The following is an 89,706-nucleotide window of genomic DNA, read 5'->3' on the forward strand; positions in this document are numbered from 1 at the left end:
CTCTACCCGCGCCTTCGCAGCCCCCGGACGCAACCGCGTCATAGACGTCAACACCGCCGCCGGCGAGGAACATCCCACCTTCGAATACGCCCGCCGCACAGCAACTTCCCGCAACACAGGCAAACTAGCCGACTGCAACCGCCGAGACGCGACCTCCAACCGCTCCACCACACGCACACAATCCACGTCAGACAGAGCAGTCAGATCCAACGTCAACAAGCGAGCGATCGCAGCATCCAGCTCCGACACCACACCCACCACCGGCGAATCGATGACGACACCATCAGACATGCAGGCCCCCCAGCCCCAGAAACACACGCGGACAACAACAACCAGAAAGGATTCGTCGTCAAAAGAGTTTCTCTACGTCTGACAATACCAGGGCTTCGCACATCTGGCAAACATATGTTCGAACACTGTTGGCGGCTTCGCGCGTCCTAGCGCGCAGCGTTCTTGATGAACTCTTCAACTCCCGCAGCAGGTTTGGTCCCGCCGAAATATCCGCCGCGGACATGTCGGCGCAGGGTGTTGTCGTCGGTAGCCCGTGCTGCGGAGTGCCAGAGGTAGGCGTCATGAAAGAGGATGTCGCCGCGCTCTGCGTACACGGCGACCTCGCCGCGGATCTTCTCGAATCCCAGCGGCATCTCGAAGGGCGGCTTCCGCGTGGTGCGTCCGCCGGAAGGTTGTGCGGTATCAGGAACTCTGACGCCGTTGGCATTTCGATACGGTGCCGGCGTCGACCACAGATGACTCCCGGGCACCACTCGCAGAAAACCGTTGGCCGGACTCGTGCCGTCGACGTGCACGGTGAACGCAGTGCTCGGCCAGACATCCAAGCTAGGACTGGCCTGCCAATCGGAATGCCAGCCGATGCGGGTGTAGCCAGACTCTTTGCCTGGTCGGGCATCCTGGTAGACCACCCCGTTCTGTTCATGAGCCCGCAGCCAACACTCTGGACCGAGGAGCCTCGTCATCAATTGCTCGACCACCGGGTGGGTGATCGCGGCATCGACTGCAGGCGACAGTTCGCTGATGAACTCGACGTAATTTGCGAACTTGTCAGCCTTGGCCGCCTCGTCCAGGAAGACAGTCGATCCGTAGCGCGCATCCAACTCCCCAGCGATCACACCACGCTGCGCAGCAACGCATTCCGACTCGATCGCATCGACGTCTGAAACGCTCAACACCCCACGCAGAGTCGCGTAGCCGTGCATGTCGTAGAACCAGATCAGCCCCTCGAGGTCGTCGGGACCGAAGACGCCGGGTTCATGAAGCGGAAGAGTCATGTTTCGACGATAGATTCCCCCGGGAGATGCGGCAGCGCGAGTTCACCTGGTGGTAACGAATCACCGCGCCGGACGACGCCCGCCTAGGCGCCGGAGTCGATGAGCACGTCTACCGCCTTGATCGGGCCGCGACCGCTGTCGAACTCGAAGAGACCGACGCCCCTCCAGTCGTCGTGCTTCAACCCGACCGCGACCGTGTGTCCCGCTGCCAGATACTTGTGCGCTCGCAGCCCGTGAAGTGCTGTCGCCCAGACGTGCGCGCCCGCGTCGTCACCCGAGATCGTCACTGCGGCCGCCCGATCGAGATACCGACCCGCGCCCGGCGCATCACCCGTCGCCACGGCATCCAAGAAATTGCCGACAGTCGCCTTGGCCTCGCCCCCTACGCGGCGAAATCCCTCGACGAAACCCAGTGCGCCGCGTGGGCCTTGATTCTTCATCAGAGCCACCGACAATCTGGTCGCCACCGGCGCCGCCGCGATTCCGCTGCGCAGGAACTGCGCAATCATCCCGGGCAACTCCCAGTACGCAGCGAGCCGTTCGATCCGGAGCTGGTTGCCGACCTCCCGCAGGTCGTAGCGGATGTGCACAGGTACCCGCATCGTCACCTTCGCCGACATCTCGACTTCGAGTTCGACGTCGCGCATCACAGAGCGGCCGCACACGACGTCGACGTCCCGATGGAACGTGATGCGGCGAGGACCGATAAAAGTGTCGTAGAAGCGCTCGATCTCGCCGCGACCTACGTGCGGCCGCGAACCCACCGGGTCGTTGACGATGCCGTCGTCGGTGAACAGGCCGACCCATGCCGCCCGATCGTGGGCACCAGCAGCCGCCGGCGATCGTTCAACCACTGCAAGCATCTGTTCTCGATCGAATGACGGCATGCGCACGCTCCCTTTCGCAAAAGTAGAACGTGTTCTACGTCTAGGCGCAAAGTAGAACGTGTTCTACCCCGTGCCCGGTCTGCCGAGCGGGGCCCCGACTGAAAGTGATTCCAGATGAAAGTAGCCGTAACCGGAGCCGCCGGGTTCGTGGGCCGCAATCTCGTCGACCAACTCGTCGCCCGCGGTGACACCGTGGTGGCGATCGATCGGCAACGCCCCTCGACCGCGAGCGCACCTGCGGTGACCTGGGTGGCGGCCGACATCCTCGACCCGGCAGCGCTGACGTCCGCCTTCGACGGAGTCGATGTGGTGTATCACCTGGTCGCGGTCATCACCCTGCGGCACACCGACGAGAACGCCTGGCGCATCAACACCGAGGGCGTCCGCAACGTCGCCGAGGCCGCACTGGCTGCCGGAGCCCGGCGAATGGTGCATTGCAGTTCCATCCACTCGTTCGACCAGTACGAATGCGGCGGCACGATCGACGAGCTGTCCGCACGATCGGACAGCACCGACCTTCCCGTCTACGACCGCTCGAAGTGGTCGGGCGAGCAGGAGCTGCAGAAGGTCATCGCGAAGGGCCTCGACGCGGTCATCTGCAACCCGACCGCCGTCTACGGCCCCGTTGACCACGCCCCTTACTCGCGGATCAACGGCATGCTCCGCGACTCCGCGCGGGGTCGAGTGCCCGCGCTGATCACCGGCGGCTTCGACCTCGTCGACGTCCGCGACGTCGCGGCGGGACTCATCCTCGCGGCTGAGCACGGCAAGACCGGCGAGAACTACCTGTTGACCGGTGAGATGACCGAGATGTTCGAAGCATTCAAGATGGTTGCCCGCGAGGCAGGGCGACGCGGCCCGGCGGTGGCCTTCCCGATGCGGTGGGTACAGGCGATACTGCCTGTAGCCGAACCACTCTGCAAACTCTTCAAGTCGGATCTGGTCTCCGAGGCCGCGCTCGGCGCACTCGAGGCCCAGCCAGTCGTCGACGGGACCAAAGCCCGCCGCGACCTCGGGTTCGCGCCCCGGCCGACGACCGAAACGATGCGGGACTACGTCGACTTCCTCGTCGGTGCCGGTCAGTTGCAGCGGCGAGGGGTTGTCGCGACTGAGCGTAAGCCGGCGGGCGCCCTGGCCTGACCCGCTTCTTCCTCCCGAATTTGCGCCGCCCACCGGTCACTACCGGTGGGCGGCGCAAATTCGGTGGGCGGTCAGTCTTTCGTCACCAACCCGCGACCGGTGATCTGCGGCAGGTCGAGCACGGTCAGCAATCCCGGCTGGGCCTCCACGACGGCCTGCACCGCGTTCACCAAACGCATTGCGGTGACCAGCATTCCGGAGTCGTTGTGGTCGCCGTTCTCACCGTGGTGGACGAAATCGACGGTCATCACGGGGTCGCCGGTGATCTCGATGCGGTAGCAGCCGTCCCCGTGACTCGGGATCGGCCAATCGGGCTGAGCGTCTGCCTGGGTGCGGGTGACGTGCTCGAGAACGATTCGCGGCGTGCCGTTCACGGTTCCGATGACCTCGAATCGAACCGCGGCCATGGTCCCCTTCGCAATGTGGCAGGACGCGATGTCGTAGTCCTCGTCCGCTGGGCGGCGGTCGATCTTCTCCACCAGCGGTTCGTCGAGGGTGAGGTCCAGCCCGGCGGCGAGCTGCCGCACAACCGGACCCCAGGCGAGCGAGAGCACCCCGGGCATCCACAGCATGGACTCGGTGTCCATCGGCTTGCCGAATCCGAACAGTTCGGTCATGGTCATCGGCTGGTAGTACGTCGAGTAGTCCGCAATCTCTGCGACGCGCAGTTCGTCGATGCGCTTGGACAGCGACGTCATGGCGAGCGGCAGAACGTCGTTCGCGAATCCGGGATCGATACCGTTGACGTGCAGACTGGCATTGCCGGCACGCGCGGCGCTGCGGATGCGCTCGTTGAGCTCGTCCGGGAACACGCCGTCGGGATACACAAGAGCCACCGGGCCGGATGCGACGACATTGACCCCGGCTTCGAGGAAGCTGATCAGATCCTCGATGGCCTCCATGATCCGGTCATCGGTCATCGCGCCGTGGACGATGCAGTCCGGCCGGAGAGCAAGCAGCTCTTCCTTGCTGCCACTGGCCTTCAGACCCAGTTCGCGACCAAGGCCGGCCAGTTCGCCGACATCCTTGCCCACCTTGTCGGGGTTCGACACCCAGACGCCGACCAACTCGAGCTCCGGCCGGGCGAGCACGCCCGCGATCGACAGCTTTCCGATGGTGCCGGTCGACCAGACCACTACGCGCAACGCCACTTCAGACCTCCAGGCTAGAAACTAGAACACGTTCCACACTAGATCCCCGAGCGCCGGAAATGGGTCGTTTTGGCGGAGCCCACCTGGGCTTTCGTTCGCCAGAACGACCCACTTTCGGAGAGTGGCGGTTAGAGTTCCTCGGCGCCGACCAGCGCGGCTTCTCCGAAACGGCGTTCCGTCTCGAGACTCGGCTCTGGCTTCGGGGCACCTCCGACCATCGAGATGGCCAGCACCGCGACGGCGCAGTATCCGACAGCGAACCAGTACGGTGCGGCGTTCGAGTCGAACCATTCCGCCAGGTGCGCGACGAGCAGCGCAGACACCGCCGCGCCCATCCAGCGCAGGAAGTTGTATCCCGCACTCGACACCGACCGCGGTCCGGTGCCGGCGGCCATCGCCATACCGGTCAGAGCGGTGTTCAGCACGCCCGACGGAATACCCGAGACGATGATGGCGGCCATCACCACCGCTTTGTTGTCGCCTGCAGTACCGATCGCCGCGGCGGCCATCACTACCGCGAAGACGCCGACGGCCGAGATGACTCCCAGCTTCTCACCGAGGGCCTCGACGACCCGGGGCGCCAGCGTCACACCGCTGAGGGCGACACACAGTCCCCAGCCGACGAACACGAGCCCGAGATAGATGGGACGCATGTCCAAAACGATGGGGGCCCAAGCGATGACGGTGAAGAAGCCCGCGGTGTAGAACGCCGATCCGATACCGGTGACGAGCAGCTTGCGGTTCTTCAGGGCGCGCAGCGGGTCGGTGATCCCGACCTTGGGTCGCTCCGAGGACGGGCCGTCCTTGGTCAATTTCGTCGCGCAGAGGATCGCGCCGATGGCCATCAGGATGGCAGTTCCGCCGAAGGGTGCCCGCCACGTCCACTCGCCGAGAATGGCGCCGATCAGCGGACCGACAGCGAGACCGAGACCGAGTGCCGCCTCGTACAGCAGGATCGCACCGTGCTGACCGCCCCGGGCGGATCCGATGATGAAGGCCAGCGCGGTCGCCATGAACAGCGCATTACCCAGGCCCCACGCGACGCGAAGGGCGATCAGTTCACCGATGCCGTTGGCTGTGGCCGAAACTCCGGCCGCGACCACGATGAACACGAGGCCTGCGATCAGTGTTCGTTTGGGCCCGAACCTGTACGAGCAGTACCCGGTGATCAGCATCGCGAGTACTTGAACGCCCATGTAGACGGCGAACAGCAAGGTGACCTTGTCGGCGCCGGCGTCGAGTTGCTTGGCGATCTCAGGCAGGATCGGATCGACGAGACCGATGCCCATGAACGCGATCACCGCAGCAAACGCCGTGGCCCACACCGCGACCGGTTGACCACGGACCGCATCCAAGAATCCCTGATGCTCGGGAGCATGCTGCAGATCAGCCTGCGTTGACGTCATTTTCACTCCTCAGGAGATATTGAGAGGGCGCTCGTCTCGTCGACGTCCTCGAGTTGTGTACGGAGCGCGCGCAGGGCGGGCAATGCCGCGTCCAATGCCTGCAGATGGTCATCCGTCAGCCCCGACATCGCGCGGGCAAGGACCTCGTTGCGAGCCGATTGCAGCTGCTCGAGTTCGTGTCGCCCGGAGTCGGTGATGCTCACCTGCACGGCCCGACGATCATCGGGATCGGGGTCGCGTCGCACGAGTCCATGACCGACCAGTACGTCGACCGCCGCGGTGACGGTCGGCATCCGCACGGCTTCCCGGCGGGCCAGTTCGCCCATCCGCATCGGACCGTGGTCGGCCAGTGTGGCCAACGTCGACCCCTGCGCGGCGGTGTACTCCCCGAACGGTGACCGTCTACGGATCGTCAGGTACACCCGCGCCAGCGTGGGACGGATGGCGTCGGCGAGCTCTGACATGTCAATCTCGGACATAGTTAGCAATGGTAATACTTAGGACCTCGAACTATCAACCCGAGCTCCGCCCCCGCACACCGATTTTGGTGGGTTCTGGCGACTAAAACCGCAGGTCGCGGTCGCCAAAACCCACCAAAATCGGGCTAGCCGAAGAGTTTGGGAAGCGTTCCTTCAAAGGCCTCACGCAGTTCGGTGAGGGGCACGGTGAAGTCATCCTGCACCTCGACGGAGTCGCTGCCCTGATCGACGACGCCGATCCGGGTCCACGGCATCTGCCGGGCATCGAGCATGCCGGTGAAGCGCACTTCTTCCGAGCGCGGAACCGCAACCAGCACACGGCCGGACGACTCGGAGAACAGCCAGACGAACGGATCGGCGCCCTCGGGCAGGACGATCCGGCAGCCGGTCTCCCCCGCCAGCGCGGCTTCGACGACCGTCTGCGCCAGTCCACCTTCGGAGAGATCATGCGCGGCCGAGACCAGGCCGTCGCGCGAGGCCGCGGTGAGGATCTCGCCGAGCAGGCGCTCACGCTCGAGGTCAACCGCGGGCGGCGTACCACCGAGGTGATCGTGGGCGACCTGCGACCAGATCGATCCGTCGAACTCGTCGTGGGTGTCGCCCAGCAGGATCAGCGTCTCGCCGATCTCCGTTCCGAAGCCGGTCGGAATGCGCCGACGGACGTCGTCGATGACTCCGAGCACACCGACCACCGGGGTCGGCAGGATCGCGGTCGCACCGGTCTGGTTGTAGAAACTCACGTTGCCGCCGGTGACCGGGATGCCCAGCTGCGCACAGCCATCGGCCAATCCGCGGACCGCCTGCTGGAACTGCCACATCACGGCGGGATCCTCGGGCGACCCGAAGTTCAGGCAGTTGGTGACGGCTTTGGGGCTGGCACCGCTGACGATCACGTTGCGGTACGCCTCGGCCAGTGCCAGCTGGGCACCGCGGTATGGATCCAGGTAGGTGTAACGACCGGACGCGTCGGTGGCCAGGGCGATACCACGTCCCGAGCCCTCATCGATCCGGATCATCCCGGAGTCGGCGTGCTCGGCGAGCACGGTGTTGCCCCGGACGTACCGGTCGTACTGCTCGGTGATGAACCGGCGGCTGCAGAGCGCAGGCGACGAGATCATCTGCAGCAGCGTCTCCCGCAACTCGTCACCGGAGACCGGACGCTTCAGATCCTTGGTGGTCGAAGCGATCAGGTCGTCCTGCCAGTCGGGACGGGCGACGGGACGCTCGTAGACGGGGCCTTCGTGGGCGACGGTGCGCGGCGGCACGTCGACCACGGTCTCGCCGTGCCAGGTGATCTCGAGATGCTCGCCGTCGGTGACCTCACCGATATCGGTGGCCAGCACGTCCCACTTGCGGCACACCTCCATGAACGCCTCGACGTTCTCCGGCGCCACCACCGCGCACATGCGTTCCTGCGACTCGCTCGAGAGCACCTCTGCCGGGGTCATCCCGGTGGCACGCATCGGGACCTTCTCCAGCTCGATGCGCATGCCGCCGTCTCCGGCTGCAGCCAGTTCTGAGGTGGCACAGGACAATCCGGCGCCACCGAGATCCTGGATCCCGATGACGATGCCGGCCTTGTAGAGGTCGAGGCAGCACTCGATGAGGACCTTCTCGGTGAACGGATCGCCAACCTGCACCGCAGGCAGCTTCTTCGGACGGCCGCCGGCACTGTCGTCGAAGGTCTCCGACGCGAGCACCGACACCCCACCGATGCCGTCGAGCCCGGTGCGGGCGCCGAACAGGATGATCCGGTTGCCTGAACCCGACGCGAACGCCAGGTGCAGATCCTCGACCCGCATCACGCCGGCGCACAGGGCGTTGACCAACGGGTTGCCGGCGTACGACTCGTCGAACACGGTTTCGCCGCCGATGTTCGGCAGACCCAGCGAGTTGCCGTAGCCACCGACACCGCGAACCACACCGTCGACCACGCGACGGGTGTCCGGCGCGTCAGCAGCGCCGAACCGCAGCTGATCCATGACCGCGATCGGACGAGCGCCCATGGCCATGATGTCGCGGACGATGCCACCCACTCCCGTGGCCGCACCCTGATAGGGCTCGACGTACGACGGGTGGTTGTGCGACTCGACCTTGAACGTGACCGCCCAGCCGTCACCGATGTCGACGACGCCGGCGTTCTCGCCGATCCCGGCGAGCATCGACGACCGCATCTCGTCGGTGGTGGTCTCGCCGAAGTAGCGCAGATGCACCTTCGACGACTTGTACGAGCAGTGCTCGGACCACATCACCGAATACATCGCCAACTCGGCTGCGGTCGGGCGGCGGCCCAAGATCTCTTTGATCCGCTGATACTCGTCGTCCTTCAGACCCAGCTCACGGAAGGGCTGCGTCTGATCGGGGGTATCGGCGGCGACGGAAACGGTATCTACGTCTGCACTCACGAGAACAGTCTAGGCGCTGCGCGCGGGTGCCGTCGTCGCGGTCGCCAGGCACTCCTGCGGTTCGACCGGGGTACCATTTGCTTCGCGCGTCGGGGGGCGGCGTGGCGGGGCGAACGATCGGTGGGGGCGCATCCATGAACGACGGGCGATCAGCGCTGGCTTCACGCACGGGCAAGGCGCGTCAACTCTTCGACTTCGCCGTGTTGTCGTCGGGCATTCCGGTCGACGGTCAGCAGTACCCACCCGATCGCGACAAGGCGACACTCGCCTTCACGCGCGCGACCGAATGGGATCCCGCGCTCGCCGACGCATGGCTGGGCCGGTTGGTGTGCGGAGACAATTCCGCGGCTGTGTTCCTTCAGCTCTACCGCAGTCGGGCGGCTCTCGGGGCAGAGCAACGCCGGCTGGGATTGCCGCCTCGCACGCTGTCGGGGCGCTTCTCCACCGGGCTCTACATCGACTACCCACTGGCAGACCGAACCGAGGCCATTGCCGCGTACGCCGCGACCCTCATCGCAGGCGCCGACCACCAGGGCGCCGAAGACGCGCTCGACGAGGCCGCCGCGTCAGTCTCCGGTCGGGCACCGATCGTCGACTACCTCAGGGCCAGTCTGCATTTCAAGACGCAACGGTGGCCTGACGTGCTGACCGCCCTCGGCGACTCCGAGCGCTGGACGGACGACTACATGAGTGCCGGGGCCGACCTGATGGCAGGCTCGGCCTGCGTACAGATGGGGCTGTTCGGCGAAGGTATCCGCAGGCTCGAGGCGGCGCGGTCCGGACCCATCCCCGCTGCGGCGACGGCAGCGATGTTCACCCACGGTCTGGCGCTACGCGAGATGGGGTCGGAGGAGGCGGCGCGCGAGCAGTTCGAGGCGGTCTACTCCCGCGACCCGTCTTTCGCACCGAACGCCCAGGCTCTGGCCGACCAGCGGTTCCGGCTGGTGGTCAGCACGGTCCCGACCATCGAATCACGCACCGACAAGTGGGATCCCGCCACCGCGGTCACAGGGGTGGCCGCAACCGAGGAGGCAGGCGACAGCCTGCTGCTCGGCGCCGCACAAGCCGAACTGGACGAGCAGATCGGGTTGGAGTCGGTGAAATCGCAAGTCGCCAAACTCAAGTCGGCCGCCACGTTGGCGAAACTCCGCGCCGAGAAAGGCCTGGCGACAGGCCCCCGCAGTCTGCATCTCGCGTTCACCGGCCCGCCGGGCACCGGCAAGACCACGATCGCGAGGATCGTCGCCAAGATCTATTGCGGACTCGGCCTCATCAAGACCGACAACCTCGTACAGGTCTCCCGCCGGGATCTGGTGGGCGAACATCTCGGTAGCACCGCCATCAAGACGTCCGCGGTCATCGACCGCGCGATGGACGGGGTGTTGTTCATCGACGAGGCCTACACAATGATCCAGAGTGGTTTGTCGGGCGGCGACGCCTTCGGTCGAGAAGCAGTCGACACCTTGCTGGCACGCATGGAGGACAACCGGGATCGACTGGTGGTCATCGTTGCCGGTTACGACGCCGAGATCGACCGACTCCTCGCGGCCAACGAGGGCATGTCATCGCGGTTCTCCAAGCGCATCCGGTTCGATTCGTACACGCCACCAGAGCTGGCGAGTATCGCCGAACTTCTTGCCCGCAAGCGTGATTCGCTACTCTCTCCCGAGGCGCTGAGCGAACTCGAGTTCGCGTGCGGTCCGCTGTACCACCAGATCCACGTCGACGCCGGCGGGCATCAACGCCGCGCCATCGACGCTGCAGGCAACGGCCGATTCGTCCGCAACGTCGTAGAGAGCGCCGAAGAGGAGCGCGAACACCGACTGACCAGCGGCGAGATCGACCTCACCGCACTCGACGACGACGCGTTGATGCGGATCGAGGTCGCCGACATCCAGGCCGCGCTCACCTCGGTGCTCTCTGGCCTGCAGCCGCAACCGCAGCACCTCAGCCCCGGCGGGTGATCTCCAGGATGGCTTCGGCCAGCTCAGGCCTGCAGATCACGAGATCTGGCAGATAGACATCGCGCTGGTTATATTGGAGCGCCAGCCCGTCGGTCCGACTGCACCACAAGCCCTGCGACTTCGCGACGGCGACCGGCGCGGCCGAATCCCACTCATACTGCCCACCGGCGTGCACGTAGGCGTCGGCCTCGCCGCGAACAACCGCCATCGCCTTTGCTCCGGCCGACCCCATCGCCAGCACGTCGCCGCCGATGGCCTCGGCCACCGCTCCGGAGAACGCCGGAGGCCTCGACCCGCTGACCACCACTCGCGGCCGGTCCCCTCGCGGCTGCGAGGCCAGGCCGTCCGCCGGCGCGATCGGGGCGCCGTCGTCGATGTACGTGACCCCCAGCGCCGGCAGCGCCACCGCACCGGCGGTCAGCCCGCCGGACGTCCCGCCGGCTTCGCGTTCCCACAACGCGACGTGGACGGCCCAGTCGGTGTGCCCTTCGATGCCATATTCCTTGGTGCCGTCGACGGGGTCGATGATCCAGACGCGGTCGGCGTCCAGGCGAACCAGGTCGTCCGCGGACTCCTCCGAGAGCACCGCATCGTCGGGACGCAGCCGCGCGAGTTCGGCCAGCAGGAACTCGTTGGATTGCAGATCACCGGCATTTCCGAGCTCTTTGCCGGTCAGTGAAGAATCGGCCCGCAGCGTCAGCAGGAGTTCGCCAGCGGCGGTGGCCAATCGTCCGGCCAGCTCCGCATCCTCAGATGTCACAGTCACACACCCAGGTTACGGCGGATCGACTCGGCGACATCCACCGGCGCGCCGTCACCGGGCGTGATGACGACATCCGCGCCCGTGGGTCGCTCGTAAGGCGAACTGATCCCGGTGAAATGGGCGACCTCACCGCGCCTGGCCTTGGCGTACAGCCCCTTCGGATCACGTTCTTCGCACACCTCGAGAGGGGTGTCGACGAAGATCTCGAAGAACGGGATCCCCCGCTCGGCGTGAATCTCTTTGGCACGCTGCCGTTCTGCCGCGAACGGACTGATCAGTGAAACGATCGCCACCGACCCTGAATCGGCGAACAGCGCTGCCACCTCTGCGGTCCGGCGGATGTTCTCCCGACGATCGTCGTCGTTGAATCCGAGATCCGAATTGAGCCCGTGACGCAGGTTGTCGCCGTCCATCAGATACGCGGGCCTGCCCTCGGCGACCATCGACCGTTCCAATTCGACTGCGATGGAGGATTTACCCGAGCCGGACAGCCCGGTCAGCCAGATCGTGGCGCCCTGATGCGCCCGCTGTTCCCTGGTCACCGACGAGCTGTGCCAGACCACGTGCGAGTCCTTGCTCACCGGCCCGTTGATCATCCCGGCGCCAACCGTCTTGTTGGTGGCCTCGTCCATGAGGATGAAACTACCGGTGTCGCGGTGCTGACGATAGGAGTCGAACATCATCGGCTGCTGCGTACGCAGGGTCACTCGGCCGATCTCGTTGAGCCGCAGCTCCTGTGGCCCTTCCTCTCGATGAAGGGAGTTCACATCGAGGCGATAGGTGAGGTCGCCGATGACAGCCTTGGACTCGCGGGTGGAACTCTGGATGGTGTACCGACTCCCGGGCGTCAGCTCGGTGTCCTCGGAGAACCAGCAGACCATCGCGTCGATGTCGCGGCCGACGTACGGCCGGTTGTTGGGACGGGCCAGCATCTCGCCGCGGGTGATGTCGATCTCGTCGGTGAGCGACAAGGACACCGCCATCGAGGCGAAGGCCTCAGTCACCTTTGCACCCCCAGGACCCCAGATCTCCGCGACGGTGGTGGTGAAGCCGCTCGGGAGTACCACCACCTCGTCGCCGGGTTTGAATGTCCCGCTGGCGATGGTGCCGGCGTAGCTACGGTGGTCGGAGCCGTCGCTGACCTGTGGACGGATGACGTACTGCACCGGCATGCGGGCGTCGATGAAGTTGCGGTCCGACGAGATGTGCACGTCCTCGAGGTGGCCCAGCAACGAAGTACCTTGATACCAGGGCATTTTCGTAGACGGATCGACGACGTTGTCACCGAGTAGCGCCGAGACGGGGATGAAACTGAGATCGGAGACGTTGAGCTTGCTGGCGAAGGCGCTGAACTCGTCGCGGATCTCGATGAACCGCTCCTCCGACCAGTCGACGAGATCCATCTTGTTCACACACAGGACCAGATGCGCGATCCCGAGCAGCGACGAGAGAAAAGCGTGTCGACGGGTCTGTTCGAGTACGCCCTTACGGGCGTCGATCAGGATCAGCGCCACATCCGCCGTGGACGCTCCGGTCACCATGTTGCGGATGTACTGCACATGACCCGGGGTGTCGGCGATGATGAATTTCCGCCTGGGAGTGGCGAAATAGCGATAGGCGACGTCGATGGTGATGCCCTGTTCGCGCTCGGCCCGCAAGCCGTCGGTCAGCAGCGCGAGGTTGGCGTATTCGTCGCCGCGTTCGGCGCTGGTGCGTTCGATCGATTCCATCTGGTCGGTGAATATGCTCTTGGAGTCGTACAGCAACCGGCCGATCAGGGTCGACTTCCCGTCGTCGACGCTGCCTGCCGTGGCCAGTCGCAGCAAAGCTTTTCGATCGCGCCCGAGCTTGTCGCCGGCAAGGACCTCTTGTTCAACAGTCATCAGAAGTAACCCTCTTTCTTGCGATCTTCCATGCCGGATTCGGAGATGCGGTCGTCCGCCCGCGTGGCACCGCGTTCGGTGAGGCGGGTGGCGGCGACCTCGTCGATCACCTCGTGCACGGTGACCGCATCGCTGAGCACACAGCCGGTGCAGGTTGCGTCGCCGACGGTCCGGAACCGGACCTGCTCGGTGTGGACCGCCTCCCCGGGTGCGAGCTCGACGAATTGTGTTTTCGCGAGCAACATCCCATCTCGCGGAACCACCTCTCGCCGATGTGAGTAGTAGATGCTGGGGAGTTCGATCTCTTCGGCGGCGATGTACTGCCAGATGTCGAGTTCGGTCCAGTTGCTGAGCGGGAAGACGCGGATGTGCTCGCCCTTGTTGTGCCGGCCGTTGTACAGGTTCCACAGCTCGGGTCGTTGCGCGCGGGGATCCCAGGCACCGAACTCATCGCGGAAGCTGAAGACCCGTTCCTTGGCCCTTGCTTTTTCTTCGTCACGCCGGGCGCCGCCGAAGACCGCGTCGAAGCCATTGTCCCGGATCCCCCGCAGCAAAGCGGTGGTCTGCAATCGGTTGCGGCTCGCGCCCGGCCCGGTCTGTTCCACCACCCTCCCGGCGTCGATGTCGTCCTGGACACTCGAAACAAGAAGGCGCACTCCGGTTTGCTCCACGACGCGGTCGCGGTACTCGATGACCTCGTCGAAATTGTGGCCCGTATCGACGTGCATCAGCGGAAACGGCACGGGCGCAGGCCAGAAGGCTTTCCGCGCCACGTGGAACATCACCACGGAGTCCTTGCCGCCGGAGAAGAGCAATACCGGCCGCCGAGCTGTCGCCGCCACCTCCCGGAAGATGTACACCGACTCCGCTTCGAGCGCGGCCAGGTGCGAGAGTTCGTACCCCGTTTTCAACACCGTCAACAATCCTTCCCCGGTCGAGTCGACACTTGACCTGTCGAATACTCGACACTATGGTTTGAAAATATGACACTCACGGTAAATGACGCAGAGTCGGGAGGTCAACCTTCGCCTCCCACGCAGCGCGTGGTGCGGGTGATCGAGTTGCTGGCCGACGACCCCGGCGCGGCGATCACGCTGGCCGAGATCGTCCGGCGGACCGGCTTCTCGCGAGCGACCGCCCACGCAGTCCTGACCCAGCTGACCAGGAGCGGATGGGTCACGCGCGAAGACGGCCACTTCACGATCGGTGCCGGTTTCGTTGCCCTGGCCAGGCACGCCGAACGTGGCTATCCCCTGCGCCGACTGGCCGCACCGCTGGTGCACGAACTCGCCGCAGACCTCGACATGCCCGTCTTCCTCGCCGAACGACAGGGCGCCCGGATCACGGTGACCGAACTGGTCGGGATCCCGGCAATGGACTGGATCCGACCCGGACGCCACATCCCCCTCCGTCCGCCGGTGTGCCGCGAGTTCGTCGCCTGGTCGCCCGAAGAAGACATCGAGCAATGGATCAACGCGGCCCCGCAGGGCGCTCGCGATCGCCTGCGCGAGGTCCTCGAGGTCATCTGCGATCGCGGTTACGCGATCGAAAGGTTGACCGCCGACCACGCAGAGATGATCGGTGCGCTTGCCTCCCTGCGGGATTCACCGGTGTCGGATACACTTCGATCTCGGGTGGCGGGTTTGCTCACCGAGCTCACCACAATCGACTACCTGCCCGAAGAATCCGAGGGTCACGTGGCCGTTGTCACCGTCGGAGCGCCCATCATCGATCCCGGCGGGATGGTTGTCGCATCGATCGTGGCGTGCCCGAATCGCGAGATGCTCGCCGACGAGATGGAGCAGATCGGCAAGGCTGTCGTCGCGGCAGCCGACCAGGTCGCCGGCGCGCTCGCCCGCTGACGTTCAGCGTCGACGCAGGAATCCCAGGATCCCCCGCCGGTGCGCGGGGCGATATCGACTGCACCGTCCGGCCTGGCACAAGGAGCACTCGGTGCCGGCCCGGTGATGTTCGTGCGCGGCGTGGGGATGCCCGCAGACACAGGGCAACCCGCCCGGCTCCGCAGACCCCGTCATCGGTCGCGTCCCGGGAGGCTGCAGTCGCGCCCACGTGGGTCGATTCCCGCCGTTCTGGACATCGTCGTCCCCCACTTCCCCGACCGGCCCGACTGCTTCGAGCATCGGCCGAATCATACGTGGGCGCCAGTGTGTGGAGACGAAAACATACCGTGACCATGCACTGGGTTTACCAACCAAGCACTTGCTAGGTATGGTGGTCGCTGTGACGATCCCGAGCCCCCTCAGTGCCGCAGAGCTAGGTCCCGACACCTCGCCCGTGGCGTACGAAACGGCCGATGCCATCGCGTACATCACCCTCAACCGACCCGAGTTCCGCAACGCGCAGAACTCGGTGATGACGTACTCGCTCGACGCCGCGTTCGTGCGTGCGGTCGACGACTCCGCCGTCAAGGTGATCGTCTTGCGTGCCGCCGGCAAGCACTTCTCGGCAGGCCACGACATCGGGACGCCGGAGCGCGACTTCCACGTCAAGTACCCGAACACCGCGTCGCTCTACTGGGATCACACCGACCGCGCCGGCGGCGACCAGCGACTCGCCCGTGAGACCGAGGTGTACATGGGGATGTGCCGTCGATGGCGGGAGATGCCCAAGCCGGTGATCGCCCAGGTCCACGGCGCATGCATCGCGGGCGGTCTGATGCTCGCGTGGATCTGCGACTTCATCGTCGCCTCCGACGACGCCTTCTTCTCCGACCCGGTGGTGAAGATGGGCATTCCCGGCGTCGAGTACTTCGCCCACGCGTTTGTTCTCGGTCCGCGCCGCGCCAAGGAGATCCTGTACACCGGCGAGCGGTTCGGCGCCGACAAGGCACTCGAATGGGGCATGGTGAATCACGTTGTGCCGCGCGACGAACTGGCCACCAAGGTCGACGAGATCGCCGCACGGATCGCCCAGATGCCGCAACTCGGACTGGCGCTGACGAAGAAGGCGGTCAACATCTCCGAAGACCAGATGGGTCTGCGGAACGCGATGGATTCGGTGTTCGGCTGGCACCACTTCTCACACAGTGCGAATGCCGAAGCGCCAGAGGGTGACCCACTCGGCGGCATGGACGCGAAGTCCATGAAGGCCGGCGCAGACAAGCAGGGTTCGTAGATGGACCTACTGTTCGATGACGCGGCCGACGAGTTCCGCGCGGAGATCCGCGGGTGGCTCCACGACAACGTGCCCACCACGCCCTTGCGCTCGATGGACAGCGCCGAGGGCTTCGAGGAACACCGGCAATGGGAACGCACCATGGCCGACGCCCGGATGTCGGTGGTCAGCTGGCCGGAGGAGTTCGGCGGTCGCGACGTCCCACTACTGCACTGGCTGATCTTCGAAGAGGAGTACTACCGCAGCGGAGCGCCCGGCCGGGTCAGCCAGAACGGGATATTCCTGCTCGCTCCAACCCTTTTCGAGCACGCCAATCCAGACCAGCTCGCCCGGATCATGCCGCGGATGGCCCGTTCCGACGACATCTGGGGCCAGGCGTGGAGTGAACCCGAAGCCGGCAGCGACCTCGCGTCGCTGCGTTCCACGGCCACCCGGACCGACGGCGGATGGCTGCTCAACGGACAGAAGACCTGGAGTTCACGGTCCAGCTTCGCCGACTGGGGCTTCGGTCTCTTCCGATCCGACCCCGATTCCACCCGGCACCGGGGCATCACCTACTTCATGTTCGATCTGCGCGCCGACGGTGTCACAGTGAGGCCGATCAACCAGCTCGACGGCGAACCGGGGTTCGCAGAGTTGTTCCTGGAGAACGTCTTCGTGCCCGACGATCCCGATGCGCCCGGCGAGTCCGGCGTCATCGGAGCGGTGGACAACGGCTGGAAGGTGGCGATGAGCACCGCGGCGAACGAGCGCGGACTCTCGCTACGCTCACCCGGTCGTTTCCTGGCGACCACCGACCGGTTGCTGGCTCTCTGGAACGATGCCGACCCGGCAACCCGGACCGGGGTGGGCGCTCAGGTCGCAGATGCGTGGATCGGGGCAAGGGCCTACGAACTGTCCACGTACGCAACGGTCAGCCGACTCGCCGAAGGCGGTCAACTCGGGATGGAGTCTTCGATCAACAAGGTGTTCTGGTCACAGTGGGACATCGCCACCCACGAGACCGCACTGGATCTGCTCGACGCCGATGCCGAACTCGCGACACCGCACCCGTCGGGTCCCTGGATGGACGGTTACCTGTTCTCCCTGTCGGGACCCATTTATGCCGGTACCAACGAGATCCAGCGCAACGTGATCGCCGAACGACTACTCGGGATGCCGCGAGGGGACCGCTGACATGAGATTCCTTCTGGAAGAAGAGCATCACGACCTCGCAGCCTCGATCGATGCGATGCTGGCGAAGTCAGACCTGCCCGCGGTGATCCGGTCCTGGAACGATGGCGACGTCGAACCGGGACGCGCAGTGTGGGCCAAGCTGGCAGAAACCGGTGTCAACGCGCTGCTTGTCACCGAGGACGACGGTGGCATCGGCGCGGGAGCCGTCGAGATGGTGGTCGCGGTCGAGCAACTCGGTCGCCACTGCGTGCCCGGCCCCGTCGCCGAAACAATTGCTGCCGCACCCATTCTGCTGCGCGATGCCGGCCTCACCGATCAGCTCGGCGCCATGGCCGAAGGTGAGGTGGTCACGCTCGCGCTGCCGCCGCACGTCCACTACGCGGTGGACACCGCTTTTGCCGCACACTCCTATCTGGCCGAAGGCGCGGTGCTGAGCGCTGCGGTCGCCACAGATTCTCGGGCCTCGGTCGACCTGGCCAGGACGCTGTCCGTCGTTCAGGCGGGTGATCGTCTCGCAGAGGTCGACACCGGCCGCGCCTTCGATCACGGCGCACTCGCCACGGCCGCGCAGCTCATCGGACTCGCCCAGACGATGCTGACGCTGAGCGGTGAATACGCGAAGACCCGCAAACAGTTCGGCCGCGAGATCGGATCGTTCCAGGCCGTCAAACATCATCTCGCCGACGTCGCCGTCGCCGTGGAGATGGCACGTCCTCTGGTTCACGGCGCCGCACTCGCCCTCGATGGCCGGGTGCCCGAGCCGCAGTGGGCTTCGCGCGACGTATCGGCCGCGAAAGTCGCTGCCGGTCAAGCCGCTTACCTGGCATCGCGCGTGGGACTGCAGGTGCTCGGGGCGTTCGGGTACACCCAGGAGCACGACCTCTCGCTCTACCTCACGAAGACCCGGGCCCTGCTCACCGCGTGGGGCACACCCGCAGCGCACCGCGCCCGCGTACTGGAGTTGATCACCGCATGAGTCTGTATTCACCTGGCATCGACACCGAAGAGCAGGCCGCTCTGCGCGATTCCGTTGCATCACTGCTGAATCGGAAAGCTGATTCAACTGCAGTACGAGCAGCGACGAGGGCTCCGGAGCGCTACGACCACGCCCTCTGGTCCACCCTCTGCGAGCAGATCGGCGTCGCTGCGCTGATCATTCCGGAACAGTTCGACGGGGTCGGTGCGAGCCTGACGGAGGCGCACGTCGTCCTCGAAGAGCTCGGCAGGCACCTCGCCCCGGTCCCGATGCTCGGTTCCGCGGTGCTCGCCACCTCCGCACTGCTGCTCACCGGAGACGACGAGGCCTGTGCAGCAACGCTCCCCACCCTCGCGTCCGGGGAGAAGATCGCAGCCTTGTGCTGGGCGAATGCAGCAGGGTGGCGGGAGACCGGCGTCCTCGCGGGTGGCGGAATCCTCTCCGGCACGGCCCATTACGTACTCGATGGTGAATCCGCCGACATCTTGCTCGTACTGGCCAAATCCGGCGGACTGGTCACGTTGCACCAGGTGGACGCGAACGCCGACGGCGTGACCCGGGTCGCCAATCCGACGATGGACCCCACCCGCCCCCTCGCGACCATCACTTTTGACGATGTCGATGCCGTCACCATCCCGACGCCGTCCGGCATCGAGGACAGTCTCCGCGCCATCGCCTTTGTCGCGCTGAGTGCCGAACAGGTCGGCGCTGCGCGGGCCGCACTCGATCTGACCGTCGAATACACCAAGTCGCGCAAGCAATTCGGTCGGGTGATCGGGTCGTTCCAAGCACTCAAACACCGGATGGCCGACATGTACGCACTCACCGAGACCGCACATTCGATCTCGTACGCGGCCGTCGATGCACTCGTCACCAAAGCACCCGATGCGCTGGAACTCGCAGACAGCGCGCGCGTCTACTGCTCAGAGGCGTTCTCCCACATCGCCGGTGAGACGATTCAACTACACGGCGGAATCGGCATCACCTGGGAACACGACGCCCAGCTGTTCTTCAAACACGCACATGGGAGCGCACAGCTCTTCGGCCAGCCGCGGTATTCACTCGAACGTCTCGCCCGCGCCGCCGGTCTGTAAATTACCCGTCGGATCGGCACGCTCGACGGCGTTATCGGCACGGTCGGCGGCGTTATCAGCAGGGTCGGCGGGAGGTCCGGCAGGGTCGACGCGAAGAATCATCTCGGGTTCAGGCGGGCAACCACCTGAGCGAACTCGTCTTCCGTCACGGGGGTCGCATCGAGGTGCTCGCCGCCTGGGCGCAGGCCGGCGAACATGATGGCAAGGGCCCTGCGCCAACCGGAATCGGTGATCCCCCGCGTGGTTTCGACGACGCCGCGCATCGCCCAGAAGATCACATCGATATCGGTCAGTCCCACGTCTCCCCTGACCCGGCCGTGTGACTTTGCGGTGTCCAGCAGCTCCGCGAGAATCGTCCGGAACTCGCGTTTGTGGGCGGCGGTCTCGTCGTCGTTCCACACCCGGGACAGACAACCCCGGTTGGTCGCCTGGATGGTGCCGACGCCGTACATCAGCTGCTCGAGCCCCTCACCGCGCGGAGCAGTCTGCGCCGCATGTGCCGCGTCGACGAAGTCGATGAACACCTGCCGCACCAGTTCGCTGATGAGCGCTTCCTTCGTGGGAAAACGTCGATAGAGCGTTCCCGTCCCGACGCCGGCGCGTCGAGCGATCTCGTCCACGCCGACCTCCAGGCCGCGCTCGCTGAACACCGCGGCAGCAGCGTCGAGCAGCCGCTGCCTATTCTCTGCGGCATCGCGGCGGAGCACCTTCTCCGTGGTCACAGACTTCATTCCGACTTGGCACCCGACAACGTGCCACCTGCGACCATGGCTAGCTCGGGGTGCGGCATGTCAGCGGGGTCCTCGAGATGGGTCTGCTTGTTCCGCTTCACCGTGGGAATGAACAAGGCGGCGACCGAGGCCAGTACACCGGCCGCGCCGAGCATCGCGAAGCCGTTGGTGTAGCCCGACTCGACCGGGACGCCCGACGACGAGGCTCCGATGGCGATGACGCTGGCCATGAACGCCGCGCCCAACGAGCCACCGATGGTGCGGATGTTGGCATTCATACCGCTGGCCACACCGGTCTGCTCCTGCGGTACCGAAGCGACCACCACGTTCGACATCGCGGAGAAGACCAAGCCGAATCCGATTCCCGAGATGGCGTTCGCGAGATGGATGTCGATCTCGGATGAATGCAGGAAAGCCAGCATGAAGTAGCTGCCCGCCGTGATCAGTGATCCGACGACCAAGAGATTCTTGGAGCCGAAACGTGCCGCGAGACGCCCGGAGAAGAGTCCGACCGCGAACATCGCGACCGCGTTGGGCAGGAGCATCAACCCCGATTCGGTGACCGTGGCACCGAATCCGTACCCGGCCGATGACGGTACCTGCAAGAACTGCGGCAGGAATCCCAGACCGGCGTACATGCCGACACCCATCAGCAGGGCGATGAGATTGGCGGCCCACACACCGCGGATACGCATCATCTTCATGTCGATCAATGGGTTCGACGACCGCGACTCAGCGACGATCCACGCCACCACCACCACCAGCGCAACCCCGAGCAGGCCGATCACCTTTGGAGAACTCCAGCCCCACTTGGGAGCCTGGCTGACAGCGAGCAGGAGCGCGACGAGCCACGCCGACAGCAGAAGAGCCGTCAGCCAGTTGATCTTTCCGTGGGTCCGGATCGGGGACTCCGGGATCAGGACCAACGCAGCCACTCCGGCCAGACCGGTGATGATCAGCGGGATCCAGAAGAGCCAGTGATACCCGAGTAGCTCGACGATCGGACCGGCCAGCACGATGCCGGCACCGGCACCGACGGAGATCAACGCGGCGATGAGGCCGATCGCGCCGGGCACCTTGGCTCTGGGGAACTCGTCTCGGATGATCCGAAGGCCAGGGGCAGCACGCCGCCGCCGATTCCCTGGACGACGCGCGCGATGATCATCACCGTCAGGGTCGACGCCAGTGCGGCGAGCAGTGAACCCGCGGCAAGGGCGGCGAGCGCGATGACGAACACCCGCTTCTTGCCGTACATGTCGCCGAGGCGTCCCATGATCGGCGTGGAGATCGACGCCGACAGCAGGTACGCCGTCAAGACCCACGTCACGTTGGTCTGATTGGTACCCAATTCGATCTCGACGGTGGGCAGGACCGGCATGACCAGCGACTGCAGCAATGCGAAAGCCGCGACACCGACGGTGAGGACGGCGAACGTGACCTGGTGGGTGCGTCCGGCTGGGCGCGGATGTCATGCGAGCTCCTGAGTGCTAGCCGGAGCCGACGCTCCGCATTCCAGGAACATATCAGGTCAACCGGAGGAAGCGCTCCGGATAGCGAAGAACATCGCAGCTACCGTTCACCCGGTGCCCACTGTCATTCGAACGCAGCGTTGACCTCGGCCTCGGTGAGCCCGTAGTCCTCCAGCGAGTACTTGTGCACCGGCTTGCGATCGCCCGACTTGCTCTCTTCGTCCAGCGCCCGCATCTCGGCGGCCGCAGCGTCGGTGAGATCCAACCCGAAGGTCCGGTAGATGTTCTCCACAGTGCCCATCGGATCGGTGCGGAAATCCTTGAAGTCGACGTCGATGAACTGAGCCGGGTCGTACTTTGCCCGAGCCGTGTTGAAAGCGTGCAATCCCCGCGACCACAGCTCCAGCTGCGTCTTCCCGATCAGCTCGCCGTTGAAGACGGTTGACCACCCTTCGCCCGCGGCCTCGGCCAGGCTGCACATCGAGGGGATGATCGTGGCAGGCGGCCGGTGGGTCTGGACGATCAGCGCATCGGGGTAGATGGCCATCAACTCGTCGAGAGCGAACAGATGGCTCGGATTCTTCAGGATCCACCGACGCTCGGGTTGATTGAGGCCGATCAGCTGGAGATTCTTCTTGTGGCGTGTGTACGCGTTGGTCCAATTCTGCTGCTGCAGCCACTCCGAATACGTCGGAAGGTACGACAGCGACTCGTACGAGATCGATTTGAAGGTCTGCCGCAGCAGCTGCCAGCATTCCTCCACATCGGACGCACTCATGTAGTGCAGCCCCATGAACTCGGGATTTTCGACGTGGTGCTGCTCCAGGCCGCCCTGGATCTGCTGGAACACCGGATTCGACTCCCAGGTGTCCCGCGGTGGCCGGGGTTGCGGGAACTCGGCGAGCCACATCTCGAGCCCTTGATGGCCGGGGTCGGCCGTCAGCAAACGGTGCAGGGCGGTGGTGCCGGTGCGCGGCAGGCCTGTGACGAAGATGGGCCTCCGCACTGGTGCGCTCGCGTACTCCGGGTTGGCTTTCCACGATGCTTCGCTGAGCAGCCGGGCCACCAGCGCACCACGCAGGAAGTACCGGTTCATCTTGCTGCCGAGCTCGGTCATCCCCGCGTCCCGCACATAGGACTCCAACAGCACGCCGAGCGCCTCGGTGTAGTCATCGACACCGAAGTCGTCGAGGCCACAGGCCTTGGTGGCGGAGGCATGCAGGTCTTCGACCGTACCGACATCGGTTCTGGTGGTCATGAGACGCTCCTTTCAGACGTGGTACTCGCCGCAGTTGACATCGAGGGTCTGGCCGGTGATCGCACTGGCCCAATCGGAGGCCAAGAACACTGCCGCCCGGGCGATCTCATCAGGTTCGGGCAGCCGTTTCAGATCCGATTTCGATGCCGTCTGCTCGTACACCTGCTCAGGTGTGATGCCGTACTTCTTGGCGACCTCGCCAAAATACCACTTCAACTGGTCGTCCCAGATGTAACCGGGGGCGACGGTGTTGATACGAATCCCCTTCTCCCCCAGCTCTGTCGCCAGTGTCTGCGACATCGCGAGCAGCGCCGCCTTGGACAACTTGTAGCTGCCGTACCGCGGTTCGGAGTGCCGCACGACCATCGAGTTGATCATGACGATGGCACCGGACGACTTCTCGAGCTCATCGGTGAAGGCCTTGGTCATGCGGAGGCCACCCAGCACGGTCAGGTCGAGGCTGGATCGGATGTGATCGAAATCAGTGCGCGCCAACGGCTTCATCGAGAGCAACGAGAAGGCGTTGTTGACCAGCACGTCGACTTTGCCGAACTCGGAGACCGTTGCGGCGACGAGCGCCTCGACCGCCGCGTCGTCGGTGATGTCTGTGCGTACCTGGAGTGAAACACCACCCGCGGCCTCGATCTCTCCGGCGATCGCTGCGAGTCGCGATTCCGTCCGGGCTGCGAGAACAACTCTGGCTCCGGCTGCCGCGGCCTGCAGCGCGATCGAGCGGCCGAGACCGGGACCGACTCCACCGACCACCACGACCTTGTCTGCCAACAGCCCTGGGTTCCCCGCGCCGTTCATCCGAGCATCCTCTGCGCGAACCCACGTTGCCGCGAAGCAATACGTTCACGCCAGCCGGTTTCGTCGATCGTGTTGGTGTCGTGATACGGCAAGTGCGCCGCGACATCGCCGACGTCGATGATCGCCACGGACGGCCCGTCGGACTCGGTGAGCTCGCGAGAGACCCGCTGCCACCGGAACTGTGCGATACCCCGCTGCTTGCCGGTCGTCTCGATCCAGTTGGCGATACCGGGATTCTGCTTGCTGACGACCAGCCGGATCATGCCGTCCGGATCGACCTGTGCCTGCGCCGTGTTCAGACTCGTTTGATGGTTGACGTAATCGAGCGAGATGTACCACATGCTCCCGAGCTGGAATCCCTGGTACGGCGCATCGGATTTCGGGACCGTGATCACCATGGCCTCGTTGTCGGCGAGGTCGTAGTGGCCCACCGAGGAGAACTGGGTGCTGAGTCCACCCGGGGTCAACCGAGGTGCGGTCAGGGTGTTGACCGGAAGATCCAGATAGAACCATTTGGGAAACTTGAACCAGGTGTTGATGCGGGACAACAGCATCTTGCCCGCGACCTGATAGCGGCGGGTGATCTGGGCCAGTCCGGCTTCCTGAGGAGCGGTACCGACGGTGTCGACGCGCTCGATGCGCAGCTGTCCCTTCTGTGCCGACCAGTCGCTGTAGACCTCGCGCACCGCCAGCATCGACGACCCCTCGCCCAGCACGAAGTAGTTGGGGCCCGGATCGTCCTTCGGTGGACCGAACCGCAGGGTGAACGAGCCGTCTGGTTCGATGTCGAGCCGGCGGTCGTCGAACGCGTCGTCACCGCCCGGCACATCGGTCGCGGTGTAATCACCTTTGAGCACCTGGAAGCTCAGATCTGCGGTATCACTGCGGGTTCCGGTGATCACATACTCGGCATCGGCCTCGACGTTGGCGTGGTAGTAGAGCGTATCGGGGTTGTCGAGGCCCATCTTCGTGTAGGGGCCGGTCGACGTCACAAAGAACGGATGACTCTTGCCGTACGCCCATGCCATCTGCAGACTCGCCCGGATGCTGCCTGCGAGATAGTCGTAGCCCTCTGCAAGATCATCATCGTTGCGGATGAAATCTGCTGAGGCGATCAGCTTCTCGGCTTCGGCAACTGCCGCTGCGAAGGGCGCCGTGACGTCAGGGGTGACGGTCGCATCGGTGGTAACAGGGGTGGTCATCTCGCTCCTCTTTGAACGGCCGCAGCACTGGACGTGCCCGCATGCTTCGGTTACCGCCTCGGGCTACAACCAGGTGTCGTCACCGGTCCAGGTCAGGAAGTTCTCGAGCTCCGCCTGAGCCGGGGTGACATGCGGATGCTCTGTGGACAGGTAGCCACCACGGTAGAACAGCAAAGGCTTGTCCTGCAGCACTTCCCCCAAAGTCTGCACCCTTCCGATCACGATGAAGTGATCTCCGCCGTCGTCGACCCGCTCGAGGGTGCAGTCGACCCACGACAGCGAGTGTTTGATCACCGGAAGGCCCAGCGGTGAAGGATCCCATTCGATTCCGGCGAACTTGTCGTCTCCGGGTGCACCGAAAGCTGCACTGACGTTCTGCTGGTTGTTGGAGAGCACGTTCACGCAGAACTTCTTGCTCTGCTCGATCACCTTCCAGCTGCGGGACGTCTTCATCGGGCAGAACAGGACCAGCGGTGGATCGAGCGACAGGGCGGCGAACGATTGGCAGGCGAAGCCCACGGGGGTCTCGTCCGGCGCCACCGTCGTGATCACCGTGACCCCGGTACAGAACTGTCCCATTGCGGTGCGGAACTGCCGACCATCGAAATCATTGGTTCCGAGCGGATGCGAGACCATGACTCAGGCGTTCTTGAACCCGATGGAGAAGTCGTGTCCCCACAGACTCACCGCGGTGCTCTCTCTCGCGACCCATTCATGGTCATCGACCTGCCGTCCCTCGCAACCGAATTCGACGTCGAATCCGCCGGGGGTCTTCATGTAGAAGGAGTACATGAGGTCGTTGACGTGGCGGCCGAGGGTCGCCGACATGGGGACCTTCTTCCGCAGGGCACGGTCGTGGGCGAGGCCCACATCGTCGGTGTTCTCCACCTCGATCATCAGGTGGACGATGCCCGTGTCGTTCGGAAACGGCAGGAATGCGAGGCTGTGATGGCGTGGGTTACAGCCGAAGAACCGCAACCATGGTGGCTCGTCGCCTTTTTCGCGACCGACCAGCTCAGGTGGCAGACGCATCGAATCCCGAAGCCGGAAGCCCAGCACATCCCGGTAGAACCGCAGTGACGCCGCGTCGTCATCGGTCGTGAGCACCACGTGGCCGAGCCCCTGTTCCCCGGTCACGAATTTGTGCCCGTACGGACTGACCACCCGGCGATGCTGCAAGGCCACCCCGTGAAAGGCCTCGAGCACGTTGCCGGACGGGTCTTCGAACACGACCATCTCGACGACCTGACGATCCTCGAGCTCCTCGTCCTTACCTTCGCGGAAGATGACCCCCGCGGCGGACAAGCGGTCGCGGACTTCTTGCAGCGCCGCGGCATTCGCGCATTCCCAGCCCGAACTCGCGAGGTGGTCGCGGTCGCTCGGCACGATCACCAGGCGAGCCGGGAAGTCGTCCATCCGCAGATAGAGCGCATTCTTGGTGGGACCCGAGCCCTCCGACATGCCGAGAACCTTGAGACCGAACTCTCGCCATGCGGCCATGTCGGTGGCATCGATACGCATATAGCCGAGAGAGCGAATTGGGCCCAGCGTTTCAGTCATCGTCGAACTACTCCTTCGAAAGTGGTGGCTTCTGGTGAGTCCGACCTGGGCGTTGGCTCGCCCGAACCCACCATTTCCGGGTTGCGGGTGTCAGACCATGGTGTCGCCGATTGGGATTCCGAACTCGCCGTTGCCGAATGCCACATAGGCACGCTCCGCGTCGTTGGCAGCGTGGACCCGCCCGGCATGGGCATCACGCCAGAACCGCTGGATCGGGGTGTCACTGTCGAGCGCGTGTGCCCCCGAGTTCTCGAAGAGGCGGTCGATCGACGCCACAGCGCGGCCGGTGGCACGAACCTGGTCACGTCGAGTCTTCAGCCGCAACTCCATCGGAACCTCTTCGCCCGCGACCAGCAGGTCGTACTCGGACTGGAGGTTGCCCGACAGCTGCGTCCAGGCCGCGTCGATGTCGCTCGCCGCCTCGGCGATACGCACCTTGGCGAACGGGTCGTCCTTCGCCTTCTCGCCGGCGTAGGCGGCGCGCACGCGCTTGCCCTGATGCTCGACGTGGGCCGCGTAGGCGCCGTAGGCCATTCCGACGATCGGCGCGGAGATGACACTGGGATGCACCGAACCCCAGGGCATCTTGTACACGGGCGCAGTGTTCTTCTCGAGCCCGGGAGCCGTACCGGTGCTCATCGCCCGGAAACTGAGCATCCGGTGGCTCGGAACGAAGACGTCCTTGACGTCGATGGTGTTCGATCCGGTGCCCTTGAGGCCCACGACGTGCCACACGTCGCGAATCGTGTAGTCCGAGCGCGGGATCAGGAAGCTCACGAAGTCGACGGGCTTGCCATTCTTGATGACCGGACCACCGAGGACAACCCACTCCGCGTGACCGCATCCCGACGACCAGGCCCAGGAACCGTTGACCTTGTATCCACCCTCCACGACCTCGCCCACGCCCATCGGGGCGTACGAGGACGAGATGCGCACCGAGGTGTCCTCGCCCCAGACGTCTTCCTGTGCCTGCTGCGGAAAGAGTGCGAGGTGCCAGTTGTGCACACCGATGATGCTGGAAACCCAGCCGGTCGAACCGCAGGCAGACCCGATGCGGCGCACAGCTTCATAGAACGTCACGGGGTCGACCTGGTACCCACCCCATTGCTCGGGCTGCAAGAGCCGGAAGAATCCGACGTCGGCCAGGGACGCGATCGTCTCGTCCGGGATCTGCCGCAGGTCCTCGCACTCCTGGGCCCGTTGTTCGATCTCAGGTAGCAATGCGCTGATCTTCTCCAACACCTCTGCGCCCGCTCGGCTGCGATCACTCATCGAGCAACTCCTCGCTCTCGTTCCACTTCTTCGTTTCAAGACTAGAACACGTTCTCATTTATGTCGAGTACTGGCCTTTTACGTCTCAATCGCGGGCAAAAGAGCCGTTTGACTGGCATGACAGAACAGAGTTTTGTAACATGTTCTAGTAAGCGGAAGCGCTTAAAGCCGGTGGAGACACAGCCGCAGGCCGAGCTCGACCCGGGCAGACATGCAAACCGGCAGATGCGCAGCCATTCCGGCATCGCCGAACGTAGGGAGCAGAACATGGTGGAGACGACGGCGAAGGCCGGGATCGACAACAGTGCCGATGGCGGCGCTGTTCGCGAGATCGACACCGGCACGCCACCGACGCGATTCGCCCGCGGTTGGCACTGCCTCGGCCTGCTGTCCGACTACGACGACGGCAAGCCCCACTCGGTGACGGTGTTCGGCACCAAGCTCGTGGTGTGGGTCGCCGACGGTGAACTGAAGATCCTCGACGCGTACTGCCGGCACATGGGCGGGGATCTCTCGCAGGGCTCGATCAAGGATGGCAACATCGCCTGCCCGTTCCACGACTGGCGCTGGAAGGCCAACGGCCGGTGTGCCGGTGTCCCGTACGCGAAGCGCGCTCCCAAGCTGGCCAAGACCCGGTCCTGGCCCGGGATGATCCGCAACGGCCAGGTGTTCGTCTACAACGATCCCGAGGGCAACCCCCCGCCGGACAACGTGGTGATCCCCGAACTCGACGAATTGAACAGCGATCAGTGGACCGGCTGGACCTGGAACACGATCGTGATCGAAGGCTCCAACTGCCGCGAGATCATCGACAACGTCGTCGACATGGCGCACTTCTTCTATGTCCACTACTCACTGCCGGACTACTTCAAGAACGTCTTCGAAGGCGAAACTGCCGCGCAGTACATGAACTCGCACGGCAGACCGGACGTCGACATCATGACGGCTTACGGCGACACCAAGCTCGAATCGATTGCGGCGTACTACGGCCCGGCCTACATGCTCAACCCGATGGTCCAGTACTACGGCGGCTATGCGATCGAGACGATCCTGACGAACTGCCACTACCCGATCGACAACAACTCGTTCGTGCTGATGTACGGCGTGATCGCCAAGATCCCAGAGGGTCTCACCGCGGAGCAGGCAGACAAGATGGCCACGAAGATCACCGCAGGCATCGAGGTCGGCTTTCTCCAGGACGTGGAGATCTGGAAGCACAAGAGCCGCATCGACAATCCGTTGCTGGTCGAGGAAGACGGCCCGGTGTATCAGCTGCGTCGATGGTACGAGCAGTTCTACGTCGACGTCGCCGATGTCACCGAAGAGATGACCCAGCGCTACGAATACGAGATCGACACCACCAAGGCCGTCGAGAACTGGAATCTCGAAGTCCAGGAGAACATTCGACTCAAGGCCGAGCGCGAAGCCGAGACCGGCGAACCGGCCGAGAAGGTGGACGCGGCGACATGACGGTGGGGCACTCATGACGATCAGCTGGTCCAAGGCCCCGGACTTCACCACCGATCCGGAGCGGAAAGCCGCTGTCGAGAAGGCGACCACCCGGGACAAAGAGCACTATCTGCGGGGTGGCCTGACCGAGATCGAATGCCGGACCTGCCACGCCTGCGTAATGGTGAAGAAGTACAGCCCTCACCACACGAGCGTGCAATGGACCTCGCAGGCCCGGGACAACTGCCCCGAGTTCAAGGCGATTCGCGCCGAAGGCGGTAACCCCGCGATGTTGCCTACGTGCCCGCGGATGTCGGCGAGCATCGATCACGGAGTGAGTGAGGGGATCATTCCGAAGGAGTCTCCCGACGTCGACCCCGACGGTTACTACTGACCCCTCTGTACTGACCCTTCTGCGAATCTGCTCCACCTACAGCAATCCGCTCCGCTTCCAGGGCTCTGGAAGCGGAGCGGATTCTTCTAAGTGGAGCAGATTCTGCCCGGGTGGTGACTACTGCTGCGGACCGTACGAACCGGGCTGCTGGGGCGGGTAGCCACCGGGCTGTCCGTAACCCTGTCCCGGCTGCTGTCCGAAGCCCTGGCCCGGCTGCTGCCCGAAACCCTGACCTGGTTGTCCCTGCGGTGGGCCATATTGCTGGCCCGGCCCGTATCCCTGAGAAGGTTGCTGACCGTAACCCTGTCCCGGGGTCGGTCCGTACCCGGGAGGTGCCTGATTCCGCGGAGGGCGGCCCGCCGGCGACGTGAGCGCGAAGAACACCGATAGCCCGCCGGCGATCAGCGCGACCAGCGCGCCGATGGTCACCAGCCAGAGTCCGAAACCGGCATCGGAGATGTCGGAGTCACTCGCATCGTCGAGTACCGCCCCGGCCGGGCTGAAGAGATAGACCAACGCCAGTATCGTCGCGATCAGGCCGAGCACCGTTGCGGTGATGGCGCCGATGCCTGGGAACTTGTTGATGATCAGCGGTACGGCCGCTGCGATGATCAGCACACCCAGGATCAGGGTGAAGATGCCGGGCGATTTGCTGCTGTCCTCCAGCAATTGCGAGATCTCGTCGCTCCCCGAACCATCGAACGACACCGAACCCATGCCTGATATCGAGACGCTCCCGAGCTCATTGTCATCGGCCGCCCAGCTGAAGAAACTGAAGAGCACCATCAGCAGTCCGCCGACCGCCAACGCGATGCCGGTGAACTTCAGGAGGGGATTCGACGACGCCGGCGCGAGCAGTCCGGTCGTGGTCGCTCGTCCGCCACCGGGCGCGCCGAACGCCGCTTGATAGCCGGGTTGTGGCGGTTGATAGCCACCAGGTTGATAACCAGCAGGCTGAAAGCCACCGGGTTGGTAGCCACCAGGTTGGTTTCCGCCGTGCGGCTGACCGGGCCCACCGGGCGGAGGAAATCCACCCGGCTGACCGCCGGACGGAGGGTAGTTGCCGGGTGGTGGGCCGTAAGTCATCTGTCCCCCTGCTGTGAGTGGTTCACCCGTCCCGCGGGCGCTACTGATCGAAATCGATCGTAACGCGCGTACTCACCGGCTGGTCGGCGCAGGCGCTGCCGGCGACCGGACGGCAAGCACGACCGCCCAGCCGGATACGACAAGAGCAACCACAGAACCCAGTGCCACCAGCCAGAGTCCCCAGCCCACGTCGCCGATGGACGAGTCTCCGGCGTTCTCGATCAGGGCGTCGACAGGATCGAAGAGGAAGAAGAGCACCCTGATCGTCGCAAGGAGAGACAGCACAGCGGCGGTCACGGCAACGATTCCCGGGAAACGGTTGAGGATCAACAACACCGCCGCGAGGATGAGCAGCACGCCGAAGACGGCCGTGGAGATCCCCGGTGATTTGCTGTTGTCTTCGAGCAGCTGCTCGAGTTCTCCCGAGCCGGAGCCGAATCCACCCTCGATCGACACCGACCCCATACCGGTCACCGCCGCACTGAAGAGCTCGTCTTCGGCGGAGGCCCAGCTGAAGAAACTGAAGATCACCATCGCGGCACCTGCCAGGGCAAGAACGACGCCGGCCGGCTTGAGCTTCGGATTCGCCGACCGCCGAGCACGTAGCCCGGAACCGGACACAGAGCCATCGGTCATCGTCTGTCTTCTCCCTGTACGTCGGTTCGCGGCGCCGGAGCACGTCGCGGTGGCGGGCGCTGACCGGGCGGCACGCCCCTGCCCGGCGGGATCTGGCCAGGCGGCACAGGTCCCGGCGGTACCGCTCGGGGAATTCGATCTCTGCCTGGCACGGACTGATTCACGGTCGGATACGAGTTCGGGAGCGGCCGGGGTGAGGGAGGCGGCCGGTATCCGGGCTGAGCCGGGGGTGGGCGTCGTCCCATCGGCCCATCGCCGCCACCTTGGCGGGCGCGATAGCCCGGTTCTGGCCGGAAACCGGGGCGGGGTGCAGGTGGCGGTACGGCCGGGGCCCGCCGGGCTCCGCTTCGACTCGTCGGCGGTCTGCCCGGAGCCGCGGACTCGGTCCTGCGCCCGGACGCCGCGGTCTCCGTCGCCGGTGATCGCCCTCCGCGCAGCGCGATGATGGTGCCGAATCCGGACGCCGCCAGCGCACCGAACGCACCAAGGGTCACCAGCCACAGCCCGAGACCGGCGTAACCGATGCCGGTACTGCCGGTGCCCTCGAGCACGGCGTCTCCCGGAGCGAACAGATACTCCAAGGACATGAACACCGCGATGAGCGCAAGGACGGCACCTGCCGCGGCTCCGAGTCCCGGATAGCGGCCCCGCACCATGAGGATCGCTGCGCCGACCAGCAGTGCACCGAGCAGCGCCGTGAAGATTCCTGGTGACTTGCTGCGCTCGTCGAGTTCGGCCGCCACGTCGGCGGACCCGCCCAACGCCTGAGCGCGCGCTTCCGACGCCTCGAACGACACCGAACCCATTCCGGTCACCGACAAGCGCAGATCGTCGTCTGACGCGCTCGCCCAGGTCAGAAAACTGCAGACGACGACGAGCACACCCGCTGCGACGAGCATCAGACCGGCGAAGCGCAACCGTGAATCGCCGGACGCCGACATGAACAACCCACGGCCCGTGGTCGACCGACGGCCGTCATCTCTCGCGGCGGGCACCGTGCGTGACCGGCGCCTCGAGGTTGATCCCGCAGACTGCCAACCGCCGGGATCGACACGCGACCGGTCGTACGTCATGGGCCCTCACCGATCACCTCGCGTGGAGTCCGACTCGCATCCGAGTCGTCAATTCGGACAAATGGTAACCCGAGCCACCCGCTCAGGCGTCATACTCCCGCGTTGGCGTCCTGCTTTTTCTTGAGCTCGAGGGCGATGTCGATGAGCTGGTCTTCTTGGCCACCGACGAGTTTGCGGCTGCCGGCCTCGAGCAGGATCTCCGCCGCCGACACTCCGTATTTCTCGGCGTGACCCTCGGCGTGCTTGAGGAAGGAGCTGTAGCAGCCCGCATAGCCCATCATCATCGCCGGACGGTCGACGAGGCACTCGGTGGGCATCACCGGCCGCACGACGTCTTGGGCGGCGTCCGCGATCTTCATGAAATCGATACCGGTGGTGATGCCGAGCTTGTCGCAGACCCCCACAAACGCCTCGACCGGTGTATTGCCCGCGCCTGCACCGAATCGACGCACCGATCCGTCGATCTGCTGCGCTCCGGCCCGCACCGCCGCAACGGAATTGGCGACGGCGATGTCGAGGTTCTCGTGGCCGTGAAAGCCGATCTGCGCATCGTCGCCGAGCTCGGCTTTGAGCGCAGCCACCCGATCGGAGACCTGTTCGAGGACAAGGGCTCCGGCCGAATCGACGACATAGACGCACTGACATCCGGCATCGGCCATGATCCGGGCCTGCTTGGCCAGCACCTCCGGCGGCTGACTGTGCGACATCATCAAGAACCCCACGGTCTCCAGACCGAGTTCGCGGGCCAGCCCGAAGTGCTGGATCGACACGTCGGCCTCGGTGCAATGCGTCGCGATCCGGCAGATCTGGGCACCGTTGTCCTGGGCAGCCCGGATGTCGTCCTTGATCCCCAGTCCGGGCAGCATCAGAAACGCGATCTTCGCCGACGTCGCGGTCTCCACCGCCGCTTTGATCAGCTGCTGCTCAGGAGTTTTGGAGAAGCCGTAGTTGAACGACGAGCCGCCCAGACCATCACCGTGCGTCACCTCGATCACCGGGACGCCGGCACCGTCGAGAGCGCCGACGATGTCGCGGACCTCCTGCTCGGTGAACTGATGCCGTTTGTGGTGACTGCCATCGCGCAGCGAGGAGTCGGTGATGCGAATGTCCAAGCTCTCGCTGTATTTTCGAGCTCCGGCCATCAAGTCTGTGGAATTGGCGAACATGTCAGACACCTACCTTTGCTGCGAGCTTCTGCTTGGCGATCTCTTCGCCGACCTTGGTGGCGGCGGCGGTCATGATGTCGAGGTTGCCGGCATAGGGCGGCAGGAAGTCCCCGGCGCCCTCGACCTCGACGAAGATCGACACCCGGGCCATACCGCCGTTGCCGACACTCGGCGGATCGAACTGCGGATCCTGAAGCAGCCGGTATCCGGGTACGTATTCCTGGATCTCTTTCTCCCGCTTGTGGATCGCCTCCGCGATCGCATTGATGTCCGCGTCCTCCGGGATGGCGCAGAAGATGGTGTCGCGCATGATCATCGGTGGATCAGCCGGATTCAAGATGATGATCGCCTTCCCGCGATCGGCACCACCGATCGTCTCGATCCCGCGTGAGGTGGTCTTGGTGAACTCATCGATGTTCGCGCGCGTGCCGGGCCCCGCCGACTCCGACGACACCGACGCCACGATCTCCGCGTACACCACCGGGACAACCGACGACACCGCGTGCACCATCGGAATCGTCGCCTGACCACCACAGGTGATCATGTTCGTATTCGGCGCATCGAGGTGCTCACGCAGGTTCGCGGGCGGCACCACCGCCGGACCCACCGCCGCCGGGGTGAGATCGATGGCGGTGATGCCCGCGGCCTCGTACTTCGGTGCGTACTCGCGGTGCACGTAGGCCGAGGTGGCCTCGAAGATGAGGTCGGGCTTCTCCGTGGACGCGAGCAGCTCGTCGGCGCCGCCGGACATGGTGATCAGTCCGCGATCTGCGGCCCGCTTCATGCCTTCGGAATCGGCGTCGATGCCGACCATCCACCGCGGCTCGATCACCTCGGACCGCGCCAATTTGTACATCAAATCCGTACCGATGTTGCCCGACCCGATGATCGCGGCGGTGACCTTGTCTGCCACTGGAACTCCTAACGTAAAAGTTGCGGAAGTATGGTTCTGTTGGACTGCGGCTCAGGTGAAGTCGAGGGTGACGCTGCCCAGGCCGGCGAAGTCGGCCACGAAGTGATCGCCCGACCGGATGTCGATGGCACGGGTCGCGGTCCCCGGCAGGATCACGTCGCCTTTGCGCAAGCGCACCCCGAAGCTCTCGACCTTGCGCGCCAGCCACGACACCGCCGTGAGCGGGTGCCCCAGCACCGCGCTCGAATTGCCTTCGGCGATCAACTCCCCGTTGCGATGCAGCGTGGCGTCGATGTTCCCGGTGTCGATGTCAGCGATCTTCACCCGCTGCTCCCCCAGCACCCAGCCACACGACGACGCGTTGTCGGCGATCGTGTCGGGCAGCGAGATCTTCCAATCCCGGATCCGGGAATCGATCAACTCGATCGACGGCACCACCCACTCGACCGCTGCGATCACGTCCTCGTTGGTGCACCCCGCACCGGGCAGGTCCGCCCCCAGGATGAAACCGACCTCGACCTCCACCCGCGGAAAACAGAACTTCGTGGCATCGATGGGGGTGTGCTCGTGGTACTCCATCACATCGAGCAGATGCCCGTAGTCGGGCTCATCGACGCCCATCATCTTCTGCATCGCCTCCGAGGCGAGCCCCACCTTGTGGCCCGCAACCCTTGCCCCGGCATCGAGACGCTTGCGAATATTGATCAGCTGGATCTCATAGGCGTCGGTGACGTCGATGTCCGGAAACGCAACAACCGGCGGGTCGATGGCCACTGCCGTCGCCTCCGCCCTGGCCAGTTCATCGGCGATCTGGTGACGCTGCTGGTCGGTGATCGTCATGGTCTGCCTCGCTCTCCTGCCGGGCCCAGCGAACTGGAACGTGTTTCTGTTTTGCCATACATCGGGCACTCGCCAATGCCTTCCAGGCTGGTATAGCCTGCCTAGTGAGTCACTTTATAACGTGTTCTACCTTGCCGGTGGAAGTCGGCCGGCTTGAGAGACGTTTTCGGCGTGCAAAGGGGTAATTGATGACCAGTTCGGACCAAACTGGACCTGGACAGACCGGATCGGGGCAGACCTCGGTGGACGAGACCTTCGATGTGATCGTGGTCGGTGCCGGTGGCGCGGGGATGAGCACGGCGATCACCGCCGCGGCACATGGCCTCGACACCGTGATCATCGAGAAATCCGCGTACTGGGGCGGGTCGACCTCCCGCTCCGGCGGCGGCGTGTGGATCCCGAACAACCAGGTGCTGCAGCGCGACGGCGTGAAAGACGACCCTGAAGCCGCGCGGACCTACGTGCGCTCGATCGTCGGCGACGGGGTGGCCCCAGAACGGATCGACGCCTACATCGACCGCGGACCCGAGGCGCTGGCATTTCTGACGGAGCACTCGAAGCTCGAACTCGAGTGGGTCAAGAACTACTCGGACTACTACCCGGAGGCCCCGGGTGGTCGCGTGGGCGGACGTTCCTGCGAGCCGAAGCCGTTCGATTCCCGCAAACTCGGCGACGACTTCAAGACGCTGCACCCGCCGTACACCAAGTCCCCGCTGAACGTGGTCGTGATGCAGTCGGACTACCGCTGGCTGAGCACCGGCCTACGGCACTGGAAGGGCCCGCTGCGGGCGGTGAAGGTCGGATCACGCTTCATCTGGGCCAAGCTCACCGGCAAGAAGCTCATCGCCATGGGAGCCGCCTTGATGGGCGAGCTGCTCCTGGGAGTGCGTCAGGCCGGAATCCCGTTGCGCCTGAACACCCCGCTCGTCGATCTCGTCACCGAAGGTGGCCGGGTGGTCGGCGTCGTCGTCGAATCGGACGGACAGACGAAGACGTTGCGCGCCCGCCAAGGTGTGGTGCTGGCTTGCGGTGGCTTCGAGCACAACGACGAGATGCGCCACAAGTACCAGCGGGAGCCCATCGGTTCGCAGTGGACCACGGGCGCCGAGTCCAACACCGGTGACGGCATCAACGCGGGCCTGAAGATCGGTGCGGGCGTGAGCTACATGGAGGACGCGTGGTGGGGGCCGACGATTCCGCTGCCGCGCGGCCCGTGGTTCGCGCTGTCCGAGCGGGCGCTGCCAGGCAGTTTCATGATCAACGATCGCGGCCGGCGATTCATGAACGAGTCACTCCCGTACGTCGAGGCCGTCCATCAGATGTACGGCGGCGAGTTCGGGCAGGGTGAGGGCCCGGGCGAGAACCTGCCCTGTTGGCTCGTCTTCGACCAGACCTATCGCAATCGGTACATGTTCGCGTCGGTCTCCGGCCGACAACCGCTGCCGGGCAAGTGGTTCAAGTCGGGAGTGATCACAAAGTCCGAGAGCCTGGCCGGTCTCGCGGAAAAGATCGGCGTTCCGGCAGACGGTCTGACGCAGACGGCGGAACGGTTCAACGCCTTCGCCGCTGCAGGCAAGGACGAGGATTTCGGGCGCGGTGTGAGCCAGTACGACCACTACTACGGCGACATCACCAACAAGCCCAATCCGAGCCTCGGCCCCCTGAAGAAGGGACCGTTCTATGCGGTGAAGATGGTGCCGGGCGATCTGGGCACCAAGGGCGGCATCAACACCGACGCCGCAGGGCGGGCGCTGCGGGCGGACGGCTCCGTGATCGACGGACTCTATGCGGCGGGCAACACCAGTTCGCCGGTGATGGGCCACACGTATGCGGGGCCGGGAGCCACCATCGGACCTGCCATGGTGTTCGGATACCTTGCCGCCCTGGACATCGCGACCAACGCGCAGAGCACCCGGGCCACCGAAGAGAAGGCGGGCTGATGCCGATCGATCCGGGCGTCGCCCTCCGCGCCGTGGTGGCCAAGGAGACGTTCAGCTGGAATGCCTCCGACGTCGCGCTCTACAACCTCGCGGTGGGTGCCGGGTCCGACCCGCTGAACGCCGCCGGGCTGGGGTATGTCGACGATCAGCGGCCGAAGGTCCTACCGGCCTTCGCCACCGTTGCTGCCCACTTCCACGAGACCGATCCACCGAAGGTCTCCAAGCCGGGCATCGAGATCGACCTGGGCTCGGTTGTCCACGGGGCGCAGGAAGTGCAGGTGCACAAGCCGATTCCGGCGGCGGGTACGGCAACCACCACCACGACGATCGTCGAGTTGCAGGACAAGGACTCGGCCGCGGTCATCATCGAGGAATCGAGCACCGTCGACGAAGCCGGCGAGCCGCTGTGGACCTCCCGGTCCTCCATCTTCTGCAAGGGCGAAGGCGGTTTCGGAGGTGAACGCGGCACCTCTGACAAGGTCACCTATCCCGACCGCGAACCCGATCACGTCGTCGAAGAGAAAACTCTTCCGCAGCAGGCATTGCTGTACCGGCTGTGTGGAGACCGCAATCCGTTGCACTCCGACCCCGCGTTCGCAGAGAAGGCCGGGTTTCCGCGGCCGATTCTGCACGGACTGGGCACCTACGGGATCGTGCTCCGCACGGTGGTCGATCAACTCCTCGACGGCGACGTCGAGCGCGTCGCGAGCTACGGTGCCAAGTTCGCCGGGATCGTCTTTCCCGGCGAAACGCTCCGGATCAAGGTGTGGGACGACGACAATCGATACCTGATCTCGGTGTCGGTCGCAGACCGCGAGGACGCCCCCGCCCTCGGGAACGTAGTGCTCACCAAGAAGTAGAGCCGAGGAGAGTTGGGACTTCGCTCAGGAATCTGCCCCTTGCTCGTGAACTTTCGCGAGCGGGGCGCAGTTCTGCGAGCGAGACCTCAGGCGGCGCTCATGAATATGGCGACGAGCCCGACGATGACGGCCACGAGCGAAGCCAGCATCGTAAGTACCCGCCACAGGCGGAGTTTGACTGCGGAGACATCGTTGACCTGAGATGCGGCCATCGGATTCCCTCTCGTCCGAGTGCGGCCGATCCGGATGGCTCGGCCATACCAGCAACGCGGTGATTTCAGTTACCAGTGTGATCAATGTGACACATGAGACAGAAGTAATGTGGAAGCCACACCGTACGTAGTGATAACGATTACACAACGCGAAGTCCCGATGTCAGCCGGGTGTTCTGGCTAGGTTGGATCAATGGAAACAACGGTGGGGGCATCGCCGACTGAAAAGATCGGTCTCAAAGGTATCTGGCTGATCATCGTGGCCTGCGCCGGACTGAGCATGGTCATTGCGGCGATGGCGTCTCTCAACACTGCGGTTGCCGATATCGCCCCTGCCGTCGGCGCAAACTCCAATCAGGTGACCTGGCTGATCGACGGCTACACCCTAGTGGTCGCCGCACTTCTGCTACCGGCCGGTGCAATAGGCGACAGGTACGGACGCCGGGAGGTACTGATCGGCGGCCTCGTCGTGTTCGCCATCGGTTCGCTTCTGCCGATCTGGATCTCGGATCCGAATCAGTTCATCGCCGCCCGCGCCCTGACCGGCGTCGGTGCGGCATTTGTGATGCCTGCGACGCTGTCGCTCATCACATCCGGCGTTCCCGATTCCAAACGTCCGCTGGCTGTGAGCATCTGGGCGGGGGTCGGTGGCTCGGGTGGCATCGCCGGGTTCTTCGTCACCGGAGTGCTCCTCGAATTCTTCAGCTGGCACTCGATCTTTCTCACGTTCGCGATCTCGGCGGCAGTCACGGCGGTGCTCGCCTGCACCATCCCGACGTCGCGGGACTCGACCCGACCCCGGTTCGATGTGCTGGGTTCGATCACCTCTGCGTCCGGCATCGGGCTGATCGTCTTCGGCCTCATCGAGGCACCGCATCGCGGCTGGACCGACCCGTTGGCACTGTCGGCCATGTTCGGCGGCGGCGTGCTGATCGCCGTCTTCTGGTATTCACAGACCAAATTGAAAGACCCTCTGCTCGATGTGAATCTCTTCCGCAATCGAGCCTTTTCCGCCGGGTCGTTCAGCATCACAATTCAATTCCTCGTGATCTTCGGTGTATTTCTCGTGTTGCTGCAACGTCTGCAGTTGGTCTTCGGCTTCTCCGCGCTGAAGGCCGCCCTGGCCTTGATGCCCATGGTCTTCGTCGTGATGGTCTTTTCCCTCATCGGGAACTGGCTCGCCGTGCGGATCAACCTTCGGGTGATCCTGGTGTTCGGAATGGTCGGGATGGCCGCGGGGTCTTTCCTCCTCGGCTTCCTCGAGCACAAGGAATACTGGACCCTTGTTGTCGCCATGATGGTGCTGGCGGTGGGTCTCGGCGTCGGCACCGCACCCTCGACCACTGCAATCATGGTCAACACCCCAGCGGACAACCAGGGCGTCGGCTCAGCGGTGAACGACACAGCCCGCGAACTCGGTTCCGCAATCGGCATCGCGATCGGCGGCAGCTTGCTCGCGGCCGGCTACACGCGAAACATCCAATCGACCGCAACGACCGCGGAATCGCAACTGCAGCAGACCGCCTCGGCTCTCGAGGCGTCCGGACAGACGCAACAGGCCCAGGAGACCGCTGCCGCGGCGAGCTCGATCGGCCAGCACATCACCAACACGTTGGCCGAGGCGCTGCAGGTCGCCGAACGACTCGCACCCACGCAGCCGGAATTGGCGGCCCAGATCGCCGACGGCGCCAAAGACGCCTTCATCGAGCCCATGAACCTCGCGTGCATCACACTCGGGGTCGTCTGTGTGGTAAGCGGGATCGTGTTGGCCATCCTCACCCCCACACAGATCGGGGGCACAGTCCAGGACGGAATCGACGCCGAGGCGGCAAAAGTCGAGGCCGCCGAGGAAGCCCCCGCCCGGGACTGAAGGCCTAGACCGTGGTCGCCGTGAGGTCGAGCGCTGCCTGCTTGGCCCACTTGTAGTCGGCCTTACCGGCAGGTGTCCGCTTGATCTCGTCGACGATCACCAGCAGTCGAGGAATCTTGTACCCGGCCAGCATCGTTCGGCAGTGGGCTTGAATGTCGTCCAGGGAGGGCTCGGCGACGTCCGCGCGAATCGCGACGACTGCCGACACCTTCTGACCCATCCGCTCATCCGGTGAAGGCACCACGAGCGCGTCCGCCACCGCGGGATGCGCGTGCAGGCACGCCTCGACCTCTTCGGCGTAGACCTTCTCACCGCCGGTGTTGATGCACTGCGAGCCGCGGCCCAGGAACACGATCGTCCCATCGGCCTCGACCAAGCCCATGTCCCCGAGCACCGCGACCCTGGTGCCATCCGGGAGCTGCGGGAAGGTGCGCGCAGACTTCTCCTCGTCGCGGTAGTAGCCCAACGGCACCCGGCCGATCCGCGCGATCATCCCCACGTCCTCGGATCCCGCCGGGATGACATTGAGTTTCTCGTCGAGCACCGTCATCTTCGACGAGGGCGGCATCGCCAGAGTGCCGTCTTCGCGCACCTCGAAAGCACCGTCGTTGCCGGTCTCGGACGCCCCGAAGTTGTCGCGCAAGACCAGATCCGGCTTGACCGACAACATCCGCTCGCGTACGCCCACCGACCAGATCGCACCGCCCGAGGTGATCGAGAACAGGGTGGAGAGATCGACGTCGTCCTTCAACTTCTCCATCGCGTCGGCGAGCGGCGACCCCATGCCGTCACCCACGATGAGCACGACGTTGACCTTGTCGGATTCGATGGAGCGCACCACCTTCTCCGGATCGAACGCGCGCATCAGCACGAGACGGGCGCCGAGGGTGAGAAAGGTGAACAGCGAGTAGAGGGCCGCCCCGTGCATCAGCGGCGCGGCGATGAGGAACGACAGGCCCGGGAATTCCTTTGCTGCGGCCCCGACTTCGGCGAGATCTTTACGCGGGTTCTCATCGTACGGATTTCCACCGGAGAGCGGCTTGTGGAAGAAGTCGTCGTGCCGCCACATCACACCCTTGGGATAACCGGTGGTGCCGCCGGTGTAGAGCACCCAGAGTTCGTCTCCGGTCCGCGGCTCGAACTCGCGCGCCGTCGACTGCCCGGACGGATCGAAGGGCAGTACTCGCACACCCGCGTCCGCCGCGGCCAGAGACAGGCCTTCGGTGACGTCCCCGATGACGAAAATGGTTCGCAAGGTGGGGATCGAGGCGACGATCTGCGCGAGATTGTCCTGGTGCTCGGCCTCCTCGACGACGATGGCGACCGAGTCCGAGTTCTCGAAGATGTACAACAGCTCTGCCGGGGTGTACCGGTAGTTGATGTTGATCGGCACGGCCCGGATCTTGATGACGCCCAGAATGGTGGTCACGTGCTCGACGGAATTCTTGAGGAACAAGGCCACGTGTTCACCCGCAGCCACCTCGGCGGCGGTCAACATGTGGGCGACCTGATTCGACTCGACCTCGAGCTGACGGTAGCTGTGATCGACGCCCTCATAGGTCAGCGCGATGGTGTCGGGGACCGCATCCGCGACAGTTTCGAATACGTCGGCAAGATTGAACGCCATTGCATGAGCTCCTAAGCCGTGAGAACCAAACCGCTTGTGGGGACACCGGTTCCGGCGGTGACCACGACCTTACGTGCCCCCGGGACCTGGTTGACCGATTTTCCGCGAAGTTGCCGGACGGCTTCGGCGATGCCGTTCATGCCGTGGATGTACGCCTCACCGAGTTGACCACCGTGGGTGTTGAGCGGAAGTCGACCGCCCACCTCGAGAGCTCCGGGTTCGTGGACGAAGTCTTTCGCTTCACCGCGTCCGCAGAATCCGAGTTCCTCGAGTTGCATCAGTGTGTACGGCGTGAAGTGGTCGTACAGGATCGCGAGGTCGACGTCATCGGGACCGAGACCCGACTGCTCCCACAGCTGCCGGCCGACGAGTCCCATCTCGGGCAAGCCGGCCAGATCGTCGCGGTAATAGCTGGTCATGATGTATTGATCTTCACCGCTGCCAGACGCGGCCCCGGCGATGATCGCTGGGGTGTGCGGAAGATCTTTGGCCCGTTCTGCCGACACGATCACGAATGCGACGCCACCGTCGGACTCCTGGCAGCAATCGAGGAGATGGAGCGGCTCGGCGATGTACCGGGAATTCTGATGATCTTCGAGCGTGATCGGTTTGCCGTAGAAGAAGGCCTCCGGGTTCACGGCCGCATGCTTGCGGTCGACGACCGAGATGCGCCCGAAATCTTCGCTGGTGGCGCCATATTCGTGCATATAACGCTGGGCCACCATGGCCACGAAGGCGGCGGGGGTACTCAGCCCGTGCGGATAGCTGAAGGCGTTGTCGGTTCCCGACGAGTTGTCCTGTGCCACCAGAGAGGTGTTGACCTGACCGAACCGCATCCCGGATCGCTCATTGAACGCGCGATAGGCGACCACGACGTCGGCCACACCCGTGGCCACTGCCATGGCAGCCTGTTGCACAGTGGAACATGCTGCACCGCCGCCGTAGTGGATGCGGGAGAAGTACGTCAATTCACCGATACCAGAGGCCCTGGCGACTGCGATCTCGGTGTTGGTGTCCATGGTGAACGACACCAGCCCGTCGACGTCGGCAGGTGTCAGGCCGGCATCGGCGATGGCCGCCGTGACCGCCTCGGCGGCGAGCCGGAGCTCGCTGCGCCCGGAGTTCTTCGAGAAGTCGGTGGCGCCGATCCCGGCGATGGCCGCCTTGCCGGACAATCCGCTCACTGCGCCACTCCCGCTTCGCTTCTTAACCCCGATACCCCGGCGACGGTGTGATCCATCACCAACGTCACCACCGACGTGACGTGGTTTCCGAGACTGTCCTTACCGATCACCTCGACGGTCACGAGATCACCGTCCACCGCCGACACCGTGCCCGAGAGGGTCAACGTGTCGTAGGCGTACCAGGGGACTCCGAGCCGGAGTTTGATCGAACGGATCTGGGCCCGCTGACCCGCCCAGTCGGTGATGTACCGCTGGACCAGGCCGGTGTCGGTCAGGATGTTGACGAAGATGTCCTTGGACCCCTTGCTGTGCGCAAGGTCGCGATCGTGGTGCACATCCTGGAAGTCCCTGGTGGCCAACGCGGTCGACACCACAAACGTCGGTGTCGCGGTGACGATGAGTTGCGGGAGTTCGGTCCCGACCACGGCGTCCGGTGGTGTCGCGGGGACGGTCATGAAAGCTCTCCTGCCGGTTGCCATGCATACAACGTCCACGCCTCGGTGTGTGCGGAACTGTCGGCCGGAAAATCGAGGAACTCGACCTGGACGGGCAGGCCGACGGCGACCTGCGCCGGGTCGATCCCGCGGAGTTCACCGAGCAGCCGCACGCCTTCGTCGAGTTCCACCAGGGCGATGACGAACGGGAGCTTGCGGCCCGGTACCTGCGGAGCATGGTGCACCACATAGCTGTAGACGGTGCCCCGGCCCGAGGACACCACATAATCGGTGCTCTCCCCCTTCGGTTTCCACAGCGCCGGGATCGGGGGGTGCCGCAGGGTCCCGTCCTCGACCTGCTGGATCCGGAGCTCGTGATCGCGGACCCCATCCCAGAAAAACAGGGTGTCCAGCGACGGCGTCGGACGCATCATCTTCGCCGGGTCGACATCAGCGGTCGTGGCACCGAGCGACGAGATGACCTCGCCGCCGGAGGCTTCGGCGGCCGCAGTCTTCTCCGCCGGCCGGAACTTGAGGATGCGAAAATCCATCTCGGCGACGACTTCGTCGCCGACCTTCCAGATGTTCTTGGTGGTGAAGAACCACCCCTCGCCCAGCGCGGTCTGTTTGGGCCCGACGACATCGGTGAGCGCGGCCTCGATGGTCACCTCCTCGCCGGGCGCGGTGTACCGGTGATAGGTGGAGTCGCAGTTGGTCGCGACCACCGACGAGTAACCTGCCGCGTCGAGGATCTCTGTCACCTGACCCAGGGGATCATCCGCGGCGCGAACGCCGTTCAGGCCGCGCATGGTCCAGACCTGTGCCATCGCCGGCGGTGCGACCACGTCGTCGTATCCGGCGGCGCGGGCGGCGTCGGGGTCGACGTAGATGGGGTTGGTGTCGCCGATCGCCTCGACCCAGTTGTTGATCATCGGGGTGTTGATCGGGTCGCGCCCGGCCTGCGGAGCACTCGTGCCCGCCGCGCGCACCTCGTCGGTGGCCGCAAGGATCGCGGCCCGGCTGTCGCTCATCGTTTACCCCTCGGCAGACCGAGGCCCGCGGTCGCGATCATCTCTCGCATGACCTCGTTCACGCCGCCGCCGAAGGTGATGACGACGTTGCGCTTGGCCTGGACGTCGAACCAGTCGGCGAGCTCCGCCGTCGCCGGGTCCGAAAAGTCGCCGTGGCGGCCGAGGATCTCGTCGATCAACCGGTGTACGTGCTGCAGACGTTCGGTGGCAAAGACTTTCGTCGCCGCCGCGTCGGCCATCGAGATGGAGTCGCCACCGGAGGCGACCTGCCAGTTCAGCAATTCGTTGATCCGGTAGTAGGCATGTAACTCGGCCAACGCCCGGCGTACGTCCGTGTGTTTGCCAGGCACCGTGCCGTCAGGCCCCGGCTTATTCGCCCAGTCGGTGATGCGGGCCAGCAGGCCGTCGAGCCGTCCGGCGGGCCCGAGCATCACGCGTTCGTGGTTGAGCTGTGTGGTGATCAGGCGCCATCCGCCGTTCACCTCGCCGACGACCATGCCCGCCGGGACGCGGACGTCCGAGTAATACGTGGCGTTCACGTGGTGTGCTCGGTCGGCGGTGATGATCGGGGTCCAGCTGTAGCCGGGATCCTTGGTGTCGACGATGAGCATCGAGATGCCCTTGTGCTTCGGGACATCCTTGTCGGTGCGGACCGCCAGCCAGACATAGTCCGCGTCGTGACCGCCGGTGGTGAAGATCTTCTGGCCGTTGACGATGTATTCGTCACCGTGGCGCACCGCACTGGTCTTGAGCGAGGCGAGGTCGGTGCCTGCGTCGGGTTCGGTGTAGCCGATGGCGAAGTGGACCTCGCCGGCGAGGATGTCTGGAAGGAAGCGCTGCTTCTGTTCGTCGGTGCCGTAGGCCTGCAACGTCGGCCCGACCGTTTGCAGAGTCACCGCAGGCAGCGGGATGTCGGCGCGCGCTGCCTCGTTGACGAAGATCTGCTGCTCTATCTGGCCGAACCCTCTGCCGCCGTATTCTTTTGGCCAGCCGACTCCGAGCCAGCCGTCGCTGCCCATCTGCCGGATGACCTTGCGATAGGTCGGGCCATGCCGCTCCGTGAGCATCGTGACCGCGTCTTCCGGCGACACCAGGTTCGAAAAATACTCGCGCAGCTCCATTTTCAGGGCCCGCTGTTCGGGGGTCAGATCGATGAACATCTTCTACGCTCCTGCCTCAACCTGTTGCGCCAGGGCGTCGAGCCGGCCGGTGGGTCCACCGACGAGCCGGGCCAGGTCCTTGGCGATGGAAAAGTAGCGGTGCAGTGGGTACGTGAGGTCGACTCCGACGCCCCCATGCAGGTGGATCATCGTCCGCATGGTCGCCGGGATCTCCTGCGCCAGCCAATAGCCGGAGAGCGCCAGATCTGTTCCGGCGTCGAGTCCCTCTGTGAGCCGCCAGCCTGCGGAGGTGGTCGCCAACGTCATCGACCGGGCGACGACGTAGATGTCGGCGAGTTGCTGCTGTACGGCTTGGAAGGTGCCGATCGGCTTGTCGAACTGGATGCGTTCGGAGACATGAGTGGCCGTGAGCTTCATGGCGCCCGCGATCAGTCCGTCGGCGTAGGCTGCCAACCCCAGACTGTGATGCTGGTGGAGCCAGGTCGGGTCGCCGTCGATGATGGTGTCCGCAGCAACGTCGGTGAACGCGACGGCGTACTCCCCCCAGCCCGATGACGACGTGGTGCGGGTGATCCGGACGCCGGGGGCGTCGGCGGGAACCACCACGACTCCGACATCAGCGGAGACGAGAATCGCGGATGCGCCCTCGGCGTGTAGGACGCCGGTCTTGATGCCGGAGAGTGTGCCGCCCGAGACCGAGGTGTGCGGAGTATCGGTCAGGGCCGCCCCCGGTTCGCTGATCGCCGTCGCCAGCCAGCCACCCGCCTGGACCTTCGCTCCCAGTTCCGCCGCCAGCTCGGGCGCACGCTGCGCCAACGGCGCCAGACCCGCGATCAACGTTCCGATCGCAGGCGTCACGGCGGCGGCATGACCCAGGGCCGTGGGGATCGGGATCAGCCCGCCCACCGCGACGTCGTCGCCCCCGGACGCCTCGGGCAGAGGCAGTGCCAACAGCCCCGACTCGGCCAGCGATGCCCACAGCGGGGTCTCGAAGCCACCGACGTCGGCAAGCGCCGCATCCCAGATCGACTCGTGGCGTTGCAGGACGGAGTCGATGACATCACTCACAGTTTCAGCTGTGGAGTCGCGCGTGAAGTCCACTATTTACACCTCTTCAGCGAATTAGAACCTGTTCTAGTTGTATCAGAAATCGGGAGGACTCAGCGAGGCAATCCCAGGAGCCGTTCGGCGGCAGCCGTGGCGAGGATCTGAGTGGTGCCACCGGCGATCGACAGGCACCGGTTCAGGAGGAAATCCTGAGAGGCCGTCGACTGCGCCAACCCGTCGACACCGTGGAGTTGCTGCGCGAACTCTGGCACCGCCTGGCGGTGCCGGACGCCGATCAGCTTCCGCACACTCGAGGCCGCCCCCGGGTCGGTCCCGTTGATCGAACCGAGTACCGACCGCAGATCGAGCACCTGCCCCAATTGCGCCTGCGCGATCAGTTCACCGAGCTTTTCTCGCTGCGTTCCGGTGAGCTCCTCGCGCTGCGTCCCCTTCTCACCGCCGTCGATCTGCGCGAGCAGCGCCTCCATCTCCTTACCCAGCGCCGAGCCGCCCATCGCGACCCGCTCGTTGGCCAGGGTGGTCCGGGCCAGGCGCCAGCCGTTGTTGATCTCGCCGACCACGCAGTCGTCCGGGACGAACACGTCGTCGAGGAAGACCTCGTTGAACATGGCCCGGCCGGTGATCTCCCGCAGTGGTCGGGTCTCGATCCCCGACGAGGTCATGTCGACGAGGAAGTAGGTGATGCCCTTGTGTTTCGGTACTTCCGAGTCGGTCCGCGCCAGGCAGATCGCCCAGTCGGCGTCGTGCGCGTGGGAGGTCCACACCTTCTGGCCCTGGAGGGTCCAGCCGCCGTCGACCTTGGTTGCCTTAGTTCGCAACGCCGCGAGGTCCGAACCCGCCCCGGGCTCCGAGAACAGCTGGCACCACATGATCTCGCCGTGCAGCGTCTGCCGTACGAACCGTTCGCGCTGAGCCTCGGTGCCGTGTTCGATGATCGTCGGGATCGCCCAGCCCGCGATCACCAGATCGGGCCTGCGCACCCCCGCCCGGTCGAGTTCCTCGTCGATCAGCACCTGCTCGGTAGTGTCCGCACCGAGGCCGAAGGGGGCCGGCCAGTGCGGGGTGAGGTACAACGCGTCGGCGAGTGCGCGGCGCTGATCGTCGGCCGCAGCGATGGCCTCCACCTGTGCGCGGACCTGCAGGCGTCGACTCTCGACCCCCGAGAGATCGATTCGCAGCGACCTGCGTACACCTCGCCTGTTGAGCTCCGCGACCGCCGCGTGCCATCGCTCCGAGGAGCCAAGTTGGGCCTGCCAGGCGAGCGCACGGCGTAGATACAGGTGGGCATCGTGCTCGAAGGTGAACCCGATGCCGCCGAGGATCTGGATGCAGTCCTTGGCGTTCGCGACCACCATGTCCGAGACGGCCGCTGCCGCGACTGCGGCGCTGATCTCGACCTGGTCGGCGGCGCCGGTGCGGGCGGGCCCGTCGGCCTCGGTGAGTTCGTCGACTGCGGACGCGAGGTCCCAGGCCGCGGCACCGACCTGCTCGCTGCGGCACAGCATCTCTGCGCAGATGTGCTTGACCGCCTGGAAGCTGCCGATCGGCGCACCGAACTGCTCGCGCACCTTCGCGTACTCCACAGCGGTGTCCAAAGTCCAGCGTGCGACACCCGCCGCCTGGGCGGCGATGACCGCAATGATCGCGGCGCGGACGAACGCGTCGGAGACGTGCAATACGTCGTGCGCCGGGATCACCACGTTGTCCAGCCGGACCCGGGACAGCTCCATCGAGAAATCAAGCGCTTCGACCGGCTCGGACTCGATCCCGGCGGTTCCCGGCTCGAGCAGAACCCAGCGATGACCACCGGCGATGTCGATCGGCGCCAGCAGCGCGACGTCGGGTGAGTATCCGGCCACCAGACCGAGCTCACCGGATGCCGACAACACCCCGCGCTCGGCCTCCACCGCGCCCGGTGCCGCGGCCCCGGCCAGGACAGACGTCGCCACCGCGGCACCGACCTCGCCCGCGATCAGTTGTGCGAGTAACGCGTTCTCGTTCGGTGCGCCCGAGACAGACGTGAGCAGGGCACTCAAAGCGGTGCCGGCCACCGGCCCCGGAACCAGGTCGTGGCCGGTCTGCTCGAGCATCACCGCGAGATCGACGAACAGCGCGTCCATCCCGCCCTTCTGTTCGGGTACTGCGGCCGCGAACACGCCGAGCTCGGCCAATTCCCGGAACAGCGCAGGCCAGGGTTCGGCGGTCACGTCGGATCCCGGCTCACCGGCCCGCACCGTCGTGATGACCGACACCTTTTTGGACCATTGACCAATTGCGTCGGCGACGGCGGTATGTTCTGGGGTGGTAGCAAGAGTCACGGAAGTCTTTCCTTGCCTGCTCGGGGTTGTCGGTGCGTGGTAGAACCTGTTCTAATATTGCACGTCTGCCGGGGCAGAATGAAGGGGACCGTGTCGCAAGTCCAGAAAGTCACGTTTTCGCTGTCAGCGATTAACGTGGTGTGGACAAGCGACCTTCTCGACGAGAGATCGATAAACCGACAGATGAGAAAGTGGGGACGCCCCGATGGCTAGCCCGATTCCGGCCGGCAACTCGGCCAGCGACGTGGCCGTCGGTTCCGACGTGGACCTCGGGTCCAGCGCCCAGCGTGAACGCCGGCGCCGTATCCTCGACGCCACCTTGCAGCTCGCCTCGAAGGGCGGCTACGACGCGGTGCAGATGCGCGCCGTCGCCGAACGGGCCGACGTCGCAGTGGGAACCCTGTACCGGTACTTCCCGTCCAAAGTCCATCTCCTCGTCACCGCGCTCGCCCGAGAATTCGAGGCGGTCGAGAGCCGGGCGGACAAGACCAGGCTCCGCGGAAACACTGCCCTCGAGCGGCTGCGCCACGTGCTGGACATGATCACCCTTGCGATGCAACGCGATCCGCTGCTGACCGAGGCGATGACGCGAGCCTTCATGTTCGCCGACGCCTCCGCGTCGGCCGAGGTCGACAAGGTCGCGCTGATCATCGACCGGCTCCTCGCCAACGCGATGGTCGAGGGCGAACCCACCGAGCTCGACTTGAAGATCGCACGCGTGGTGTCGGATGTCTGGATGTCGAACCTCGTGCAGTGGCTGACCCGCCGGGCGTCCGCGACCGACGTCACCAACCGGCTCGAGCTGACGATCACCCTCCTGCTCGCCGGCCGCGATCAGGATCCTGACGTCAAGGACTGACCCACTTCGCAAAAACACCCCGTTCAGTCATATGCACACGTTGCAACGTGTGCATATGACTGAACGGGGTGTTTTTGTTCTCGCTCAACCAAAAGGGCGCAACCACTGTCGTGGTTGCGCCCCGTCTGGTCAGTGCTTACTTCTCTGAATCACCGGTCTTGGCGAGTTCCACCGGGGTGTCGGGAAGCGCGATCGGCTTCTTCGAACCCGTGAAGGTGAACTTGGCGTCTTCGCCCTCGCCTTCGCCGTCCCAGTTCTCGACGTCGACGAGGATGATCTCGCCGGCACCGATCTCGTTGAACAGGATCTTCTCGGACAGCTGATCCTCGATCTCGCGCTGGATGGTGCGACGCAGTGGCCGCGCACCCAGGACCGGATCGAATCCGCGCTTCGCGAGCAGGCTCTTGGCCTTGTCGGTCAGCTCGAGAGCCATGTCCTTGTTCCGCAGCTGCGTCTCGACGCGGGCGATCATGAGATCGACCATCTTGATGATCTCGTCCTTCGTGAGCTGGTGGAACACGATGACGTCGTCGATACGGTTGAGGAACTCGGGCCGGAAGTGCTTCTTGAGCTCGTCGTTGACCTTCTGCTTCATCCGCTCGTAGTTCGAGCCCTCCGCATTGGACTGCGAGAAGCCCAGCCCCACGGCCTTGGAGATGTCGCCGGTACCGAGGTTCGAGGTGAAGATCAGCACGGTGTTCTTGAAGTCGACCGTACGACCCTGACCGTCGGTGAGACGGCCGTCCTCGAGGACCTGCAGGAGCGTGTTGTAGATCTCCTGGTGGGCCTTCTCGATCTCGTCGAACAGGACGACGGAGAACGGCTTGCGGCGCACCTTCTCGGTGAGCTGGCCGCCCTCTTCGTAGCCGACGTAGCCGGGAGGGGCACCGAAGAGCCGCGACGCGGTGAACCGGTCGTGGAACTCGCCCATGTCGATCTGGATGAGCGCGTCGTCCTCGCCGAAGAGGAAGTTGGCCAGCGCCTTGGAGAGCTCGGTCTTACCGACACCGGACGGGCCGGCGAAGATGAACGAACCGGACGGGCGCTTGGGGTCCTTCAGACCGGCGCGGGTACGGCGGATCGCCTTCGACACTGCCTTGACGGCCTCGGTCTGCCCGATGATCCGCTTGTGCAGCTCCTCCTCCATACGGAGCAGACGCGTGGTCTCCTCTTCGGTGAGCTTGAAGACGGGGATGCCGGTCCAGTTACCCAGAACCTCGGCGATCTCGTTGTCATCGACCTCGGCGACGATGTCCATGTCGCCACTGCGCCACTGCTTTTCACGCTCGGCGCGCTCGGTGACGAGCTGCTTCTCCTTGTCGCGCAGGTTCGCGGCCTTCTCGAAGTCCTGGGCGTCGATCGCCGATTCCTTCTCTTTACGGGCGTCGGCGATCTTGTCGTCGAACTCGCGCAGATCTGGTGGTGCGGTCATCCGGCGGATACGCATCCGGGCGCCGGCCTCGTCGATCAGGTCGATCGCCTTGTCCGGCAGGAACCGGTCGTTGATGTAGCGGTCGGCCAGGGTGGCGGCCGCGGTCAGTGCGCCGTCGGTGATCGAGACGCGGTGATGCGACTCGTAGCGATCGCGCAAGCCCTTGAGGATCTGGATCGTGTGCTCGACGCTGGGCTCGCCGACCTGGACCGGCTGGAAGCGGCGCTCGAGTGCGGCGTCCTTCTCGATGTACTTGCGGTACTCGTCGAGGGTGGTGGCACCGATGGTCTGGAGCTCGCCACGGGCCAGCTTCGGCTTGAGGATGCTGGCGGCGTCGATGGCACCTTCGGCGGCACCTGCGCCGACGAGCGTGTGCAGCTCGTCGATGAACAGGATGATGTCGCCGCGGGTGTTGATCTCCTTGAGGACCTTCTTCAGGCGCTCTTCGAAGTCACCGCGGTACCGGCTGCCGGCAACCAGCGAACCGAGGTCGAGGGTGTAGAGCTGCTTGTCCTTGAGGGTCTCGGGAACGTTGCCGTTCACGATCGCCTGGGCCAGGCCCTCCACGACGGCGGTCTTACCGACGCCGGGCTCACCGATCAGCACCGGGTTGTTCTTGGTGCGGCGGCTGAGCACCTGCATCACGCGCTCGATTTCCTTCTCACGGCCGATGACCGGATCGAGCTTGCCGTCGGCGGCCGCAGCGGTGAGGTTGCGACCGAACTGGTCGAGCACGAGCGACGTCGACGGGGTGCCCGCCTCCGTGCTGCGTCCGCCGGTGCCGGCTTCCTGGGGCTCCTTGCCCTGGTAGCCCGACAGCAGCTGGATGACCTGCTGGCGCACCCGGTTGAGGTCGGCGCCGAGCTTGACCAGCACCTGCGCTGCGACACCCTCGCCCTCACGGATGAGGCCGAGCAGGATGTGCTCCGTACCGATGTAGTTGTGGCCGAGCTGGAGGGCCTCGCGCAGTGAGAGCTCGAGTACCTTCTTGGCCCGGGGGGTGAAGGGGATGTGTCCCGAGGGTGCCTGCTGGCCCTGGCCGATGATTTCTTCGACCTGGCTGCGCACACCTTCGAGGGAGATTCCCAACGACTCGAGGGACTTGGCGGCGACGCCTTCACCCTCGTGGATCAGCCCGAGCAGGATGTGCTCGGTGCCGATGTAGTTGTGATTGAGCATCCGCGCTTCTTCTTGGGCCAGGACGACAACCCGACGAGCGCGGTCGGTGAACCGTTCGAACATTGTTCTCCCTTACGTTTCTAGGGTCGATCTTCGCCTTCGGCTTCGTCCACCAGTCTGACTGGTCGACGGGCTGCGATCTTTCCCAGGGTTGGCCTTTGTCGACGATGAACCGATGCGCCACCGCGACAGCCTTGGCTCCCACTGTAATGCGCCCAGGTCACCGGCACCTCAGATGTGTCACCGAGCATGCGCGAGAGCACTCCGGTCACTGGGTCACAAACCGTCAACGCCGCAGCTCGAAAGGGTGTTTCACCTCCGGATACGCCGTCAGCGAACGCGTGCTCACAATTCGATCGTGATGGCGCGAATCAGCCGCCGGATGACATCGAGCATCTCCGCACGCGCCTTCTCCGGTTCATCGGACCGTGAAACATACAGCGCAGCCTCGTCGATGGCACCGATCATGACGTGGGCGAGAGGCCGGACCGGCTGGTCGGGCACGGCACCGGTGGCGACGCCCTGCGCGATCAGCGCCTCGACCATTCCGAGGGCGTACCGCTGCCCGATCTCGCGCCACTGATCCCAACCGAGCACGGCCGGCGCTTCGATCAGGACGATCCGGTGGACCTGCGGATCCGCGCACAGCTCGAGCCACCTCTGCGCGCCCACCTCGAGTGCGGCGATCGGGTCGGCGATCGCCGCCTCGGTCATGGCCGACCCGATCTGCTCCAGCAACTCCTCCTCGATCTTTTCGAAGACCGCCAGGAAGAGTTCGGCCTTGTCGGCGAACTGGTGGTACAGCGCTCCCCTGGTCACCCCGGCAGCGGCCGCGATCGCCTGGGTTCCGACGGCGCTGAAACCCTGGTCGGCGAACAGGGTGCGGGCAGCCCTGACCAGCGCAGCCCTGGTGACGGCGGTGCGATCGGCTTGCGTGCGACGATTGACTTCCATGCAGTCTGTATGTAACTTCCATGCTAGGTGTACGTAAGTGACTAATGGAGGTTACCCGTCATGGCCACGATCGAGACAACGCTGGGGACAATCGAGTACCGCACAGTCGGACCCGACCATTCCGAGAAACCGCCCGTCCTGTTCATCCACGGCGCCCTCGTCGACGCCGAGCTGTGGCGAAAACCCGCCGAGCTGCTCGCGGCGCAGGGCTACCGGTGCTACTTGCCGACCTTGCCGCTCGGCTCCCATCGCATCCCGATGAAGCCGGACGCGGAACTCAGTCCGACCACGATCGCCGGACTGATCCGCGAGCTCATCGTCGGCCTCGATCTGCATGATGCGACGTTGGTCGGCAACGACACGGGCGGTGCGCTGTGTCAGTTCACGATCGACGCCCACCCCGAGCACGTAGGCCGGCTGGTTCTCACGAATTGCGACGCCTTCGACACCTTCCCGCCGTTCCCCTTCGACGTCATCTTCAAGCTCCTCAAGGTGCCCGGAGTCCTGAAGCCGTCGATGAAGCTCATGAAGTTCCAGGCCCTGCGTCACTCGCCGCTGGGGTTCGGGCTCCTGGCGAACGATCCCGACCCCGATCCCACCGCGTCGTGGGTCGCCCCCGCCCAGGAGTCGGCCGAGATCCGACGCGACATCATCCGGCTCTTCGCGAACATCCGGCCTGCAGAGCTCGACGCAGTCACCCGCCGGCTGGGGTCGTTCGACAAGCCGGTGAAACTGGTCTGGGGCATGGCGGACAAGAGCTTCAAGCCCGAGCTCGGCCGGCGGCTGGCGGCGCAGTTCCCGAACGCGACGTTCACCGAGGTCCCGGGTGCCAGGACGTTTGTGTCCCTGGACAACCCGGCCCCGGTGGCGGACGCGGTGGTCCAGATCTCGACGCAGACCTCGTCCGCCCCATAGGAATCCCGACGCCCACGGCAAGGCGCCACGCCCGTGTTCGAACACGGGCGTGGCGACGGTAGACGGGCGTCAGCGCTACCGGGTGACGGCGCCGATGACGAGGACGGCGAACGCCGCGGTGTGGACCGCCGCTCGCGCGATGTTCCATCGAACCCATGAGGCCTCGAAAACGTCACGTACAGCGCGGAGGTCGCCGATCCGATCGGGATCCCCCGCCGCCTCGAGCTTGTTGTTCAACGGGATGTTGAACGCCATCGTGATCACCAGACCCAGCCCGTACAGAACAGCACCCGCCACGATCCACCAGAACATCCGGTGGTCGCGATAGGTCGCCGCGGCGATGACTGTGAAGCCGAGTCCGCCGAAGAACAACAGCAGGAACAGCGGGTTCACGATGACAACGTTGATGCGTTGCATCGAGGAGACGAAGCTCTTGTCATCGGTCTGGCCGAGCCCGGGCATGACGGCATATGCGAATGAGGCGAACAGTCCGGCGATCAGGCCGACCGAGACGACGCCGAGGATCAGGGCGGATTCTCGCAGCCCGGTCATGACCAAACCCCCTGCGCCACGGCCTTCTTGACGACATCACCGAAGTCAACTGCGTCGCGCCCCAGGAGCTCACGGACTCCGCTCGCCGTCCGGGAGTTCCGACCGTCGAACAGGGTGCCGAACAGGGCGATCACCATCTCGGCGTACTCATCGGGTACACCGGCCTCGGCCATGCCGGCCCGGTACTCATCGAGGCCCACCTGGATGAAGGCGATGTCGCGCCCGAGTTCGCGCCCGATCTCTGCGGTGGCCTCGGCGAACGTCAGAAGTCGCGGTCCGGTCAGCTCATAGACACGGCCATCGTGCCCGTCACCGGTCAACGCCTCCACCGCGGCGTCCGCGATGTCGTCGGCATCGAGGAACGGCTCCCCCACTGCCCCGACCGGGAGCACCACGGCGCCTTCGTTCACACCGTCGGCGAGGAAGGCTTCGCTGAAGTTCTGCGCGAACCAACTGCAGCGCAGCACGGTTGCCGTGACGCCAGACGTCAGGACAATGTCCTCGCAGGTCTTCGCCTCCGGCTCGCCCCGTCCGGACAGCAGCACCAGCCGGTCGACACCGGCGTCGCGGGCCGCCGCGACGAAGGCGGTCATGTCGGCGGCGGACCGAGGCACGATCAGATCAGGCTGGTAGGTCACGTAGACCGCGCCGGAATTGTGCAGGGCGGGAGACCAGGTCGCGGGGTCGTTCCAATCGAAGACGACGTCGGACGACCGGCTCGCCGATCGGACCGGCAGATCGAGTTGCCGCAGACGATCGACTACGCGTCGACCGGTCTTGCCGGTCGCGCCGATGACGGTGATGGGACGTTGCCGGCGAGTTGCTGTGTTTGTCATGGTTCCCAGTACAGCGGCCCGCTTTGAGCTTATCCATAGCTTCTCCGCTCACTTTCATGTTCAATCGTCTACATGGATGTCCTGGGAAGCGTGCTGAACGGCCCTCGTGCGAAGGATGCGTTCCTCCTGCGCTTGGTGATGGCTTCGCCCTGGTCGCTGCGTATCGAGGACGAGGCGCCGTTGACGGTCGTGGTCACGGTCAACGGGACGAACACCATTCGTTTCGACGACGGTGAGCAGGTGACCGTGCGGCCCGGCGATGTCGCCGTCGTTCGCGGGCCTGAGCCGTACGCGGTCGGAGACGAGTGCGCGCCGACGGCGATCATCGATCGCGACCAGAACTGCACAAGTCTCGACGGTGTGGACCTCGTCGAGGAGCTGAGCCTCGGTGTGCGCAGTTGGGGCAACAGCAAAGACGGAGAGTCCGTGTCGCTCGTGGGAACGTACGGCGCGGCGGGCGAAGTGTCTGCACGCCTGCTCGCAGCCCTTCCTCGGCTGATCACGTTGCCGAACAACAACAATCCCCTGGTATCCCTGCTGTCGGCCGAGATCGACCGTGACGCCCCCGGACAGGAGGTGATGCTCGACCGACTCCTTGATCTCGTCCTGATCGACACACTCCGCAGCTGGTTCTCCCGACCTGACTCCGACGGACCGAAATGGATTGCTGCCGAATCTGATCCGGTTGTCGGTCACGCGTTGTCGCTGATCCATCACAACCCCGGGCAACCGTGGACGGTCGCCGGCCTGGCGGAGAAGTGCGCGGTGTCGCGCGCCGCACTGGCCCGCCGGTTCACCGACCTGGTCGGTGAACCCCCGATGGCCTACCTCACCAACTGGCGGCTGTCGATGGCGGCGGATCTTCTCGCGGCCGGCAATGTCACGCTGGAAACCGTTGCACGGCAGGTGGGATACAGCAGCGCATTCGCATTGAGCGCCGCCTTCAAACGCGTCCGCGGGGTCAGCCCCCGCGACTACCGAGGCTCGCTGGCCGGGTAGCCGCTACAGCCCGAGCCCAGGAGCCACCGGTACGCACGGCACCGGCGGCGCGGATGCCGGATCGAGCGCGCCCAGCACGACGGCCACCGTTCGCGGCGAGGACACGATCGACAGATGATCGGACCGGTCTGCCGCGCAGGTGTCCTGCAGCACGATGTTGGTCGTGCCCGGGCCGGGCACGAAACCGTCGGTCCACGGCTCCACGATGCCGTCGTACCTCGTCATCACGTTGGTGTAGGCAATGCCCGGAACATACGGCGAACCACCGGAATTGATCTTCTGCATGAACGGACTGCCGTAGTTCTCCTGCCCGCATTCCGGACACGGCAACACCTGATCCGGGTCGAATCCGACGGCCTTGGCCATCGCCTCCAGCTGCAGGTACGCGGCCTGGTCCTGGCCCTTCCAATAGGGGGCCAGGGAGATGTAGCGATCGACGTACTGCGCTCCGCCGAGGTATTTGAGGTAGTAGGTCGGCATCAGGGTGCCCTCCGAATGGCCGATCAGGTCGACCTGCGCGGCTCCTGTCTGCCGGCGCACCCGCGCGATGAGCGAGCCGAGCTGGTCCGCGCTGTCCTCCATCCGGGTCAAGCCGCCGAAACCGCTGACCGGCCAATTGGTTCCGGGCAGCGTGCCATAGGTCAGCGCGAACACGCAGTACCCCTCGTTTCGCAACGCCGGAATCATCGTCGCCCAGTTGGTCTGGCGATTTCCGCCGGTGCCGTGCACCAGCACAACAGGATTCGGGTGTTCCGCGGAAGGACGGCACGAGAAGTCGTTGGACCCCGGATACGAACCACCGGGGTTCGCCACCTCAGCTCGGGCACCGTCGAAGAAGTCATGGCTCACCGGTTGCGCACCTGCGACGGCCGGCAGCGCGGTCAGCGTCAGCAGCGCGAGCGCCGACCAGGTCAGGAGCCGAAGAACGGCGGAACGAACATACATGGGACATCCCTCGGATCTGTTCGGTCATCGAGCGCGTTCAGCACGTACAGCGCGGCCCGCTGCGATCCGCAGATGGCCAGGTGATCACTGTAATCATGTGAACAATTCTCCTGCACAACAATGTTGGTAACGGTGACGTCGGGGCCGCCGGGCAGTTGCCCGCTGGTGTACGGCACCACGAACTCGTCGTACCGGGTGGAGATGTTGATGTACTCGATGCCGGGAACATACGGACCCCCGTCGGCATGCATCTCGGCGATGAACTCCGATCCCGACATCATCTGGGCGGCCGAGTAGCACGGCAGGATGCGGGTGGGGTCGAGGCCGAGCGGCAGATTGATGCGGTGCATCACCCCGGCAAACGCCGAGGTGCCCTGCCACATCGGCGCCAACGAGACATACTTGCGGATCAGGTCCGCGCCACCGAGATACTTCGCCCAGTAGTTCGGCATCAAGGTCCCCTGCGAGTGCCCCACCACATCGACCTGGGCGGCGCCGGTCGCCTCGAGCACCCGCTCCACGAACACGCCGAACTCTTTGGCACTGTCCTCGATCTTGGCCATCCCACCGATGGCCGACAACGGCCACGGCACCCCGGCGATCGCACCGTAGGTCAATGAGAACACCGAGAAGCCCTCGTTGCTGAGCAGCGGCACATAGGTGCCCCAATTGGTCTGGGCGCCACCACCGGTGCCGTGTACCAGGACCACAGGATGTGGATGGTCGGCCGACGGCGCACGATGCCACTCATTCGCACCGGGGAGGTCTCCGCCGGGGTTGCGGAGTTCGAACGGTATGCCGGAGAAAAAGTTGTACGCCACCTTGCGCCGGTCGTGCTCGGTGAGCGCGGGAGCGGGGTTCGCGACGCCGGGATCGACCCGAAGGGCACGCGGGCCCAGCTTGGCACGCGCGCCCAGCATGCCTCCCACCCGAAGCGGGACAGTCATGGCGTCTCCGAGCAGACGCCCCACAACATTGTTTGACACATGGTCAGACTAAACGGTCGTCCAGTTCGCCTCGAACGTCCGATCTGACCGACCATGGCGGCCGAGTTCGGGGCGTGTCCCCCGTGGTTGGATGGACGACATGCTCAAAGGCCGGTCCGCACCCGGGATAGGGATCGTTGTACTGACCCTCTCGATCGCGATGGTGATCAGTGTCGGACTCATTCTCTCGATGGGAACCTCCGCGACGACATCCGGCGACTTCGCGAACGGCCAACTCCGCTCCTATCAGGGCGAGCCCACCGAACAGTGGAGTCTGGACCTCACCGACATGCGCACGTACGGCGAAGGCGCGACTCCCGTCGTCGCCGGAACCCTCGGCGACATCTGGTTGATCGCGTATCCATCCGGTCTCGGTACGACGTATCTCGCGATCGATCGCCGCAACGGCGAACGCCTATGGGATGTGCCCATCGACGCCGGGCTGGGCTCGTGCTCGATCAACGGGCAGGGCGAGCTGGGGTGCGCGCTGAGCCTCACCGATCAGCCCGATGGTTTCTATCTCGCCGATCTCACCTCCGGTGAACTCCGCGAGCGATCCGACATCAAGAACACCAGGGCGGTCACGGGATTCGGTCCGGACTTCTTGCGGGTGAACGATTCGGGCTACCAGGTCAGCCGCAACGCCCCGGACGGACGCCAGATCTGGGCTCGGACGTTCGCCGCCGCGGCGAAGGTCGAGGTCCGGGACGATGTCGTCGCCATCAGCGCCTCCGACGGTTCCAAGCACATCGTCGACCCCGCGACAGGTGTCGACCGGATCGGGTGCGACTCGTGCGACATGGAGATCTACCCCTCTGGCGTCGCGCTGCAGTTCACGGGCACCGACGAACAGCGCGTCGAGTTCTACCGCACCGACGGCACCCGCACCTCGGTCAACGACAAACAGCAGCTGGTCTCAGGCACCTCGGTGCTCCCGGTGACCACCGGAACCGGGCCTGCTCAGGTCATGCAGACGCAGGGCACCTACGCGGTCTTCGATCCCTCCGACGCGCAGCGGCTCTGGCAGATCACCGATCCCGAACTGTCAAAGGTCAACACCCGCCCGTGCGGGTCGGTGGTGATCTTCGCCCTCAAGGACGCCACCCGGACGGCCTTCGACCTGCGTTCCGGTGAACAGCTCGGCAAGTTCGCCCGCCCCAATCTGATGAATCCGGCGGCCAACGTCGACTACCTGTCGTGCGTCGGGCAGGGCGGCGACATCGCCGTTTTCGGCAACGGCGGCGAACTCACCGCGTTCGATGTTCGCGACGGCTCCATTGCCTGGCAGCGGTCGATCGTCGGTGGTCAGGCCGAGGTCGTGGACGGATATCTGGTGCTCGAAGAGGGCAGCACGCTCACTATGCTGGCCCCGTCGTAAAACCATTTCCGAATTGGGCGTCGGAAAATGCCCGGCTCCGACGACGATAGGTATGTGAGCGGCACAGCAGGAAACTTCTCAGGAGGCACGTCGCCGCCTGGTGGCCGGGCGTTGTTGGCGATCTACGACGATGCGCTGCCTGCGGTGTACGGCTACCTGATCCGCCGGACCAGGGACAAGGGCGTCGCCGAAGACCTCACATCGGAGACGTTCCTGGCCGCGATGGACCACGCCCGGGGCGATGACCCGCACGATCCGTCGATCCCCTGGCTCATCGGAATCGCGCGGCACAAACTGGCCGACCACTGGCGGCGCATGCAGCGCACCCCGATACCGGTCGAAGAGGTACCGGACGGCCCAGCCGACGATCAGTGGGACGTACATCTCAATCGCATGCTCGCCGAGTACACGCTACTTCGGTTGTCCGACACCCACCGGGCAGTCCTGACCCTGCGCTACGTCGATGATTGCACCGTCGCCCAGTGCGCCGAACTGCTCGACCGCACCGTCACCGCGACCGAGGCACTGCTCACGAGGGCAAAGCGGGCCTTCCGTGCGTCCTATCCCTCCGATCCAGCCACGTCCGCAGCGAAGGGAGGCCGGCGATGAACGCGCACAACGACTTCGATCCGTTCACGGCGCTGACCATCGGGGACGTCCCGGTGGCCCCCGACGCCGACTTCGCGCGCCGACTGCGCACCCGCCTCGAACGCGGCCTCGACCTACCCGAAGGAGTCACCATGACCACCGATGCACTACCCGAAACCTCCGCTGCTGCAACCTCGGTGGTGGTCGAGCGCCCCGGCGCTCTGCCATACCTCACCGTCGCGGATCCAGCCGCCGCGATCGACTGGTACGTGGCCAACCTCGGAGCCGACCTGCGCGGCGAACCCATTCTCATGGACGACGGCAGCATTGGGCACGCCGAGCTGCTCATCGGCGGCGGCGTGATCTACCTGGCGGGCGAGTTCGCCGAATTGGGACTCAAAGGACCAGCACCACAGTCTGTCTCGGTATCGCTGATGCTCCCCGTTCCCGATACCGACTCCGCACTGCGCGCCGCTCGCGACGGCGGTGCCGAGGTCCAGCGCGAACCGTACGACGCCCACGACACCCGCACCGGCGTCATAATCGACCCCTTCGGTCACCGGTGGATGCTGACCGGACCGGTCGCTGCGTCGACGGGTTCGCCCGAACAGATCCGCCGCGGCGACCTCGGATACTGCTCGCTGTGGACCGCAGACGTGGATCGGGCCGCGGCCTTCTACGGGTCGGTGCTCGGTTGGCAGTTCGACGCTGCCACCGGGCAGGTCACCAACCTCTCCCAACGGCTCGGGATCTACGGGGTCCAGAGCGACCAGGGAATGCTGTGCGCCTACGCCGTCGACGACATCGACCAGGCTCGTGCCGACATCATTGCGGCCGGCGGAGCACCGAATGAGCTGCAGCAGTTCCCTTTCGGGGATCTATTGGACGCCGTCGACAATCAGGGAGTCTCCTTCGCGGTGTACCGGCCCACAGGTGACGATCCTCGTCCCTCTCTCAATGCCACGGGCCACGGCGAGCTCACCTACATGACGCACTACACCCCTGACAGCGGACTGCTGCGGGAGTTCTACGGCAGCGTTCTGGGATGGACCTTCAGCGGTGGGAGGATGGACGACGGCTGGGAGGTCGAGAACAACCATCCGATGACCGGTATAGCCGGTGGCCAGGAAAGCTCTGCCGCGGTACCGATGTGGGTCGTCGACGACATCGAGGTAGCGGTGCAGCGGGTCCGGGACGGCGGTGGCACGGTGATCAACGGACCCGAACAGCAGTCCTACGCCATCTCCGCCGAATGCCTCGACGACCAAGGTGCCCACTTCTACCTCGGCCAGTATTAGCAACCCCGATGATGGGGCCTTTTGGCGAGCATTTCCCCAGGTGGGGACCGCCAAAAGGCCCCATCATCGGCGGTTACGGGGTGAGGAATGCGGCGAGGGCTGCTGCGTACATGCCGACGTCATGGCTTCCCATAAGCTCGCGAGCACTGTGCATCGCGAGTTGTGGGGCCCCGACATCGACCGTGCTCAGTCCGGTGCGGGTCGCGGTGATGGGTCCGATGGTGGAACCACACGGCAGATCCGCCCGATGGACGTAGCGCTGCAACGGAACTCCGGCTTTGTCAGCGGCGTCCGCGAACAACGCCTCCCCCACGGCGTCACTGGCGTAACGCAGATTCTGGTTCACCTTGAGCACCGGGCCACCGTTGATCGCGATCTGGTGCGCGGGTTCGTGCCGCTCTGGGTAGTTCGGATGCGTCGCGTGGGCCATGTCTCCCGACGCACACGCACTCATGGACATCGACCGGAAGTAGTCTTCGCGACTTCCACCCGCTGCCAACACGATTCGTTCGAGCACCGTAGCGAGTAGATCTGAGGCGGCGCCGCGATCCGAACCGCTGCCCACCTCTTCGTGGTCGAACAGCGCCAGTACGGGGATCGCCGGTCCGAGTCCTGCCTCGACCGCGTCGAGGAGCGCCCGGGTGCCCGCGTAGCACGTACCCTGGTTGTCGAGTCGTGGCGCGCTGATCAGGTCACCTTCGACTCCGACGACGCGACTCGGCGCCAGGTCGTGGGTCATCAGTTCCCAGCCGAGCACCTGGTCCACCGAGACATCTGCCTGCGCAGCAATCCATTCCAGGAACTTCGGGCCCTTGTCACCGACACCCCAGATGGCGTTGACATGCCGCTGCGGATCGAGTGAGACCCCACCGCGATCTTCGGACAGATGGATCGCGAGCTGGGGCACCCGCAGAACCGGCTCGTCGATGCGAATCAGCTCCTGACGCAGTCCATCCGGCTCGCGGATGGCGATCCGTCCGGAGATGCCCAGGTCGCGGTCGAGCCATGAATTGAGCCACGCGCCGCCGTACTTCTCGAGCCCGACCATCGACAGTCCCGCCGAGCGCAGTTCAGGATGCTGCTTGACCCGCAGATTGGGGCTGTCGGTGTGACCGCCGATGATGCGGAAACTCCGGCCGTGCCCGCTGCTGTCCCAGGCGACGATGGACCCGCCGCGGATCACATAGTGCCGGCCCGGGGTCGACGGCCACTGGTGGCCTTCACTCAGCTCACGAAAACCCGCCGCCTCCAAAAGCTTCGCGACGCTCTCGCACACATGGAAAGGCGACGGCGACGCGTCGACGAAGGAGCAGAGCCCGGCTGCGGTGGCCGTGGTGGTCAACATGAAGTACTCAGGCCGAGGCCAGTACCGCGTCGAGCGCCGAGTAGAACAGGCCGAGTCCGTCGTCGCTCGGGCCGGTCAATGCTTCGGTCGCGTGTTCGGGATGCGGCATCAGGCCGACGACTTTGCCGTTGGCGCTGGAGATTCCGGCGATCGAACGCATCGATCCGTTCGGGTTGTCGCCCGCGTAGCGGAACACCACCCGACCTTCACCCTCGAGCTCGTCGAGAACGTCTTCAGAGGCGACGAACCGACCTTCGCCTGACTTCAGGGGGATGAGAATCTCGGCACCGGGCTCGAAGCGACTGCTCCACGCCGAGGTGGTCGAGTCGACCCGCAGCCACTGATCACGGCACAGGAAGTGCAGACCCTCGTTCCGGGTGAGCGCACCGGGGAGCAAACCTGCCTCGCAGAGCACCTGAAAGCCGTTGCAGATACCGAGGATCGGCATCCCCTTCCCCGCGGCTTCGACGAGGGCACCCATCACGGGCGCAAAACGGGCGATGGCGCCGGCCCTGAGGTAATCACCATAAGAGAACCCACCGGGCACCACCACGGCGTCGACCCCTTGGAGGTCGCCATCGCCGTGCCAGAGTTCTACCGCCTGGGCCCCGGCGAGCCGGACGGCCCGCGAGGCATCGACATCGTCGAGCGTGCCGGGAAAGGTGATGACACCGATACGGGCCTTGCTCACGATGCGGGGCTCTCGACGCGGGTGACCGAGTACTCCTCGATGACGGTGTTCGCGAGAAGCTCGGCCGCGATGCGGTCGAGGGCCTCATCGCTCACCGAGTCATCGACTTCGAGTTCGAAGCGCTTGCCCTGACGTACGTCGGCGATGCCTCCGAATCCCAGCCGGCCCAGCGCACCACTGATGGCCTGCCCCTGCGGATCCAGGATCTCTGCTTTGGGCATGACGTCCACTACCACTCGAGCCACTTCGGCGCTCCTCATTCAGCTGGGGTTTGCAGCCGTCACTCTACCGGCAAACTCCGGGTGGCCCGTTCGCGACCGGCGCCGGCCGCTGGAGAGCCCTCAGGCGGCTCTGCGCAGCGACATCGACGCCGGACCCCGTTGGGTCAGCGCCCGATAGGTCAGCGGCTCCGCGCCGTGGAGCAGGGCCAGATCGATGCAGTCGAGAACTGCCTTACCGGCGACCGACCCATCGAGGTGCTTCGCTGCCACCGACAGTCGCACCACCCCACCGCGGCGGGCGATGCGGACAGTGTTCGCGACCAACAGACGACACCACCACGGCTCGGCCGGGAACCCATCGCCCACGCCGACAACCCGTGCCCGGCTCTGGGTGCCGTTGACCACGTTGTCGATGCTCGTCGACCCCAGGTTCGTCCGGAACCCGCGGGTCGGCATCGCCGCCCGTGCGCCGGGGGACGCATTCCATCGGGGAGCAGCGAAGATACGGGTTCGCAGACCACTGTGTTCGAGAACGCGATCGGCTGCAAGCAGCCGGAGCCCGGCCTCGTGCGCACCGAGTTCGGCGAACTCCGCGCGGCGTTTGCGGCTCGGGACCTGGTTGTAGCCGTGCAGGACGATGGCGTCGTCGCCTGCCCGTCGCTCGCGCAGCCAGTCACACGTCCGGTCGTCCTCGGCCAGGCGGTAGCCGCCCTTGAGCCGTGGCGCGACCAGATAGGACAGCGGCACCGAACGCTCCGACAGTCGGGTTGCGAAGGCCTGCACCTGGGGAAGCGTTTCTGCGCGGATCCCTGACACCGATACGACCAGTTGACCTGCCATGGCGCCCAGTATTGCGACGTCAGGTGGTCATTCGGTTGCGTCCGAGTGGACAACACCCGAAATCACGCGGTCGATCGCCCACGGACCCCGGCCCCCTGCGCGCCGGCTGCTCTAGCCCAGCACCTTCTCGATGGCACCGACGACCTCGGCCGAATCCGGTTCCGTGCGCGGGCGGAACCGGCCCACCACGGCGCCGTCCGCGTCGAGCAGGAACTTCTCGAAGTTCCACTGGATATCCCCCGCTGCCCCCTCGGCGTCCTCCGCCTGGGTCAGCTCGGCGTAGAGCGGGTGGCGATCGGCGCCGTTGACGTCGGTCTTCTCCAGCAGCGGGAAGGTGACGCCGTACGTGGCGGAGCAGAACGTCTCGATCTCCTCGGCGGTGCCGGGCTCCTGACCCATGAACTGGTTGCAGGGCACGCCCACAACGGTCAGCCCACGGTCGCGGTAGTCCTTGGCAAGCTTTTCGAGACCGGCATATTGCGGGGTCAAGCCACACTTGCTGGCGACGTTGACCACCAGCACGGGTCCGGTGAACGCAGCGAGGCTCGTCGATTCTCCCGAGAGGGTGCGGAGCGGGATGTTCTTGGTTTCGGTCATCTCCTCAGGCTACTGAGATCGCGCCGACCATCCCGTGATGTAACGGAAAACACATTACTTGCGGTGTCATCAATAGTTGCGTTGACGTTACTGTTGCCAAGTGTCATCAGATGTCGAGGTCGAGCAGACCTACCAAACCGTTCACGAGTTCCTGCTGAGGCTCTCGTGCGCCATCGATGTCGACGCCATGGACGACATCATCGACACCGAACTCGGCTTCACCCACTTCAAGGCGCTGCTGATTCTCAGCAGGCACGGACGGGCGTTGTCGGTCAACGAACTGGCCGACGAACTCCACCTGTCGCTCGCTGCGGCCGGGCGCGCCGTCGACAAATTGGTTCATCTGGACCTGGTGTTGCGACGCGAAGACAGCCACGACCGCCGGATCAAGCGGGTTTCGCTCGCCGAGGCCGGCATCAAAGCAGTTGCGGTCAGCGTCAACCGGCGGGAAGATCTGATCCGCGAAGTGATCGCAAAACTGCCCGGAGACCTTCGGACAAACCTGCGCGACGCACTCCTGCCGATTCTGGCCGGCGACTACCTGAGCACATCGACGTGTTCTGAAGGCGCTTTGTTCACACAAGAACTCGAGTCGGCCTTGCCGGCTGCACAATAGACGCTCTCTAAACGATTTCAGAAAGTAGCTTGATGACTTCTCCCGAAACCACGAAGGACGCGAGCGACAAGCTCGATCCCGCCGTGATCAAGATCGCCATCGTCGTCGTACTCGGCGCGATCATGGCGATCCTCGACACCACTGTGGTGTCCGTGGCGCAGAACACCTTCCAGGCCGACTTCGACACCGACCAGGCAGGTGCCGCCTGGACGATCACCGGCTACACCCTGGCGCTCGCCGCCGTCATCCCGCTCTCCAGCTGGGCCGCAGCACGTTTCGGCACCAAGAACGTCTACCTGACCTCTCTGGTGCTGTTCGTACTGGGTTCCGTACTGTGTGCACTCGCCTGGGACATAACCTCTTTGACCGTCTTCCGCGTGTTGCAGGGTCTCGGTGGCGGCATGCTCATGCCCGTCGGCATGATGATCCTGACCAAGGCGGCAGGCCCGACCAAGATCGGTTCGGTCATGGCGGTACTCGGTATCCCCATGCTGCTCGGCCCGATCATGGGTCCGATCATCGGCGGCGCCCTCATCGAATACGTGAGCTGGCACTGGATCTTCCTGATCAACGTACCGATCGGTGTCGCGGCCTTCATCTACGCAATCATCATCCTGCCCGGTGAAAACGAATCAGCCCGGCCGAAATTCGACTTCATCGGCCTCCTCTTGCTGTCACCGGGCCTGGCGCTGTTCCTCTACGGCATCACGCTGAGCACCGAACACGGAAGCTTCACCGACTATTCGGTCCTCATCACGGCCGGAATCGGACTCCTGTTGATGATCGGCTTCGTGTTCCACGCGCTGCGCACCACGAACCCGCTGCTCGACCTTCGGCTGTTCCGCAACAGCAAGCTCTCCATGGCGGTGATCACCATGGGGCTGTTCATGATCGCCTTCCTCGGTGCGGCCCTGCTGTTCCCGCAGTACTACATCGGCGTCCGCGGTGAGACGACCCTCATGACAGGCCTGCTGCTGGCCCCCCAGGGCATCGGCGCCATGTTGACGATGCCGATGTCGGGCAAGCTCACCGACCGTCAGGGCCCCGGAAAGATCGTGATGGCCGGGATCGTGCTCATCACCATCGGTCTCAGCGCGTTCATCTTCCTCGGGCCGGATACCTCGTTCTGGTTGCTCAGCGCCGCGCTGTTCGTCCAGGGTCTCGGTATGGGCATGACCATGATGCCGATCATGTCTGCCGCCTTGGCCACTCTGTCCGACAAGCAGGTCCCCGATGGCTCGACCCTGATGAACGTCGTCCAGCAGGCAGCCGGCTCCGTCGGTACCGCCATCATCTCGGTGATCCTCGTGAACAACCTGCGGGGAGCCGAGGACCTCGGAGCGATGGCCGACGGTTTCGGCAAGACGTTCATCGTGACCACGGTGCTCATCGCGCTCTGCATCATCCCGGCGTTCTTCCTGCCGCGTAAGGCGGCTACCCGTAGCACCACCGACGCAGATGGCAAACCCGTCGCACCGGTGATGATGCACTAGTCGCACAGCCAGACACACGAGCAACGCCCGTCCGGAAGATCCGGACGGGCGTTGTCGTTTCGAGCGCTTCCCTCAGATCGCGCCGGTCTGCCGCAAGACCCAGGCGTACTCGAAAGCGACTTCCTCCCACTGCTTGTAACGACCGCTGACCCCGCCGTGGCCGGCCTTCATCTCGGTCTTCAGCAGGATGGGCGCGTCACCGGTGGTGTTGTCCTGCAATCGAGCCACCCACTTCGCGGCCTCGGTGTACATGACGCGGGTGTCGTTGAGCGAGGTGATGGCCAAGATCTCCGGGTACGCCTTCGCCTCGACGTTCTCGTACGGTGAGTACGAGCGCATGTAGTCGTAGACCTCTTTGTCGGCCAGCGGATTACCCCACTCGTCCCACTCGATGACGGTCAGCGGCAACGAGGGATCGAGGATCGAGGTCAGCGGGTCCACGAACGGCACCACGGCCAGGATTCCGTTGAACAACTCCGGTGCAAGGTTCGCGACCGCGCCGATCAGCAGTCCACCCGCACTGCCACCCTCGCCCACCAGGTGCTCCGGATCGGTGACCCCCGTATCGATCAGATGCCTAGCCGCCGAGACGAAGTCGGTGAAGGTGTTCTTCTTCGTCAACGTCTTGCCGGTGTCGTACCAGTGCCTGCCCATCTCACCGCCACCGCGGATGTGGGCGATCACGAACACGACACCCCGATCGAGGAGCGACAATCGGGAGATCGAGAACCCGGGATCGTTGCTCGACTCATAGGAGCCGTAGCCGTAGAGCAGAGTCGGCGCCGGGCCCGCGGACTCCCCGCGCCTGCGGATCACCGACAGTGGGATCTTGGTCCCGTCGGCGGCGGTGGCCCAATCCCGATGCTGCTCATAGTTGGACGGGTCGTAGTCACCGAGCACCGTCTGACGCTTGAGCAGGATGCGCTCGTCGGTCGCGACGTCGAGGTCGAAGACCTCTGTCGGGTTGATGAAGCTGGTATAGCCGATCCGCAGGCGCGGGGCCGCCCATTCCGGATTGGCACCCAGGCCGGCGGAGTACAGCTCTTCGTCGAAGGCGACCTCCGCGAACTCGACGTCACCCTTGCCGAGCCGGGCGATCGACAGGCGCGGCAGCGCCTCGCGCCGATAGCTCAGGACGAGTTGTCCGGCGAACGCGTCGACGTCCTCGATCCGCACGGCGCTGTCGTGCGGGACCAGCACACGCGTGTCGGTCGGGTCGGCCACCGGGGCGTCGAGCAGCTCGAAGTTCTCGGCGTTCTTGTTGTGCAGGATCAGGAATCGGTCCTGGCCGTCGATGACCGCGTGTTCGACGCCGTACTCGACGCCTTCTTCACGCGGCCAGACGATCTCGAACTCACCGGTGGGGTTCGCGGCGTCGAGAACCCGGACTTCGGAGGTGATCTTCGACCCCAGAGAGATCATCAGGTACTTGTCGCTGCGGGTACCCCCGATACCGACCCAGTACTGCTCGTCGGGTTCGTGGAACACCTTGACGTCGGGGGTACCGGCGCCGAGGTCGTGGCGCCAGACGGTATCGGGACGCCACGCCTCGTCCACCGTCTGATAGAACACGTGGTTGCCGTCCAGCGACCAGAGTGCGCCTGGTGCGGTGTCGGCGATCTCGTCGGCCAGCAGCTCGCCGGTCCCGAGGTTCTTGAACCGCATGGTGTATCGCTCGTTGCCGGTCGCGTCGACGCTGTAGGCGAGCAGCGTGCCGTCTTCACTGACCGACAGCGCACCGAGACTGAAGAAGTCGGTGCCCTCGGCCTCGGCATTGGAGTCGAGCAGGATTTCCTCGCCGGGCACCTCCTGCCCCGGCTCGACCTTCGGCGGGGTCCAGTCATCCGGGTCGACGATCGGGCAGCGGGCGTGCAGCGGATACTGCTTGCCCTCTTCGGTGCGGGCGTAGTACCAGAATTGTCCACGGCGGGTGGGTACCGACATGTCGGTTTCCTGTGTGCGACTCTTGATCTCGCCGAAGATGTCATCACGCAGGCCGGCGAGGTCCGCGGTGTGCGCCGCCGTGTGGTCGTTCTGCTGTTCGAGGAAATCGATGACCTCGGGATCTTCCTTGTCCCGCAACCACTCGTAGTGATCGATCACCGTCTCACCGTGATGGGTGCGTTCGAACGGAATCTTCTTCGCGGCGGGCGGCGTGGCGCCGGGGGCCTGCGAGGTGTCTGTCACTGTTCTCCCTTCGGCCAGTCATCGAATGACAGGCCTGAAATACGTTCATACGCTTCGATATATCGATCACGGGTGCGCTGCGCGACGTCGTCGGGCAGCGGAGGGGGCGGATTGTCGGCGGCGCGATCCCAGCCCGACTCCGGACTGGTCAGCCAATTCCGGACGATCTGCTTGTCGAAGCTCGGTTGCACCAGTCCCGGACGGTAGGTGTCGATGTCCCAGTACCTCGAGCTGTCCGGGGTGAGTACCTCGTCGGCGAGGACCACCGTGCCGTCGTCGTCCAATCCGAACTCGAACTTCGTGTCGGCGAGGATGATTCCTCTACCCGCCGCGAGGTCCGAGCCGCGCGAGTAGATGTCGAGGGTCAGCTCCCGAAGTTTGGTCGCCAGCGTGTCGCCGACGGTCGCCACGACCGCCTCGAAGCTGACGTTCTCATCGTGCGATCCGAGATCGGCCTTTGTGGCCGGGGTGAAGATCGGCTCCGGAAGTCTGCTCGACTCTTCGAGTCCGGGCGGCAGTTCGATCCCACAGACCGATCCGGTCGCGACGTAGTCGAGCAGACCCGAACCGGTGAGGTAACCGCGTGCCACACACTCGACGGGCAACATGTCGAGCTTCTTGACCACCAGCGCGCGGCCCACGAGCTCGGCGGGGATCCGCGGGTCCAGCTCGTCGCCCGCAAGATGATGGGGGACCCCGAGCGCTCCGAAATAGAAGACGCTCATCGCCGTCAGCACGCGCCCCTTGTCGGGTATCGGCGTGGACAGGATGTGGTCGAACGCGGAGATCCGGTCCGACGCCACCATCAGCATCGTCGTGTCGTCGATCGAATAGAGATCACGAACCTTGCCGGCCGCGAGGTGTTCGTAGGATTCCAGGCTCGGACGCATGTATTTCAGGCTAGTCGGACCGCGCGCGGCGCCGTGATCTGCCCTACAGCGTCAACCCGATGGCCAGCGCGACGCCTCCGATGGCCGGTGGGACGAGCTGGATCAGCGCGGACCGAGATTTGCTGGGCGAGGACGTGATGAGTACGAGTCCAGCGGCCACCATCGAACCGGCCCCCGCGAACACCAGCGCTGAGCCCGCCGCGGTCTGGTCGCCCGCGATCAGCACGATCCCGGTCACCGTCACGATCGCGAGGAAGAGATTGTAGAAGCCCTGGTTGTAGGCCATCTCCTTGGTCGCCTCGGCTTGTTCCGCACTGGTGCCGAACGTCTTTCTCGTTGCTGGTGCGGTCCACTGCACCGATTCGAGGACGAAGATGTATACGTGGATGAGCGCAGCGAGGCCGGCGAAGATCAGTCCCAAGACAGTCACCGGTCGAGCTTAGTGTGACGGACGGGTTCCCAGCAGCCGGCTGCAACAATGACCCCGTGACTGAATCCAACGCGGCCGTGACCATCACCTACTGCACACAGTGCAACTGGGTTCTGCGGGCATCCTGGATGGCCACCGAATTGCTGAACACTTTCGGCACCGAGTTGGGGTCGGTCACGCTCGTCCCGGGCACCGGCGGCGTCTTCTCGATCGACGTCGACGGCGAGCTCATCTGGGAGCGCAAGCGTGACAACGGTTTTCCTGACATCGTCACGCTGAAGAAGCTCGTACGCAATGTCGCGGCACCGGAGTGGGATCTCGGCCACGCAGACAAGACCGATGCCGAGCAGGCCTAGTCGCTGCCGCTGATCGCCGACGGCGCCGCGCCCGGAAACCGGGTTTCGAAGTCGAGTACACCCACCCAGGTGGGCCGCACGGCAATGCGGTGCATCGTCGCACCGTCGGCGCGCAATCCCGCGAAGTACTCGTCGGCGGCACCGGCGGGCATACCGCGGCGCATCGTCAGCTCGTACTCGGGCACAATGCCGTCGACGTCGGTGACCACTGCGTCGCCGCGCAGCAGCAAGACGTGTGGCGGTGCGTCCGCGGTGTCGATCGTGATCGCCACGGCAGGGTTACGGCGCAGCGCCCGCACCTTCGCGGCGCCGGTGAACGTCGCCATCACCAATTCGGTACCGGTCCACCAGTGATTGATAGGGAGCACCCGCGGAGTTCCGTCGGACGCCGTGTAGGCCAGGCGAGCGGGGATGTCCATCTGCAGCAGTTCTTGTGCGACAACTGACTGCATGAGGCCGAGGTCGCCTTGCGGCAGCGTGTCGATGGTCATGACGCCGCCTCCACGAACCTGTGGAGCTTGTCGAACGAACTTCCCCAGCCTCCTTTGGCGCCGTCGTCCGAGCTCAGCGGTCCCGGTGCCAGCAGGTGGAAGGTCATGGTGGTCGTGCCCGGTGAGGATTCGACGAAGGTCACCGTGCAGACCGAAACCGATTCCGCGTCGGTCGGATCGCCCCAGGAGAACACCAGCCGCTCCGGCCGGGATACCTCCCGATAGACGCCTCTCGAGGCGAACTCCTCACCATTCGGACCCACCACCACACCCCCGTATTCACCGCCGGGCCGACCTTCGCCATACATCCGGTCCCGCGGCATCGTGAAACCTTCAGGACCCATCCATTGCGAAGCCTGATCGCTGTCGACCCAGGCGTCGAACACCACCTCGGGCCTGGCGGCGAACTCCCGCACGATGGTGAACTCGCGAGTTGCTGTGTCTGTCATGGTTCTTCCTCTCGGTTGCCGGATGCCGTGATCCGATTGATGTGTTGCTCGAGGCGGTCGAAGCTGCTTTCCCAGAACCGGCGGTAGTCGCCGAGCCACGCGCTGGCCTCGGCGAGTGGGCCGGCCTCGAGGGAGCAGGGCCGCCATTGCGCGTCCCGCCCCCGTGAGATGAGGCCGGCCCGCTCGAGAACCTTGAGGTGCTTCGAGATCGCGGCCAGGCTCATGTCGAACGGCTCCGCCAGAGCCGACACGGTCGCCTCACCCTCGGACAACCGAGCCAGCAGTGCCCGTCGAGTGGGATCGGCGAGAGCCCCGAACACGGCACTGAGCTGATCTTCGCCCACGACAACGTCTCCTATGTATTCAACCAATCAGTTATTAACTGATGAGTTGAATACTATCCCCGCCTGGGCTGTTGTCAACCCTGATCGGCACGCTCGACGGCCGGTTCGGCACGCTCGACGGCCAGTTCGGCACGCTCGACGGACCCACAACGGTCTCGTGGCCCCGCACGTTCTGGACTGAGGAGGAGCGAGCGAAGCGATGCGACCGACGAGGGAAGAACGTGCGATCAGGGCCGCGACGACCCAGCGAGCGGGCGAGCAAAATTCAGCACAGCTAGAGAATCGGAGCAGGACCATACCCAGCGGCGTCGGGGTAGTCCTTCACCAGCTTTCCGACCTGGGCGACAACGTCTGCGACCTGGTGTTCGGCGGCACCGATGAATGCGGATTTGTCTGCGAGTGCGGCGTCGAGCGCGGCCCGGTCCAGCGGCAGCCGGTCGTCTGCGGCGAGCCGGTCCAGCAGGTCCGGTTCGCGACCGTCTTCGCGCATCGCGAGCGCCACCGCCACCGCGTTCTCCTTGATGGCCTCATGGGCCACTTCTCGTCCGACCCCGGCGCGGACTGCCGCGATCAGCACCTTCGTCGTCGCGAGGAACGGCAGGTACCGATCGAGTTCTTTCGCGATGACCGCCGGGTAGGCGCCGAATTCGGCGAGCACGGTCAGGAAGGTCTCCATCAACCCGTCGATGGCGAAAAATGCGTCGGGGAGGGCAACCCGCCGGATCACCGAACAGAAGACGTCACCTTCGTTCCACTGTGCACCCGCGAGCTCGGCGGCCATCGATCCATAGCCGCGGAGAATCACCTGGAGTCCGTTCACGCGCTCGCAGCTGCGGGTGTTCATCTTGTGTGGCATCGCCGAGCTGCCGACCTGACCCGGCTGGAACCCTTCGGTCACCAGCTCGTGACCGGCCATCAGCCGGATGGTGTGTGCGAGCGACGACGGGCCTGCCGCGACCTGCACGAGGGCGGAGACGACGTCGTGATCGAGCGACCGCGGGTAGACCTGGCCCACTGAGGTGAGTGACTTCGAAAAGCCGAGATGCTCAGCGACTTTCGCCTCCAACTCGGACAGCTTCTCGACGTCCCCGTCGAGCAGGTCGAGCATGTCCTGACTGGTGCCCATCGGCCCCTTAATGCCGCGCAGCGGGTAACGGGCGATGAGTTCGCGCAGCCGGGTGAGCGAGATGAGCAACTCGTCGGCAGCTGATGCGAACCGCTTGCCGAGGGTGGTCGCCTGCGCCGCGACGTTGTGGCTGCGGCCCGCCATCACCACCGACGAGTACTGTGCGGCACGCTCGGCAAGGCGGGCTGCGGTCGCGACACCATGCGCGTGGACGTGCTCGAGGGAGCGCAGGATCTGCAGCTGTTCGACGTTCTCGGTCAGGTCGCGGCTGGTCATGCCCTTGTGGATCTGCTCGTGCCCGGCGAGTGCGTTGAACTCCTCGATCCTGGCTTTCACGTCGTGACGGGTCACCCGTTCGCGATCGGCGATCGATTCGAGATCGATGTGGTCGAGGACGCGCTCGTAGTCGGCGATGGCGCCATCGGGAACGTCGACGCCCAGGTCGCGTTGCGCCTTGAGGACAGCGATCCACAGCTGCCGCTCCAGCACGATCTTGTGGTCGGCGGACCACAGACGCACCAGGTCAGCAGAGGCGTAACGTCCGGCCAGGACGTTGGCCACCCGCGGTTTGGTCACTGTCAATTCTGATTCAGGCACCGGCCCATTATGCGATACGCCGACAGGGGCGAGAAATTCGTCGTTCGCGACCTCAGGCCGAGGCGACCGGGGCCAACTGATCGATGACCTCGCACAGCGCCACCTGGGTGACCTTGACCAGGTCGTCGACGGAGTCGGCAAGGGCCCCGATCACGACGCCGTCCTCGACTGCCATGAGCTGTTCGATCCCCGTCGGATCGGTGCTGCGTCCGGACTTCTCCAGAACCTCAAAATGTATGTTGCGTAGCGAGTTACGGTGGTCGACCAACACCTGATGCAGGCGTGGCACGCGCGCACACAGGACTATCGCCTCGTACCGGCAGGTCAGTCGCTCGCGGGTGGTCCGCTCGCCCACGAACACCTCGGCCAATGCCTCGGCGGTGGTCTCACCGCCCCGGCGTCGCCTGGGTAGCGCGTGCGCTCGTTCTGCGATGGCGTCGTGGTCGCCGCGACAGTTGAACGCGACCGCCTCGACGACCAGATCCTCAAGGGAGGCAAAGTAATACGTGGTCGAGGCCAGGGGTAGTTGAGCTCGGTCCGCGACCGCACGGTGACGCACGGCGTCGAATCCACCTTCGAGCAGCAGTTCCCCGGCGGCGGCGATCAGTCTCTCGCGCCGACGCGTTCCTTTGGGGGTCGCAGCTGCTCTCACCCCGCCATGGTGCCAAAGCCGCGCAGCGGTAGGTCCATTTCCGCGAAAATCTGACCCTGGGAAACGATTTCAGCTATTGGGCCATCGGGACGGCATTGTCAGCGCAAGACCGGTTCGAGTCGGCGCAGTGCCTCACCGATGTCATCGGTCGCGCCGGCGAAGCTCATCCGCACGGTCTGGTTGCCGCGACGGGTGTCGAAATCGAGTCCGGGCGCCATCGCGACCCCGGTCTGTTCCAGCACGCCTTCACACCAACCGAGGGAGTCATCGGTGATCGCGGACAGGTCTGCGTACACGTAGAAGGCCCCGTCGGGCGGCGCCACATCGGTGACCCCCAGCGCCGCCAGCCCGTCGACGAGCAGTTCGCGATTGCGGGCGTACCTGCGGACGTGGCCGTCGAGCTCGACCTTCGACTCATTGCTGAACGCCGCGACCGCGGCGTGCTGACTGATCGTGGGCGGGCAGATCGTGAGATTGGCCGTCAGCCGCTCGACGGCACGCCGTAACGGCGCCGGCACCAGCATCCATCCCAGCCGCCAGCCGGTCATGCAGTAGTACTTCGACACCGAGCCCATCACCACCGACTGCCGAGAGGTCTCCCAGGCGCAGGACGTGGGCCTGCCGTAGCTGATCCCGTGGTAGATCTCGTCGGAGATCAGCAGGGTGCCGTGGGCGTCGCACCAGCGAGCGAGGTCTGCGAGTTCGGCCGGATCCAGGATGGTCCCTGTGGGGTTCGCCGGACTGGCGACGATCAGTCCCGCGGGCGGACGATCGAGCGCGTCGAGCATCGCAGTGGTGGGTTGGAAACGCGTCTGGGGGCCACAGTCGAGTTCCACGACCTCACAGCCGAGCGCGGCGAGGCTGTTGCGGTAGGCGGGGTACCCGGGCCGGGCCATGGCGACGGTGTCACCGGCGTCGAATGCCGCCAGGAAGATGAGTGTGAAGGCTCCCGACGAACCGGTCGTGATGACCACGTCGGCTGCCTCGGCCTGGACACCGTAGGTGTCGGTGTAGTGCTGAGCGACCACCTCGCGCAGCGGCATGATGCCGAGTGATTCGGTGTAGCCCAGCGGAGACGCGTCGAGCGCCGACTTCGTCGCGGCCAGGACGGGAGCGGGCGCGGACGTCGACGGCTGTCCGGCGGCCAGCGAGATGACGTCCAGACCCCGCACCCTGCGCTGCGCGATTGCTGCCAACACGTCCATCACGTGGAACATCTGCACTTCGGATCTGTCTGATTGCGACCGCATGAGTTCGAAGTTAGCCTCCTCGACCAGAGGACGTCAGGTGTGTCGTTCGCGTGCACCACCGACCACCGGCGCGCTCGCAGGTACCGTGTATTCCGCAATGAGTACTTTTGGCAGCCGCAACATCAGGGGCAGCGGCGAATCCCGGACACCACGTGGCGTCACCGGCCGTCGCGCTGTGCTGGGTGCCGGACTGGGCCTGGGAGCGCTCGGGATCCTGGCGGCCTGCGGCAAAGACGAACCGGAGCGGGTCGCGCCGCAGCCTGCCCGCGCCAACGACCCCGGGGCGCAGACCACCTCTCCCCCACCGGCGGTCACCGGTGCCGCCGAGATGTTCACCGGAAGTTTCGTGTCGGCGAAAATGCTTGGCCGACAGACCAACTGGACGGTCGCCCGACCTGCGGGCGTGACCGGCGACCTGCCGGTCGTCGTCGTCCTCCATGCCCTGAACACCGACCAGCGCGCAGCCTTCCAGGGTGGGCTGGAGATGCAGAACCTGATGCAGCAATGGGCCACCGAGGGCAATGCTCCGTTCGCACTGGCGTCGGTGGACGCCGCGCGCAGCTATTACCACCCCCGCGCAGACGGCACCGACGGCGGGGCGATGGTGCTCGAAGAGTTCCTGCCACTGCTCGAGGGCACCCCCGAACTCGGGTTGCGCACCGACCGGGTCGGGTTCTTCGGTTGGTCGATGGGTGGTTACGGCGCGTTGCGCCTGGGGGCGATGCTGGGCGCCCCTCGGGTCGCGGCGATCGCTGTCAGCTCCCCCGCCCTGTGGGCCGACCCCGCCACCTTTCCCGCGAGGGCATTCGACAATGCTGCCGACTACCAGGCCAACTCGCTGTTCGGACAACAGGATTCGTTCTCCAAGATCCCACTGCTGATCGAATGCGGGTCAAGCGACCAATTCTTCACCTACACCCGGCAGTGGATGGCGGGGCTGCGTCCACCCCCCGCATTCGGGACCTCGCCGGGCGGCCACACAAACCGGTACTGGCGCGGCGTGCTGCCCGGGCAGGTGACCTTCCTCGGCCGCAACCTCGCGGGCTGAAGTCGAAGGATCTGACAACTCCTCCGGTTCTTGCCACACCCTCCGGCTGCAACAGGAGGAGGTAGCCGAAGTCGGAGGAAATCGCAGGTCCTCCGGTTTCAGCGCGCCCCCGGCAATCAGTGCAACTCCTACCAGATCAGATACTGATCCGGCCCTCTTCGGCTGCGAGGCCGATGTCGCTCCGAAAGTGTGATCCGGCCAGCTTGACCCCGGCGAGCCGTTCGTAGGCCTGGGCGCGCGCCGCAGCGAGGTCCGCACCGACCCCGACGACACTCAGCACGCGGCCCCCGCTGGAGACCACGGCACCGTCGGCGAGTGCGGTGCCGGCGTGCAGAACGCCCTCCGCGTCGGATCCGGTGATGGCGTCACCCGTCCGAGGCCTGCCGGGGTAGTTCTCCGCGGCGAGCACCACGGTCACGGCCGCGCCGTCTTCCCATTCCAGGGGAGGCAACTGGTCGAGCACGCCCGATGCCGTCGCGTTCAGCGCGACACCGAGCGGCGACTTCAGCAGGGCCAAGACAGCCTGGGTCTCGGGATCACCGAAGCGGCAATTGAATTCGACGACGGCGGGGCCGTCTGCCCCGATCGCCAGACCCGCATACAGCAGACCCGAGAACGGGATCTCCCGCGCAAGCAACTCCGCCGCGACGGGTTTGACGACCTCGTCGACGATCCGCTGCGTCATCTCATCCGACAGCCAGGGCAGCGGCGTGTAGGCACCCATGCCCCCGGTGTTCGGGCCGGCGTCGCCGTCACCCACGCGCTTGTGGTCCTGCGCGGGCAACAGTGGAACGACCGTCGCGCCGTCGACGAGGCAGAAGAGCGACACCTCCGGGCCGTCGAGAAACGACTCGAGCAGGACCGGGTGTCCGCTTTCGAGCAGATCGGCAGCGTGGATGCGGGCTGCGTTCCGGTCGGTGGTGACCACGACGCCTTTGCCCGCGGCCAGGCCGTCGTCCTTGACCACCCAGGTCGGCCCGAAGCGATCGAGCGCGGCATCGAGGTGGGCGGGGTTGTCGACGATCTCGCTGTGCGCGGTGCGAACACCGGCAGCGGCCATCACATCTTTCGCAAAGGCCTTGGATCCCTCGATCTTTGCCGCCTCGGCACCCGGACCGAACGTGGCGAATCCGGCGGCACGCAGGGCATCGGCAGCACCGAGCACCAGCGGCACCTCGGGGCCGATGACCACCAGATCAGCGGCGACGGACCTCGCGAGCGCCACCACGGCGTCGGACGAGACGATGTCAACATCGTGGTTGGTGGCCAGCGCTGCGGTACCCGGATTGCCGGGGGCCACATGTAGGTCGGTGACCGACGGGTCGCGCTGCAGGCCCAGAACTAGGGCGTGTTCGCGGCCGCCCGATCCGATGACGAGTACTCGCACGTGCCTGACCCTACCGCCCGGCTGCGCCGCTGCGAACCGACGCCTCCAGCGCCTCGAGCGCCTGGGCGCGGCGAGAAGCACCGACGAGTTCGTCGACGATGACGCCGAGGGCAGGCGCCAGGGCGACCACGAGCAGGCAGATCACCACCGAGACACCGGCAGAGGCGCAGACCATTGCGACCACGAGGATCGCGGCCATCCCGATCACCTCGGCCACATTCACCCGGTGGAAGCCAAGCAAGAAGCCGTAGAGCAGGAAGATGCACGCCAGATAGATTCCGACCGGGATGACCACGGCCGCGACGGCGGCGGTCTCGCCGATCGTCGCCTCGTGTTCGATGTACAGCGCGGCGACGTGCAGCCCGGCGCCCATCATCGCGATCGCCATGAAGATGACGATGTGGAAGTAGCCGAACGTGAATGCGCGGCCTCGGCGCAGGTGCAGCGCCTGCCCGGAGGGCACCACGAAGTAGATCCACCACATGCCGAACGTGATGCCCACGCCCGCCAGACCGAGGACCGCGGTCTCCGCTGTCCAACCCTGCGAGTGCACCACGGCCTGCAGCGCAGCGGCGGTGCCGACGATGCCTTCACCGAGCGTGATGATCGCGAGCAGTCCGTAGCGCTCGGCGATGTGGTGGGCGTGCCAGGGAGTGGTTCCCTCTCCACCGATGTTCTCGGCGATCGCGGGCACCGCCATCTCCGACAGCACCAGCAGCCCGACGACGATCAATGTCTGGTACAGGGTTGTGTCGAGGAAAATGACTGCCACCCAGGCGATCTGCACCACGGTGATGCCGCCGGCGTAGATCAGGCAGGTGCGGCGATAGCTCGGACTGCTCGACGCTGCCCGGATCCACTGCACGACCATGGCCAGGCGCATCACCACATACCCGAGGACCAGCACCCGGTTGTTGACGACACCACCGTGGTGGTCGAGCGATTCGAACACCGGCGCGATCCCCAGGGCCAAGATCAGCACGCCGACCATCTGCACCATCGTCGTCAGTCGGTAGACCCAGTCGTCGGTGTCGAAGGCGGACGCGAACCACGAGAAGTTGATCCAGGCCCAGATCGCCGCGAACGTGCAGAAGATGAATCCGAGCACCGCGGGTTCGAAGTGACCTTCGGCGACGAAATGCGCGACCTCGACTCCTGCAAACGAGAACGCGACCACAAAGGTGAGGTCGAAGAACAGTTCGAGATTTGTCGCCGCCCGCCCGTCCTCGTGCGGGTCGCGGCCGGCCATCCGCGTCAGCCGGTGTTTGAGGTCCGAGTCCGCTACCCGGCCGACCGTCCACCGAGTGCGCACCGCCGGGTTCGGTCTCGCTCATCCGGTGATGGTCATCAGCGAGACGCGATCGCCTGCCGTGGTGAAGCCGAACGTGCTCGGACCGTTGAAACCGTTGCCGCCGACCTGCGCGACGATCGTGGTCACGTGCCCCGACACATCGGCGGTCGTGATGTCGAGGGTGACCTGCTTGCCGATGAACTCCGCGTCCGACCAGTCGGTGATCGCGTCACTGCCGCGGAAGGTCCGGCCCCAGTCGTCGACTGCACCGTCCTCGGTGAAGCCGGCGAGGAACGCCGACGTGTCGCCGGCGTTCGCCGCGTCGATCAAGCGCTGTACGGGGACTGGGATCTCGGTCATGGTGGCACCTTTCTCCTGTGTTCGTCTCGCGAAGGATAGAAGAAAGGTGCCACCTACCGGTGCTCATACGAGATGGCTCGCCGATATATTTCGATCAGCAATCTCCTCAGCTGAGATCGTAGAGCGTCACCGAACCAACCGTGGTGCTGGTGAAGTTCGCCTCGACCCACGCGGTGATCTCCGACGCGGTGCCGCTGCCGCCGCCCATCATCCCGCCGCCACCGGCGATGAAATAGTGGATCTTGCCGTCGGCGACGTACTGCTGGAACTGCGCCAGAGTCGGCGACGGATCACTGCCGTTGAAGCCGCCGATCGGCATGACCGATCGCTCGGTGGCCAACTGATACCCCGATGCGCTGTTGGAGCCGATGGCTGCCGCCACCCAGGTGAAGTCGTCGGCGCTCTGGTTCAGGACCGCAACCAGCTCATCGGTCGGCTTGGATCCCTCCAGCAGTCCCCCACCACCCATGCCGCGGCCGTCTGGGGCACCGCCTCGAGCGGTCGAGCCCGGGGTCGGATTCGTCTGCGAACCGGTTTGATTCGGCATACCTTGCTGCCCGGTCATACCGGGTGGTGCTGCCTGTTGTCCGGTCATACCGGGTGGTGTTCCCTGCAGTCCGGTCATACCCGGAGGGGTCATACCCCGACCTCCCATACGCATGCCGCCTCCCGGCCCGAATCCGCCGGCACTCGCCGGGCCAGCACTCGGGATGGAACCGGCCCTGGCCGACGACACGGTGTCGATGGCGTACGCCGCCGGGCCTGCCAGGCCCAGGACCACGGCGGCCAGCGCAGCGACCACCGCGGAGCGCTGCAGCCCAGCCTTTTTCACTCCGGAGAACAAGAGACCGGCAGCGGCCACGATCGAGCCGATCAGCACGACGTACCGCAGCCACGGAAGGAAGTCGGCGGACCGGTCGAGCAGCACGTACGACATGATGCCGGTGGCAAGGGTCGCGCCGGCCAGCACGAACCGCACCCGAGTCTGGTCTCGGTGCCGCCAGCACATCACCCCGCCGGCGCCCACGAGTCCGGCGATCGCCGGCGCGAGCGCAACGGTGTAGTACGCGTGGAAGATGCCTGCCATGAAGCTGAACACGGCCATGGTCGTGACGAGCCACAGCCCCCACACGACGAGCAGTGCGCGTCGACTGTCGGTCCGCACTGCTCTGCCACACAGCACGATTGCCGCGATACCGAGAATGAATGCAGCCGGGATGAGCCAGGCGTTCTGACCGCCCTGCGCAGATTCGAACATCCGAGTCCACCCGGTCTGTCCCCACATACCGCCGCCACCGCCGGGACCACCACCCCCGCCGGGACCGCCTACGAAACCACCGGTTCCGGTACCGCCCAGCTGCTCGGACATGGCAGTGCCGCCACCACCGCCGGGTGTCACGCTGCCCGTCTCGTTGCCGCTGAGGCGTCCGAACCCGTTGTACCCGAGCGTCAATTCGAGGATCGAGTTGTCCTGCGAACCGCCGATGTAGGGACGCGAGTCCTTGGGCCACAGTTCGACTGCGAGCACCCACCATCCGGCGGAGACGATCATCGCACCGAGCGAGGCGAAAAGGTGCCCGAGGCGCCTGATCCAGGTCTTCTGTCCGAAGGCGATATACGTCAGCGCCAGCGGCGGGATGACGAGGAAGACCTGCATCTGTTTGGTGAGAAAGCCGAACCCGACGAACACGCCGGTCAAGATCATCCACCGGATACGGCCGTCGTCAATGGCTTTCAGGGTTGCCCAGACCGCCGCGATCATCAGCAGGACGAGGAGCGCGTCGGGGTTGTTGAAGCGGAACATCAGCGCGGCCACCGGGGTCAGCGCCAATGCGGCACCCGAGATGAGACCGGCCGCCGGGCCGAAACGTTTCCGGACGATCCAGTAGAGCAGCGCCACCGAGGCGACACCCATCAGTGCCTGCGGCACGATGATCGACCACGAGTTGAGGCCGAAGATGCGGACCGCAATGCCCGGTATCGACAGCGACATCGGCGGCTTGTCGACGGTGATCGAGTTCGCGGCGTCGGAGGATCCGAAGAACCACGCCTCCCATGATTGCGAACCCGCCTGTATCGCTGCGGAATAGAAGGAGTTCGCCCAACCGTTGGCACTCAGGTTCCACAGGTAGAGCACCCCGGTGGCCACGACGAGCGCGGCGAACGACGGTAACTCCCATCGTGGCCGGGCGGTGGGCTGCGGAGCAGGATCCGGTTGGCCCGGTGCCGGATTTGCCGGCGGGCTGTCGACGAGGAGGCTCATGCGGGTACCTCTGCGGCGGAACGGTGCGCGGCGCGGAACACCCAGCGGAATCCGACGAATCGCAGCACCGTGGCGATCAGATTCGCCACCACCAGCACGAGGAGTTCGATGTGCTTGGAGGCGTCCGGGGCCCACATGTGCAGCAACAACAGCGATCCCGCGGTCAGCGCCCACCCGAAGATGAAGATCGCGAAACCCTGCAGTTGGTGTTTCGCAGCGTCGTCCCGGCCGCGGACCCGGAAGGTGAAGGCCCGGTTGGCCGTGGTGTTGAACACGGCCGTGATCAACAATGCGAGGAAGTTGGCGGCCTGTGCACCGGCAAAAGAGTGCAATGCCAGGTAGAGCACCGCGTACGCGATCGTCGAGGCGACACCGACCACGCAGAATCGGACCAATTGACCTGCCAGACCGCGTGGCACACCCGTGACCTGCGGCCCGGGGTCCCCGCGACCGAGACTGTCCCGCAGATCTGCCACAGGTAGCCGTCCGCTCGCCAAAGCCCGTCCGACCCGCCAGCAGCCTTTGACATCTTCGGTTGCGGTCTTGACGATGTCGACCTTGCTGGCCGGATCATCTGTCCAATCCACCGGGATCTCCGCGATCCGCAGGCCCGCCCGTTGCGCGATGACGAGCATCTCGGTGTCGAAGAACCATCCGGTGTCGTCGACCATCGGCAGCAGACCCCGTGCGACGTCGGCACGTATGGCCTTGAAACCGCATTGCGCGTCGGAGAAGCTCGCGCCCATGGCGGTGCGCAGCATCAAGTTGTATCCACGTGAGATGAATTCGCGTTTGGGACCGCGTACCACCCGCGACGATCGCGTCAGACGCGTCCCGATGGCGAGATCGGAGTGTCCGGACACCAGCGGCGCGACCAGCGGTAGCAACGCGTTCAGGTCGGTCGACAGATCGACATCCATGTAGGCGACCACCCGGGCGTCGCTGTGCTGCCAGATCGCCTTCAGTGCCCGGCCTCGGCCTTTGGCGTCGAGGTGCGCAACCCGGACCCGGGTGCCCTCGCCGATGGACGCCGCGAGATTGCAGGCGAGTTGAAGCGTCGCGTCGGTACTGGCGTTGTCGACGATGGTGATACGCGCCGTGTAGGGCATCGAGGAGTCGAGGAAGTCGGCGAGTTGCCGCACGCATCGCGCGAGGTCGAGTTCTTCGTTGAAAACCGGGACGACGATGTCGAGCACCGGCGCTGCGGGGGTGTCGTCGATGATGATGGCCGCGGTCTCGGCCGGGGCATCGTCGAGAGTGTCTGCTGTCATGGCAGTCACTCTTGAACTGAACCCTGCTACGAGACTCGGGCTCGGCTGTCAGTTACCTGTGGGGTGCGCTCCCCGTGGTCAGGTCGATCCTTCGGCTCACCAGCTGTGTCTGAGTTTGCACTTCGGCTCACCAGCTGTGTCCGAGTTTGCACTTCGGCTCACCAGCTGTGTCTGAGTTTGCACCTCGGCTCACCAGCTGTGTTTTTGGCTCGCTGGCGCTCGCGTGGCGAACGGCCTTTCTCGCGTGTTCTTCCTCAGTCGACTCAGTCGCTGCGCTCCCTCGCTCCCTCGTCCAGAACACGCGGCCGTCCGCCGGGCGGGTCGAGTTCGCCGCGCTCACCAACCGTGCCTGGTTGCGGCCGTCACCCGAGCGCCTAACCCAACCACCCCAAAACCCAACCCCGATACAGTGACGAGCATGGCATCGGTTTTCACAATGATCATCAACGGAGACATCCCCGGCCGGTTCGTGTGGAAGGACGACGATGTCGTTTCGTTCCTGACGATCAACCCGGTCACCGAAGGACACCTGCTCGTGGTGCCGCGTCAGGAGATCGATCACTGGGAGAGCGTCGAACCTGCCTTGTTCGGGAAGATCAACACCGTCGCGCAGACGGTCGGTCAGGCTGTGAAGAGCGCGTTCGACGCACCGCGGATGGGTCTGCTGATCGCGGGTCTGGAAGTGCCTCACCTGCACGTTCACGTGTTCCCGGCATGGCAGATCGAGACCTTTGACCTGGCGACTGCGGACAAGGACCCCGATCCGGCGGCGCTTGATGCGATTGCCGACAAGATCCGCACGAAGCTACGCGAGCAGGGCCACGAGCAGTACGTCAGTGACTGACCGAGTGCTGCGGGCCCCCCTCACGCGGTAGTCGCACCCAGAAGGTCGCACCCTGGCCAGGTTCCGAATCGACGCCGACCGTGCCGCCGTGAGCTGCGACCAGTGCCGCGACGATCGACAAGCCGAGTCCGCTTCCGGCCGAACTCTCGGTGCGTTGCCGCGATGCATCTGCACGGTAGAACCGTTCGAACACCCGCGCCCGGTCTTGTTCGCTCAGTCCCGGGCCGGTGTCGGTCATCGACATCACCGCATCCGGACCGTCCGTGCCGATCCGGACTGTGATCGTGGCGTGGTCGGGGGTGTGCCGGATGGCGTTGCCGATCAGGTTGCTCAGCACTTGGGCGAGACGGCCGGCATCGCCCATCACCTCGGGGATGCCCGGGCCGTCGAAGACGTCGACCGTCAGGGTTCGGTCGGGCGCCGCGGCCTTGGCGCCGTGCACCACCTCGGATGCCAACGCGAGCAGGTCGACCGGTGCCCGTTCGAGGGGTCGTTGTGCATCGAGTCGGGCCAGCATCAGCAAATCCTCGACCAGCAGTCCCATGCGGCCTGCTTCGGTTTCGATTCGCGACATCACCTGGTTCGCATCGGTCATCGCGCCTTGGCGGTAGAGCTCGGAAAAGCCCTTGATCGAGGTCAGTGGGGTCCGGAGTTCGTGGCTGGCGTCGGCGACGAAGCGTCGCATGTTGTCCTCGGAACGGCGGGCCTGTTCTTCGGATGCCGCGGTGGCTGCGAACGCCCCCTGTATCTGGTGCAACATCGTGTTGAGCGACGCCGCGAGATGACCGACCTCGGTGTTGGCCGCGGCCGGCGGAACTCGCTGGTCGAGATTCCCCGCCGCGATCTCCTGCGCGGTGTTCTCCACCCGCTGCAGCGGCCGTAAGCTGGTGCGTACCAACAGGTACCCCAGCGCGCCGACCAACAGGATCACTCCCGCACCGATACCGACCTGTAGCCAGATCAGCCGGGTGACGGTGTCGTCGACGTCGGTGAGCTTCACCGCGACGACGGAGGTACCGAACGGCGAGGTGGTCTCGATGACCCGCCAGCGCGGATCACCGCCGCCCACCGAGTTCACGGTCACCGGATCACTTCCTGAACCGCTCAGCTCTGCGAGGTCGGGTTCACCACCTACATCGTTGATTTTGATGAAGACCGAGCCGTCTGCGCGTTGGACCTGCACGAAGAATGGCGACGGTGGCCTACCGTTCGACCCATCGGGCGGACCCATGTTGCCCTGGGGCAACTCTTTGGGCCGGGCCCAGCCCTGCGACGCCTCGCGCAATGACCTGTCGGTTCGATCCATGAGGTTGTTCTTCATCGCCGAGGTGACAGCGATCCCCGACACCAGCAGTCCGAGCATGACGAGCACCAGCGTCAGGGCCACCAGTGAAACCCGCAGTGGCACACCGCGACGAGGCGATGTGGGCGTCGACGCGGCACGCTTGGTCATCGGGGCTCGCGCATCACATAGCCGACACCGCGCAGGGTGTGGATGAGGCGTTTGTCGCCGGTGTCGACCTTGCGTCGCAGGTAGGACACGTACGACTCGACGACATTGACCTCACCGCCGAAGTCGTAGTTCCACACGTGGTCGAGGATCCTCGGCTTCGACAGCACCGTGCCGGCGTTGATCATGAAGTAACGCAGAAGCGTGAATTCCGTGGGCGACAGCGACACCAGTTCGCCGTCCTTCCAGACCTCATGGGTGTCGTCGTCGAGTTCGATGTCGGCAAACGAGATCCGTGGGTTCTGCTCCGGCTTGTCACCGAAACCACCGCGCCGCAACAGCACCCGCAGTCGTGCGACGACTTCTTCCAGACTGAACGGCTTCGTGACGTAGTCGTCGCCACCGATGGTCAGGCCGGTCACTTTGTCTTCCAACGAATCCCGGGCGGTGAGAAACAGCGCGGGCGCCTCGACACCGTCCGCGCGCAGTCGGCGCAGGAGCCCGAACCCGTCCATACCGGGCATCATCACGTCGAGGATGAGCGCATCGGGCCGGAAGGTGCGTGCACGATCAAGAGCCGCGGGTCCGTCGGCAGCGGTCTGGATCTCGAAGCCCTGGAACTTCAGCGACACCGACAACAATTCGCGGATGTTCGGTTCATCGTCGACAACAAGCACGCGGGCACCCTGATCACTCATGCCACCCACCTTGCCTGACCTTCTTCGCCGCATTCTGCCGACAAGCTGGGAGGTTCCTGTGAACCTGGACGATCAGGTGACGTCTTTGAGGAACGGCGCGGGATACCCCGGTTTCGGCCGATGATCTCCGAGCCACACCGCCAATTCCTCCGCCCGAGCCTTCACGGCCTTGGTGGCGGCCCGGTTCACCTTCTCCAACAGGTGCGTCCCGATGGAGCCGTCGGCCCGCTGATACCAGCCACCCACGATGCGGCCGTCCCACCAGAGTGTCTGCCCACCGTTGCCGTTGCTGTCGAACAGGTGCCGAGCGTGCGACCCCAGGTACCAGTCGCGCTGCTTCCAGCCCATCACCGTCGGATCCAGTTCCGGGAGCACCAGCGCTGCAGGCCCCACCACATCCACCGGGTCGAGATCGTCGGGCAGCACGTACCCGACCAGACCGTCCTCGAGATCCACCTCGACCGCGTCGAGCTGCGAAAGAGCGTTTCGTACAGCTGTTTTCGTCGATCCGAGCCACCAGACCACATCAACTTCGGTGGCGGGACCGAACCGCTGCAGATACCGGCGGATCAGGTTTCTGTGTCCCGTCTCGGGATCGTCGATCTGGAGCGGCTCACCCAGCCAATCGGTCATCGACGACCACTTGGGCCGGGACCGGAGCCAGTTCCCGTCGTTGGGTCCCCGCACGATCGTCCCGCCGGCGCACATGTGACTGAGAACCCGCGGACCCATCCCCACGACGCCCGACCAGGCTTTGCCCTCACCGTGCCGTTTGACGCCCTCCAGGGCGGGCAGTTCTTTGCGCAGCTCGGTCGACGACGCGCTCCTGCCGCCGGTCAGCGCCCCGGTGACGGCCTCGCGAGCGGTCTCGATCCAGCCCTCCGGATCGGGGAAGTCGTCACTGCGCCGCAGATCACGCAGCATGTTGGTGCGTTCACTCGCGGCCACCCTCGTACCCACCGCACTGACGGCGTCGGCCAAGGCAGGCCTGCCGAAGACGAAGAGCGTGCGGCGCATCGCGAGTTGCTTGACGAGAGTGCGGTCGACGTACAGCGCGCGATCCAGCTCGGGGATGTCGAACGATCCCATCCGAGCCCAGGTCGACAGGTACACCGTCGACGCGGTGGTGGCATGCAGACCGACGACCGCGTCGGCGACCCCCTCAGCCGTCTGGGCATACGTCTCGGGGACCAATCCATGACGGCGCAGCAGACGCGCGCGACGCTGCTCGGTACTGATCGCCGGGCGGCTCATCAGGCGGGAACGACCGCCACGGCCTCGATCTCCACCAGCTGGTCGTCGTAGGCCAGCACCGTCACACCGAGCAGAGACCCTGCGGGTTTGTGCTCACCGAACGCCTCGGTCACCACATCCCACGCGACGCTCAGATCTGCCTGGAGATTCTCGGCGACGAACACCGTCGCCTTCACGACATCGTCGAGCGACGCCCCGGCCTCTTCGACCGCTGCGGACAGATTGGCCATGCACTGAGCGGCCTGTCTGCTCACGTCACCGGGGTAGACGGTCTGCCCGCCGGCGTCGATCGGCGCGGCTCCCGCGGTGAAGATGAGCGTTCCCGGCGGGACCGTCGCGCTCCGCGTGTGGCCGCCCTGATCCCCATTGATCTGCACAGATGACATGGCGTCATCGTATCGTTCCCCGATCTCCCCGCCGACGACCCGCGCGGCCCGCCGACGCGCAGACCACTTCGGGTGCACAATGCGTCCATGGGACCCGCAGTGACACCGCGCAGCGCGTACTTCGTTCTCGGCATGCCCGATCACGCCCGCGTCGGGACGGGACCCGAGATCAGCCACTCAGAGGTCTACTACGACGAAAAACTCGCCGTGGCCTCCATCGACAGCCACTACGCCCTGGCCCAGCACCTGGCCACCCCGGAAGTGCTCGAGGCAACGGAGTGGTTCGTGCTGACTGCGCTCATCGGCGACGGTGTGAGCCCCACCTACGGCGACCACTTCTTCACCTACAGCACCGAGAACGTCGAGTGGGCGATCGCAGGCGGTTTCACCCGGGCCGATGAGATGACCGACTGGCTGCCGTTCATCTTCGCCGCAGAGGACCTGCACGACCACTGGTCACCCGGCGGTGTCGACCACGGCCTCGTACCGACCGACGCCAAGCGAACCGATTCGATGGACATGTCGCGGCTCTGGTTCGCCCCGGTCATGTCGCAGCGGGTGTTCCCGACCGCGCCCTGATCGACGCCGCCGGTCATTCTCGTCCCCGCCGGGGGCATCCGAGGGCGTATTCGGGCTGTTGCAATTTGAACGTAGTTGGCCGGTTCGGCGTCGGCTTGTCTAGCCGGTTT

At 65.1% G+C, this 89,706-nt stretch carries 85 protein-coding genes and 1 pseudogene; 24 read left to right on the forward strand and 62 right to left on the reverse strand.

Going from position 1 to position 89,706, the window contains the following annotated elements; translation table 11 throughout:
• The 3 genes and pseudogenes from BFL43_RS29155 to BFL43_RS11880 form a co-directional block, all read right to left on the reverse strand.
• A pseudogene (locus BFL43_RS29155) lies at positions 1 to 291 on the reverse strand (hypothetical protein); the annotation flags it as partial.
• Positions 292 to 437: 146 nt separating this feature from the next.
• A complete protein-coding gene (locus BFL43_RS11875) occupies positions 438 to 1,286 on the reverse strand; it encodes a phytanoyl-CoA dioxygenase family protein (RefSeq protein WP_084892753.1) in 849 nt (282 codons plus the stop codon).
• Positions 1,287 to 1,369: 83 nt separating this feature from the next.
• Positions 1,370 to 2,173 (reverse strand): ketosteroid isomerase family protein, encoded by an 804-nt coding sequence (locus BFL43_RS11880; RefSeq protein WP_084892754.1) that lies wholly within the window; start codon positions 2,171 to 2,173, stop codon positions 1,370 to 1,372.
• Positions 2,174 to 2,287: 114 nt separating this feature from the next.
• Between BFL43_RS11880 and BFL43_RS11885 the strand changes: the two genes are divergently transcribed.
• Positions 2,288 to 3,313, forward strand: a complete 1,026-nt coding sequence (locus BFL43_RS11885; protein ID WP_084892755.1) for an NAD-dependent epimerase/dehydratase family protein — start codon at positions 2,288 to 2,290, stop codon at positions 3,311 to 3,313.
• 71 nt (positions 3,314 to 3,384) lie between these two features.
• On the opposite strand, the gene BFL43_RS11890 is transcribed toward BFL43_RS11885, so the two are convergent.
• The 4 genes from BFL43_RS11890 to purL all read right to left on the reverse strand — a co-directional run bounded on the left by BFL43_RS11890 (position 3,385) and on the right by purL (position 8,754).
• Positions 3,385 to 4,464: a diacylglycerol kinase gene (locus BFL43_RS11890; RefSeq protein ID WP_084892756.1), complete on the reverse strand. Its 1,080-nt coding sequence runs from the start codon at positions 4,462 to 4,464 to the stop codon at positions 3,385 to 3,387.
• A 128-nt stretch (positions 4,465 to 4,592) separates the two neighbouring features.
• Positions 4,593 to 5,870, reverse strand: a complete 1,278-nt coding sequence (locus BFL43_RS11895) for an MFS transporter (protein WP_084892757.1) — start codon at positions 5,868 to 5,870, stop codon at positions 4,593 to 4,595.
• Between the two features lie 2 nt (positions 5,871 to 5,872).
• Positions 5,873 to 6,349, reverse strand: coding sequence for a MarR family transcriptional regulator (locus tag BFL43_RS11900; RefSeq protein ID WP_084892758.1), 477 nt, complete (start codon positions 6,347 to 6,349; stop codon positions 5,873 to 5,875).
• Between the two features lie 125 nt (positions 6,350 to 6,474).
• Positions 6,475 to 8,754, reverse strand: coding sequence for a phosphoribosylformylglycinamidine synthase subunit PurL (gene purL / locus BFL43_RS11905; protein ID WP_084892759.1), 2,280 nt, complete (start codon positions 8,752 to 8,754; stop codon positions 6,475 to 6,477).
• A 134-nt stretch (positions 8,755 to 8,888) separates the two neighbouring features.
• On the opposite strand from purL, the gene eccA reads away from it, so the two are divergent.
• Positions 8,889 to 10,718, forward strand: a complete 1,830-nt coding sequence (gene eccA / locus BFL43_RS11910; RefSeq protein WP_084892760.1) for a type VII secretion AAA-ATPase EccA — start codon at positions 8,889 to 8,891, stop codon at positions 10,716 to 10,718.
• On the opposite strand, the gene BFL43_RS11915 is transcribed toward eccA, so the two are convergent.
• From BFL43_RS11915 to cysD, 3 genes are read right to left on the reverse strand one after another with little or no spacing between them, the layout of a single operon-like run.
• Complete coding sequence (locus BFL43_RS11915) at positions 10,702 to 11,484, reverse strand: 3'(2'),5'-bisphosphate nucleotidase CysQ (RefSeq protein ID WP_084892761.1); 783 nt, start codon at positions 11,482 to 11,484, stop codon at positions 10,702 to 10,704. The two genes, eccA and BFL43_RS11915, sit on opposite strands and share 17 nt — an antisense overlap.
• The gene (cysC, locus tag BFL43_RS11920; RefSeq protein ID WP_084892762.1) at positions 11,481 to 13,364 is read right to left on the reverse strand and encodes an adenylyl-sulfate kinase; all 1,884 of its coding nucleotides are present in this window, start codon (positions 13,362 to 13,364) and stop codon (positions 11,481 to 11,483) included. Before cysC ends, BFL43_RS11915 begins: the two co-directional genes overlap by 4 nt.
• Complete coding sequence (gene cysD, locus BFL43_RS11925; protein WP_143695276.1) at positions 13,364 to 14,278, reverse strand: sulfate adenylyltransferase subunit CysD; 915 nt, start codon at positions 14,276 to 14,278, stop codon at positions 13,364 to 13,366. Before cysD ends, cysC begins: the two co-directional genes overlap by 1 nt.
• A 69-nt stretch (positions 14,279 to 14,347) precedes the next feature.
• Here cysD and BFL43_RS11930 point away from each other — a divergent pair, with 69 nt between their 5' ends.
• From BFL43_RS11930 to BFL43_RS11950, 5 genes are all read left to right on the forward strand, one after another.
• Positions 14,348 to 15,226, forward strand: coding sequence for a helix-turn-helix domain-containing protein (locus BFL43_RS11930; RefSeq protein ID WP_084892764.1), 879 nt, complete (start codon positions 14,348 to 14,350; stop codon positions 15,224 to 15,226).
• A 367-nt stretch (positions 15,227 to 15,593) separates the two neighbouring features.
• Positions 15,594 to 16,499 (forward strand): enoyl-CoA hydratase, encoded by a 906-nt coding sequence (locus tag BFL43_RS11935; RefSeq protein WP_084892765.1) that lies wholly within the window; start codon positions 15,594 to 15,596, stop codon positions 16,497 to 16,499.
• Complete coding sequence (locus BFL43_RS11940) at positions 16,500 to 17,675, forward strand: acyl-CoA dehydrogenase family protein (protein ID WP_084892766.1); 1,176 nt, start codon at positions 16,500 to 16,502, stop codon at positions 17,673 to 17,675.
• Between the two features lies 1 nt (position 17,676).
• Positions 17,677 to 18,651, forward strand: coding sequence for an acyl-CoA dehydrogenase family protein (locus tag BFL43_RS11945; RefSeq protein WP_084892767.1), 975 nt, complete (start codon positions 17,677 to 17,679; stop codon positions 18,649 to 18,651).
• Positions 18,648 to 19,745, forward strand: coding sequence for an acyl-CoA dehydrogenase family protein (locus BFL43_RS11950; RefSeq protein WP_084892768.1), 1,098 nt, complete (start codon positions 18,648 to 18,650; stop codon positions 19,743 to 19,745). Before BFL43_RS11945 ends, BFL43_RS11950 begins: the two co-directional genes overlap by 4 nt.
• 98 nt (positions 19,746 to 19,843) lie before the next feature.
• On the opposite strand, the gene BFL43_RS11955 is transcribed toward BFL43_RS11950, so the two are convergent.
• The 9 genes from BFL43_RS11955 to hsaA all read right to left on the reverse strand — a co-directional run bounded on the left by BFL43_RS11955 (position 19,844) and on the right by hsaA (position 28,047).
• Positions 19,844 to 20,476, reverse strand: coding sequence for a TetR/AcrR family transcriptional regulator (locus tag BFL43_RS11955; RefSeq protein WP_084892769.1), 633 nt, complete (start codon positions 20,474 to 20,476; stop codon positions 19,844 to 19,846).
• Complete coding sequence (locus BFL43_RS11960) at positions 20,473 to 21,552, reverse strand: MFS transporter (RefSeq protein WP_240498212.1); 1,080 nt, start codon at positions 21,550 to 21,552, stop codon at positions 20,473 to 20,475. The genes BFL43_RS11955 and BFL43_RS11960 overlap by 4 nt, the downstream gene beginning before the upstream one ends.
• Positions 21,519 to 21,872, reverse strand: coding sequence for an MFS transporter (locus tag BFL43_RS29450; protein WP_240498213.1), 354 nt, complete (start codon positions 21,870 to 21,872; stop codon positions 21,519 to 21,521). The genes BFL43_RS11960 and BFL43_RS29450 overlap by 34 nt, the downstream gene beginning before the upstream one ends.
• Before the next feature lie 197 nt (positions 21,873 to 22,069).
• Positions 22,070 to 23,203 carry a sulfotransferase gene (locus BFL43_RS11965; protein ID WP_084892770.1) on the reverse strand — a complete coding sequence of 378 codons (1,134 nt, stop codon included), beginning with the start codon at positions 23,201 to 23,203 and terminating at the stop codon, positions 22,070 to 22,072.
• 12 nt (positions 23,204 to 23,215) lie between these two features.
• A complete protein-coding gene (locus BFL43_RS11970) occupies positions 23,216 to 24,013 on the reverse strand; it encodes an SDR family oxidoreductase (protein ID WP_084892771.1) in 798 nt (265 codons plus the stop codon).
• A complete protein-coding gene (locus BFL43_RS11975) occupies positions 24,010 to 25,215 on the reverse strand; it encodes a hypothetical protein (protein ID WP_084892772.1) in 1,206 nt (401 codons plus the stop codon). Before BFL43_RS11975 ends, BFL43_RS11970 begins: the two co-directional genes overlap by 4 nt.
• Positions 25,216 to 25,278: 63 nt before the next feature.
• Positions 25,279 to 25,851: a 3-hydroxy-9,10-secoandrosta-1,3,5(10)-triene-9,17-dione monooxygenase reductase subunit gene (hsaB, locus tag BFL43_RS11980; protein WP_084892773.1), complete on the reverse strand. Its 573-nt coding sequence runs from the start codon at positions 25,849 to 25,851 to the stop codon at positions 25,279 to 25,281.
• A 3-nt stretch (positions 25,852 to 25,854) separates the two neighbouring features.
• Positions 25,855 to 26,775 carry an iron-dependent extradiol dioxygenase HsaC gene (gene hsaC / locus BFL43_RS11985; RefSeq protein ID WP_084892774.1) on the reverse strand — a complete coding sequence of 307 codons (921 nt, stop codon included), beginning with the start codon at positions 26,773 to 26,775 and terminating at the stop codon, positions 25,855 to 25,857.
• Positions 26,776 to 26,865: 90 nt separating this feature from the next.
• Complete coding sequence (gene hsaA / locus BFL43_RS11990) at positions 26,866 to 28,047, reverse strand: 3-hydroxy-9,10-secoandrosta-1,3,5(10)-triene-9,17-dione monooxygenase oxygenase subunit (protein ID WP_084892775.1); 1,182 nt, start codon at positions 28,045 to 28,047, stop codon at positions 26,866 to 26,868.
• A 267-nt stretch (positions 28,048 to 28,314) separates the two neighbouring features.
• On the opposite strand from hsaA, the gene BFL43_RS11995 reads away from it, so the two are divergent.
• Both BFL43_RS11995 and BFL43_RS12000 read left to right on the forward strand, forming a co-directional pair.
• Positions 28,315 to 29,517 carry a Rieske 2Fe-2S domain-containing protein gene (locus tag BFL43_RS11995; RefSeq protein ID WP_084892823.1) on the forward strand — a complete coding sequence of 401 codons (1,203 nt, stop codon included), beginning with the start codon at positions 28,315 to 28,317 and terminating at the stop codon, positions 29,515 to 29,517.
• A 13-nt stretch (positions 29,518 to 29,530) separates the two neighbouring features.
• Positions 29,531 to 29,890: a hypothetical protein gene (locus BFL43_RS12000; protein ID WP_084892776.1), complete on the forward strand. Its 360-nt coding sequence runs from the start codon at positions 29,531 to 29,533 to the stop codon at positions 29,888 to 29,890.
• Positions 29,891 to 30,007: 117 nt separating this feature from the next.
• On the opposite strand, the gene BFL43_RS12005 is transcribed toward BFL43_RS12000, so the two are convergent.
• The 6 genes from BFL43_RS12005 to BFL43_RS12030 form a co-directional block, all read right to left on the reverse strand.
• Complete coding sequence (locus tag BFL43_RS12005) at positions 30,008 to 30,976, reverse strand: hypothetical protein (protein WP_084892777.1); 969 nt, start codon at positions 30,974 to 30,976, stop codon at positions 30,008 to 30,010.
• Between the two features lie 72 nt (positions 30,977 to 31,048).
• Positions 31,049 to 31,612, reverse strand: coding sequence for a hypothetical protein (locus BFL43_RS12010; RefSeq protein WP_084892778.1), 564 nt, complete (start codon positions 31,610 to 31,612; stop codon positions 31,049 to 31,051).
• Entirely contained in the window at positions 31,609 to 32,553 is a 945-nt protein-coding gene (locus tag BFL43_RS12015; RefSeq protein ID WP_084892779.1) for a hypothetical protein, read from the reverse strand. Before BFL43_RS12015 ends, BFL43_RS12010 begins: the two co-directional genes overlap by 4 nt.
• Positions 32,554 to 32,774: 221 nt before the next feature.
• Positions 32,775 to 33,851, reverse strand: coding sequence for a 4-hydroxy-2-oxovalerate aldolase (dmpG, locus tag BFL43_RS12020; protein ID WP_084892780.1), 1,077 nt, complete (start codon positions 33,849 to 33,851; stop codon positions 32,775 to 32,777).
• Position 33,852: 1 nt separating this feature from the next.
• Positions 33,853 to 34,764, reverse strand: a complete 912-nt coding sequence (locus BFL43_RS12025) for an acetaldehyde dehydrogenase (acetylating) (protein ID WP_084892781.1) — start codon at positions 34,762 to 34,764, stop codon at positions 33,853 to 33,855.
• A gap of 51 nt (positions 34,765 to 34,815) precedes the next feature.
• Positions 34,816 to 35,604: a 2-keto-4-pentenoate hydratase gene (locus tag BFL43_RS12030; RefSeq protein WP_084892782.1), complete on the reverse strand. Its 789-nt coding sequence runs from the start codon at positions 35,602 to 35,604 to the stop codon at positions 34,816 to 34,818.
• Between the two features lie 188 nt (positions 35,605 to 35,792).
• Here BFL43_RS12030 and kstD point away from each other — a divergent pair, with 188 nt between their 5' ends.
• Both kstD and BFL43_RS12040 read left to right on the forward strand, forming a co-directional pair.
• Positions 35,793 to 37,544, forward strand: coding sequence for a 3-oxosteroid 1-dehydrogenase (gene kstD, locus BFL43_RS12035; protein ID WP_084892783.1), 1,752 nt, complete (start codon positions 35,793 to 35,795; stop codon positions 37,542 to 37,544).
• A complete protein-coding gene (locus BFL43_RS12040) occupies positions 37,544 to 38,404 on the forward strand; it encodes a MaoC/PaaZ C-terminal domain-containing protein (protein ID WP_084892784.1) in 861 nt (286 codons plus the stop codon). Before kstD ends, BFL43_RS12040 begins: the two co-directional genes overlap by 1 nt.
• Positions 38,405 to 38,490: 86 nt before the next feature.
• On the opposite strand, the gene BFL43_RS29765 is transcribed toward BFL43_RS12040, so the two are convergent.
• On the reverse strand, positions 38,491 to 38,616 hold the full coding sequence (locus BFL43_RS29765) for a hypothetical protein (protein WP_272874219.1): 126 nt from the start codon (positions 38,614 to 38,616) through the stop codon (positions 38,491 to 38,493).
• Between the two features lie 193 nt (positions 38,617 to 38,809).
• Between BFL43_RS29765 and BFL43_RS12045 the strand changes: the two genes are divergently transcribed.
• A complete protein-coding gene (locus BFL43_RS12045) occupies positions 38,810 to 40,486 on the forward strand; it encodes an MFS transporter (RefSeq protein ID WP_084892785.1) in 1,677 nt (558 codons plus the stop codon).
• A 4-nt stretch (positions 40,487 to 40,490) separates the two neighbouring features.
• Here BFL43_RS12045 and BFL43_RS12050 read toward each other — a convergent pair whose 3' ends face one another.
• Genes BFL43_RS12050 through BFL43_RS12075 form a run of 7 tightly spaced genes read right to left on the reverse strand, consistent with a single transcriptional unit; the run spans position 40,491 to position 49,269 of the window.
• On the reverse strand, positions 40,491 to 42,113 hold the full coding sequence (locus tag BFL43_RS12050) for an AMP-binding protein (protein WP_084892786.1): 1,623 nt from the start codon (positions 42,111 to 42,113) through the stop codon (positions 40,491 to 40,493).
• A gap of 11 nt (positions 42,114 to 42,124) precedes the next feature.
• Positions 42,125 to 43,297 (reverse strand): lipid-transfer protein, encoded by a 1,173-nt coding sequence (locus BFL43_RS12055; protein WP_084892787.1) that lies wholly within the window; start codon positions 43,295 to 43,297, stop codon positions 42,125 to 42,127.
• A complete protein-coding gene (locus BFL43_RS12060; RefSeq protein ID WP_084892788.1) occupies positions 43,294 to 43,752 on the reverse strand; it encodes a MaoC family dehydratase in 459 nt (152 codons plus the stop codon). Before BFL43_RS12060 ends, BFL43_RS12055 begins: the two co-directional genes overlap by 4 nt.
• Positions 43,749 to 44,762 carry a bifunctional MaoC family dehydratase N-terminal/OB-fold nucleic acid binding domain-containing protein gene (locus BFL43_RS12065; protein ID WP_084892789.1) on the reverse strand — a complete coding sequence of 338 codons (1,014 nt, stop codon included), beginning with the start codon at positions 44,760 to 44,762 and terminating at the stop codon, positions 43,749 to 43,751. The genes BFL43_RS12060 and BFL43_RS12065 overlap by 4 nt, the downstream gene beginning before the upstream one ends.
• Entirely contained in the window at positions 44,759 to 45,922 is a 1,164-nt protein-coding gene (locus BFL43_RS29455; protein ID WP_240498214.1) for an acyl-CoA dehydrogenase family protein, read from the reverse strand. The genes BFL43_RS12065 and BFL43_RS29455 overlap by 4 nt, the downstream gene beginning before the upstream one ends.
• Positions 45,923 to 45,925: 3 nt before the next feature.
• Positions 45,926 to 46,984 (reverse strand): acyl-CoA dehydrogenase family protein, encoded by a 1,059-nt coding sequence (locus BFL43_RS29460; protein WP_240498215.1) that lies wholly within the window; start codon positions 46,982 to 46,984, stop codon positions 45,926 to 45,928.
• Positions 46,985 to 47,043: 59 nt separating this feature from the next.
• A complete protein-coding gene (locus BFL43_RS12075; protein ID WP_084892790.1) occupies positions 47,044 to 49,269 on the reverse strand; it encodes an acyl-CoA dehydrogenase in 2,226 nt (741 codons plus the stop codon).
• 205 nt (positions 49,270 to 49,474) lie between these two features.
• On the opposite strand from BFL43_RS12075, the gene kstR reads away from it, so the two are divergent.
• Positions 49,475 to 50,128, forward strand: coding sequence for a cholesterol catabolism transcriptional regulator KstR (gene kstR / locus BFL43_RS12080; protein ID WP_084834730.1), 654 nt, complete (start codon positions 49,475 to 49,477; stop codon positions 50,126 to 50,128).
• A gap of 136 nt (positions 50,129 to 50,264) precedes the next feature.
• Here kstR and BFL43_RS12085 read toward each other — a convergent pair whose 3' ends face one another.
• Together BFL43_RS12085 and BFL43_RS12090 are read right to left on the reverse strand one after the other, a co-directional pair.
• Positions 50,265 to 52,802 (reverse strand): ATP-dependent Clp protease ATP-binding subunit, encoded by a 2,538-nt coding sequence (locus tag BFL43_RS12085; RefSeq protein ID WP_084892791.1) that lies wholly within the window; start codon positions 52,800 to 52,802, stop codon positions 50,265 to 50,267.
• 282 nt (positions 52,803 to 53,084) lie between these two features.
• Entirely contained in the window at positions 53,085 to 53,693 is a 609-nt protein-coding gene (locus BFL43_RS12090; protein ID WP_084892792.1) for a TetR/AcrR family transcriptional regulator, read from the reverse strand.
• Between the two features lie 60 nt (positions 53,694 to 53,753).
• On the opposite strand from BFL43_RS12090, the gene BFL43_RS12095 reads away from it, so the two are divergent.
• Positions 53,754 to 54,608, forward strand: a complete 855-nt coding sequence (locus tag BFL43_RS12095) for an alpha/beta hydrolase (RefSeq protein ID WP_084892793.1) — start codon at positions 53,754 to 53,756, stop codon at positions 54,606 to 54,608.
• A 75-nt stretch (positions 54,609 to 54,683) separates the two neighbouring features.
• Here the strand turns inward: BFL43_RS12095 and BFL43_RS12100 are convergent, their stop codons facing one another.
• Positions 54,684 to 55,160, reverse strand: a complete 477-nt coding sequence (locus BFL43_RS12100) for an anthrone oxygenase family protein (protein WP_084892794.1) — start codon at positions 55,158 to 55,160, stop codon at positions 54,684 to 54,686.
• A complete protein-coding gene (locus tag BFL43_RS12105; RefSeq protein WP_084892795.1) occupies positions 55,157 to 55,996 on the reverse strand; it encodes an NAD(P)H-binding protein in 840 nt (279 codons plus the stop codon). Before BFL43_RS12105 ends, BFL43_RS12100 begins: the two co-directional genes overlap by 4 nt.
• Before the next feature lie 72 nt (positions 55,997 to 56,068).
• Between BFL43_RS12105 and BFL43_RS12110 the strand changes: the two genes are divergently transcribed.
• Entirely contained in the window at positions 56,069 to 56,995 is a 927-nt protein-coding gene (locus BFL43_RS12110; protein ID WP_084892796.1) for an AraC family transcriptional regulator, read from the forward strand.
• A 3-nt stretch (positions 56,996 to 56,998) separates the two neighbouring features.
• Here BFL43_RS12110 and BFL43_RS12115 read toward each other — a convergent pair whose 3' ends face one another.
• A complete protein-coding gene (locus tag BFL43_RS12115; protein ID WP_084892797.1) occupies positions 56,999 to 57,940 on the reverse strand; it encodes an alpha/beta fold hydrolase in 942 nt (313 codons plus the stop codon).
• Positions 57,907 to 58,926: a lipase family protein gene (locus BFL43_RS12120; protein WP_240498216.1), complete on the reverse strand. Its 1,020-nt coding sequence runs from the start codon at positions 58,924 to 58,926 to the stop codon at positions 57,907 to 57,909. Before BFL43_RS12120 ends, BFL43_RS12115 begins: the two co-directional genes overlap by 34 nt.
• 91 nt (positions 58,927 to 59,017) lie before the next feature.
• Between BFL43_RS12120 and BFL43_RS12125 the strand changes: the two genes are divergently transcribed.
• The 3 genes from BFL43_RS12125 (at position 59,018) to BFL43_RS12135 (ending at position 62,190) form a co-directional block, all read left to right on the forward strand.
• Entirely contained in the window at positions 59,018 to 60,304 is a 1,287-nt protein-coding gene (locus tag BFL43_RS12125; RefSeq protein ID WP_084892799.1) for a PQQ-binding-like beta-propeller repeat protein, read from the forward strand.
• Positions 60,305 to 60,415: 111 nt separating this feature from the next.
• Positions 60,416 to 60,913 carry a sigma-70 family RNA polymerase sigma factor gene (locus tag BFL43_RS12130; protein WP_240498218.1) on the forward strand — a complete coding sequence of 166 codons (498 nt, stop codon included), beginning with the start codon at positions 60,416 to 60,418 and terminating at the stop codon, positions 60,911 to 60,913.
• Positions 60,910 to 62,190 carry a VOC family protein gene (locus BFL43_RS12135; protein WP_084892801.1) on the forward strand — a complete coding sequence of 427 codons (1,281 nt, stop codon included), beginning with the start codon at positions 60,910 to 60,912 and terminating at the stop codon, positions 62,188 to 62,190. The genes BFL43_RS12130 and BFL43_RS12135 overlap by 4 nt, the downstream gene beginning before the upstream one ends.
• Positions 62,191 to 62,263: 73 nt before the next feature.
• On the opposite strand, the gene BFL43_RS12140 is transcribed toward BFL43_RS12135, so the two are convergent.
• From BFL43_RS12140 to BFL43_RS12160, 5 genes are all read right to left on the reverse strand, one after another.
• The gene (locus BFL43_RS12140) at positions 62,264 to 63,535 is read right to left on the reverse strand and encodes a M18 family aminopeptidase (RefSeq protein ID WP_084892802.1); all 1,272 of its coding nucleotides are present in this window, start codon (positions 63,533 to 63,535) and stop codon (positions 62,264 to 62,266) included.
• Positions 63,536 to 63,542: 7 nt separating this feature from the next.
• Positions 63,543 to 64,226 (reverse strand): phosphoribosylformylglycinamidine synthase subunit PurQ, encoded by a 684-nt coding sequence (purQ, locus tag BFL43_RS12145; RefSeq protein WP_084892803.1) that lies wholly within the window; start codon positions 64,224 to 64,226, stop codon positions 63,543 to 63,545.
• Positions 64,223 to 64,471 carry a phosphoribosylformylglycinamidine synthase subunit PurS gene (purS, locus tag BFL43_RS12150; protein WP_084834577.1) on the reverse strand — a complete coding sequence of 83 codons (249 nt, stop codon included), beginning with the start codon at positions 64,469 to 64,471 and terminating at the stop codon, positions 64,223 to 64,225. Before purS ends, purQ begins: the two co-directional genes overlap by 4 nt.
• Positions 64,472 to 64,567: 96 nt before the next feature.
• Positions 64,568 to 65,287 (reverse strand): DUF2334 domain-containing protein, encoded by a 720-nt coding sequence (locus tag BFL43_RS12155; RefSeq protein WP_084892804.1) that lies wholly within the window; start codon positions 65,285 to 65,287, stop codon positions 64,568 to 64,570.
• 111 nt (positions 65,288 to 65,398) lie between these two features.
• A complete protein-coding gene (locus BFL43_RS12160; RefSeq protein ID WP_084892805.1) occupies positions 65,399 to 65,884 on the reverse strand; it encodes a glutathione peroxidase in 486 nt (161 codons plus the stop codon).
• A gap of 100 nt (positions 65,885 to 65,984) precedes the next feature.
• Between BFL43_RS12160 and BFL43_RS12165 the strand changes: the two genes are divergently transcribed.
• Together BFL43_RS12165 and BFL43_RS12170 are read left to right on the forward strand one after the other, a co-directional pair.
• Positions 65,985 to 66,500: a MarR family transcriptional regulator gene (locus BFL43_RS12165; protein ID WP_240498217.1), complete on the forward strand. Its 516-nt coding sequence runs from the start codon at positions 65,985 to 65,987 to the stop codon at positions 66,498 to 66,500.
• 32 nt (positions 66,501 to 66,532) lie between these two features.
• On the forward strand, positions 66,533 to 67,993 hold the full coding sequence (locus BFL43_RS12170; RefSeq protein ID WP_084892806.1) for a DHA2 family efflux MFS transporter permease subunit: 1,461 nt from the start codon (positions 66,533 to 66,535) through the stop codon (positions 67,991 to 67,993).
• A gap of 72 nt (positions 67,994 to 68,065) precedes the next feature.
• Here the strand turns inward: BFL43_RS12170 and BFL43_RS12175 are convergent, their stop codons facing one another.
• From BFL43_RS12175 to BFL43_RS12185, 3 genes are read right to left on the reverse strand one after another with little or no spacing between them, the layout of a single operon-like run.
• Positions 68,066 to 70,180: a S9 family peptidase gene (locus tag BFL43_RS12175; RefSeq protein WP_084892807.1), complete on the reverse strand. Its 2,115-nt coding sequence runs from the start codon at positions 70,178 to 70,180 to the stop codon at positions 68,066 to 68,068.
• Positions 70,177 to 71,070, reverse strand: a complete 894-nt coding sequence (locus BFL43_RS12180; protein ID WP_084892808.1) for a phosphoribosylaminoimidazolesuccinocarboxamide synthase — start codon at positions 71,068 to 71,070, stop codon at positions 70,177 to 70,179. Before BFL43_RS12180 ends, BFL43_RS12175 begins: the two co-directional genes overlap by 4 nt.
• A gap of 43 nt (positions 71,071 to 71,113) precedes the next feature.
• Entirely contained in the window at positions 71,114 to 71,500 is a 387-nt protein-coding gene (locus tag BFL43_RS12185) for a DUF1304 domain-containing protein (RefSeq protein WP_084892809.1), read from the reverse strand.
• A 56-nt stretch (positions 71,501 to 71,556) separates the two neighbouring features.
• On the opposite strand from BFL43_RS12185, the gene BFL43_RS12190 reads away from it, so the two are divergent.
• Positions 71,557 to 71,856, forward strand: a complete 300-nt coding sequence (locus tag BFL43_RS12190) for a SelT/SelW/SelH family protein (RefSeq protein ID WP_084892825.1) — start codon at positions 71,557 to 71,559, stop codon at positions 71,854 to 71,856.
• On the opposite strand, the gene BFL43_RS12195 is transcribed toward BFL43_RS12190, so the two are convergent.
• The 6 genes from BFL43_RS12195 to BFL43_RS12220 all read right to left on the reverse strand — a co-directional run bounded on the left by BFL43_RS12195 (position 71,853) and on the right by BFL43_RS12220 (position 76,765).
• On the reverse strand, positions 71,853 to 72,347 hold the full coding sequence (locus BFL43_RS12195) for a pyridoxamine 5'-phosphate oxidase family protein (protein ID WP_084892810.1): 495 nt from the start codon (positions 72,345 to 72,347) through the stop codon (positions 71,853 to 71,855). The genes BFL43_RS12190 and BFL43_RS12195 overlap by 4 nt on opposite strands.
• The gene (locus BFL43_RS12200; protein ID WP_084892811.1) at positions 72,344 to 72,796 is read right to left on the reverse strand and encodes an SRPBCC domain-containing protein; all 453 of its coding nucleotides are present in this window, start codon (positions 72,794 to 72,796) and stop codon (positions 72,344 to 72,346) included. The genes BFL43_RS12195 and BFL43_RS12200 overlap by 4 nt, the downstream gene beginning before the upstream one ends.
• Complete coding sequence (locus BFL43_RS12205; protein WP_084892826.1) at positions 72,793 to 73,140, reverse strand: metalloregulator ArsR/SmtB family transcription factor; 348 nt, start codon at positions 73,138 to 73,140, stop codon at positions 72,793 to 72,795. Before BFL43_RS12205 ends, BFL43_RS12200 begins: the two co-directional genes overlap by 4 nt.
• 274 nt (positions 73,141 to 73,414) lie before the next feature.
• The gene (purB, locus tag BFL43_RS12210) at positions 73,415 to 74,842 is read right to left on the reverse strand and encodes an adenylosuccinate lyase (RefSeq protein ID WP_084892812.1); all 1,428 of its coding nucleotides are present in this window, start codon (positions 74,840 to 74,842) and stop codon (positions 73,415 to 73,417) included.
• Positions 74,843 to 74,915: 73 nt separating this feature from the next.
• Positions 74,916 to 75,515: a TetR family transcriptional regulator gene (locus BFL43_RS12215; protein ID WP_084892813.1), complete on the reverse strand. Its 600-nt coding sequence runs from the start codon at positions 75,513 to 75,515 to the stop codon at positions 74,916 to 74,918.
• Positions 75,516 to 75,613: 98 nt separating this feature from the next.
• Positions 75,614 to 76,765 (reverse strand): pyridoxal phosphate-dependent aminotransferase, encoded by a 1,152-nt coding sequence (locus BFL43_RS12220; protein ID WP_084892814.1) that lies wholly within the window; start codon positions 76,763 to 76,765, stop codon positions 75,614 to 75,616.
• Between the two features lie 97 nt (positions 76,766 to 76,862).
• Between BFL43_RS12220 and BFL43_RS12225 the strand changes: the two genes are divergently transcribed.
• Positions 76,863 to 77,813, forward strand: coding sequence for an alpha/beta hydrolase (locus BFL43_RS12225; RefSeq protein WP_084892827.1), 951 nt, complete (start codon positions 76,863 to 76,865; stop codon positions 77,811 to 77,813).
• Positions 77,814 to 77,949: 136 nt separating this feature from the next.
• Here BFL43_RS12225 and purD read toward each other — a convergent pair whose 3' ends face one another.
• The 5 genes from purD to BFL43_RS12250 form a co-directional block, all read right to left on the reverse strand.
• The gene (purD, locus tag BFL43_RS12230; RefSeq protein WP_084892815.1) at positions 77,950 to 79,200 is read right to left on the reverse strand and encodes a phosphoribosylamine--glycine ligase; all 1,251 of its coding nucleotides are present in this window, start codon (positions 79,198 to 79,200) and stop codon (positions 77,950 to 77,952) included.
• 10 nt (positions 79,201 to 79,210) lie between these two features.
• Positions 79,211 to 80,512, reverse strand: coding sequence for a low temperature requirement protein A (locus BFL43_RS12235; RefSeq protein WP_346425962.1), 1,302 nt, complete (start codon positions 80,510 to 80,512; stop codon positions 79,211 to 79,213).
• A gap of 18 nt (positions 80,513 to 80,530) precedes the next feature.
• Positions 80,531 to 80,851 (reverse strand): nuclear transport factor 2 family protein, encoded by a 321-nt coding sequence (locus tag BFL43_RS12240; protein ID WP_084892816.1) that lies wholly within the window; start codon positions 80,849 to 80,851, stop codon positions 80,531 to 80,533.
• A 106-nt stretch (positions 80,852 to 80,957) separates the two neighbouring features.
• Complete coding sequence (locus tag BFL43_RS12245; RefSeq protein ID WP_084892817.1) at positions 80,958 to 83,114, reverse strand: glycosyltransferase family 39 protein; 2,157 nt, start codon at positions 83,112 to 83,114, stop codon at positions 80,958 to 80,960.
• Positions 83,111 to 84,385, reverse strand: a complete 1,275-nt coding sequence (locus BFL43_RS12250; RefSeq protein WP_084892818.1) for a bifunctional glycosyltransferase family 2/GtrA family protein — start codon at positions 84,383 to 84,385, stop codon at positions 83,111 to 83,113. Before BFL43_RS12250 ends, BFL43_RS12245 begins: the two co-directional genes overlap by 4 nt.
• 418 nt (positions 84,386 to 84,803) lie before the next feature.
• On the opposite strand from BFL43_RS12250, the gene BFL43_RS12255 reads away from it, so the two are divergent.
• Complete coding sequence (locus BFL43_RS12255; RefSeq protein ID WP_084892819.1) at positions 84,804 to 85,229, forward strand: HIT family protein; 426 nt, start codon at positions 84,804 to 84,806, stop codon at positions 85,227 to 85,229.
• On the opposite strand, the gene BFL43_RS12260 is transcribed toward BFL43_RS12255, so the two are convergent.
• The 4 genes from BFL43_RS12260 to BFL43_RS12275 form a co-directional block, all read right to left on the reverse strand.
• On the reverse strand, positions 85,219 to 86,682 hold the full coding sequence (locus tag BFL43_RS12260) for a HAMP domain-containing sensor histidine kinase (RefSeq protein ID WP_084892820.1): 1,464 nt from the start codon (positions 86,680 to 86,682) through the stop codon (positions 85,219 to 85,221). The two genes, BFL43_RS12255 and BFL43_RS12260, sit on opposite strands and share 11 nt — an antisense overlap.
• Positions 86,679 to 87,377, reverse strand: coding sequence for a response regulator transcription factor (locus BFL43_RS12265; protein WP_084892829.1), 699 nt, complete (start codon positions 87,375 to 87,377; stop codon positions 86,679 to 86,681). Before BFL43_RS12265 ends, BFL43_RS12260 begins: the two co-directional genes overlap by 4 nt.
• 72 nt (positions 87,378 to 87,449) lie before the next feature.
• Positions 87,450 to 88,631, reverse strand: a complete 1,182-nt coding sequence (locus BFL43_RS12270) for a winged helix DNA-binding domain-containing protein (RefSeq protein WP_084892821.1) — start codon at positions 88,629 to 88,631, stop codon at positions 87,450 to 87,452.
• The gene (locus tag BFL43_RS12275; RefSeq protein WP_084892830.1) at positions 88,631 to 89,017 is read right to left on the reverse strand and encodes a RidA family protein; all 387 of its coding nucleotides are present in this window, start codon (positions 89,015 to 89,017) and stop codon (positions 88,631 to 88,633) included. The genes BFL43_RS12270 and BFL43_RS12275 overlap by 1 nt, the downstream gene beginning before the upstream one ends.
• An 87-nt stretch (positions 89,018 to 89,104) precedes the next feature.
• On the opposite strand from BFL43_RS12275, the gene BFL43_RS12280 reads away from it, so the two are divergent.
• Positions 89,105 to 89,596, forward strand: coding sequence for a hypothetical protein (locus tag BFL43_RS12280; RefSeq protein ID WP_143695278.1), 492 nt, complete (start codon positions 89,105 to 89,107; stop codon positions 89,594 to 89,596).
• Positions 89,597 to 89,706 lie beyond the last annotated feature (110 nt).

The sequence above is a fragment of the Williamsia sp. 1135 genome (genome assembly GCF_002095395.1).
Lineage (GTDB): Bacteria > Actinomycetota > Actinomycetes > Mycobacteriales > Mycobacteriaceae > Williamsia.

What these genes read in the sequence shown, in the direction of transcription:
- BFL43_RS12155 (WP_084892804.1), bottom strand. Translation starts at nt 65,287, where the DNA reads ATGGCAGGTCAACTGGTCGTATCGGTGTCAGGGATCCGCGCAGAAACG.
- BFL43_RS12060 (WP_084892788.1), bottom strand. Translation starts at nt 43,752, where the DNA reads ATGACCGTCCCCGCGACACCACCGGACGCCGTGGTCGGGACCGAACTC.
- dmpG (WP_084892780.1), bottom strand. Translation starts at nt 33,851, where the DNA reads ATGTTCGCCAATTCCACAGACTTGATGGCCGGAGCTCGAAAATACAGC.
- BFL43_RS12275 (WP_084892830.1), bottom strand. Translation starts at nt 89,017, where the DNA reads ATGTCATCTGTGCAGATCAATGGGGATCAGGGCGGCCACACGCGGAGC.
- BFL43_RS11900 (WP_084892758.1), bottom strand. Translation starts at nt 6,349, where the DNA reads ATGTCCGAGATTGACATGTCAGAGCTCGCCGACGCCATCCGTCCCACG.
- BFL43_RS11885 (WP_084892755.1), top strand. Translation starts at nt 2,288, where the DNA reads ATGAAAGTAGCCGTAACCGGAGCCGCCGGGTTCGTGGGCCGCAATCTC.
- BFL43_RS11955 (WP_084892769.1), bottom strand. Translation starts at nt 20,476, where the DNA reads ATGAAGTCTGTGACCACGGAGAAGGTGCTCCGCCGCGATGCCGCAGAG.
- BFL43_RS12010 (WP_084892778.1), bottom strand. Translation starts at nt 31,612, where the DNA reads ATGACCGATGGCTCTGTGTCCGGTTCCGGGCTACGTGCTCGGCGGTCG.
- BFL43_RS11895 (WP_084892757.1), bottom strand. Translation starts at nt 5,870, where the DNA reads ATGACGTCAACGCAGGCTGATCTGCAGCATGCTCCCGAGCATCAGGGA.
- eccA (WP_084892760.1), top strand. Translation starts at nt 8,889, where the DNA reads ATGAACGACGGGCGATCAGCGCTGGCTTCACGCACGGGCAAGGCGCGT.
- BFL43_RS11935 (WP_084892765.1), top strand. Translation starts at nt 15,594, where the DNA reads ATGGTGGTCGCTGTGACGATCCCGAGCCCCCTCAGTGCCGCAGAGCTA.
- BFL43_RS12050 (WP_084892786.1), bottom strand. Translation starts at nt 42,113, where the DNA reads ATGGCGTTCAATCTTGCCGACGTATTCGAAACTGTCGCGGATGCGGTC.
- BFL43_RS12115 (WP_084892797.1), bottom strand. Translation starts at nt 57,940, where the DNA reads ATGTATGTTCGTTCCGCCGTTCTTCGGCTCCTGACCTGGTCGGCGCTC.
- BFL43_RS12245 (WP_084892817.1), bottom strand. Translation starts at nt 83,114, where the DNA reads ATGAGCCTCCTCGTCGACAGCCCGCCGGCAAATCCGGCACCGGGCCAA.
- BFL43_RS12100 (WP_084892794.1), bottom strand. Translation starts at nt 55,160, where the DNA reads ATGACCGGGCTGCGAGAATCCGCCCTGATCCTCGGCGTCGTCTCGGTC.
- BFL43_RS12250 (WP_084892818.1), bottom strand. Translation starts at nt 84,385, where the DNA reads ATGACAGCAGACACTCTCGACGATGCCCCGGCCGAGACCGCGGCCATC.
- BFL43_RS12260 (WP_084892820.1), bottom strand. Translation starts at nt 86,682, where the DNA reads ATGACCAAGCGTGCCGCGTCGACGCCCACATCGCCTCGTCGCGGTGTG.
- BFL43_RS12265 (WP_084892829.1), bottom strand. Translation starts at nt 87,377, where the DNA reads ATGAGTGATCAGGGTGCCCGCGTGCTTGTTGTCGACGATGAACCGAAC.
- BFL43_RS11880 (WP_084892754.1), bottom strand. Translation starts at nt 2,173, where the DNA reads ATGCCGTCATTCGATCGAGAACAGATGCTTGCAGTGGTTGAACGATCG.
- BFL43_RS12000 (WP_084892776.1), top strand. Translation starts at nt 29,531, where the DNA reads ATGACGATCAGCTGGTCCAAGGCCCCGGACTTCACCACCGATCCGGAG.
- BFL43_RS12065 (WP_084892789.1), bottom strand. Translation starts at nt 44,762, where the DNA reads ATGAGCGACAGCCGGGCCGCGATCCTTGCGGCCACCGACGAGGTGCGC.
- BFL43_RS12200 (WP_084892811.1), bottom strand. Translation starts at nt 72,796, where the DNA reads ATGACAGACACAGCAACTCGCGAGTTCACCATCGTGCGGGAGTTCGCC.
- BFL43_RS11875 (WP_084892753.1), bottom strand. Translation starts at nt 1,286, where the DNA reads ATGACTCTTCCGCTTCATGAACCCGGCGTCTTCGGTCCCGACGACCTC.
- BFL43_RS12280 (WP_143695278.1), top strand. Translation starts at nt 89,105, where the DNA reads ATGGGACCCGCAGTGACACCGCGCAGCGCGTACTTCGTTCTCGGCATG.
- BFL43_RS12110 (WP_084892796.1), top strand. Translation starts at nt 56,069, where the DNA reads ATGGATGTCCTGGGAAGCGTGCTGAACGGCCCTCGTGCGAAGGATGCG.
- BFL43_RS12240 (WP_084892816.1), bottom strand. Translation starts at nt 80,851, where the DNA reads ATGACCGAGATCCCAGTCCCCGTACAGCGCTTGATCGACGCGGCGAAC.
- hsaA (WP_084892775.1), bottom strand. Translation starts at nt 28,047, where the DNA reads ATGAGTGATCGCAGCCGAGCGGGCGCAGAGGTGTTGGAGAAGATCAGC.
- BFL43_RS11945 (WP_084892767.1), top strand. Translation starts at nt 17,677, where the DNA reads ATGAGATTCCTTCTGGAAGAAGAGCATCACGACCTCGCAGCCTCGATC.
- BFL43_RS12270 (WP_084892821.1), bottom strand. Translation starts at nt 88,631, where the DNA reads ATGAGCCGCCCGGCGATCAGTACCGAGCAGCGTCGCGCGCGTCTGCTG.
- BFL43_RS12195 (WP_084892810.1), bottom strand. Translation starts at nt 72,347, where the DNA reads ATGACCATCGACACGCTGCCGCAAGGCGACCTCGGCCTCATGCAGTCA.
- kstR (WP_084834730.1), top strand. Translation starts at nt 49,475, where the DNA reads ATGGCTAGCCCGATTCCGGCCGGCAACTCGGCCAGCGACGTGGCCGTC.
- BFL43_RS11970 (WP_084892771.1), bottom strand. Translation starts at nt 24,013, where the DNA reads ATGAACGGCGCGGGGAACCCAGGGCTGTTGGCAGACAAGGTCGTGGTG.
- BFL43_RS12135 (WP_084892801.1), top strand. Translation starts at nt 60,910, where the DNA reads ATGAACGCGCACAACGACTTCGATCCGTTCACGGCGCTGACCATCGGG.
- BFL43_RS12255 (WP_084892819.1), top strand. Translation starts at nt 84,804, where the DNA reads ATGGCATCGGTTTTCACAATGATCATCAACGGAGACATCCCCGGCCGG.
- BFL43_RS12095 (WP_084892793.1), top strand. Translation starts at nt 53,754, where the DNA reads ATGGCCACGATCGAGACAACGCTGGGGACAATCGAGTACCGCACAGTC.
- cysC (WP_084892762.1), bottom strand. Translation starts at nt 13,364, where the DNA reads ATGACTGTTGAACAAGAGGTCCTTGCCGGCGACAAGCTCGGGCGCGAT.
- BFL43_RS12090 (WP_084892792.1), bottom strand. Translation starts at nt 53,693, where the DNA reads ATGGAAGTCAATCGTCGCACGCAAGCCGATCGCACCGCCGTCACCAGG.
- kstD (WP_084892783.1), top strand. Translation starts at nt 35,793, where the DNA reads ATGACCAGTTCGGACCAAACTGGACCTGGACAGACCGGATCGGGGCAG.
- hsaB (WP_084892773.1), bottom strand. Translation starts at nt 25,851, where the DNA reads ATGGTCTCGCATCCGCTCGGAACCAATGATTTCGATGGTCGGCAGTTC.
- BFL43_RS12085 (WP_084892791.1), bottom strand. Translation starts at nt 52,802, where the DNA reads ATGTTCGAACGGTTCACCGACCGCGCTCGTCGGGTTGTCGTCCTGGCC.
- BFL43_RS12040 (WP_084892784.1), top strand. Translation starts at nt 37,544, where the DNA reads ATGCCGATCGATCCGGGCGTCGCCCTCCGCGCCGTGGTGGCCAAGGAG.
- BFL43_RS11995 (WP_084892823.1), top strand. Translation starts at nt 28,315, where the DNA reads ATGGTGGAGACGACGGCGAAGGCCGGGATCGACAACAGTGCCGATGGC.
- BFL43_RS12225 (WP_084892827.1), top strand. Translation starts at nt 76,863, where the DNA reads ATGAGTACTTTTGGCAGCCGCAACATCAGGGGCAGCGGCGAATCCCGG.
- BFL43_RS12045 (WP_084892785.1), top strand. Translation starts at nt 38,810, where the DNA reads ATGGAAACAACGGTGGGGGCATCGCCGACTGAAAAGATCGGTCTCAAA.
- BFL43_RS12170 (WP_084892806.1), top strand. Translation starts at nt 66,533, where the DNA reads ATGACTTCTCCCGAAACCACGAAGGACGCGAGCGACAAGCTCGATCCC.
- BFL43_RS12030 (WP_084892782.1), bottom strand. Translation starts at nt 35,604, where the DNA reads ATGACGATCACCGACCAGCAGCGTCACCAGATCGCCGATGAACTGGCC.
- BFL43_RS29765 (WP_272874219.1), bottom strand. Translation starts at nt 38,616, where the DNA reads ATGGCCGCATCTCAGGTCAACGATGTCTCCGCAGTCAAACTCCGCCTG.
- BFL43_RS11975 (WP_084892772.1), bottom strand. Translation starts at nt 25,215, where the DNA reads ATGACCACCCCTGTTACCACCGATGCGACCGTCACCCCTGACGTCACG.
- BFL43_RS12160 (WP_084892805.1), bottom strand. Translation starts at nt 65,884, where the DNA reads ATGACCGAAACCAAGAACATCCCGCTCCGCACCCTCTCGGGAGAATCG.
- BFL43_RS12220 (WP_084892814.1), bottom strand. Translation starts at nt 76,765, where the DNA reads ATGCGGTCGCAATCAGACAGATCCGAAGTGCAGATGTTCCACGTGATG.
- BFL43_RS11950 (WP_084892768.1), top strand. Translation starts at nt 18,648, where the DNA reads ATGAGTCTGTATTCACCTGGCATCGACACCGAAGAGCAGGCCGCTCTG.
- BFL43_RS12015 (WP_084892779.1), bottom strand. Translation starts at nt 32,553, where the DNA reads ATGTCGGCGTCCGGCGATTCACGGTTGCGCTTCGCCGGTCTGATGCTC.
- BFL43_RS12180 (WP_084892808.1), bottom strand. Translation starts at nt 71,070, where the DNA reads ATGCGTCCGAGCCTGGAATCCTACGAACACCTCGCGGCCGGCAAGGTT.
- BFL43_RS12140 (WP_084892802.1), bottom strand. Translation starts at nt 63,535, where the DNA reads ATGTTGACCACCACGGCCACCGCAGCCGGGCTCTGCTCCTTCGTCGAC.
- BFL43_RS12105 (WP_084892795.1), bottom strand. Translation starts at nt 55,996, where the DNA reads ATGACAAACACAGCAACTCGCCGGCAACGTCCCATCACCGTCATCGGC.
- BFL43_RS11965 (WP_084892770.1), bottom strand. Translation starts at nt 23,203, where the DNA reads ATGACCACCAGAACCGATGTCGGTACGGTCGAAGACCTGCATGCCTCC.
- BFL43_RS11940 (WP_084892766.1), top strand. Translation starts at nt 16,500, where the DNA reads ATGGACCTACTGTTCGATGACGCGGCCGACGAGTTCCGCGCGGAGATC.
- BFL43_RS12125 (WP_084892799.1), top strand. Translation starts at nt 59,018, where the DNA reads ATGGACGACATGCTCAAAGGCCGGTCCGCACCCGGGATAGGGATCGTT.
- BFL43_RS29455 (WP_240498214.1), bottom strand. Translation starts at nt 45,922, where the DNA reads ATGTTCATCGATCTGACCCCCGAACAGCGGGCCCTGAAAATGGAGCTG.
- BFL43_RS11930 (WP_084892764.1), top strand. Translation starts at nt 14,348, where the DNA reads ATGACACTCACGGTAAATGACGCAGAGTCGGGAGGTCAACCTTCGCCT.
- BFL43_RS12005 (WP_084892777.1), bottom strand. Translation starts at nt 30,976, where the DNA reads ATGACTTACGGCCCACCACCCGGCAACTACCCTCCGTCCGGCGGTCAG.
- hsaC (WP_084892774.1), bottom strand. Translation starts at nt 26,775, where the DNA reads ATGACTGAAACGCTGGGCCCAATTCGCTCTCTCGGCTATATGCGTATC.